Here is a 115,343-nt window from a genome sequence, read left to right as displayed (position 1 = left end):
ATGGCACGATAGTCAGGCTTAGATCTATTGTGCCGCTCAACCCCTGGGCGAGCGACGGACTGGCAAGAAATACCAGCCAAAAATAAAGCAATGAGTATTTCATAATTATCAACAGCATCTATAACTTACGGTGTCCCACTCAGTCAGCTAAGTGGGGATGTCTACGAGGTATCGGCTAATTATTTAAAAACTTGAAGATTTAAAGGGCATTACCAAGTCGAAAATAAGACATTATGTAAGCGGATAGCTCAAAACTGAGGCGTATTGTACAAATTATATTCTTTGTTTGGCAATCAATCTTTGGGATTAGGCCACTAATGCTCGATTTCAAATGTTGGGAGTTTTAAGCGCCAGCGAATGGCAGCAAGCCGAATACCTAGGGTTATTACCATCCCTAGCATCATTGCTTGCTGTAATGGCATCCCGAACGTATAAAATGCCGTTGCATGAACGATACCGCCAATGATACAAGCAGTGGCGTAAATTTCAGTACGCAGGATCATTGGGATCTCGCGGGCTAAAACGTCGCGGATAATCCCGCCACCAACACCAGTGATGACCCCCATACAGATAGCGACCAGTGGGCTGGCGTCTGCGGCAAAGGCTTTATTTACCCCAATACCGACGAATACTGCCAGACCAATGGCATCCAATACCGGAAGGATCCATTTCGGCGTTCGCCGTGGTTGCCGCACCAGCAAAATAGTGGCCAAGCAAGTCACCATAGCAACGACCAGATCAGTGGGATCCTTCACCCAGAATACCGGACCATTGGCTAAGGCCATGTCACGTATTGTGCCGCCGCCAACGGCCGTCACTACCCCAAGAACCAGTACGCCGAAAGGATCCATACGCAGCTTTCCCGCCAGCAACACACCGGAGATAGCAAATACCGCAGTACCTAAAATATCCAGCCAATAGACCAACATTAATGTGACTCCACCACAGGAGATGAGATGCTGGCCATTTGCTGGCACAGCTGTTTCGCGGCGAGCAGGATACGTGGGCCAGCACGATTAAACCAGTCCTCATTAAGTGCTATTACTGGTACGGCAAGCTGGGGCCGCCAAAATGCATTGATATTGTCTGTTTGCGACTCGTCACCACTGACGACGATCACTTGTGGTTGACGGATTATCACTTGCTCACGGCTGACTTGCGGCCAGGGAACCCGGCTATCAGCAAAAATATTCTCGCCACCACACAGGGAGATTATTTCACTCTGTAATGTATGCCCGGAGCTGGTAAACAGTGGGTGAGTACCAAATTGCAGGAAAGCGCGTATTGGTTGGCTGCGCGCATGGTGGTTACGTAACTCCGCGACTTCTTTGCGCAATTGCTGCGCAGCCTGATGTGCTTGTTCAGGATGCGGACTGTGTAGGGCCAGTTTATCCAAGTCATCGGCAATTTGATCAATATTAACCGGATCAGAATAAAAAATTGGGATGCCAAAGGATGCTAATTGATCTAATGGGCGCTGTGGATTGCCACCCCGCCAAGCGAGGATCAAATCCGGTTTTAATGCCAGAATCCGTTCTACGTTGACTCCTTGCCAAGAGGCAACATGCTCAAGCTTTTTAGCGGCTTCCGGGTAGTCTGAGTAAGCGCTTACTGCGACCAGGTTATCACCTAACCCTGCGGCGTAGGCCAGTTCGGTAGTGCTGGGTGATAAACTGATAATCCGCTCTGCCGCGATTGCCTGCGACATAAACGAATTCAGTATAAACATACCGAGCAACAATAATATTGTTGCTCGTAGTAGGGGGTTAAGACTGAACCGCATCATTACCCGCGTTGCGCTAGAGTGGTTAACATGGCTTCGATCATCAGCGTTGACTGTTTCGCCGCGACGACGAGGAATTCTTCAAAGCTCAGGTGAGACTCTTGATCAGCGACATCTGAAATCGCACGTACCACCACAAACGGCGTTCCGAATAAGTGACAAACATGGCCAATAGCCGCTGCTTCCATTTCAACCGCCGCTACGGCAGGGAAGGTCGCACGAATGCGTGCCAGAGGGGCCGCGCCATTAATAAAAGCATCACCGCTACAAATCAGGCCGCGTACGGCATTTAAATTCAACGTTTTGATGCAACCCTCGGCCAGTTCAATGAGGTCAGCGTCGGCAACGAAGGCTGCCGGGCAACCCGCCATTTGTCCTGGTTCATAGCCAAAAGCAGTCACATCCGCATCGTGGTAACGAACTTCAGTCGATACCACGATATCACCCACTTTCAGGGTTGAGGCCAGTCCGCCTGCAGAACCGGTATTGATAATAATGTCTGGTTGGCAATGCTCTAACAATAGAGTCGTGCCCATGGCTGCTGACACTTTGCCAATACCGGATTTCAGTAATGCAACATCCACACCATTGAGCTTGCCAGTGTAAATCTCGCAACCTGCACGTTGGAAGGTTTGGCGATTTTCAATTTTGTCACGCAGCAATGTAACTTCTTCTTCCATTGCACCAATGATGCCTACTTTCATATGGGGACCCGCCGATTTTAGAGTGTATTAATCTGTAATGAGAACTGCATAGTTTATCAGGTAACTAAGATAGTCGGGTAGTTCACCAAAGATAATGCGCAATCCGCCGCAGTTCATGCGTTATCCATTGCATCTTTCGCCGAGAGTGGGTATCACTACTTATCCCCTCCATGCTTGCCACAACACCAATGATTTCGGGGATATACTTAAATGCTCAGGGGGAAAAATGTCTGGGATCGACTTTAAGCAGAAAATCAGTTTTCAGCGGCCATTTGGTAAACCTAGTTCGGCTGAAGATGAGTATGAGATTACCCGGGTATTTGAAAGTGATCGTGGCCGGATTGTAAACTCTGCCGCTATTCGGCGTTTACAGCAGAAGACGCAAGTATTTCCGCTGGAGCGTAATGCTGCGGTTCGCAGCCGGCTAACCCATTCACTGGAAGTACAACAGGTTGGTCGTTATATTGCGAAAGAGATCTTAAATAGATTTAAGCAGGATAAAAAAGTCACAGCCTATGGGTTGGATAAACTGCTTGATCCTTTTGAAAGCATTGTAGAAATGGCTTGTCTGATGCATGACATCGGTAACCCACCTTTTGGTCATTTTGGTGAGTCAGCCATTAATAATTGGTTTACCAAACAGATGGATCCCAACGGTGGGGGGACTGAACCGCGCGGCAAGGATCTCTGTCTGGTCAATGCATTAAGGCTGCGGGAAGGAGAAACGGAACTCAATATCCTGCGCAGCAAAATTCGCCATGATTTAAGCCATTTTGAAGGTAATGCACAAGCGATTCGTCTGGTTTATAGCTTATTAAAATTGAATCTGACCTACGCCCAAGTGGGCTGTATTCTTAAATATACCAAACCGGCTTATTGGTCAGGTGATATTCCAGCGAGCCATAACTATCTGATGAAAAAGCCAGGTTTTTACCTTGCTGAAGAAGATTATGTTAAAGATTTACGCCGTGAACTCAATATGGGGGAGTTTAACCGTTTCCCTCTGACCTATATTATGGAAGCTGCGGATGATATTTCTTATTGCATTGCCGATTTGGAAGATGCGGTTGAAAAAAATATTTTCAGTGTCGAACAACTTTATGAGCACATGGTGCAAGAGTGGGGCGATATTACACATGGCGATTTGTTCGATAAAGTCGTCGGCAGTGCATTTCGTCAATTAGGTCGAGGGCAAGGACGGCGCAGTTCAGAAGACCAATTCTTCATGTATTTACGGGTCAATACGGTAGGGAAATTGGTTCCCCATGCGGCACAGCGTTTTATTGAAAACCTCCCTACTGTATTTTCTGGCTCGTTTAATCAGGCGTTATTAGAAGATTCCAGTCCGGCATGTAAATTACTGCAAATTTTTAAAAAGGTCGCAGTAAAACATGTATTTAATTACCCGGAAGTAGAACAGCTTGAATTACAAGGATATAGAGTTATCAGTGGCTTGCTTGATATCTATAGCCCGCTTTTGGCTATGCCGCAAACTGCATTTACACAATTGGTAACGGAAGACAGTCATCGTAAGTACCCGATTGAGACTCGTTTGTTCCATAAATTGTCGACTAAACATCGGTTAGCGTATGTCGAATCAACTGAGCGCCTACGTAATTTATCGCCAGAACAACATGAGATATATGAATATTATTATCGCGCTCGCTTAATTCAGGATTATATTAGCGGCATGACGGATCTTTATGCCTATGATGAATATCGACGTTTAATGGCAGCGGAATAGTATGCAATAAAATTAAGTTGTCCGTTTAATTAACTATAGATTTGTAAAGACGGACAATATTTTTTACTTTTCTAATTATTGGTTCTCTGAACTTCATCCCCCATATTTAATCTTACTATGCAAGACGACTATATCCCTTTTGCTTAACGTTGCGGTGGTGTTTGCTGTTAGCGCTCACCCTAATCACTGATATAAGTTTGACCATCGGGGTTTGTACGCTTTAACCCGCGACAACGCCAATGACCTTGGGATAAGTCTGTTACATACATTTTATTGATTCATTATTAATTGTATAGCGAGAGCCAGAATACATGAAAAAAACAGCTTTAGTGTTAAGTGCATTGGCATTGAGCATCGGTTTAGCCATGGGGCCAGTTTCTTCTGCCGTTTCGGCAGAGACCGCTTCTTCCAGCAGCCAGCAGCTCCCTAGCTTGGCGCCAATGCTAGAGAAGGTAATGCCTTCGGTTGTCAGTATCAATGTGGAGGGTAGCACCCAAGTAAGCAATGCCGGAGCGGGTGGTATACCGCCACAATTCCAGCAGTTCTTTGGTGATGATTCACCATTCTGTCAGGACGGTTCTCCGTTCCAGGGTTCACCAATGTGTCAAGGGGGGCCGGGTAGCAAAGGTGGGGCACCAAGCAAACAGGATTTCCGCGCACTTGGTTCAGGTGTGATTATTGATGCCGCTAAAGGTTATGTCGTGACCAATAACCACGTGGTAGATAATGCGACCAAAATCAATGTGAAACTGAGCGATGGCCGTAGCTATGAAGCGAAAGTGATCGGTAAAGATCCGCGCACAGATATTGCGCTGTTGCAGTTGAAAGACTTTAAAAATCTGACTGCGATTAAAATTGCAGATTCCGATCAACTGCGTGTCGGGGATTATACCGTAGCTATCGGTAACCCATATGGTCTGGGCGAAACTGTAACGTCCGGTATCGTTTCTGCTTTGGGCCGTAGTGGCTTGAATGTGGAAAACTATGAAAACTTTATTCAGACTGACGCCGCGATTAACCGTGGTAACTCCGGTGGTGCATTGATCAATCTCAATGGTGAACTGATCGGGATTAACACAGCAATCTTGGCACCCGATGGCGGTAACATCGGTATCGGTTTTGCTATCCCAAGTAACATGGTGAAAAACCTGACATCTCAGATGGTTGAGTTTGGTCAAGTCAAACGTGGTGAATTGGGTATCATGGGCACCGAGCTGAACTCTGAGCTGGCGAAAGCCATGAAGGTAGATGCACAGAAAGGTGCCTTTATCAGTCAGGTACTGCCAAAATCTGCCGCAGCTAAAGCTGGGGTCAAAGCGGGTGATGTGATCGTCAGCATGAATGGCAAAGCTATCAACAGCTTCGCAGGTTTCCGTGCTGAGATTGGTACTCTGCCTGTCGGGACTAAAATGACCTTGGGCCTGCTGCGTGACGGTAAACCTATCAATGTCGAAGTGACCTTGGAGCAGAGCAGCCAGACTCAGGTTGATTCCGGTAATCTCTATACTGGCATCGAAGGTGCTGAACTGAGCAATTCTGATGTTAATGGTAAGAAAGGCGTGAAGGTCGATAGCGTGAAAGCTGGCACCGCTGCTGCACGTATTGGTCTGAAAAAGGGCGATATCATCATGGGGATTAACCAGCAGCCAGTCCAGAATCTGGGTGAACTGCGTAAAATCCTCGATACCAAACCATCGGTATTGGCGCTGAATATTCAGCGTGGTGATACTTCACTGTACTTACTGATGCAGTAACCGCTTTAACGCAGTATCAGGCATTCATGCATTAACAGTGTGAATACCATAAAAAAGGGCACAGTCGATTATCGCTGTGCCCTTTTCGTATCTGTTGCTGATATCAGGCTGTACCTAAATAGGTTTTGGCGGCATAGCGAACATTATCCATTTCATCTAGCAACTCAAGCCACTCTGGTTGTAGCTCATGCAAGTCAGTTTTCTGACGCAATTGTTGTTCGATAATCATACACAGTTGCTTCAATCGCGGCACACCGCTGCATGCACAACTGCCATGGAATTTATGTATTAGATTCAGAATATCTCCATCATGAGCACCGGCCAGAATAGCCTGCACTCGGCCTGTTACTTGCGGCATAAACTCCAGCAACATGGTCAAGAGGTCTTTGGCAAGCGTCTCTTTATTTGCCGCTTGTCTCACGGCCAATACCCAGTCAATTGACCCTTCATATTCAGATTGTGCGATGGGTTGGATGTCTGCCTCCTCTTTGAGTTGTGAGGGATTATCAGGCTGATAACGTGAAAGTGCCTGTATCAGCCGAGCTTCATCAATGGGTTTTGCCAAATAGTCGGCCATTCCTAGTTTTAATAATTGTTCTTGCTGCCCCTGAACGGCGTGAGCAGTAACGGCGATAATAGGAATATCTTGATGATGCGACATCTGATGAATCACTTCGCTGGCGCGAATACCATCGATTTCTGGCATTTGGATATCCATCAAAATGATATCCAAGGTGTTTTCTCTGGCATAAGCAATGGCTTTCGCCCCGCTGTCGCACAACACGGTTTCTTCAACCAACTCTTCCAACAGCGTACCAATGAGTTTGAGGTTAGCGGGGTTATCATCAACAGCCATGACTTTAAAAGGTAATCTCGGGAGCTTGTGGGGTTGCTCTATCATCGGCAATACGCAATCGGCTGATTCATATGATAACAAAGGAATGAGGCGGTTAGAGGAGATTGGCTTAATCATGCAAGCTTTGGCGCCAATTTGTTTCAGTTGCTCTGCTTCTATTTGCGATTGACTCGGTAGCGCCAGAATAACTTGCTCCGAAATTTGCATTGCAGTGATCAACTTATCCTGATGAACCGCCATATTGTTGCGGAACGGGATAGGCACTCCGACCAGCAGAAAATCATAATGCTGCTTGGGCAACTGAGCCAATGTTGGGCTATGAGTGACCTCTAGCGGTGTGATGCTCAGAATATCCAGTGTCGCTCTGGCAGCGGTGGCATTGCGTTCTACATAAGCTAACGTCTTGCCCTCAAGGTGCGACATATCAGGATAGCGGTATAGAATCGCTTCGTTGAGATCCAGTGTGAGATGAAATCTGAAAGTAGAACCGCGATCGACCTGACTGTGGAAACTGATATCGCCACCCATTTCTTTAACCAATCTTTCGGTTATCACTAATCCAAGCCCCGTTCCGCCGTGACGGCGTGAAATACTGGCATCGGCTTGACGAAATGCTTGGAATAATTGGGCTTGCTGAGATTCAGAGATACCAATGCCAGTATCATGAATTTCTACCACAATCGTGACTTGCTGCGCCGTTTTGGACTGAACGGCCACCAGAATGTCAATATTGCCCTGTTCGGTGAATTTAATCGCATTACCCAGCAAGTTTGTGATGATTTGCTGCAAACGCATCGCATCCCCAACCACCTGCTCAGGTACATCATTATTGACGTGCAGTGTCAGCTCCAGACCTTTCTCATGAGCGGTGTGTGCCAGTAAAATAATGACCTCATCCAGCGCACCTCGAAGTGGAAAAGGGATATGCTCAAGAACCAGTTTTTCAGCTTCCAGTTTGGAAAAGTCCAGAACGTCATTAATGATGCATAACAGATTATTGGCCGACCGTTGAATGGTTTGTAAATAGTCAGTTTGTGTTGGTGTCAGCGAGGTTTTCAATGTTTGGCGGGTAAAGCCAATCACTCCATTCAACGGGGTTCGTAATTCATGTGACATATTGGCCAAAAACTCAGACTTAATACGTGCCGCTTCCTGCGCTCGTTTTTTTGCTAAACCTAATTCGACGTTTTGAATCTCCATCTGCTCTAGCGTTTCACGCAAATCCGATGTGGCTTGGTCGATATTTTGCTGCATTTCTTCATGGTAAGCGGCCAATGACATTGCCATCGAGTTGATGCCATTTTTCAGAATGTTCAATTCGCCAAGCATATGACCTTCAACACGACTGTCTAATTGCCCCCGGCGAATGCGGTCAACGGTATTCACCATGTTACGGATGGGGCCGGTGACATCCCGCATCAGGCGATAAGCAAACAAAATCGCCACACACATGCAGAACAACAGCAACAGTGTTGAAATAAAGATCTCTTTATATTGCTGCAAGCGTACTGACTGTAAATCCAAATCCATCGCAATATAGCCCAATGGTCGATTCGTGATATCCGAATCTGATGTTCTATCACTGGAGAGATTCGATTCAGAGACAATCGGCATTCGCATAATTAGGGAGTCACCACGATAGGAAAGCATCAGTGAGCTGGGGATGACGTCACCCTTGGGTAACCTTAATTGTGAGGAATTGTAATTATAGTTAGAAGTGACAAAAAGATTATTATCTGCGTCAAAAACGGATATTTACCGGACAATATTCGAATGTCTGCGATGGAGAAGATTAATTAACTGACGGACGGTATCGCGATTGCGAAAGGTCATTCCGTACTCACTGGCTACCGCCAGCGGTTCGATAATATTGGTACCTGCATTAACCAGTTGTTTTTGCAGTTCATTATAGCGGTTAACCATAAAGGAAGTACTGAGTAACAGCCCAAGAAGCAGCGTGGGGGCCAAGATTAAAATCATCATGCGCGCGCGAAGACTGTATTTGGTCATGGTATTCCAATGTGGGAGAATTAGCAGCTTACGAAACCGATACTTGATCAATCAATATGGCGCAATTCTACTCTCCAAACCGGCGTGTGACGACCAAACAAACAATAACTGTGACAGTTGACTCTCTTGACCCATTTGGGCAGGGGGTCGCGCGCCACCAAGGTAAAACTATCTTTATTCCGGGAGTTCTGCCGGGAGAGCAAGCTGAAATTGAGCTGATTGAACAAAAACGCCAGTATGGCCGCGGTAAACTTAAACGTTTATTGAACAAATGTAACGAAAGAGTCATTCCCCCTTGCCCCCACTTTGGAATTTGTGGAGGCTGCCAACAACAACACGCCAGTTGCCAATTACAACAGCAGAGTAAAGCCGATTCGCTCCAGCGCTTAATGGTTCGCGAGACCGGTGTTTGTCCAGAATTGGCCCCTGTGATTTGTGGGCCTGAGTATGGCTATCGACGGCGGGCAAGGTTAGGGCTGCTCTATCAGCCAAAGCGGCAGCGATTGCAGATGGGATTTCACCAAACCGAGTCTCACGACTTAGTCAGTGTGACGCGTTGTCCGGTGCTGCGGCCTGAGCTGGAGCGCCTGCTACAGCCGCTTTATCAATGTTTATCAACCTTACACGCCGTGCGTCGTTTAGGGCATGCGGAGTTAGTGTTGGCTGACAATGGGCCGTTGCTGGTTTTACGTCACCTTGATACCCTTAAAGAGGTAGATCGTGTGGCGCTGACTGATTTTGCAAAACGAGAACAAGTTGCCGTTTATTTGGCCAGTGACAGTGAGAATCTGGAAAAACTCTTCGGTGAGGAACCCTATTACCAGATAGAGGGTCTACGCTTAGGATTTCATCCGCGAGATTTTATTCAAGTCAATGACGCCATTAACCAGCAAATGGTGGCGCAGGCTATTGCCTGGTTGGATGTTCAGCCAGATGAGCGGGTGTTGGATCTGTTCTGTGGTATGGGCAATTTTACCTTGCCACTGGCAAAGGTGGCGCGAGAAGTGGTCGGTGTGGAAGGAGTTGCGGCGCTGGTAGCGAATGGGCAGTATAATGCACTCAATAACGCGCTACCCAATGCGTCATTTTTCCATGAAAATTTGGAATCCGATATCAGTTGTCAGCCTTGGGCTGCTCAAGGGTTCGATAAAGTATTATTAGATCCCGCCCGCGCAGGTGCGCCCGGGGTCATGTCACATATAGTTAAGCTGGCGCCAAAGCGGGTGGTGTATGTTTCGTGTAATCCCACTACGCTGGCACGAGATAGTCAGGTGTTATTAGCCGCCGGTTACCGTCTTGCTCAGGTGCGAATGTTGGATATGTTTCCCCACACCGGGCATCTTGAATCTATGGCGCTGTTTATTCAGGGGCCAGGGGTCGCAAAGTAGGGAGAAGTTATGGTTGCGGTACGAAGTGCACATTTGAATCCGGCGGGCGAGTTTGCTCTCGACGATTGGATCGCCAGCTTGGGGCTTCCCAATCCGCAGTCATGTGAGCGATTAGCCGAAACCTGGCGTTACTGTGAGCAACAAACGCAAAACCATCCCGATGCCTCGCTGTTGTTGTGGCGTGGTCTTGAAATGGTTGAAATTCTTTCCACCCTGAGTATGGATAATGACAGTATGCGCGCGGCGCTACTGTTCCCGCTGGTGGATGCCAACGTGATTGATGAAGCCACGTTGACCGAACAATTTGGTAAAAGCATTACCTATTTGGTGCACGGTGTGCGCGATATGGATGCTATCCGTCAATTGAAAGCCACCACCAACGACTCCATGAGCTCTGAGCAAGTGGATAATGTGCGCCGGATGTTATTGGCGATGGTGGAAGATTTCCGCTGCGTGGTCATCAAATTGGCAGAACGCATTGCCCATCTGCGCGAAGTGAAAGACGCGCCGGAAGATGAACGCGTGCTGGCCGCCAAAGAGTGTTCCAATATTTATGCTCCGTTGGCTAACCGCTTGGGGATTGGCCAGATTAAGTGGGAACTGGAAGACTTCTGCTTCCGCTATCTGCACCCAGATGAATACAAACAAATTGCCAAGTTGCTTCATGAACGTCGTATCGATCGTGAGCAATTCATTGATGATTTCGTCGCAACATTGCATAAAGCGATGGCGGCCGAAGGCATCAAAGCCGATATTTATGGTCGCCCTAAGCATATCTACAGCATCTGGCGCAAAATGCAGAAGAAGTCGCTGGCCTTTGATGAACTGTTTGATGTGCGCGCTGTGCGGGTGGTCGTTGAGCGCCTTCAGGATTGTTATGCCGCGTTGGGGATTGTTCATACCCATTTCCGTCATTTACCTGATGAATTTGATGACTACGTTGCCAACCCTAAGCCCAATGGTTATCAGTCGATCCATACGGTAGTTCTGGGGCCGCGTGGTAAAACGCTGGAAATTCAAATCCGTACCCGCCAGATGCATGAAGATGCTGAATTGGGGGTGGCGGCGCATTGGAAATACAAAGAAGGTGCAGTGGCTGCGGGCCGCTCTGGTTATGAAGGCCGGATTGCCTGGTTACGTAAATTGATTGCCTGGCAGGAAGAGATGGCCGATTCTGGCGAAATGCTGGATGAGGTGCGCAGTCAAGTATTTGACGACCGGGTGTATGTGTTTACCCCGAAAGGCGATGTCATTGATTTACCTGCTGGCTCTACCCCACTGGACTTTGCCTACCATATCCACAGTGATGTTGGTCATCGCTGCATCGGGGCTAAAATCAGTGGCCGGATCGTGCCCTTTACCTATCAGCTTCAAATGGGTGATCAAATTGAGATTATCACTCAGAAGCAGCCGAATCCAAGTCGTGACTGGCTGAATCCTAACCTCGGTTATGTCACCACCAGCCGCGGGCGTTCTAAGATTCACAACTGGTTTAGGAAACAAGACCGAGACAAGAATATTCTTGCAGGTCGGCAGATGCTGGATGATGAACTAGAGCACATGGATATCAGCCTAAAAGAGGCCGAGAAACTGCTGGTGCCACGCTATAACATGAACTCTATGGATGAAGTGTTGGCGGCAATTGGTGGTGGTGATATCCGGCTGAACCAGATGGTGAATTTCCTGCAAGGGAAACTGAACAAGCCAACGGCGGAAGAGGCGGATTTAGAAGCATTACGTCATCTGAACAATAAAACTCAGCAGCCACCACGCAATGCTAATAAAGACAGCGGGCGTATTGTTGTCGAAGGTGTGGGCAATCTGATGCACCATATTGCCCGATGCTGCCAGCCGATTCCGGGTGATGAAATTATTGGCTTTATCACTCAGGGGCGAGGGATCTCCATTCACCGCGCAGATTGTGAACAATTAGCTGAATTGCAGTCTCATGCACCTGAGCGAATTGTCGATGCTGTCTGGGGCGAAAGCTACTCAAGCGGCTATTCACTGGTGGTGCGAGTGACGGCCAACGACCGCAGTGGTTTATTGCGCGATATCACCACCATTTTGGCAAACGAAAAAGTCAATGTGCTGGGGGTTGCTAGCCGCAGCGATACCAAGAAGATGGTGGCAACCATTGATATGGATATTGAGATTTACAATTTGCAGGTATTGGGGCGGGTGTTGGCGAAACTGAATCAGTTACCGGATGTGATAGATGCCCGTAGGCTCCACGGCAATTAAGAGTGCTATTTGGGGGGCTGGGCAGTTTGGCCATGGCTCTTTGCCTTGACTTATATAGTGAAAATAATGAATCAAAATCAAACCACATCTGACTCTACGGCGTTAGCTTTGCAGCGGCTGCTGGATATCATGCGCCAGTTGCGAGACCCGGAGCGTGGGTGTCCGTGGGATCGTAAGCAGACTTTTGACACCATAGCACCCTATACTTTAGAAGAGACCTACGAAGTGCTTGACGCGATTCAGCGGAAAGATTTCGATGATCTTCGTGATGAATTGGGTGATTTACTGTTCCAAGTGGTGTTTTATGCCCAAATGGGGCAGGAGCAAGGGCTGTTTGCGTTTGATGATGTGTGCCATGCGATTAGCGACAAATTGGTTCGCCGCCATCCACATGTGTTCCCAGATGCGCCGCAAAACACCTCAGAAGGAATGATTGATAGTGAGGTAGCACTGGCTGGTTGGGAGTCACGTAAAGCGGAAGAAAGGGCGGAGAAAGCGCTCTATTCAGCTTTGGATGATATCCCTGATGCACTGCCTGCGTTGATGAAAGCCCATAAAATACAAAAGCGCTGTGCATCCGTCGGTTTTGACTGGGACACATTAGGGCCAGTATTGGACAAAGTTTACGAAGAGATTGATGAAGTTATGTTCGAGGCACGGCAAGCTGTCGTGGATGAAGAGAAGTTGGGCGAGGAAATCGGCGATTTATTGTTTGCTACGGTGAACTTATCCCGTCATTTAGGTCACAAAGCCGAAAATGCCTTACAGGCCGCTAATCGTAAGTTTGAGCGTCGTTTTCGTCAAGTAGAACAAATAGTTAGAGCATCAGGTAAGACTATGGAGAGTGCGACACTTGATGAGATGGAAATGGCTTGGCAGCAAGTTAAAAAGCAAGAAACTGAAATGTAAGGTGTTTTAATTCATTCGACGGATGGTTGTTGAATTTTAATTACGTTAATATATTGAATTATAACGGATAGCAAGACGATGTTCTGTACGATAAACGCGGTGAAAACGGTCGCTGGTGCGGAGATCATTTGTAGCGAAACCAAGGTTCGGGTATACTACTTTCCCGTCTTGGTTCTTCCATCGTCTTTAAACCTAAACTCTCAGGTTCAGCATGACAACTAATTATATTTTTGTGACCGGCGGGGTCGTATCCTCTCTGGGTAAAGGCATTGCCGCAGCCTCCCTGGCGGCTATACTTGAAGCCCGTGGCCTCAACGTTACCATCATGAAACTGGACCCGTACATCAACGTGGATCCGGGCACCATGAGCCCGACACAGCACGGGGAAGTTTTTGTCACCGAAGATGGTGCTGAAACCGATCTGGATTTAGGGCATTACGAGCGCTTCATTCGCACTAAAATGACCCGTCGTAACAACTTCACCACTGGCCGTATCTATTCTGAAGTTCTGCGCAAAGAACGCCGTGGCGACTATCTGGGTGCGACTATTCAGGTTATTCCTCATATCACCAATGCAATCAAAGAACGCATCATCGAAGGTGGTGAAGGCCACGATGTTGTTTTGGTTGAAATTGGCGGCACCGTAGGTGACATCGAATCCTTGCCATTCTTGGAAGCTATTCGCCAGATGGCAGTAGATGTTGGCCGCGAGCACACACTTTACATGCATCTGACGTTGGTTCCCTATCTGGCTGCTGCCGGTGAAGTGAAAACTAAGCCAACGCAACACTCGGTAAAAGAGCTGCTTTCAATCGGTATTCAGCCGGATGTGCTGATTTGCCGTTCTGATCGCGCAGTTCCTGCTAATGAACGTGCCAAAATCGCTTTGTTCTGTAATGTGCCAGAAAAAGCGGTTATCTCCCTAAAAGACGTTGATTCCATTTATAAAATCCCGGGCCTCTTGAAATCACAGGGCCTTGACGATTATATTTGTAAACGATTCAGCTTAACTTGTCCTGAAGCAAATCTTGCCGAGTGGGAACAGGTAATATACGAAGAGTCGAATCCGGGTGGTGAAGTCACCATCGGGATGATTGGCAAATACGTAGAATTGCCGGATGCCTATAAATCTGTGATTGAGGCGCTGAAACACGGTGGGCTAAAAAATCGCCTGACGGTGAACATCAAGCTTATCGATTCGCAGGATGTTGAGACACGCGGCGAAGAGATGCTCAAAGGATTGGATGCTATCCTCATTCCAGGTGGTTTCGGCTACCGCGGTGTGGAAGGCAAAGTTCTGGCGGCGCGTTTCGCTCGTGAACACAATATTCCTTATCTGGGCATTTGCCTGGGTATGCAAGTTGCACTGATGGAGTTTGCCCGCAATGTTGCGGGGATGGAAAACGCGAACTCCACAGAATTTGTGCCAGACTGTAAGTATCCGGTGGTTGCATTAATCACCGAATGGCGTGATGAAAACGGCAACGTTGAAGTCCGTACGGAAGAAAGCGATTTGGGCGGTACCATGCGTGTGGGTGGGCAGCAATGTCACCTGGTCGAGGGTAGCCTGGTTCGTCAGATGTACGGCGAACCGACCATCGTTGAGCGCCATCGTCATCGCTATGAAGTAAACAATATGTTGTTGAAGCAGATTGAAGCCGCCGGGTTACGTGTAGCAGGGCTTTCTGCGGATAACAAACTGGTGGAAATTATCGAGCTGCCAAACCACCCATGGTTTGTGGCTTGCCAGTTCCATCCGGAATTTACTTCGACGCCACGTGATGGTCACCCGTTGTTTGCCGGCTTTGTGAAAGCGGCTGGTGAATATCAGAAGCGCCAGGTGAAATAAAATATTTGGTAGAAGGGGCGGCAGAGATGTCGCCCCCTCTGTCTGGAGTTTTAGTTTAACTTGTACTGAGGAAAATCTAATGTCCAAAATCGTTAAAGTCATCGGTCGCGAAATCATCGACTCCCGTGGTAATCCAACTGTAGAAGCCGAAGTTCATCTGGAAGGCGGTTTTGTTGGTTTGGCTGCGGCACCATCAGGTGCTTCTACTGGTTCCCGTGAAGCACTGGAACTGCGTGACGGTGACAAATCCCGTTTCCTGGGCAAAGGCGTTCTGAAAGCCGTTGCAGCAGTTAATGGCCCAATTGCTCAGGCAGTTTTGGGTAAAGATGCAAAAGACCAGGCTAACATCGATAAAATCATGATCGATCTGGACGGCACTGAGAACAAATCCCAGTTTGGCGCTAACGCCATTCTGGCTGTTTCTCTGGCAGCAGCGAAAGCAGCAGCAGCATCTAAAGGCATGCCTTTGTACGAACACATTGCTGAACTGAATGGCACCCCAGGCAAGTTCTCTATGCCATTGCCTATGATGAACATCATCAACGGCGGTGAGCACGCAGATAACAACGTTGATATTCAAGAGTTTATGATTCAGCCAGTGGGCGCTAAAACTCTGAAAGAAGCGGTTCGCATCGGTTCTGAAGTGTTCCATCACCTGGCTAAAGTTCTGAAAGCTAAAGGTCTGAACACTGCTGTTGGTGACGAAGGTGGCTACGCGCCAAACCTGGGTTCTAACGCCGAAGCACTGGCTGTTATCGCTGAAGCGGTAAAAGCAGCAGGTTACGAGCTGGGTAAAGACGTTACTCTGGCTATGGACTGTGCAGCATCTGAGTTCTACAAAGACGGTAAATATGTTCTGGCTGGCGAAGGCAACAAAGCTTTCACTTCTGAAGAGTTCACTCACTTCTTGGAAGAGCTGACCAAACAGTACCCAATCGTGTCTATCGAAGACGGTCTGGACGAATCTGACTGGGATGGTTTTGCTTACCAGACCAAAGTTCTGGGTGACAAAATCCAGTTGGTTGGTGATGACCTGTTCGTAACCAATACCAAGATCCTGAAAGAAGGCATCGAGAAAGGTATCGCTAACTCTATCTTGATTAAATTCAACCAGATCGGTTCTTTGACCGAAACTCTGGCTGCTATCAAGATGGCGAAAGATGCAGGTTACACCGCGGTTATCTCTCACCGTTCAGGCGAAACCGAAGATGCTACCATTGCCGACTTGGCAGTAGGTACCGCAGCAGGCCAAATCAAAACAGGTTCTATGAGCCGTTCTGACCGTGTTGCTAAATACAACCAACTGATCCGTATCGAAGAAGCGCTGGGTGACCGCGCACCATTCAACGGTCTGAAAGAAGTTAAAGGCCAGTAATTACTGCGCTTTATCTTTTGTAAAAGTTGATTGATAAAACCCGCTTCGGCGGGTTTTTTTATGGCATAAATTTTTCAACGCAACCGCCTATCACTTTGTGCTTTTTTAATGTTGTTCCCCGGTATTAGTCTAAAACTCGTCGGTATCACTCATCTGAATTATTTCAATTTCACTGCTGTCGTGCAGATAACTCACTAGCCGTTATCATTAATGAGTACCCGTATGATTCAATAATAATCGATAAAGGAAAATAACCGATGAAACTGAAATACTTACTGTTACCGGCGATACTTTTCTCTGGCAGTTTATTGGCGGCAGATGTCATCGTCACCATGAACGAAGCACTGCCAGCGGGCAATGGCAAGGCGCTTGGCACGGTGACTGTGACAGAAACCCCTTATGGCTTGCTATTTACCCCTAATTTGACTGGATTGGCTGCGGGTATCCATGGCTTCCATCTGCATGAGAACCCAAGTTGTGCTCCGGGGCAGAAAGAGGGCAAAGCGGTAGCAGCACTGGCGGCAGGCGGGCATTTTGATCCGCAAAAAACCAGTGAACACCTTGGGCCTTATAGCGATAAAGGGCATTTGGGTGACTTGCCAGGGCTAGTGGTCAATGCCGATGGTACCGCGACTTATCAGGTGTTAGCCCCGCGCCTGAAATCGTTATCAGAAGTGAAGCAGCATGCGTTGATGATTCATGCCGGCGGCGATAACTATTCTGACCATCCGATGGCTCTGGGGGGCGGTGGGGCACGAATGGCCTGTGGTGTCATTGAGTAACGGACTGATACAAACAAACTGGCAGCCACTGGGTTGCCAGTTTGGTGACAGAACCGGAATCTGCGATAATCGCCCATTGGTTTGAATGACGATAGAGATACTGATGCAGTACCCGATTAATGAAATGTTCCAGACCTTGCAAGGCGAGGGCTACTTCACCGGTGTTCCGGCGATATTTGTGCGCTTGCAAGGCTGTCCAGTGGGTTGCAGTTGGTGCGATACCAAACATACTTGGGAAAAAGACGCTGATCGGGAAGTTGATATGCAGCGCATTATGGTGAAAACAGCGGAAAGTGATGCTTGGGGAACGGCCACTGAACAGCAGCTATTGGATATCTTTATCCAGCAAGGGTATACCGCGCGCCATGTGGTGATAACCGGTGGTGAGCCTGCTATTTACGATCTCTTTCCCTTAACTTCGCAACTGGAACAAGCAGGATACAGCTGCCAGATTGAAACCAGTGGCACCCATGAAGTGCAGTGTTCGGCGACAACGTGGGTGACCGTTTCACCCAAAGTGAATATGCGGGGTGGTCTGAAGGTCTTGCCGCAAGCATTGCAGCGAGCGGATGAAATTAAGCATCCGGTGGGGCGTTTGCGGGATATCGAGGCACTTGAGGAACTGCTGGCAACGCTTGATGATGATAAAAAGCGGGTTATTGCTTTACAGCCAATTAGCCAGAAAGAAGACGCGACCAAGCTCTGTATTGAAACCTGCATTGCCAAGAATTGGCGGTTGTCGATGCAGACGCATAAATATTTAAATATAGCCTGATGGCCACGCGCCCTTGACGCCGAAGCGGTGTTGGCTGCACTCCCTTACCCGAATCACTTACTGATGTAAGCTCATCGGGATAAGTCCACTTGCCGCCTTGCTGTGACGTCAATGGCGCTGGGGTCATCTGAGTTCTTACCCGCGATAGACACAGCCTGCTGAACAGGTTTCTTTCACCATTACCGCACTTAGCTCAGGTAATTGCGGCTTAAGCTGTTGCCAAATCCAACTGGCTAGCACTTCACTGGTAGGGTTCTCTAAACCGGGGATATCGTTTAGGTAGTGGTGATCTAGACGTTCCCAAATTGGTTTAAATGCAGCTTTGAGATCAGCAAAATCCATCACCCAACCGGAGTGAGCATCAACTTCACCTGTAACCTCGATGCGGATCATAAATGAATGGCCATGCAAGCGACCGCATTTGTGACCTTCTGGAACATGGGGCAGCCGGTGAGCGGCTTCAAACTGAAAATCTTTAAATAGGGTGGTGCTCATCATTCTGACCTTATTGACTCGAAAAACCGCCGCATAGTACCGGAAAGCACCGATGCTGGCTATGAATGCGCGTAATGGAGAGCACTATTCGGTCTACCGCGCCCCTGCTTATCCCTCGTAGCTTACTGATTTATATACAGACAGGCCAAATCAAGTGTGTGTAATCCGCGAGAGTCAATTTCTTTAATAAGTTGAACACTTTAACTCATATCTATTATCTGAAAAACCGCTTAGTCGTTTTGGTTATTAATTATTTCCATCGCTTCTTTAATTGTTATTATCAGGATGGTTAACCTTACATTCAGAGTATCTTTGGCATAAATCATTCGAGCCTTCAATTAATCGCACTAAAAGCTATCCCAAAGTCATTAACGTTACAGGTACGTAGCCTACGAACCCATTCTAATGAACTTACACAAGTAAGTGATTTGGGCGAGTGAGGGCAGCTCCCCCTGAGATGCTAAGTACGAAGGGTAGTGAAAGCATAAGGGAATTCGTACCGCAATGACGACTCAGGCCCCTCCTACTTCTATACTCCCGCTATCGCCGGAGCAGTTAGCCCGCTTGCAGACAGCGGTTGGTGAGTTTTCCCCAACCCAAATGGCATGGTTATCTGGCTACTTCTGGGGCATGGTTAACCAACAACCCGGTGCAGTCGTTGCTCCTGCGGTGGCGGCCCCTACGCCGGTAACGATTACCTTGATTTCTGCTTCACAAACCGGCAATGCGCGGCGTTTGGCTGAACAGTTACGTGATGATCTTCTGGCGGCCAAACTTAACGTCAACTTGGTTAATGCCGGTGATTATAAGTTTAAACAAATAGCACAAGAACGCTTACTCATCATCGTCGCGTCCACTCAAGGGGAAGGGGAACCTGCGGAAGAAGCCGTGGCGCTGCATAAATTCCTATTCTCTAAAAAAGCGCCGAAATTACCAGAGACGACTTTTGCCGTATTTGGTCTAGGGGATACCTCATACGAACATTTCTGTCAGGCGGGTAAAGACTTCGATAACAAACTGGCCGAACTGGGAGCGGAGCGGTTATTGGAGCGCGTTGATGCTGATGTGGAATATCAAGTATCAGCACAGCAATGGCGACAACAGGTGGTTGCTGCATTGCAGGCCAGAGTGCCAACTCAATCTACGCCAGCAGTGGCAATCACACCAAGTGGTGCTGTTGATGAGATTACCTCTAGCCCTTATAGCAAAACTTCCCCCTTGACTGCACAGCTCTCCGTTCAGCAAAAAGTGACGGGGCGTCACTCAGAAAAAGATGTGCGTCATATTGAAATTGATCTCGGTGACTCTGGGTTGCGCTATCAGCCGGGCGATGCGCTGGGGGTCTGGTTTGATAACTCGCCAGAACTGGTAGAAGAGCTGCTGGCGCTATTGTGGCTTAAAGGTGATGAGTCAGTCAGCATCGATGGGCAGAATATGCCATTGTCGCAGGCACTACGTCGTCATCTTGAACTGACACAAAATACCACGGTGATTGTGGATAAATACGCGGCACTTTCCCGTGATGAAACACTGATTGGGTTACTGGCCGATAAACCAGCGTTGCAGCAATATGCAAAAAATACTCCAATTGTCGATATGGTGCGCCAAGCTCCCTCTGATCTGAATGCTGATCAATTGGTTGCGCTGTTACGGCCACTCACACCGCGTCTATATTCCATTGCGTCATCACAAGCCGAGACGGAAAATGAAGTGCATATTACCGTCGGTGTCGTGCGCTATGACATTGAGGGCCGTCCAAGAACGGGGGGAGCTTCGGGTTATCTGGCTGACCGGCTGGAAGTCGATGGTGATATCCGCATTTTCATCGAACATAACGATAACTTCCGTTTACCGACGAATCCTGAGACGCCCGTCATCATGATTGGCCCCGGCACGGGCATCGCGCCATTCCGTGCTTTTATGCAGCAACGTGAAGCAGACGGAGCTACTGGCAAAAACTGGTTACTCTTTGGCAACCCACACTTTACTGAAGATTTTCTCTATCAGGTTGAATGGCAGCGCTACGTTAAAGACGGCTTGCTGACCCGCATTGATCTGGCTTGGTCGCGCGATCAGGCCCATAAAATATACGTACAAGATAAACTGCGCGAACAAGGTGCAGAACTGTGGAGCTGGATCCAACAAGGCGCCCACATTTACGTCTGTGGCGATGCTAACCGCATGGCTAAAGACGTTGAGCAGGTTTTACTGGACGTGGTGGCTCTGCACGGTGCAATGGATACCGAGCAGGCTGATGAATATTTAAGTGAGCTGCGCCTGGCGCGCCGTTATCAGCGGGATGTGTACTGATGAATGAAAAACACCCAGGGCCACTGGTCGTGACGGGAAAACTGTCCGATGGCGAGCGCATGAAGTCACAAAGCAACTTCCTGCGTGGGACGATTGCACAAGACTTGAATGATGGGCTGACTGGTGGCTTCAACGGCGATAATTTCCTGTTGATCCGTTTCCACGGCATGTATCAGCAAGATGATCGTGATATTCGCGCAGAGCGTGCAGAGCAGAAGTTGGAACCACGCCATGCCATGATGCTGCGCTGTCGTTTACCCGGCGGGATCATCACGCCGCAGCAGTGGTTGGGTATCGATAAGTTTGCTGCGGATAACACCCTGTACGGCAGCATTCGTATCACTAACCGCCAGACATTCCAGTTCCATGGCATTCTGAAAGGGAATGTGAAACCAGCTCACCAATTGCTCAATCAATTAGGTTTGGATGCGCTGGCTACAGCAAACGATGTTAACCGTAATGTGCTTTGCACCTCGAACCCTGTGGAGTCGGTGCTGCATCAAGAAGCCTATGAGTGGGCGAAGAAGATTTCTGAGCATTTGCTGCCGCGTACCCGTGCTTATGCTGAAATCTGGTTGGATGCGGAGAAAGTGGCAACCACCGACGAAGAACCCATTCTAGGTGCGACATATTTGCCGCGTAAATTTAAAACCACAGTCGTTATTCCACCGCAAAATGATGTGGATCTCCACGCCAATGATCTTAACTTTGTCGCTGTCGCCGAGAAAGGTAAGTTGGTGGGCTTCAACGTGCTGGTGGGGGGCGGGTTATCCATTGCCCACGGTGATAAAAATACGTACCCACGTAAAGCTAGCGAGTTCGGTTATATCCCACTGCAACATACGTTGGCGATTGCTGAAGCTGTAGTGACAACTCAGCGTGATTGGGGTAACCGCACTGATCGTAAAAATGCTAAAACCAAATATACGTTGGAACGCGTTGGTGTTGATGTCTTTAAAGCTGAAGTTGAAAAGCGCGCTGGGGTGAGTTTTGGTGCGATTAAACCCTATCAATTTACCGGTCGTGGTGATCGTATCGGCTGGGTGAAAGGCATCGATAAAAAGTGGCATTTGACGCTATTTATTGAAAATGGTCGTCTGCTGGATTATCCCGGACGTAGCCTAAAAAGTGGTGTAGCGGCCATTGCTAAAATTCATCAGGGTGATTTCCGTTTAACGGCGAACCAGAATCTGATTGTGGCGGGAGTCCCGGAAAAAGACAAAGCGCGTATTGAGGCTCTGGCTCGTGAGCATGGGCTGATGGATGACAATGTCAGCCCGCAGCGCGAGAATTCGATGGCGTGTGTTTCATTCCCAACTTGCCCACTGGCAATGGCGGAGGCAGAACGTTTTCTACCGGAGTTTGTGACGCGGGTGGAAGGGATTTTACAGCAACACGGTATTGCGGATGAGCATATCGTTCTACGAGTGACCGGTTGCCCGAATGGTTGTGGTCGTGCTTTGCTGGCTGAGGTTGGATTGGTGGGTAAAGCGGTTGGGCGCTATAACCTGCATCTGGGAGGCAATCGCGAAGGAACACGTATCCCCCGGATGTATCGCGAAAATATTACCGAAGATGAAATTCTGGCTATCACTGATCAATTGGTCGGGCGTTGGGCGAAAGAGCGCCAACTTAATGAAGGTTTCGGTGATTTTGTCATTCGTATTGGTGTTATTGCTCCGGTGATTGATTCTGCCCGTGATTTTTATGACGTTCAGGAGGCGGTGTGAGCCAATTTAATTTGAGCGAACTGAATGCGTTGCCAAAGGCGGAGCAAGCTGCGGCATTGGCGCTGGTTAATGGGCAGCTTGAACATTTCACCGCTCAAGAGCGCGTCAGTTGGGCGTTAGAAAACTTGCCCGGAGAGTTCGTGCTCTCTTCCAGCTTTGGTATTCAGGCAGCCGTTTGTTTGCATCTGGTTACCCGCCAACATCCCGATATTCCGGTGATTTTGACGGACACGGGGTATCTGTTCCCTGAAACTTATCAGTTTATTGATGACTTGACGGAGAAACTTAAGCTTAATTTGCAAGTATTTCGTGCCCAGCAAAGCCCAGCCTGGCAAGAGGCCCGCTACGGCAAATTGTGGGAACAGGGTGTTGAGGGCATTGAGCGCTATAATGACCTGAATAAGGTTGAGCCAATGAACCGGGCGCTGGAAACGTTAGGTGCCCAGACGTGGTTTGCGGGCTTGCGTCGTGAGCAATCGGGCAGCCGTTCACAACTGCCTGTTCTGGCTATTGCGCGCGGTGTCTTTAAGGTTCTTCCCATCATTGATTGGGATAACCGGCAGGTTTACCAGTATTTGAAACAAAATGACCTGAGTTATCACCCGTTGTGGGAGCAGGGCTATCTCTCTGTCGGGGATACTCATACCACCCGTAAATGGGAACCGGGTATGAGTGAAGAAGAGACGCGTTTCTTTGGCCTGAAACGTGAATGCGGTTTGCATGAAGGCTGAGTGACAGCAAAATAAACCGTCAGGGCGCAGAGAGCGCCCTTTTTTGTGGCCATTAGCGAGCCATTCGCTCTTGGGCGAGTTCTGCCAGAAACTGGCTGCGATTCTTATAGCCACTGTGGGTGGCGATAAACTTATCAATCGCAGTGAGTAGATTTTGCGCCATGCCTCGCAAGGTGAACATTATTTTTTAGCCACCGCCAATTCTTGTATCAAGGGTAGCAATATTTTTACGCTGTCGCGGCTACGTTTAGTGATACGGTTGGGTAAAAATTTATCCAGATAATTTAAGTTATCTAATTGGCTTTGGTGACGAGTGACGCCCTGTGGAAAATGCTTGCTGATAGCTCGCTGCTGGCAGCCATCTTTCTTCCCTAAGGTATCGTTGCCAGCGTTGACAGATAACAACGGTATCCCCGCAGTATCAAAGACATTCTTCTCTGTCCGACACGGAGAGGTTACCTGATTTTTTATCGTGCTGGCGGTAATACCATAGCGGCGAGCCAGTGTGAGCGCTTGATCTCTTGCTGCAATAGCGGAGGGTTGCTTGCTGGCATTAAAATAGAGGCGATCACCGGTAATCAGACTATCTAAATTAATCACCAACAACGTGTTGTCCTTCTCAGCTTGACTCATACGTTGCAGATAGTTTTCAGTACCTTGTGCGCCTATCTCTTCAGCGCTAAGGGCCACAAAACGCAGTTCATAGCGTAGAGGTGCTGTTTTCAGGCGCTCTGCCAGTTCCAACATCACACCGACACCAGAGGCATTATCATCAACGCCCTGCAGTGTTAACCCGCCAAGATTTTTATCTAAATCATTATCACTTTGCGGCGTGTAAGTATCAAAATGCGCCATGATGATTATCTGCTTCTGGGCGTCAGGTTTCTCCGCTGATGCGTTACGCGCTGCAATCACTGACGTGGCACTGACATTGCGCCAGCTTTGTTTACCATTCTTACTGGTATAGAGATAACGGGTATTAAAACCACGCAAATTACTCTGGTAGCCCATTTGCTGAAAACGATGATTAATATACTCGGCAGCCAGTAGCTCGGCTGGGCTACCAGCCATACGGCCTGGAAAGTAGGTGCTAATATGGCGAATTTGCTGTTCAGCAATTTGACCGGTAGCGGGTGTTGTCGCTGCCTGAAGTGGCAGGACGGTACTGAAACTCAGAGTGAAAAGTGCCCACTTTAGGCAACGGCGGGAAAACATACCGAAATATCCTTGTTAAAGTCGCTGGTATGGATAACGCAGTTAGTATGGAAGCGTCAGGCTCAATAGACAATCTGTATGGCTCCTAAAGTGCAGATATTTATTCCCGTCATCTTTCAAGACGTAGGAGGTGCTGGCTACCATCATGACTCGACCCATCCATGGACCTCGCCTTTGCGAGGCAGCCGCAAGCCACGTTCAAATTTTATCCTGACAGATTTACCACTCAACTCATTGAGTTATCTCAATGCCTCGGGGCACTTATCTGTCAGTCGACAGCTATTGGGTATAGGTGAGCAAATAAGAAAATAGCTCACGGTGAGCATTGGCTAACATCGCTGCGAGCCGGACTATTGCGCCTATATATCATTATGGAACTTGTAATTACTTTTCGTCATTTCATAAGGCCATAACCCCCCCCTATAGTCACCCTACGCTTTATCATGTAATCGAAGGATGTTGTGGACTATCTACCTCTATTTGCCGACTTGAAACGACGCCCAGTATTGGTCGTTGGCGGCGGTGAAGTTGCTGCGCGAAAAATTGACTTACTCCACCGCGCTGGCGCACAGGTGCGGGTAGTGGCACAGACTCTTTCATCTGAACTTGAGCAGCAGCACCAAGATGGCCATATTCACTGGCTGGCATTGGATTTCTTGCCTGAACAGCTGGATGAGGTCTTTCTGGTCATTGCGGCAACTAACGACACCGAATTGAATGCAGCCGTTTTTAGCGCCGCTGATGAGCGACACATTTTGGCGAACGTGGTTGATGACCAACCGCGCTGTTCGTTTATCTTCCCATCGATTGTTGATCGCTCACCATTGGTGGTGGCTATTTCCTCCGCAGGTCAGGCCCCTGTATTAGCACGTTTACTCCGTGAGAAGTTAGAGGCTCTGCTACCCCATAGTTTGAGCGATATGGCGGCAGTCGCTGGGCGTTGGCGTGGGCGAGTTAAGCAGCACATCGCGTCGATGGGGGCGCGTCGACGTTTTTGGGAAAATGCTTTCAGTGGCCGCTTTGCTCATTTGATCAGCCGCGGTCAGTTAACGCAGGCAGAAGATGAACTGCAATTAGCGCTAGAGGGGCAGGGCAGCACTTTAGGTGAGGTTGCTTTAGTGGGCGCAGGTCCCGGTGACCCCGGCTTACTGACGTTGCGCGGTCTACAAGTTATTCAGCAGGCTGATGTGGTGTTGTATGACCATTTAGTCAGCCCAGAAGTTTTGGATTTGGTACGACGTGATGCCGAGCGTATTTGTGTCGGTAAACGGGCAGGGGCACATTCGGTTGCTCAGGAAGAAACTAACCAATTACTGGTCACATTAGCGCAGCGTGGCAAACGAGTGGTGAGACTAAAAGGAGGTGATCCTTTTATCTTTGGCCGAGGTGGCGAAGAGCTACAAGTTGTGGCGCGCGCGGGGATCCCTTTTCAGGTGGTGCCTGGCGTGACAGCGGCTGCCGGAGCGACGGCCTATGCTGGTATTCCTCTGACTCACCGTGATCACGCGCAAAGTGTGACTTTTATTACCGGACATTGCCGCTCTGACGGCGATGATCTGGATTGGCAGGCTCTCGCGCGTGGCCGCCAAACATTAGCTATCTACATGGGCACCGTGAAAGCGGCTGAAATCAGCCGGCAATTGATGACCCATGGCCGGGCTAGCACCACGCCCGTCGCGGTAATTGGCCGCGGAACCCGTGCTGACCAGCAAGTGCTGACGGGCACTCTGGCGCAACTAGAGTCACTCGCACATCAGGCACCGACACCCGCATTGCTGGTTATCGGTGAAGTGGTGGATTTACATCACCAAATTGCCTGGTTTGGGCAACAACCGCAGACTGAACAGGCAATTAGCCCCTCAGTCGTGAATTTGGCATAAAGGATCTGTTATGGACGAAAAACGACTCACTCATTTGCGGCAATTGGAGGCGGAGAGTATCCATATCATCCGTGAAGTGGCCGCCGAATTCGGTAACCCAGTGATGCTCTATTCCATTGGTAAAGACTCGTCAGTGATGCTGCATTTGGCACGCAAGGCATTCTTCCCCGGGCATTTACCTTTCCCGCTGTTGCATGTGGATACCGGCTGGAAATTTCGTGAAATGTACGAATTCCGTGACCGTACGGCGAAAGCCTTTGGCTGCGAATTATTGGTTCACCGTAATCCTGAAGGTGTGGCGATGGGGATTAATCCCTTTGTTCACGGCAGTGCCAAACATACCGATATCATGAAAACTGAAGGCCTCAAGCAAGCACTGAATAAGTACGGTTTTGATGCAGCCTTTGGTGGTGCGCGGCGCGATGAAGAAAAATCGCGAGCCAAAGAGCGTATCTATTCGTTCCGTGACCGTTTCCATCGCTGGGATCCCAAAAATCAGCGCCCAGAGCTGTGGCATAACTACAACGGCCAGATTAATAAAGGCGAAAGTATCCGCGTATTCCCGCTTTCCAACTGGACCGAGCTGGATATCTGGCAATATATTTTCTTGGAAAACATCGACATTGTGCCGCTGTATCTGGCGAAGTCGCGCCCTGTGGTCGAGCGCGACGGTATGTTGCTGATGGTGGATGACGATCGTATCGATCTTCAGCCGGGCGAAGTCATTACTCAGAAAATGGTGCGTTTTCGCACGTTGGGCTGCTGGCCGCTCACCGGTGCCGTTGAATCGGAGGCTGAAACCTTGCCTGCTATTATCGAAGAGATGCTTATCTCGACTACTAGTGAACGTCAGGGTCGCATGATCGACCGTGATCAATCCGGCTCGATGGAGCTTAAAAAGCGTCAGGGATATTTCTGAGGAGCGCCCGATGAGCACAACATTTCAAAATAAACCTGTTTTTGATAACCCGGCAGTGTCAGAAGGCAAGTCAATGATTTTACAGAACACCTCGATTGCCCAGCAGATTGCGAATGAGGGTGGGGTGGAAGCTTACTTGCATGCACAGCAACACAAAACCATGCTGCGCTTTCTGACTTGTGGCAGCGTGGATGACGGTAAAAGTACTCTGATTGGCCGTTTATTGCACGATACCCGCCAAATCTACGAAGATCAGCTTACAACACTGCACACTGACAGCAAGCGCATGGGGACACAGGGCGAAAAGCTGGATCTGGCATTGCTGGTGGATGGCTTACAGGCCGAACGTGAGCAGGGCATTACTATTGATGTGGCTTATCGCTACTTCTCGACTGAAAAACGCAAATTTATCATTGCTGATACCCCAGGGCATGAGCAATACACGCGCAATATGGCCACCGGTGCGTCGACCTGTGATCTAGCCATTTTGTTGATCGATGCGCGTAAAGGGGTGTTGGACCAAACTCGTCGCCACAGTTTTATCGCCACCTTATTGGGTATCCGCCATTTAGTGGTGGCAGTGAACAAGATGGATTTAGTGGACTATCAGGAAAGTGTTTTCGAGCAGTTCAAAGAAAACTATCTGAGTTTTGCCGAACAATTGCCCACGGACTTGAATATCAAATTTGTGCCATTGTCCGCATTGGATGGTGACAACGTGGCCTCGCCGAGCGAGAAAATGGACTGGTACTCCGGTCCGACGCTACTTGAAGTGCTGGAAAGTGTCGATGTGGTGAATGCCAGCCGTCAGCAACCACTGCGTTTCCCGGTGCAGTATGTTAACCGGCCCAATTTGGATTTCCGGGGTTATGCTGGCACCTTGTCTGCCGGTATCGTTCGAGTCGGACAAAAAATAAAAGTGCTGCCTTCAGGTGTGGAATCTACCGTGACACGCATTGTGACTTTTGATGGTGATTTGACTCAAGCCACACCTGGTGAAGCAATTACATTGGTGTTGGCGGACGAAGTGGACATCAGCCGTGGTGATCTGTTGGTTGACGCCGGAGAGACGCTAAAAGCGGCTCAGAATGCGCTGGTAGATGTGGTATGGATGGCCGAACAGCCACTGGTGGTTGGGCAGAGCTATGACATCAAAGTGGCCGGGAAAAAGACCCGTGCACGAGTTGAAAATATTCAATATCAGGTTGAGATTAACTCGCTGACTCAGCGAGTGGTTGAAAGTCTGCCGCTTAACGGTATCGGCTTGGTTGAACTGGCGTTTGATGAGCCGTTGGTGCTGGACAGTTATCAGCATAATCGGGATACCGGTGGGATGATCTTTATTGACCGCTTGAGTAATGTCACCGTCGGTGCCGGTTTGATTCGAGAAACTATCGAGTCGGTTTATCAAGAAACGACCGAATTCAGTCCTTTTGAATTGGAACTGAATGCGCTGGTTCGTCGCCACTTCCCGCATTGGGGCGCACGTGACCTGCTGGGAGGGAAATAGCATGCCTGCTGATGAGAATATTGTCTGGCACCCGCATGCTGTGACCCAGGCCGATCGTGAACAACAACATGGGCATCAGGGTGTGGTGCTGTGGTTTACCGGTTTGTCGGGTTCGGGAAAATCGACTTTGGCCGGTGCGCTGGAGCAGGCGCTGTTTGCCCGTGGTGTCAGCACTTACTTACTTGATGGCGACAATGTTCGCCATGGTTTATGCCGTGATTTGGGCTTCGCTGATGCTGACCGGCGGGAAAATATCCGCCGGGTTGGGGAAGTCGCCAAATTAATGGTTGATGCTGGTCTTGTGGTGTTGACGGCCTTTATCTCCCCCCATCGAGCCGAGCGACAAATGGTGCGAGATATGCTGGCTCCGGGTCAGTTTATTGAGGTATTTGTGGATACGCCGTTGGCAATTTGCGAGACTCGTGATCCTAAGGGATTGTATAAAAAGGCCCGCGCCGGAGAGCTGAAAAACTTCACCGGTATCGACGCTGTTTATGAATCCCCTGAGCAGGCCGATGTGCATTTGCAGGGTGAACAATTAGTAACAAATTTGATTGAACAATTGTTAGACGTGCTGCGTGGTAGAGCTATTATCAGATCCTAAACGTATCCCCTTCGTACTTAAAACTACAAGGTTGTTCGCTGCAAGAACTCTCCCGAATCACTGACTTTGATGTTAGCTCATCGGGATGAGTTCGCTTGTTGCCCGCCTATAGTTCCAATGATGTTGGGTATATATGTCTTATGATTGCCTGGCGAAACGTCCTGAGAACGTGCCGGCAAACTGTACCTACGGGATCTTTATGCAGAATGTCACCCAGATTACTATCGACGAACAGCGGGAACGGGAGGAGCCGTCATACTCCTTTCTCGGTGGCGTCACTGGCTTTGTTTTCTATTGGTTGGCATTCGCGATCCCATTTTTTGTCTACGGCCCGAATACGGTCTTCTTCCTGCTCTATACTTGGCCCTTCTTTCTAGCATTGATGCCGGTTTCTGTACTGATTGGTATTACGCTGAGTATGCTGTCGCGCGGTAATCTGTTAGCCACGGTTGGTGGGACGGGGATTGCGGTGGTGTGCTTGTTCTGGATGCTGTTTTCATTTCTCACCGGCTGGTGAGTGTAAAATCAGCAGGCTGTTTGGGATTCACCCGCTAACAGCCGCATCAGTTTTTCCTCAAATCAATCTGTCGTCAGTTAGGCTTGCGCTGACAGCACTTTGCTGAGGAAGGCTTGTGTCCGTGGGTTACTGGGGGCTGTAAAGATATCTTCCGGTTGCCCCTCTTCTTGAATCACCCCTTGATCGATAAACAGTACCCGATCAGCGACATCGCGGGCAAAGCCCATTTCATGGGTGACAACCACCATGGTCATTCCTTCCAGAGCCAATGCTTTCATCACTGCCAGCACTTCGCCTACCAATTCGGGATCAAGCGCTGAGGTTGGCTCGTCGAATAGCATGATTTTTGGCTCCATCGCCAAGGCTCTGGCAATGGCGACGCGCTGTTGTTGCCCCCCGGATAAACTGCTCGGATAGGCATCAATCTTGTCCAGCAATCCCACTTTACGCAGTAACAATTCGGCCCGCTCTATGGCTTGCGCACGCGGCAGTTTTTTGACATCCATTGGTGCCATAATCAGGTTTTCCAGCACCGTCATATGGGGGAACAGATTAAAGCGCTGGAATACCATGCCGACACTTTCGCGCATACGGTTAAGATCCGTTTTGGGATTATGGATCTCAAAGCCGTTGACGGTTATCTCACCGCCAGACAACGTTTCTAGCGCATTAATGCAGCGTAAAAAGGTGCTTTTTCCTGAACCGGATGGGCCGATGATGCAAACCACCTCTTTGGGTTGGATATCACAGGAAATACCGCGTAATACATGGGTTTCGCCAAATTGTTTTTGCAGGTTATGTACGTGAATCACTTTTACCAAACCTCTTTTCCATATGCCGCACTAACAGCGAAAGTAAGAACGTAATAACCCAATAAACCAGAGAGATGGTCAGGTAGGGTTCCCAATAGGTGGCATAGGCGCCAGACACAGTGCGAGCGGCATAAGCTAAATCAGCCAACCCAATGGCGGATGCCAGCGATGAGTCTTTCACAATAGCAATGGCATTATTACCTAACGGCGGCAGCATACGGCGGAAAGCCTGTGGCAGGATAACCTTACGCATGGTTTTGCCGTAGCTCATCCCCAGCGAGCGGGAGGCTTCCATTTGACCACGATCAATGGATTGAATACCCGCGCGAAAAATCTCAGAGACATAGGCCCCGGCGTTCAGTGTGATGGCAACCACACAGGATAAAAATGCACCGTAATCAGAACGCAGCATTCTGGCAAAGTCAGAGGACATAATGCCATTGGTGACTAGAATGCCATCCCGTGGATTGATAAATAGCGGCACCAATGCGAAATGCACCACCATGATTTGCACAAAGAGCGGCGTACCTCGAATGGCGCTGATATAGATACGCACTGGCCATTGAACAAAGTAATGTAATACCGGCTTCCAGATACCATGAGGTGCCTGCGCTAACCGTCCCAATCCCAGTGTTAAGCCCCAAGTGGTGCCTAAAATCACACAGATAATGGTGCACTTTATCGTCATCCAGGCACCGTCCATAAACAGTGGCGCGTATTCCTGAATGATTTCCCAACGAAATCCTGACATAAGCCAATCCAAAAAACCTTGGTAATCGACGTTACTGCGGTATTCACCGCCCGGCTGTAACGTCAATTATTTGAGGTCTAAAAAAGGTGTATTAAAAAATTATTTTGCAGGCTGAGTGGCTGCAGGCAGTGTAGGTACCTGTGCATCAAACCATTTTTCGTAGATTTTGGCATAGGTGCCGTCAGCGACGATCTTCTGTAAACCGCTATTGATTTTATTGCGTAATTCTTCGTTGCCTTTCGCGACCGCGATACCGAAATATTGGCGTTCAAACTTGTCATCAGACACCAGCTCAAATGCTTTCTCTGGATGCGTTTTCAGGTAGAACTTGGCAACACCCACATCACCGACAGCAGCAGCGATGCCATCTTCATACAACTCCTGCAACATCAACGGGGTATTATCAAAGCGCTTGATGGCGGTACTGTTTTTACCCAGTACATCAGATACCACGATATCGCCAGTGCTGGAGTTCACCACGCCAACATTCAGATCTTTCAATGCGGCAATGGAGTCCACTTTAGAGTCTTTAGGCACCACGATGGTTTGTTCAGCTGGGAAGTAAGGGTCTGAGAAATCAACCATTTGCTTACGCTTATCGGTAATGGTGATGCCAGAAATAATGATGTCGCGATCACCTGAACCTAAGGTGGCAAAAATGCCTTCCCACGGTGTATTGACCAGTTTGACCTGAAAACCTTCGGCCTTACCGATAGCCTTAATGATATCGATATCAAAACCTTCCAGTTGTTTTTGGCTATTCTCATACTCAAAGGGGCGATAAGTACCACCGGAACCCACCACATAAGTCGGTTCGGCAGCAATCACGCTGCCCGCAGATAGCATGGCTGCCAGGCAAGTTCCGACCAGCATTAAACGTTTAAACATGTAAATCTCCCGGTTCATAGGCAAAAGTAAATGAAAGTGTGATTTTCTATTTATGCAGTTTGAGTGCATAAAAATAAACTTTTATACCTCTAAACTCAACTGTGATAGGGGTTATTTATTTATGGCGACATTAAATATGCATATTTGCTTTATTGATTGGTATAAGCTAACGGCAAAAACAACTTTCCCAGTGTTTACCTCTGCATGATGCATTCATCAACTATTGTTTGGATGAATGTGGGCTGAAAACGCGCATTTAATGACATTTTGTAGATTGGCATGGTATTTTTGCCGGAAATCGTCCTTAATCTACGCCTTGTGGCCTATTTCCGTTACAGAGTGGAGTCCGACGAAAAGTTGTGGGATGATTAGGCAGTTTTTCGGGGGGCGGGAATGGGAAAACTTACGCTACTATTGCTGGTTTTACTTGGCTGGTTACAGTATTCATTGTGGCTGGGCAAGAATGGTGTTCATGATTTTGTTCGGGTTAAGGATGACGTTGCTCTTCAAGAGGTTAATAACGGTAAACTTAAGGCCCGAAACGATCAGCTATTTGCTGAAATTGATGATTTAAACGGTGGTCAAGAGGCTATCGAAGAACGCGCACGTAACGAACTGGGTATGATTAAACCCGGCGAAAGTTTCTATCGTCTGGTTCCTGACCAATCCGGACGCAATGCGGGTATCCCTTCGACGCAAAATAACGCACAACAATAAATAATGAGTAATTTCGCAGTTTCCCTTCCTGACATCGTCGCTGTATTACCCGCGGCGGGTATTGGCAGCCGTATGCAGGCTGATTGCCCTAAACAGTATTTAATGGCTGGTGGCAAAACAATCATTGAACACGCTATTTTTTCTTTGCTGAGTCATCCTCGGATTCAGCGGATTATCGTCGTGATACATCCGCAGGATCAGCAATTTTCTTCGTTACCTATTGCTAAGGATCCACGCATCAGTGTTGTCCACGGTGGTGAACAGCGCGCTGATTCGGTGATGGCTGGCTTACAATATGCCGGTCAGGCCGAGTGGGTTCTGGTGCATGATGCGGCTCGTCCCTGTTTGCATGCTGATGATCTTGAAAAATTATTATCGATAATTGAGCACAGCAAAGTCGGGGGAATTCTGGCAGCACCGGTTCGTGACACAATGAAGCGGAGTGAGGCGGGCGTTCAAGCGATTGCCCATACGGTGGATCGTCAAGCGCTATGGCATGCTCTTACACCTCAACTCTTCCCACTTGAGTTATTAAAAATGTGCTTATCCCGCGCCCTGCAAGATGGGGCGGTAGTCACCGATGAGGCTTCAGCATTAGAACATTGCGGCTATCATCCGATACTGGTTTCGGGTCGTTCGGATAATATCAAGGTGACGCGTCCAGAAGATCTGGCGCTGGCAGAGTTTTATTTAACTCAACGACGCAACACAAATTAATTGGAGTGTCATTAATGCGAATTGGCCATGGTTTTGATGTTCATAGATTTGGCGGCGAAGGCCCATTGATTATAGGTGGCGTGCGAATCCCTTATGAAAAGGGCCTATTGGCACACTCTGATGGTGATGTCGCATTACATGCGGCAACTGATGCATTGCTGGGAGCAGCGGCCTTAGGCGACATCGGAAAATTATTCCCCGACACCGATCCGGCGTTTAAAGGTGCGGATAGCCGTGGCCTATTGCGTGAGGCTTATCGTCGCATTTTGGCGAAAGGATACCGGCTTGGAAATCTAGACATCACGATTATTGCTCAGGCGCCGAAAATGGCCCCTCATATTCCACAAATGCGCGTTCATTTGGCGGAAGACCTACAATGTCATATGGATGATATCAACGTAAAAGCCACCACGACCGAACAGCTCGGTTTTACTGGCCGTGGCGAAGGTATTGCCTGCGAGGCGGTGGCTCTGTTGGTTAAGCAGTAATTATTGGTTAAGGCATAAATGATGGACATGGAAAATCTGACCTGGTTGCACGGCAAACCCAAAGCGAGCGGCATTCTAAAAGCCAATCCGGAAGATTTTGTGGTGGTCGAAGACTTGGGTTTTGAACCTGACGGTGAAGGCGAACATTTATTGGTACGCATCCGTAAAAATGGCTGCAATACCCAGTTTGTTGCCGATTATCTGGCGCGTTTTGCCAAGATTCACCCACGTTTGGTGAGTTATGCGGGCTTGAAGGATCGCCACGCAGTAACTGAACAATGGTTCTGCTTGCACCTGCCGGGCAAAGAAGCGCCAGATTTATCCACTTTTGAGCTGGAAGGCTGTGAAGTGCTGGAGTCTGTACGTCAGAAAAGAAAACTGCGTATCGGCTCACTGAAAGGCAACGCTTTTACTTTAGTGCTACGCCATATCACTGATAATCAGGATGTAGAACAACGATTGCAGCAGATAGCGGCCCAAGGTGTGCCTAACTATTTTGGCAGCCAACGATTTGGCCGCGGTGGTAATAATCTGGTGCAGGCTCGGTTGTGGGCTAATAATGAGATTCGCGTAAAAGAACGCAATAAGCGCAGCTTTTACTTGTCCGCCAGTCGTAGCGCCATGTTCAACTTGATCAGCAGTTGCCGTTTGGCGCAACAGCAAGCAACAACAGTGCTGTCTGGCGATGCATTGCAACTCTCTGGTCGCGGTAGTTGGTTTGTGGCTGAAGCCGATGAGTTGGCGGCCTTACAACAACGTGTTGATGCGGGTGAACTGAATGTGACCGCGCCATTACCGGGTGATGGCGAATTGGGGACACAGGCTGAAGCATTGGCTTTCGAGCAGGCGTGTTTGGCGGATCAAACCGAATTATTGGCGTTGATTAAACGTGAACGTGTTGAAGGTGCGCGTCGGGCAATCTTGTTAAAACCACAGAATATGGCGTGGAATTGGTGGGATGACGTCACCTTGGAACTCAGCTTCTGGTTACCCGCAGGCAGCTTTGCCACCAGCGTGGTGCGAGAAATCATGAATCAGGATAATGCTGATGCTGCGGATATTGCTGAGTAACGACGACGGTATTACTGCGCCCGGGATCCAGACGCTTGCTACCGCACTGCGGGAATTTGCGGAAGTCAAAATGGTTGCGCCGGATCGTAATCGTAGCGGCTCCTCTAATGCATTGACGCTTGATAGTGCTCTGCGCATCACGACATTATCCAATGGCGATATCGCGGTACAACAAGGTACTCCGACTGATTGTGTTTATCTGGGGGTTAATGCGCTTATGCGTCCCCGGCCCGATATTGTGGTTTCTGGCATCAATGCTGGCCCCAATCTGGGCGATGATGTTATCTATTCAGGTACTGTGGCAGCAGCGATGGAAGGACGGCATTTAGGGCTTCCTGCACTGGCTGTTTCGCTCAATGGGCATCAGCACTATGCGACGGCGGCAGCGGTCACTTGCCAAATATTGCGTGCGCTGCAACATAAACCATTGCGTACAGGCAAGATACTGAATATTAATGTACCTGACTTACCCTTATCTGAAATTAAAGGGATTCGGGTGACTCGTTGTGGTAGCCGCCATCCGGCAGAGCAGGTATTTTGTCAACAAGACCCACGGGGCAACGATCTCTATTGGATAGGGCCACCGGGGGAGAAGTTTGATGTGGCAGAAGACACTGATTTTGCTGCAGTTGAGCAAGGTTATGTTTCTATCACACCACTGCAGGTTGATTTAACGGCCTATGCGGCGCAAGACGTGGTTGAAAACTGGTTAACCAACATGACGTTAGTAAATACCGAGGTTGACGGGGAATGGTAAATAAACGCATGCAAACATTGTTGATGCAGTTACGTCAGCAGGGCATTACAGACGAGCGCTTGTTGCAGGCGATCGAAGCAGTGCCGCGCGAGCGTTTTGTTGATGAAGCGTTATCTCATAAGGCGTATGAGAATACAGCCCTACCGATAGGTTCAGGGCAAACTATTTCTCAGCCTTATATGGTGGCGCGAATGACAGAATTATTGCAATTGACGCCCACTTCACGGGTTTTAGAGATAGGAACCGGTTCTGGTTATCAGACCGCCATTTTGGCGCATTTAGTCGAACATGTATGCTCAGTTGAACGAATCAAAGGGTTACAGTGGCAGGCAAAGCGTCGCCTGAAACAGCTAGATCTGCATAATGTCTCAACCCGCCACGGTGATGGCTGGCTAGGTTGGGCATCACGCGGGCCATTTGATGCGATCATTGTGACAGCCGCGCCACCAGAAATACCGAACGCATTACTTGAGCAATTGGATGAGGGCGGGATATTAGTCTTGCCTGTGGGCGAGCAAGCTCAAACGCTAAAATGTGTGCAGCGTCGCAATAATGAATTCCAAATTGAGACAGTAGAGGCCGTGCGTTTTGTTCCTTTGGTAAAAGGGGAACTGGCTTAAATAAATCTTTTTATATCGGTCATTATTTTTCCTGTATCCGCAGCACACTATTTTGCGCTAAAGATTGGACAAAAATCAGTAACATAAATTTTATGGTGTGGTAGACGTGGTATTGATAGCATGCGCGCTTCTGCATCTTGTTTCTTCAGTTCGGGACGGCATGGGTTTGGCTCGTTCTGTGGAACCTTTAATACTCGACAATAAGTGGTGTAGTCGTCCTCAGACCAGCGTTTTGCTGTCATCAACGAGTGACCACTTATCCGACGGTGTAAAAGGTATTTTGGATATATCGCTTATTATTGCTGTCATGGGGGAAGCATGAGCACGGGAAGCCCAATGATTACATTACGCCGGGTCGCGGCATGTACGGTTATGAGTTTATGGTTAGTGGGTTGTAGCAATGAGAATACAACCTCTGCACCCATCAGCAGTGTCGGTGGTGATCGTTCAGGTACTATGCTAAGTGGCTCGAATACCAATGCATCGGGTGAACGTATCGTTTATAACCGTAGCTACGACAATATCCCCAAAGGAAGCTATAGCGGTAATACCTATACCGTTAAGCGTGGTGACACGCTGTTTTATATCGCCTGGATTACTGGGAATGATTTCCGTGATCTGGCGGCAAAAAATAATATTGCCGAGCCATATAGCCTAAATGTGGGGCAATCCATTCAACTAGGTAATGGTTCTGGTGGCGGAATGCTAGCCGCAACGGATGCCACATCAGGCGGAATAGCAAAACCGCCGTCAAATATTCAGAACACAACTACAATGGTTGATTCTCAATCAACTAGCGCGTATTCTGAAAACTCGGGTAAACAGAATGTTGGTAAAATGTTACCGGCATCAGGAGCTGTTGTCGCTACAACTGCACCTGTTACTGCACCTAGCAGTACCATCAGTGACCCTACCAGTAATGGTGGTCCAGTCAGCAGCTGGAAATGGCCAACTGAAGGTAAAACGATTGATAGTTTCTCTGCTTCCGAAGGAGGCAATAAAGGGATTGATATCGCGGGTTCTCGTGGGCAACCAATCTTCGCTACAGCAAATGGGCGAGTTGTGTATGCTGGGAACGCACTGCGTGGTTACGGTAATCTTATCATCATCAAACACAACGATGATTACCTGAGCGCCTACGCTCATAACGATACAATGCTGGTCCGGGAACAAGAAGAAGTGAAGGCGGGTCAAAAAATAGCCACCATGGGTAGCACCGGAACCAGTTCAGTAAGATTGCACTTTGAAATTCGTTACAAGGGGAAATCCGTAAACCCGCTGCGTTACCTTCCGCAGCGATAGATTGGGCAGAATACGCTGTATTCTGCTCGCCGGATTCACGGGTAGGAGCAGCATATGAGCCAAAATACGCTGAAAGTTAACGAGTTGCAGGAAGATGCTGAGTTTGACGAAAACAGTACGGAAACTGAAATTTTCGACGAAAAAGCATTAGTAGAAGATGAACCTACTGAAAGCGAGTTAGCAGAAGATGAGCTGTTGGCGCAAGGCGTTACCCAGCGAGTACTGGATGCGACACAGCTCTATCTTGGTGAGATTGGTTATTCACCGCTGTTGACCGCAGAAGAAGAGGTTTATTTTGCCCGGCGTGCATTGCGCGGAGATGTGCCTTCACGTCGGCGTATGATCGAAAGTAACTTGCGGCTGGTGGTGAAGATCGCCCGTCGTTACAGTAATCGCGGCTTGGCGCTGCTGGATCTGATTGAAGAGGGAAACCTCGGTCTGATCAGAGCGGTAGAAAAGTTTGATCCTGAGCGCGGTTTCCGTTTCTCCACTTATGCCACTTGGTGGATACGTCAGACAATTGAACGGGCAATCATGAACCAAACCCGGACGATTCGTTTGCCTATTCATATCGTCAAAGAACTAAACGTTTATTTGCGTACTGCACGAGAACTTTCTCATAAATTGGATCATGAGCCGAGCGCTGAAGAGATTGCCGAGCAGCTCGACAAACCGGTTGATGACGTGAGCCGTATGCTACGCCTTAACGAACGTATCACTTCTGTTGATACTCCTTTAGGCGGCGACTCAGAGAAAGCTTTGTTAGATATTCTGTCTGACGAAAACGAAAATGGCCCAGAAGACACCACGCAAGATGACGATATGAAACAAAGTATCGTTAAATGGCTGTTTGAATTGAATGCCAAACAGCGCGAAGTTCTGGCCCGTCGTTTTGGTTTGTTAGGGTATGAAGCAGCAACGCTAGAAGATGTTGGCCGTGAGATTGGTTTGACACGTGAACGTGTTCGCCAGATTCAGGTTGAAGGTTTGCGTCGTTTGCGGGAAATCCTGCAAGGGCAGGGCCTGAGCATCGAGGCATTGTTCCGCGAATAAAGATTGTCTGGAAAACAAAAAAACGGTGAACTGATGTTCACCGTTTTTTTATGCCTGCCATTGTCAGCAACTGGCGGTTTTGGAACGTTTAAAGATACTGCTACACCATATTTTTCAGGCGATAAATCCACTCTAACGCCTGACGTGGTGATAGCGAGTCTGGATCCAGTGCTTCCAATGCTTCAACCGCCGGTGAGACTTCCTCATTGAGTAATGTCAGTTGCGAACCATCAATTTTGCTTGCCGCGGCATTATTTGACAATGACTCCAACTCTTTTAGTTTTTGGCGCGCCCGCTTAATCACATCCCGTGGTACACCCGCCAATGCGGCAACTGCCAACCCATAACTTTTACTGGCAGCCCCATCTTGCACACTGTGCATAAAGGCGATGGTGTCACCATGTTCCAGTGCATCAAGATGAACATTGACCACACCCTCCATTTTTTCCGGCAAAGTGGTCAGTTCAAAGTAATGGGTGGCAAAAAGAGTCATGGCTTTAATGCGACTGGCCAGATTTTCAGCGCAGGCCCAAGCCAGTGATAAACCATCATAAGTAGATGTTCCGCGGCCAATTTCATCCATTAATACTAAGCTTTGCTCAGTAGCATTGTGCAGAATATTCGCGGTTTCCGTCATTTCCACCATGAAGGTTGAGCGACCAGAGGCCAGATCATCTGCCGCCCCGACGCGGGTAAATATGCGATCAACCGGACCAATCGTTGCCTGATCTGCAGGGACATAGCTCCCCATGTGCGCCAGTAACACGATTAATGCCGTTTGACGCATATAGGTACTTTTACCGCCCATGTTTGGGCCAGTAATGATCAACATCCGCCGCTGAGGTGATAACGCCAGTGGGTTAGCAATAAAAGGTTCACTGAGCACTTGCTCAACCACGGGGTGGCGACCACCGGTAATTTTGATTCCCGGCTTATCACTCAGCGTTGGGCAGTTGTAGTTGAGTGTTTCTGCTCTTTCCGCCAAATTCGCCAATACATCCAATTCAGCTAGCGCATTGGCGCTGGTTTGCAATTCAGATAAATGCGGCAACAGCAGATCGAAAATCTCTTCGTATAGTCCTTTTTCAATCGCCAGCGCCTTTCCTTTGGAGGTCAGAACTTTATCTTCATACTCTTTCAGTTCAGGAATAATGTAGCGCTCGGCATTTTTTAGGGTCTGTCTGCGAACATAATGGATAGGCACCAGATGACTCTGGCCACGACTAACCTGAATGTAATAACCATGAACACCATTAAAACCGACTTTGAGTGTATCTAAGCCCAGTTTTTCACGCTCACGGATTTCCAACCTGTCCAGATAATCGGTCGCGCCATCGGCTAGCGCCCGCCATTCATCTAACTCCGCATTATATCCCGGCGCGATTACACCACCGTCGCGCACTAATACTGGCGGTGCTTCGACGATTGCTCGCTCCAGTAAATCTTGTAATTCATCAAATTGGCCCACTTGTGACAGCAAATTTTGTACGTGAGGGACATTCACAGATTGCAGCAAACGATGGATCTCAGGCAACTGTTGGAAAGCATGACGCATGCGAGCCAAGTCTCTTGGACGCGCGGTGCGTAGTGCCAAGCGAGCCAGAATACGCTCCAAATCACCCACTTGTCTTAATGGTGTTTGCAGCTCAGTTGTGATGTCTTGCAGACCACCAATGGCTTGTTGGCGATCGGTTAATACTTTGATGTCGCGGATTGGCATATGCAACCAGCGTTTAAGCATGCGGCTACCCATGGCGGTCACACTACAATCAAGAATGGCGGCCAGTGTATTTTCAGTTCCCCCCGATAAATTCTGAGTCAGTTCGAGGTTTCGACGTGTGGCAGCATCCATCACAATGCCATCTTGCTGGCGTTCCATGGTTAAACCACGGATATGGGGCAGAGAAGTGCGTTGGGTATCCTTAACATATTGCAGCAGGCAACCCGCAGCCCGTAATGCCTGATGGGCTTGTTCAACACCAAAGCCGATTAAATCGCGAGTACCGAATTGTAGATTAAGCTGTTGTTTGGCAGTTTCTAGCTCAAACTCCCATAATGGACGGCGGCGCAGGCCATGCCGTTGTTCAATCAACGACATTTGCTCGAAATTTTCTGGATAGAGTAATTCTGCGGGGTTAGTTCGCTGTAACTCCGCGGCCATGGTTTCAAGATCCGCAGGTTCTGCCACCCTAAAACGACCAGAACTGATATCCAAAGTGGCATAACCAAACCCACGGGCATCCTGCCAGATAGCCGCCAGTAGATTATCTTGGCGCTCTTGCAGTAATGCTTCATCACTGACGGTTCCGGGAGTCACGATGCGCACCACTTTGCGCTCAACAGGCCCTTTACTGGTGGCAGGATCACCGATTTGCTCGCAGATAGCCGCTGACTCACCTAATTGCACCAGTTTCGCCAGATAGTTTTCTATCGAGTGATAGGGAACACCGGCCATAGGAATGGGTTCGCCGGCAGATGCTCCCCGCTTGGTCAGTGAGATATCCAGCAGTTGTGAAGCCCGCTTGGCATCACTGTAGAACAGCTCATAAAAATCCCCCATCCGATAAAATAAGAGTATTTCGGGATGCTGGGCCTTGAGCCGTAGATACTGCTGCATCATCGGCGTGTGAGAGTCGAGTTTATCGGTGTTATTCATGCGGTTATTTTTTTAATCCATTGAATTTAAAGTTGATTGTGATTTTTATTGTTATCGTTAGACATCACATGATTCTACGGTTAACACGGACGTCTTGCCACCGTACATCAGTCCTTTTTCCAGCCGATATACTAGCCCAGCAGCCCGAAAACTGACATAGGTAATGGTTGAGACTATTTGCAAAAAACGAAAAGGCCCCTTGTTGAAGGGGCCTAAAATTTTCACAAACGATGTGGATGGCGTGACTTGGATGACAGCCTGAACCACTTCGATTGACTTCTTAGTGCAGCATTGACACAGATTCAGTACTCATGACCACCAAAATAATAAGGTTAACTTATTGCGAAAATAGAATGTGGTTTATAGTGTTTAATAAAAAATCAATATTTATCAAGTTGTTACATTAAACCCTAACAAGGCATTCGTTATTGGCTAGCTAACTAACTATTAGGTGATTAGTTATTAATATCGAATAGCATTCGGTTGCGTTTATTTTTCTATCGGGTGAGCAATAAACCAGCGTAATGAATTCATGACTTTGGTTTCAGACATTCTCGCTCTATTCTCATCAACCAGCTTCATTAATACCAGCCTTGCAGTATAAATATCCAACTGCGCTTTATCAGCAAGTTCTCTGGTTTTTGGCCAATTGATAACGGGTGGTGGAGTTTCAGTAAACTGCTCCTTTAGAACATTACAATGTTCTTCCAATATACTCATCACTTCTTCTTTCCGTTTATCCTTAGGCTTCATTATTTAATTCCTCATGCAATGTATATTTTAAAGATATTTTATTTCTTATATTCCTAATGCAGGGTTTATATTTCTTATTCATTTGTAGGAATCTTCCTACCATAATAAAGACAATTCACACAAAACAATGACCGCCCTCTTATTTATTTATTATTATTTTTGTAATCCTTATTTTAATCATCAACTTCCATCACAATAAAATTAACAGTTTGGTATGGTTTCTATCCTGTTTTAATACAGTTTATCCCTCTCAAATAAAATAAAATTACTTTATTTTTCATCAAGATGGCGGCTTCTTTTTGTTTCAATAAAATCCATAAATTTCAGATAGTTATGTTATTTTTTTATGTGGAAAATCCTCGCTTATCCTGAAGTGACTCAAGGAGTTAGCAAGGTTTTATTGTATTAATGTTAAGCTTTTTCTGCTTCTGGCGTTAAAATCATGAGGATTTAATATCGATTATAATTTCACTTATGGAATAAGCAATCATTAATTTTGATAAAATGACTTTTAGCGATCTAATGTGTCGATTTGCTTCTTTTTGCAGTGCTATATGTCGAAGGTGTAATGTTTATCGATCAAAGTTATCGAGATTATTGTGTTAATTTAGTTAATTAAGTTAAAGACTCTGAATTTTGATTGTTTGAATTAAATAGCTTTGAAGTATCCCACTATATTTGTATTATCTGCGTCGAACAAAAAGAGCTTTGACGTTATTTAAATGTTTACTGAAAGGTGAGGGTGTTTTTTAATGCCTTCATGTCTGATTTATAGCTCTATGTCGTTCGTAGTTAAACTTCTCGTATTTTGGCGACAAGAAACTGCACGGTTTTTTATTTTTTAAACTACTTCGAAGCGGTATTTACCTTGATTTTATTAAGGTAAATCAGCGGGCAAAATTTTAATTGTGTATAAAGGAATCACGTAATGAAACTGAATAAAACTATCTTGGCTGCTGGTCTGGTATTAGGTTTTGCTTCTATGGCTAACGCTGCTGATCAAGGTCAGGGTACTGTAACTTTCAATGGTTCTATCATTGATGCGCCATGTTCAATCGCTGCTGGTTCTGATTCACAGACTGTTGAAATGGGCCAGATCTCTAACGTTGCGCTGCAGAACGGCGGCAAATCACAGTCCCGTGTTTTCGACATCAAACTGGAAAACTGTGACATCACAACTCTGAAAACAGTTACCACCACCTTTGGCGGTGCAGAATCAGCTGCAGTACCTGGCCTGCTGGGTATCACTGGTGTAGCTGAAGGCGCTGGTATCGCCATCGTTGATGGTACTGGTTCTGTTATTACTCTGGGTACAGCAACGGCTGAACAGACTCTGGTTACTGGTAACAACACCCTGGCATTCTCTGCATACCTGCAAGGCAGCACTGTAGCTGACGCAATCAAACCAGGTACCTTCTCTAGCGTTGCAGACTTCACGCTGGCTTACCAATAAGTATTTCTCTTTGCTAATTCGACATGCGGATTTTTCCGCATGTCTTTTCCTCTTGAGAAAGATACGTGTTGGATGAGTTAGGTGATTTATGTCCAAGTCATTTTTTTTGATAGTACCTCCTTCCTTACTGATAGCGTCACTGCTGAGTTTGCCGGCAATGGCCTCCCCCATGAAAACCGATTGGGGCCGCGTGAGTATGGAAGGAAGTATTACTGATACTGCTTGTGCGATAGATCCGGGAAGTTTGGAACAGACCATTGATATGGCGATTATGCCAATAGGTTTGTTGGTACAAAACGGGGTAGGGAATAAGCATCCATTCGAGATTCGACTACTCGATTGCACGATAGCCCATCCCGATCCAAGTAAATCTAACCGACAGCATTTTACCGTGTCATTTGATGGCGCGGCGGACGGTAATAATTATGCGGTGTACGGTGAGGCCGAGGGGGTTGCAATGCAAATCATTGATGATAAAGGCAATGCTTCTATTCCAGGGGTGGCATCACCGGAAATTAATATTATCCCTGCTGGTATGACACTCAATTATGCCCTGCGTTTAGTGGGCAATGGCAAGATGCTGCGTGCTGGAACTTATCATTCTAGCGTTCGTTTCACATTGGATTACTACTGATTTCAATGAGTAAGGTGACATATCCCATGCTATCCGCTCGTTCCATCACCACCGGTATTGCCCGTCGTGATTTATTGCGCATTTTGATTGCAGTTGCGTTAAGTGGCAATGCTTATGGCGTGTTTGCCAGTGATGATATTCAGTTTAATACCGATGTTTTGGATACTAAGGATCGTGCCAATTTTGACCTGAGCCAATTTTCCCAACGCGGCTTTATCATGCCGGGGAATTATAACTTATTGGTTAATATGAATAAGCAGGAGATAGGCGAGCTACCGATAGTGTTTTACGCCGCCGAAAACGATCCTAAAAAAAGTGAAGCGTGCTTATCACCTGAGTTGGTTAAGTTGATGGCGCTGAAAGAAGACAGTGTCAAGAAACTAACGTGGTGGCGTGACGGGGAATGTTTGGATACGAGCAGCTTGCCCGGTTTGACCGTGCAGGGTGATTTGGCGACGTCATCACTTTATCTGAGTGTGCCGCAAGCGTGGTTGGAGTATAGCGAGCCAGACTGGGATCCACCTTCACGCTGGGAAGAGGGGATCCCTGGGCTGCTTTTCGATTACAACCTGTTAGGGCAATTGAACCGTCAAGAGACGAACAATACCAGTAACAACAGTTTAAGTGGTAACGGGACGACCGGAGCCAACTTAGGTGCTTGGCGATTGCGTGCGGATTGGCAGACTCGAGTTGATCAGGTTTCAGGTTCGCCGACCGAACGTCAATGGGATTGGAGTCGCTATTACGCCTACCGCGCGATACCGAATTTAGGCGCGAAGCTGACTTTAGGGGAAGACTTTTTAAATTCCGCTATTTTTGACAGCTTCCGTTTTAGCGGTGCAAGTCTGGTGACGGATGACAATATGTTACCGCCGAATCTGCGTGGTTATGCACCAGAGATTTCCGGGGTTGCTCGGACTAACGCGCGAGTGATTGTTAGCCAGCAAGGGCGAGTGTTGAGTGAAACATTGGTGGCGGCCGGGCCTTTTCGAATTCAAAACTTGAACAGTTTTGTTTCCGGGACACTGGATGTCCGAGTGGAAGAACTTGATGGGCAAGTACAACAATTTCAAGTGAATACTGCCAGTATTCCTTACCTGACCCGTCCTGGCATGGTGCGTTACAGAATTGCTCTTGGTAAGCCTTCTGATATCGGCCATAGCACGGAAGGACCCGTATTTGGAACTGGGGAATTCTCTTGGGGCATCAATAACGGTTGGTCGTTGTTCGGTGGCGGGATCAGTGGTGAAAACGAATATCAAGCGGCATCCATGGGGATAGGCCGTGACTTGATGGAGCTTGGTGCTGTGTCGGTGGATATGACCCAATCTTGGGCCAATTTGCCAGAGCAAGGCACGGTAAGTGGTGGTTCTTATCGGATTAACTACTCGAAAAACTTCCAAGAGACGGGCAGTCAGGTGACTTTTGCTGGCTATCGCTTCTCTGAACGTAACTTTATGAGCATGAGTGAATATCTCGATGCCCGTTATCGTGGTGATAACGTCGGTGGTAATAAAGAGATGTATACCATCAGCTTCAACCAGCAATTTCGTGATTTGGGGTTGAGTGCATATCTGAACTATAGCCATCAGACGTATTGGGATCGTTCAGCTAATGACCGGTATAACCTGTCACTATCCCGCTATTTCGATATGGGGGAACTGAAAAACGTTAGCGTCACACTGTCTGCCTATCGCAACCGTTATAACGAAAATAATGACGATGGGATGTATTTGTCCTTGTCTATGCCGTTTGGCAATAGCGCCACCATCAGCTATAGCGCGGCGATTAATGGCCGAGAAAACAGCCAACGAGTTGGGTATACCAACAGAATTGATGCCCATAACAGCTACCAAATCAATACCGGTGTCGCACGTAGCGGCGCGTTGGTGAGTGGTAATTACAACCATATGGGGAATAGCGCGGATGTTACCGCTAACGCCAGTTATCAGGAAGGGCAATATTCCTCCGTTGGTGTCGGTATCCAAGGCGGTGCAACGGTGACGGCTGAAGGTGGGGCGCTGCACCGAATGAATACACTCGGCGGTACTCGATTACTGCTGGATACACAAGGTGTGGCTGGCGTACCGGTTCAGGGGTATGGGTCAACAATACGGACCAACCATTTTGGTAAAGCCGTGGTCGGTGATGTGAACAGTTATTACCGCAACCGAGCCAGTATTGATATTGACAACTTGGCTGATGATGTTGAGGCCAGAGGAACGGTTGCACAGGTTACCCTGACTGAAGGGGCCATCGGTTATCGCCGCTTTAATGTGATTTCAGGTGAAAAAGCGATGGCTATGATTCGTATGGTTGATGGCTCATCCCCTCCATTTGGGGCCACCGTATTGAATGAAAATCAGCAAGAGACCGGCATTGTTAACGACGATGGTTCGACTTATCTCAGTGGGATCAAAGCCGGTGAAACGATGTCTGTGAACTGGAATGGACAGGCGCAATGCAGCATCACTCTACCGAAGATGCTTTCTCCTTCGGTGCTGGCGAATTTACTGTTGCCTTGCCAGCCGATAGCGGCGGGGAGTAAGCCTCCAGTATCACAGTAGAACATTTTGGTAAGAGAGCCTGCGGATAACTGCCCGTTTGAGCATTAATGGTGAGCGCTATCGGCAGGTTCTAACACAATTAATTCGAAGGGAAAGGTAATGAAATTGACTAGCAAACTGCGTATCACCACCGTTTTGGTGACGGCACTTATGGCACAGCAAGCCACGGCAGCGATCGCTTTGGACAGAACCCGAGCGATCATTAATGGTGGTGATAAGTCGATCAGCTTGAATATCAGCAACCAGAATAAGCAACTGCCTTATCTGGCGCAGGGCTGGATTGAAGATGAGCAGGGTAACAAAATTAATACGCCATTGACGGTGGTCCCACCGGTTCAGCGTGTTGAGCCAGGTGCACTTAGCCAGTTAAAAATACAAACACTGCCGGTGGTAAGTCAGTTGGCGCAAGACCGGGAAACACTGTTCTATTTTAACCTGCGTGAAATTCCACCACGGTCGGACAAACCCAATACTTTACAAATTGCGCTGCAAACACGCATCAAACTTTTTTATCGTCCCGCCAGCATCGTGCCACAAAAGGCTGATATGTCGACACCTTGGCAGGAAAAATTAAAGCTGACACGTCAGGGTGATCGTTATCAGGTTAATAACCCGACGCCATATTACGTCACGCTGGTGGATGCCAGTGAGAGCAAAACCGGGAAAACCGCTGCGGGCTTCAAACCACTGATGATTGCTCCAAAGTCACAAGGCATGTTGGAAGTGAGTGCAGCAGCATTGGGCAGCAAACCCGTGTTGACGTATGTCAATGATTTCGGTGGCCGTCCAAAACTGATCTTTGGTTGTACGGGTAGCACTTGTTCTGTGGTTGAAAGCGTCAAATAGCAACAGCTTTCGTGGGGTCATAATAGCAATAAGGAATATGGGATGGCTGTTGTTTGTAAGGGAATAGTTACCCGGCTGACCCCGATGGTCATGAAAGCCATGATTGGGATGACGGCCATCGTAGGAACGACGACATTATTTAGCAGCCCAGTTTGGGCATTAAATAAGACGGCGACGGTGACGGTCTCGGTCAATATTTTTGCAGCGCCACCTTGCGTCATTAACAGCAATAACAACATTAACGTCGACTTTGGTGATGACCTCCTGACGTCAAATATTGATGGTATTCAGTATATGAAGCCAGTGACCTACACCTTGGACTGTACTGCGGCGGCAACCAATGCGCTGAAAATGAGCATCAAGGGCAATGGGGCGAGTTTTGATACCGCCGTTCTGAGAACCAGTAATGCGAATCTGGGGATCAAATTGATGCGAAGTGGTCAGGAATTGCCGCTGAATAGCGAATTTAATTTTACCTACCCGGCTGTCCCTGTATTACAGGCAGTACCGGTTAAGCAGATAAATTCGACGTTAAGCACAGGATATTTTTCCGGCACAGCGACCTTGGTTGTGGAGTACCAGTAATGAATATGAATTCACTCACTTCGTGCTGTACCGTCGCTATGTTTTTGGCCTTCAGCTGCTCGTTAGCACATGCGGACAATATGCAGTTTTCCGGCACATTAATTAACCCGCCGCCTTGTGTCATCAGCGGTGGAAATACCATTGATGTGCCCTTTGGTGAAAATCTGGGGGTGAAGAAAATTGATGGAATTAATTATACCCAGACCGTGCCTTACAGTGTGACGTGCGAAGCGGTAAGCAGCAGCTTGGAATTAGGTCTGACGATAGTGAGTGCATCTGTTACCACATTTGATCTCTCTGCAATACAAACCAATATCCCCGATCTGGGCATTCGTATACTGAGAAATGGTGCCCCTTTCACACTGAATACACGGATTGCTTATGACAAAAATAATCCGCCGACGCTTCAGGCAGTTCCTGTCCAAGCGACGGGCGCGACATTAAGTGAAGGGAGTTTTGAGGCTACCGCTACGTTATTAGTGGATTACCAATAGGATAACATAATGGCTAATTTAAATCTGCTGACACGCCATGGACGTTATATTTTAAGCGCATTGGTTCTGCATATTATTGGGACCCTGCCAGTATCCGCGGTAGACAATATGCGTTTTCATGGTGCATTAGTCGCTGAACCTTGCACGATTCGCCCAGGTGATGAAGCCATTAGTTTGAACTTTGGTACAGTGGTCGATAAATATCTTTATTCGAATCAACGAACTTTAGGCAAACAGTTTCAAATACATTTGGTTGATTGTGACGTCAGTTTAGGGACGACAGCTAATATCATATTCACGGGTAATGATAACGCTAATTTGCCGGGGTTATTAGCCGTCGATGGTAATGATGTTGGTATCGGTATTGGTCTTGAAACATTGGCCGGTAAGCCTTTGCTATTAAATCAATCCAGTGACGATATTGGGCTGACTGTGGGTAATAATATTATCACCTTAAAAGCCTATGTGCGGGGTGAACCTCAAGCAATAACTCAACGCACAATTAAACGCGGTGAGTTCAGTGCAGTCGCCACTTTTAACCTGCAATATTATTAATATGCGGCAGATTGATACTATTAATATATGGACATAAACCATGGAACTTAAACAAATAGAGCAGCCGGCTATACGGTTAAGTCATCTTTTTGGTGGGTTAATCGCTTGCGGGTTATTCTTATTGCCGCTTTATAGCCAGGCCAGTGCTTGGGTTTCGACACAGACGCGAGTAGGGACTCAATATCAAGGAACTTTTTCGTGGCCGAGCGAAGAATTAACCGGGGTACTGTGTAATTCCACATCTTGTTCTGTCGCAATATGTCACTATTCAAGTGATATTGATGAATTGTGCGCGAACCCCTCTTATGCCTCAACGCGTGTCATTGTTTCTCGTGGCGCAACCGCCCAAGATATGCGAACGGCATTTATTGCTCAAAATGGCACCTCCGGTAGTTGGGCAACGACAACCACAAACCAATTGCGCGCGGCGGGCACTTGCTTTGGTGTCATGTATTGGCAAGGCAGTAATGATATTAACTTTACCGGTCAATCCATCCCAGGCTCTTATTGTGGTGCAGTTCCACCCACACCAGAAACTTGTGATATTACGGGTGATGTCTATATCAATTATGGTTCGCTTAACCAGCAAACTGTTGATGGTGCAATAAAAAGTGAACCATTAATCATCAACTGCACTGCCACAACATCGCTGAAGTTGACTTTGGTAGGGGGCAAAAGCATCCCTATGGGACAAAATGGCAATCTCACATCGACATTAAAAGTTTCTGGGCAAGATTTATCCAATGGTGTGACAGTCACGGGTAATGTCGGGAATACCTCTTTCTTGATTGAATCAACACTTCACGCGGCAGCATTACCTGATGCTGGTACGTTTAGTGGCAGTGGAGTTGTGATTATGTCGTATCTTTAAACTCAGATATATATGCACTCACCGGTTGAGTGCATAATTATTATGAATATAAAATAGCGTTTTAGTTTTATTATTTTTATATTCATAAAGCGAGGTTTGTTTACTGTTATTTAAATATGGCAGCGAACCCTCGTGGCATTTATTTATGTATTAATTTTAGAATAAATAAATGTTATTTTTGCTGTAATTATCTTTGTTAATGTAGTATAAATTCTCTGCGTTGGATTAATTGAGTATCAGGGTTTACCTAATATTCAAAACGCATACTTCAATGGGCTATTAAATAATAGGCTATAAATTTTTATTCTCTTTTAAAGGGTTTCTCATGAAAAAAATGAACATGGCTGATGCCAATACAATCGTTGGCGGTACTGGTCAAACTTGTAAAGATACTTATGAGTGGCTGACTGGTAGCACCACATTGACTTGCCAAGCTATTACTACTTGTACTGACAAGCACGGTAAAGTTGTTAGCCGCACTGCTGCACCAACTAGCGTAGCAAATTGCCGTTAAGATATACCCGCCTTATTTCAAGCTGCATGTACGTTGGCTACGCTTAATAATCCGAATCACTTACCACAGTAAGTTCATCGGAATTATCTAGCTTGTCGCTTTCCTGCAACTCGATTTATTTTGGGCATGGCAAATTAAGCCTTCGTTAATTTTATTAATGTTTAACGATACCCTACAGGCAAGTACGGGGTGAGTTGCTGTGCTTGCCTGATTTATTTTTTTATTATGTCACCGATGCTTAAATTCAAGAATTTTCGCATTAGATGAATGTTAAAGATGTTATTTCTCGGACATAACGGTGATTTGACCCTGTTTATGTCTTACCTGAACCCTGATTGTGAATACAACTTACTATGTCTATAAATAATGGGGCTGCCCAAAAAGGTCTGTTTAGAAGTAAGGGATTCTTCATAGGCTACACACTGTTAGTTATTATTATTTCTTCATTGATAACAACGGCCTGTTTCCATTATTTCGTGCTCAATCAGGATCCGCAGGAAAGCCTGTTTTCTATTAGTAGTAGTGAAATCGAAAATAGCCCGATTAAAGATGATAAAAGCATCATCGAAATCTTCTCTTATGGCTGCCATTACTGTGCCATTAACGAAGATAATGTCGCCCAATTAGAACGTCGCATGCCAGAAGGTACTCGTTTTGTTCGCCTGCATATCAGCAGTGATAAGACGACCGGTTTGGGGCGTTTTGCACCGATGTTTGCCACCTTATCTGTGATGGGTATTGAATCTCAGCATCGGGCGAGCGCCTACAAAGCGGTACTCGAAGACAACATCGATTTTAGCGATAACAGCAAGCTTGAAGCTTGGCTGATAGCCAATGGCATTGATGTCGCTAAATACCAGCAAGTTAGTCAGTCAGCGCAGGTTAAAGAACTGATTGCTTATATGACTGCGGTGACCGCCCATTACAACGTTGATGCGACGCCAACCTTTATTGTCGGCAAAAAATGGATAGCGTTACAGGATCGTGAATTCCCTGCGTTCTCGGATCACCTCTTGTCATTACTCGAGCACGACAAGGCGCTGGAGAAATAATGAGACTGTTAGCCGTATGGGGTTATTTCGCCTGGAGAAACCAGTTGGATAAGTTGGCTTTCAGTGGGCAGGTATTTGCCCGCTTGCAGGCCAAACTGGCTATCGGGATATTACGGCACGGTGATTATCGCTTTTTACTGATGCTCGGTGCTTTGCGCCGGGCTTTCGGTTTGTCGTCACGCCAGCAGAAGAATCTGGCTCTGGTGGCCGAGGCCAATAGCCAGTGCTTGTTGAACGGTCAGAAAAGCCCATCGGCACGGAACTTTATCCGTACCGCCCAGCGCCGTCAGATATTGGAATTAGCCGCGACTTTTGGACAAAATCGGCGTGTTTTAGCGCAATTGGCTGCATGCACCGAGCAATTAGACAGTCACGTTAAAGCACTGCACGAGGCCGGTTCGCCAGTTATTTTGGCACCGTTACATATGGTCTCTGATGTGCTTGCAGGGATGGTGGGCGCAGGCGCGTATCCCGGCCAGGCGACGGTGGTGGTCTCTGCTAGCGCAGAAGCTTATGAAGAGCAGGCTCGGCAAATGGGTGGGGTGAATATCTCTTATTGCTCTATTCATGCAGATAGCCGTGCCATTGCTGGCAACCTGATGGATGCCATTATGGAAGCCGCAGAGCATAAGCGAAATATTATGATTTTTCCGGATATTACGCCGGATTACACCATCAATAACCAGACGACAGAAACGGCAAAAATGCCCTGTCATCTGTTCAGTCGTCCGGCCAATTTACACAGTGGCATTATCCGTCTTGCCAGAGCACTTTCAGCGCAAGTGGTTTTTTATTATCTGTATTACGACAAAGGAATAAAAATCCATATTTATCCATCGCTTAATGCTCGGGAAGTGAAAAAAAGACTCCCTGAATTGATTGAAATATCAATGACGCAGCACCCACAAGACTGGCTGTTATGGCACTCACATTCATTGTTTTTTATTAATGAATAATGTCACTTACGAAGAATAGTAGAAAATGGAAAAGATAATCCCAACGCTCGTTTTTCAAAGCGAAACCAATGAATGTGGATTGGCCTGTATTTCGATGCTGGCACAGACCCAAGGCATCAATGCCCCGCTGGAAAGCTTGCGTGAGCGTTATCCTGCCTCAGGGCATGGCACATCTCTGGCCACGCTTTGTACTATTTTATCTGAGCTGGCCATACCGGCTTACCCAGTGGTGTTTGAACATCAAGAGCTGTCGGCTTTACCGCTGCCGGCTATCTTGCATTATGGTGCCAACCATTATGTGCTGCTTGCTTATCGCCAAGGCAACTATGTCTGCGTCATGAACCCCGCGATTGGGCAGCAACTGCTACCCATGGATGCTTTAAAAGCAGAAATCAGCGGTTATGCGTTAGTACTGGATCCTGACACGCCAGCAGACTCAGACGCGGTGAAAAAAATCGAACACAGTAAACGACTCAGTGCGCTCGACTGCATGAGCTTGAAGGAGACGGCGAATATCCGAGGGATCTACTGGCTGATGACGCTGGCATTTTTGATCTCCCTGACGCTGTTTATTATGCCGACGATGGTCAGTAGCGCCATTAATGACGTATTTTCCTCCGCTGGCGATAAAGATTTTCCCTATTTCTATTTTCTCTTAGCCTTTGTGGTTTCGACGTCACTGGCTTTTGCCGTGCGATATATCACCGAGCGCTATATTAAACATTTTGTGGTGCTGAACAGTGTGGCGGGTTTCTCCCGATTACTTAGTCACTCGCTTAACTTCTTTGATAAGCGGGCGCCTGGTGACATCTTCAGTCGGTTCTCAAACTGGCAAATGGCCGCGACACAAAAAATTGAGTTGGATAATGGCCTGCGGACTGACTGGATAATCGGCGCGATTGCATTGGCCGTGATGTGTTATATGAGTCCATTGTTGGCGATGGTATCGGCTATTGGTGTGATGCTGATGGGGCTTATCAGTATTTGGGCCATCTACCGTGACCGCTATTACACCCAGCAGTTACAGGTGAAAGGTGCCGAGCAAAGTGATTTTATTCTGGAAACCATTCAGGGGTTTTCCACCATTAAATCTGCCGGTTTATCCAGCCAACGCCAAGGGGTATTCGCCGGTTTGGCGCTGTCATTATTTACCGCATTACAGAAGAAGAAAATCTACGACCAGGTCAAAAATAGCCTCTATCAGCTCATCGGCAGTTTGGAAATGGTGTTCTTCATGCTGCTGGCGTTGCCATTGTTAAAGCAAGGCACATTGAGTTTGGGCGAGTTTTTTGCCTACAGTTTTGTGCGTGAAATTTTCACCTCTTACATCACCAAAATCTTCTATGCCATTTTGCAGAAGAACCAATTGCACGTAATTGATATTCGCGCGCGCGATTTGTTCCCCGCAGGGCAGTCATCGGCCCCGGAAAAAAGCTCTGCGGTACCCAAAGCACCACCGGAGTTTAACCATCAGTTGGTTTATCAGAATCTTCGCTTTGCCTATGATGCCCGTCAGCCGGTATTACGTGACTTGTCACTGTCTCTGACGCGTGGACAAAGCGTGGCGATTGTCGGTGAGTCCGGTGCTGGAAAAAGTACCTTGCTGAAAGTGATGGCCGGATTGATGCCACCACAGCAAGGGCAAGTGATCGTGGATGGTGAACCGGTGGATTTCCAGCAGGCTCATTCGTTGTTTTTCCTGCAAAGTCAGGAAGATATTCTGTTCAACGCCTCGGTATTACAAAACATCACTTTGTTTGATGGGCATCTAGACGCGAGCAAACGCCAGCGTATTGAACGTTCGCTGCAAGGGCTGCAATTGGCCCATGTCATCGATAAATTGCCCGGTGGTCTCAGTGCGTTGGTACGTGAAAGCCATGCCGCACTCTCTTTAGGGCAGCGCCAGCGGCTACTACTGGCTCGCGCCATGTACAGTGATTGCCCGGTTTTGGTATTGGATGAACCCACCGCCAATCTGGATGAAAATACCGCCCAGCAGGTAATGCAGGCGTTATTGGCCCATTGCCGCGAATACCAAAAAACATTGATCACCGTCACTCACAGTGAAAGCGTGCTGCCGATGTTTGACCGAGTTTTCCGCTTAAATGATGGCCAACTGGTTAGCTGCATTCAACCTGTGGCCTCCGCTCACCTCACTCCTGCGGCGGTTAACTGATGCGTATTAACATGTTGAACAAGAAGCAGCGGCTATCACTCGCCCTATTGGTTATCGTTTTGCTGGCGATTGGCGCACTGGCGGCACTGTTGTTATCGGGCGGTTCGCAAGATACGCCACCGTTAACCGAAACAATTAGTCGTGGTGATATTGAACGCAATGTCATGGCAACCGGCAGTTTAAAGCCCTCATTGCAGGTCAATGTGGGCGCACAGGTCAATGGGCAGTTAACCAAGCTGTATGTCAAACAGGGCGACCGCGTCACTCGTGGTCAGTTGTTGGCTGAAATTGACCCGACCTTGCAGCAAAACGAATTGCGTAAATCAGAGGCTGAATTACAAAGTGCGCAGGCGCAGAAACAGGCGTCGGCGGCATTGTTGCGCCAATATCTGCTTGAGTTTCGTCGTCAACAGACGCTGGCAAAAGAGGGATCTGGTGTAAAAAGTACGCTGGAAAAAGCGCAGGCGCAATATGACAGTCAGTTAGCACAATTGCATGTTAACGACGCTCAAATTGTACAAAGCCAAATGGCACTGGAAACCGCAAAAGCCAATCTGGGCTTTACTCGTATTTTGGCACCGATTGATGGTGAAGTGCTGGGGATCGTCACCAAAGAGGGGCAAACTATTGTTTCCTCACAGACTGCGCCGACCATTCTGGTATTGGCCAATGTCGATACCATGACGGTACAAACACGCATTTCAGAAACCGACATACTCAAAGTCCATGCTGGGCAACCGCTGTGGTTCTATGTGGTAGCTGATCCTGAACGTCGCTACGAAAGCCAGATGGATGCCATTCAGGAAGCGTCCGCAGACAGCTTACGCGAAGAGAGTTCTGGGCAAGCAAACAACCAACAGCCTTCTGCGGTTTATTACAACGGCATATTCAGCATTGCTAACCATGAGCGGCTATTGCGCACATCAATGACGGCACAGGTCTTCATTATTACCGCACAAGCTAAAAATGTGCTGCGCGTGCCATTGTCGGCTCTCGGTGCACCGCAATCTGGTTTAGCACCAAACGCGAATAAACGCTATCAAGTCCAGATTATCAAAGACAAACAGAAGCGGGTGCGCTGGGTCTCTCTGGGGCTGCGCGATGCGCAGTATGCCGAGGTCAAAGAGGGGCTAGAACCAGGTGATCAGGTGGTATTGATGGGCACGCCATCGGGAGTGAGCAATGGACGTTAATACGGTTCATCCCGGTGACATCCACGGTAACCCGTTGATCCAACTCAAGGGGATTTATCGCCATTTCGCTTCCGGTACTGCCTCTGTTGCGGTGCTCAAGAATATCTCACTGTCGATTCATCGCGGTGAAATGGTTGCGATTATTGGTGCTTCCGGCTCGGGTAAATCAACGCTGATGAATATTATTGGTTGCTTAGATAAACCGACGCAGGGGGAGATGTCGATTCATGACATCCCGACGCGTCAGGCCAGCAGCGAGCAACTTGCGCAGTTACGCAGCCAATATATCGGTTTTATTTTTCAACGCTATCACTTGATGCCGTATTTAACAGCGACTGAAAATGTGGTGATCCCCGCGCTTTATACCGCCATGAGTATGGCCGAGCGTCAGGAACGCGCCACTTATCTGCTGCGCCGTTTAGGTCTTGGTCAACATTTGCTACATAAACCGGCACAGCTTTCTGGCGGGCAACAGCAGCGCGTCAGTATTGCCCGCGCGCTGATGAATGGTGCCGGTATTATCTTGGCTGATGAGCCGACCGGTGCGCTAGATAGTGCCAGTGGGCAGGAGCTAATGGGGATTTTGCACGGCCTGCATCAGTCCGGGCACACCATTATTATCGTGACCCATGACCGCAATATCGCCAATCAGGCACAGCGTATTATCGAGATAAGCGACGGTGAAATTATTGCCGATAACAATAATGAAGCCATCGGCGCGGCGGCGGTCAACGCCGCACTGCCCGCCACGGTCGCCACGGGTCGCCCGCACTGGTGGTTGAGTGTTAGAGAGGCTATCAAAATGGCCTGGCGCTCACTACTGGGGCACCGTATTCGTGCTTTTTTATCGATGCTCGGCATTATTATCGGCATCTCCTCGGTGGTGTCCTCAATGGCCGTAGGGGAAGGTGCGCGACAGGAAATTCTCAACGAAATCAGCCAGCTGGGAACCAGTAATCTGGACATTCGCCCTGGGTTGGGTTGGGATAAACCTCGCCCAGACTTTGAACGTGCACTTTCGCAAAGAGATGTCGAGCTGTTAGGCCGCCAACCCTATGTCGATAGTTTGTCACCGGTGGTAAGTAAAATGGTGACGGCAGTACGTGGTGATAAGCAAGTGATGGTGTCGCTCTCTGGGGTTAGCAATGGCTATTTTCAGGTGAAAGGACTGAATTTCACGGCGGGTGAAGATTTTACCCAGCACCATGTGAATGCGCGTGAGCCGGTGGTCATTTTACAACCGGAGCTCAGTGACACACTATTTGCCGCAGGGGAAAACCCAATAGGCGAAATCGTGCAACTCGGTGGCATTCCATTACGCGTCATGGGGGTCGCCAAGCACGGCGGTTCGTCATTCGGCGGATTATTGGCTGCCTGGATGCCATACACCTCTCTGACCGAGCGTATTTCGGGGGATATTCCACTGGAGTCAATAGCGGTGCGGGTGCGTGAAGGTTACAACCTTAATGACGTGCAAAATGATGTCGAAAAGCTACTGGAGCAGGCTCATGGTCAGCGGGACTTTTTTATTCTGAACAATGACCAGATGAGCAAGGCGATTCAGAAAACGTCTGACTCCATGACACTGCTGATCACCTCCATAGCGGCAATTTCTCTGCTGGTGGGGGGGGTAGGTGTGATGAATATTATGTTGGTGTCCGTGACAGAGCGCACCCATGAAATTGGTATTCGTCTATCCGTAGGCGCACGTCCGAGCGACATCATGCTCCAGTTTTTGATTGAGGCTGTGGTCATCTGCACCCTTGGTGGCCTGATTGGTATTGTGGGTTCCGCGCTGGCAGGGGTGATTTTCTCTTCGGTGACTCAGACCTTTACCATGGTTTTCACTTGGCCGCCGTTGGTCTTGGCCTGTAGTTTCTCTGCGCTTATTGGTTTGGGATTTGGCTTTTTCCCTGCACGCAATGCCGCGCGTTTGCATCCAACCGAGGCGCTGGCACGAGAATGATCAAATTAATTAACGCCGGGATAATTATCCTACTACTCACCGGTTGCGGCTCGTTACTGAAAAGTGACTATCAGCGGCCAATGCTGTCAGTACCTGACGAATGGCGAGTTAAAGACAGTGGTAGCGGTTATCTGCACCACAGTGTGCACTGGTGGGAAAATTTCGATGATCCGCAATTGTCTGAAAGCATCAACCGCATGTTGCTCAGTAATAACGATCTGGCTGCCGCCGGATTGAAATTACAACAGGCACGTTTGACGGCGGGGTTAACTAATACCAATTTGCACCCGAGCGTCACCTTAACGGGCACCGGCAGCAATACTCGCTCATTGAATGAAAACACTCAACCACGAGAAAGTTATAGCACCTCATTTGGCTTGAGTTACGAGCTGGATTTGTGGGGCAAACTGGCTCGTGCGCGTGAGCAATCTGCCTGGCTGGTCAATGCCACTGAGCAAGATCGTCAGGAAACCGCACTTTCATTGATTGGCACTACCGCTGATCTCTACTGGCAGATTACTAAATTCAATCAGCAGTTGGGTTACCAACAGGCTGCGTTGGCTATCTCGCAAGACACACTTAATATCGTGCGTTCGCGCTTGGCGGCAGGGGATGCCAGTGAAATAGAACTGTTGCAGGCACAACAGGCATTACTGGATCGTCAAAACCAGTATCACAATCTTGAACAGCAGCGGGAAGCTGCGCGTAATGCCATGGCGCTACTGTTTAATCGCGCGCCGGATTATCGTCAGGCCGAGCGCAAGGCACTGGATTTACAACAACAGGTGCCGATCGCCGAGAGTTTGCCGCTACAGGTGATTGCGCAGCGGCCCGATGTGCAAGCCGCCGAGTGGCGGTTACGTGCTGCATTAGCGGGTTCGGATGTCGCGAAACTGAATTTCTATCCAACACTGTCGTTGGGGGCCTCGCTGGATGCGGGCAGCGCTGTCTTCTCACAATGGTTCAGCAACCCTAGTCGGACGCTGAGTGTTAATAGCGCACTGCCTTTCTTACAGTGGAACACCGTGCAGCTCACTATTGACCAGTCGAAGTTGGATGTGCAATTGGCTGCGGTAAATTTTCGCAGCAAGGTCTATAGCGCGCTTAAAGATGTCGACGACGCGATGACGGCGCGGCTCAGTTATCAGCAACAAAAACAAAATCAGTGGCAAAACCTGCAACTCAGTCAACGCCGACTGAGCCTGACCAATAGCCAATATCAAGCAGGCGCCGTCTCATTTCAGACCTTACTGGATGCGCAGGATGCCCTGCTGACCAGTGAAACCAATTTGCTTGAGCTTCAATATAACTACCTGAACGCGACCATGAAATTGTGGTTGGCTTTGGGCGGGGGTGTTGATAACAGCCGGGACAGTAAAGGAATTAAATCATGACAAATAGCATCAAACAGCGCCGGGTTGTTGTCACCGGTTATGGCAGTGTGACGCCAATGGGCATGACCGCGCAGCAAAGCTGGGCAGCGATTATGGATTACCAATTGGGTTACCGTTATTACGATAAATCCGAACAGGGCATCAAATCGCGATTTTTTGGCCTGTTGGATGCGGAACCTAATCTGAAAGCGGTGCCTGCTGCAATACGCCGCCGCTTGCCGCGCTATGCACGATTAGCGCTGGCCGCAGCACGAGAAGCCATGGCAATGGCATTTGCTGAAAAGTCCCCAGCGGATTACTACGACTTGCTCGATTGCGGCACCATCATCGGCAGTGGTTGGGCAGGTCAGGATGAAACTCATGATAACTATGAAGGTTATTTAGAAACTGGACTGGGCACACCGTTCGGTTGTTTCTTGTCGATGCCGAATGCCGGTACTGCGGCGTGTAGTTTGTATTGGGGATTACGCGGTTATCAGAATTCACCGATCGCTGCTTGTGCCACCGGGACTATTGCCATTGGTGATGCTTTTGAAATCATCCGCAGTGGACGAGCCACAATGATGCTGGCTGGGGCGGGTGAATCACTGCGCAGTGATGCCGCAGTGTGGAATATCGATATTTTGGGAGCGCTGGCGCGTGAGCAAGAAGAGGCGAGTAAAGCCAGTTGCCCATTTAGCTTAGATCGCAACGGGTTTGTGCTGTCTGAAGGGGCGGCAGTGTTGTGTTTGGAAGAGCGGGAAGGCGCTATTGCCCGTGGCGCTCACATTCTTGGCGAGATAAAAGGTTACGGTAACTATTCCGATGCTTTTGATTTCACTGCACCTGCAGAAGATAAAGTGGCGCGCGTGAAAACTATCCAACACGCTTTACAGCAGGCAGGGTTGAGTGCGGATGAAATTGACTACGTTAACCTGCATGGCACCTCAACTCAGCTTAATGATTTGAACGAAACGCAAGCCATTAAGCAGGCATTTGGTGAGGCGGCCTATACCACGCCACTGTCGAGCACCAAATCCTATTCCGGTCATTTGATTGCCGCCGCCGGTAGCTTTGAATCCATTATCTGCTTACAAGCACTGCAACATCAGTTGATGCCTGCGACTTGCAATTTGAAAAATGCGGATCCGCAATGTGACCTTGATTATATCAGTGAAGGGCATCGGTCGGGCGTGCTACGCAACACATTGAACTTGAGTTTCGGTTTTGGTGGGGCGAATGCGGCATTGGTTATTGGGTTGGATTGAACATGAGTTTTAATACAGTTTTTAACTACAACTACAGCCTCAGTGACGCAGAACGTTGGGCGGCGTTTTCTGGCGATTACAACCCGATCCATTTTGATCTCCGGCACGCACAACATCTGGGGCAGGAGCAACTGACTGTCCACGGTATGCGCGCAATGCTGGATATCAAATATCAGCTCAGTACGGCGTTATTAAGCGCCGTACCCGACGCAGATTTTCTGCGTTTTACCGCGCGCTTACGTCAACCGGTATTGTGCCATACGCCGTATCAGTTACAGCTCAGCCAAGTGCCGGGGCAGGTAAGTGGCAATTTGAAGAGCAGTGGAAATGGCGAAAATTGCTTTAACAGCAAGCTGCGTAGTGCGCCCACGCTAGTACAGACTGACAATGAACCATGGGCCACATTATCTGCCGATGACGTTTATCAACTCAGTCAGCAATTTCCGGGTGACGTATCGCAACCCGCTGAGTGTTGGGGTTTTTTCGATGCGTTATTGTTTAAATTGTTGGTTGCAGCGCCAGAAACACTGGCTATGGCCAAACAGGTATTACCGGGCATTCAGGCAGAGACATTGATTGATATCTTTAAGTCTGTGCCGGTTATTCAGACTCACCATGATGTGCATTTCAGTACTGATTTACTGCGTATCAACCACCCACAACTATTTGTCCGCAGCGCACTGCACTATGCCATCGAGCCGACACTGATTGTCGGTAATTCAGATGATGGCTGGGTACTGCGCTCGGCTATTCAGGCCCGAACTGATATCGGGCCATTAATGACCACCGCTGTAACATTAAAAACGTGGCCGTTAGCCGCGCATTAAAAAGGATAAGACCATGGAAAAGTATCAACACGTTTATGACACCGTATGTGAAATGTTGTGTGACGCCAAAGACTTGGAGATGTCTGAGCTGTCACCTGAAATGCCACTGCATCAGTTAAAACTCGACAGCCTGGATTATGTTGAGTTGATGGTGCTAGCAAAGCGTGAATTCGGCGCAACATTAAACGCTGAGATGTTTATGGACAGCCCGGATATGACATTAGGCGAGCTTTGTCAGAAGCTGGCCGAGCAGAAGAAGTAATATTATGAGCAGGCAATGGGTGTTAATTACGGGGGGAAGCCGTGGCATTGGCCGCGCCTTGGTTGAAGAGCTAGCCAAAGAGTGGGATGTTGTTTTTACTTGGCGTCATGGTGAACAACAGAGCCACGATGTTATCGATAGCTGCGAAGAGTTGTCCGGTCGAGTGACCAGCTATCGCTGCGATGGCAGTAATGAAGCTGATGTTGATGTGTTGGCCCCACAATTGTTAGAAAAATATGGCCCGCCTGGTGCCGTTATCCATAATGCTGGCATTACAGGAGATGGCTTACACATTCAGCAGAATGGTGATAACTGGCGTAACGTCATAGATACCAATCTGAATGCTATTTTTTACTGGAATAAGCACCTCTTGCCACCAATGATGATGCAAGGTGAGGGCGCGGTGTTACTGATGTCTTCAGTCACTGCCATCAAGGGGAATATCGGGCAGAGTGCATATGGTGCCAGTAAAGCCGCGATGATTGGTTTGGGCCGCTCATTGGCGCTGGAGATGGGCCGCTTTGGTATCCGGGTAAACTGTTTGCTGCCGGGGATCATTGATAGCGACATGACACGCAATATGCCGACTGAAGCCTTAAAAGGATTACGCAAGCAAATCCCGTTACGACGTTTAGGTGACGCGCAAGAAGTCGCTCGTGTCAGTGCTTTTATGATAGGCAATGATAGTCGTTATATGACCGGGCAGGCGTTAGTGTTGGATGGCGGATTAACGGCTTAAACCCAAATTACTTGAAGCTACAGGGGTGTTAGCGACTCTCATGCACTCGAATCACTGACTTGGGTCAGCTCATCGGGATGAACTCGTTTGCTGCCTACCTGTAGCTCCAATTACTTTGGGTTGTACTTTTATTACTTGAAGCTACAGGGGGTTAGCGACTCTCATGCACCCGAATCACTGACCTGAGTCAGCTCATCGGGATGAACTCGTTTGCTGCCTACCTGTAGCTCCAATGGTTTTAAGATAAAAATAGTGGGTGATTAATGGAGGCTTATTCGGAAATATTCCACTTATGCGCTAAGGTGGATTTTGTCTCACCACTCAGCCATTGGTTGACTTCACTAAGAAGCGGCTGATTATCTTTCGCCATCATATACACTTTGTAGCTGCCGGTACCGGGGAGTATTTCGGGCGTCGCAACACAAAATACGCCCGGTTCTTTGCTCTGGTAATAATCCCCTTCGATCAAATCAGTGAACATAATATCGGCACTTTGATCTCGCACACCCTGTAAATTGGCAACATTATCTTTGGTGCGGATAATTTGTGCTTTCTTGATGTTGGCATCGACGAAAGATTGGTTGGTCCCCCCCGGATTCACAATCACTTTTACCGCTTCATTATCGATAGCGTCTAGTGTCGGGAATTTTTTAGCGTGCTGGCAGTTGGCTAATGCAATTTTACCGTTTTTAACTACTGGGTTAGATAAGGCAAATTGTGCCGCGCGGCCAGGTGTTTCTGTGACACCGCCCATAGCAATATCAAATTTATCTGCTGCTAGATCCTCAGAAAGTGTTGGCCAGCTGCTTGGCACAAAATTCACTTTTAGTTGCAAACTCTCGCCGAGGGATTTTGCCATATCAATATCGTAACCGACCAACTGTCCCTGCTTATCGTGAAATGCCAGAGGCGCGTAATCACCAGGAACACCAATACGCAGTTCCCCGCTTTGTTGTATCTCCTGCCAGCTTTTTGCCAAGGTTTGTTGGCTGCTGAGTAATGCCACGATCATGATGCCCAGAGAGATAATCTTCATTTTTATTCCTATTATTTTTATAAAAGCGTTTGTAGGGGCTTAGGGAGGGAATGGCCTCCCTTTTATAAATTGATGACACGAGATAATGACGGTTACACCCAACCGTTAGCACGGAACATTTTCAATACAGTGACAAACGCCACCATCTCTTCAGGTGTCCCTAATGTCAGGCGGTTCCAACCAACAGCGGGTGGGAATTCACGACCAACAAATACATGATATTGCTTCATACGTTGTTGATAAGTTTTGACATCGCCAGGTATTTGGTGAAAGACGAAGTTTGCCTGTGAGGGCAGATAAGCCAATTTTAATTGGTCCAGTGCCTTAGTGACTATGCGGCGTGCCTGATCAGTAGACTGACGGCTTTGTTGTACAAACTGTTTATCCTGCAAGGAGGCTAATGCTGCAACGGCTCCTGCGGTATTGGTATTATCCAGTGAGACAAAGTTTTCTACTGCCGCAATCAGTTGCGAGTGCGCAATACCATACCCAATTCTTAGACCCGCCAGCGCAAATATTTTAGAGAATGTCCGGGTTACCAATAGATTCTTGTGGCCCGCCTGGACTAACTCAATGGCACTGTGAAACGCCGGATCATTCACAAACTCTGCATAGGCTTCATCAATAATAAACAGTGTTTCTGGTGTGGCATTTTTAACCCAATCATCAATAAGGTTTGATGGTGTGATGGTAGCGGTCGGATTATTAGGATTACACAGATAGACAATCGAGCGGCCATTGAAGTCGGCGACTTTCTTCTGCATTGCTGGCAGGTCGAATGCCATTTCTTGAGTTAAAACGACTTTTTCTATCGGGATACCAAAAGGCTTGGCATATAGCTCGGCATAGTTAAACGTTGGGTCCGGTACCACGAGTTGAATCGGCGTATTATCTTGTTCAGCCTGACGAATAACAGCCTGAATTACCGCCTGAATAGTCTCTGAAGAGCCATTTCCTAAAGAAATATTCTCGTCTTTGAGTTGGTATTCAGTGGCAATATTGGTAATCAATTTTTCGCGAGCAGCATCTGGATAACGGAATGCAGTGGGGAGGGCATCAATAATCGCCTGATGTGCTTTAGGCGACATTCCCAGCGAATTTTCATTAAAATTAAGTAATAGTGGGTGCTGTTCGCTGGGTATCAGTATTTGCGGCGGTGTTTTAGTATTTTTTGCCTGAGCGCTAGGAATAAAGCTACCTAACGTTAATCCACCCAGTAATAAACCTGATGATTTTAAAAGTGTACGACGATCCATGCTTATTTTCCTTAGGTAATCTCTGTTACATTTCGTTATAAGTAAGGGGGAGAATAGCCCGAGGTCTTATTTTTAGGCAATGTATTTTATCGTAAACTCATTTTTTACCAGTCACTTACAAGAATAATCCTATCAATTCTAAATTAAGTAAGACAAACGTTGGCTAATCATTCTGAATATGAGCGATGAGGGGATGATATCAGCAGGAAGGATATCCGCAGATAAATGACACTGCGGATATTTTTTAATATTAATGCTCGTTACTGATGTGGAATATATTCTCCGGTCAGGCTTTCCAAGAAGGCGACGATATCTTTAACATCCTGTGGTGGCAGTTGGGTTCCCACTTGATATTTCAACATCATCTCCACTGCTTGAGTCAGATCTTCGGCCTGAGCATCGTGGAAGTAAGGTGCTGTCTGTGCAATATTGCGCAAACCCGGCGTTTTAAAACGGTGCATATCGCGAGGATCTTGGGTGACATTAAAGCGCCCATGATCATCGGCAGTCAGCTCTCTTGGTCGATCAGCGAAGTAATTGCCTTTTAATCCCATTAAATCATAAGACTGCCCACCCAGATTTTTACCCACGTGGCAGGTATCACATTTGTTTTGCTGGAATAATGCCAGACCGTTTTTCTGGCTGGCCGTTAAGGCAGTCGCATCCCCTTTTAAATAGCGGTCAAAAGGACTATTTGGGGTCGTCAGTGTTTTCTCAAATTCGGCAATAGCGTCAGTAATGGTTTGTTCGGAATAACCTTGCGGATAAACTTGAACAAATTCCTGAGTTAACTGCGGATCCTGTTGCAGTTTATGAATGATGTCATCCCATGAGGCCGATGCCATTTCTACTGGGTTAAGCGGAGGTCCACCCGCTTGCTGTTGTAAATCAACGGCACGACCATCCCAGAATTGATTAACATTGAACACAGCATTGAAGACTGTCGGCGCGTTAATGCCACCTTTTTGGCCGTCAACCCCTGTCGATGTTGCCAGATTATCGACCCCACCTTTCGTGAGTAAGTGGCAGCTGGCACAAGAGATAGAGTTATCGCTGGATAGTCTTGGGTCGTGGAATAGACGCGATCCTAATGCCACTTTTTTACTGTCTACCGGCAGGGCATCAGGGAGAGGTTGCAGCGTCAGATGCTGCATATCACTACTGCTGTTGGACGGGAAATGCTCTGCCCGTTGTGATTTTACCCAATCAAGTATTTGATTGCGTTCATCAGCATTGATGCCGGAAGACCAATGCAAAACTTCGAAGCGTTGTGGTGGCATTTGTTCCCGGGCAATTGCCGATTCAATTTTCGCCAAATCAGCTTCCGGTACAGCACGATTTTCTTTAATGGCCGATAAAGTCGGTTCCAATGAGAAATATTGGCTGCCTTGCTGAATATCGTAATCCATTAATTGTTTCACGCCCGGAATAACGGCATAAAACGGGAGAGACGCGCTGCTGGTATGGCAATAATCGCACCCCTTTTGGTAAAACAGATTACTGATTTGTTGACTCGTGAATTTTGTGTTGCTTACTGAGGATGCAGCATTGTTATTTAATGGTTTCTCCTCACTGATTAATGCCTTACTGCGCGCGTTATCGGTCATGTAGATATAACCTGCTACGGCCAGATAACCTGCAACTATGAGTATACCTCCGCCAATTAGCCATTTTCTTATCACAGCAGCACTCCTTTGTTGTGTGGAAAGTGATGAGTCACTTTCACATTTATCCCCATTGGTATTTGACATTACCGGTCAGCAACGCCAATGACGCTGGGTGTAGGGTTTTTATCCTGTCAATAACCTTATTTATTTAGTGGGATTATCTCTGGGCTGCGTTGAGCGATGGTTGACCTTTATCAAGCTAGTGGGGCAGCTTTGCCTATCGTTGAGATAGCCTTTGTCTATTGATTGAAAAATAGGCAAATGAATCGGGTGTTATTTGTTTAGCGCTCAGAATGGATCACTGCATCGCCAAATAGGATTTTGTGAAGTCGAACACTTTCTCGCCATTTCATCGTGATGGCGCTCACAGCAATTTATGCATTTGCCCAAAAAACCCCGCCTTTATTGCCTTTTTTGCAGCCAATTTCCTAATGACTAATGGAGTGTTATCTTCAATACTGAGCAAGTGAAATATCATTCCATTTTAAAAGATCTGTTGTTCTAGTAATTGGCTTGTGCAAATCATTATTAAAAATAAGGGATTAGACATCGTAGCTTGCAGGGATAGCGGCCATGGAGTCAGAAGGAACCAGTGAAATCCCCTTGTTCCTTTTGAACACGAGATGAACTCTAAAGGCAGGTAATCAGGTGAAAATAATATCAGTAGATGTGACCGTATTTTCTTATCCAACCCGGCGTGTTTCCGATACCGCAGGGCATTCGCATCCCGGCGAGGAGTCATTGGCAAAAATGGCCATGCTGACCTTGACCACTGATGAAGGTGATTGTGGTTATGCATTTGCACCACCAGAAGTGATTCGTCCGCATATCATTAACAGCTTCTTTAAAAAGGTATTGATCGGGCAGAACCCTTTTGATCGTGAGCGGCTATGGAATGATTTGGTCCATTGGCAGCGGGGCAGTGCTAATCAGTTAACTGATCGGGCGCTGGCTATTGCCGAGCAGGCTATTTGGGACTTGTTGGGGCGCAAGCTGGGTCAGCCGGTCTATAAATTGCTTGGAGGGTATCGCGACAAAGTGTTGGCCTACGGCAGCACCATGTGCGGTGATGAATTAGCCGATGGGCTTTCCACACCGGATGAATACGCCCGCTTTGCCGAGCAACTGGTTGCCAGAGGGTATAAGGGTATTAAGTTGCATACTTGGATGCCCCCCGTCTCTTTTGCACCAAGCCCACAAATGGATGTTCGTGCCTGTGCCGCGGTACGCGAAGCCGTCGGGCCAGATATTGCGTTGATGCTGGATGGTTACCATTGGTACAGCCGCAGTGATGCACTTTATATTGGCCGCGAACTACAAAAGCTGAATTTCAGTTGGTTTGAAGAGCCGATGGAAGAGCAGAGCATGGCTTCGTATTGCTGGCTGCGAGAAAACCTACAGATAGACATAATCGGCCCTGAAAGTCTGGCAGGAAAATACTTCAGCCGTGCCGATTGGGTAAAAGCCGGTGCCTGCGATATTTTACGCGCTGGTGTGCAGGGCGTGGGCGGGATTACCCCTTGTTTGAAAGTAGCCCATCTTGCGGAGTCTTTTGGCATGGATTGTGAAATTCACGGTAACGGTGCACCAAATCTGGCCGTTGTCGGTGCTATTCGTAACTGCCGCTGGTATGAGCGTGGGTTGTTGCATCCATTCCTTGATTATGATGAACCAGCCGCTTACCTCAATAGCATCATCGACCCGATGGACAGCGACGGTTATGTCTCGTTACCCACCCGGCCGGGATTAGGCGAGGATATTAATTTCGACTATATCGAAGCTAATACCTTGCGTTCTTGACGTTGCAGGTTGACTGCTCGCTAACTCATTCCTCGAGTCAGTGATTTGGGTGAGTGCGAGCAGATAGCCATCCTGTAGCGTCAATGACTTTAGGTATTCTCTACGCGATTTAAAAAATTAACTCGACCTATAAAAACAAGCATTCAGATCTAGCCTTTTCTTACCGGAGATGGTCCATGAACGCGATAATAATAGTAAGAACACTCCTCCTTACCCTACTGATCACTCTGACGTCGACTGGCGTCAGTATGGCTAAAACACCCGATGACCAACTGATTGTTGGCATGAATATGAACAACCTGCTGTCACTTGATCCAGCGGCGATGACCGGCAATGATGCCGTTTCTATCATTGTGAATATGTATGACTCGCTGGTGGAACTGGATCCGCACACCCCAAGTAAAGTCTTACCCGGTGCGGCCACGGAGTGGAAAATCAGTGATGACGGCAAGTTAATCACCTTTACCTTGCGTGACGGTATGAAATTCCACTCTGGTAATCCGGTGACTGCCGCCGATTTTGCCTGGTCGATGAATCGCCTGATGCATCTGAATTTGGCGCAGGCCACCACGTGGAAGTCTTACGGTTTCACTGCCGATAACGTCGAGCAATTGATCCGTGCCAAAGATCCCCTCACGGTAGAGATTGAACTACCTAAACCAACCGACCCCAAACTGGTGATTTATTCACTGGCAACCTTGGGCAGTGGTTCGATTCTTGATCGCGCTACCGTGATGCAACACGAGAAAAACGGTGACTGGGGTAATGGCTGGTTGACTACCAATGAGGCGGGATCAGGCCCGTTTAAGCTGGATGTGTGGCAGGCAAAAGATGTGCTGCGTATCAGCCGGGTGGATAATTACTGGCAGGGTGACGCCAAAATGAAGCGGGTGATCTTCCGCCATATGACGGAGTCACAAGCACTGCGGTTAATGATTGAAAAAGGGGATATTGATATTGCCAGCGGTATGTCGGTGCCCGACATCAATGCACTGAAAAATAGCCCGGAAATTAAAGTCGACGAAGTCCAGCGTGGCACCCTTTATTATGTTGCCATGAGCCTGAAAGAACCGCATTTTGCTAATCCTAAAGTGCGCGAGGCCGTAAGGTATTTAATTGATTATGACGGAATTAACCAAACTATCATGCCGGGTTACGGTATTTACCACCAACGCCCAATCCAAAAGGGAATGGATGTCACACTGCCTGATCCCGGCTATAAACTCGATGTAGCGAAAGCCAAAGCGCTGCTCACAGAGGCCGGTTATCCGGACGGTTTCACCACCACATTGCGAGTGCTGTCTGATCCACCCTTTATCAACGTTGCCACGTCCGTTCAATCCACATTGGCCCAAGCTGGGATCCAAGCCAAAATCCTAACCGGCACGGGTAATCAGGTCTATGGTGCAATGCGTGATCGCCAGTTCGACATGTTGGTGGGCCGTGGTGGTGGCGGTGTAGACCCACATCCTCACTCCAGTCTGCGCTCGGTTGCCTATAACCCGGATAACAGTGATGCCGCTAAATTGACCAACTTCCAAGGCTGGCGCACCTCTTTCTACGATAAACAACTGAATGACTTAATTGATAACGCGTTAATCGAGAAAGACCCGGCCAAACAAAAGCAAATGTACGTGGAAGTGCAAGAGCGCTATGACGCGCTATTCCCGGCTATCTTGCCTATCTCACAAATGGTGGATTCTGTCGTGGTGCGCAAAGACGTGGTTGATTACGTTCCGCATCCATCAACCACTACCCGCCTGCTACAGGTGTATAAGCAGCGATAACTCACTGCACGCAACCTAACCCCGGGCAAAGTGTCAGTGTGCTTTGCCCGTTTCGGGAGGATAGCATGAAGGTTTCAGACTGGTTTGCACCGCACGGTATTGCACGGCGTTTATCAAAGCGCCTTTTACAGGTTGCTGTGACCTTATTCGGTTTATTGATCCTGACGTTCATTATTGGTCGGGTGATGCCGATTGACCCGGTTTTGGCGATAGTTGGTCAAGATGCGGATCAAAGTACCTACCAACAGGTATACCTGCAACTGGGGCTAGATAAACCGCTCTGGACACAGTTCTTTATCTACTTTAACTCACTTATCCACGGTGATCTCGGCAATGCTTTGCTGACGGGCCGCCCGGTGGTGGATGACATTATCCGTGTGTTCCCTGCCACCATTGAACTGGCCACGATGGCCATTATCGTGGGGGCCGGTCTGGGTATTCCACTGGGTGTGATGGCGGCGGCACGCCGTGGCAAATTTGCCGATTATGCGGTGCGTTTCATCAGTTTAGCGGGCTACTCAACGCCGATTTTCTGGGTCGGGATGATGGGGCTGCTGGTGTTCTATGCTTGGCTAAACTGGGTGGGCGGCGCCGGTCGGGTTGATATGGCCTATGACGGTTTGGTGGACAGACGTACTGGTTTATTGCTGATTGACTCGGCGCTGGCCGGTGAGTGGGAGGTGTTCCGCAGTGCGGTTAATCACTTGCTGCTGCCTGCAACCATTCTCGGCTTTCACTCTTTGGCTTATATCAGCCGTATGACTCGTAGTTTTATGTTGGCGCAGTTGTCGCAGGAATACATCATCACCGCCAAAGTGAAAGGTTTGTCCGAGTTTCAGGTGTTATGGGGCCATGCGTTCCGCAACATTCTGGTGCAATTACTGACGGTGGTCGCGCTCGCATATGGTTCCTTATTAGAAGGCGCGGTATTGATCGAGACGGTCTTCTCCTGGCCCGGTTTTGGTTCCTATCTGACCGGCAGCTTATTACTCGGTGATATGAATGCGGTGATGGGCTGCGTGTTGTTGGTTGGCCTGATCTTCGTCTCACTGAATTTACTGTCTGACATGCTCTATCAGATCTTCGACCCGAGGACGAATCAATGATGCTTTCCTCTGAACCCGATAATGTTGTGGCTCGTCCTGAAATGCAAAATCAGGGCTGGAAGCGCGGGCTACGGCGGGTACTTAACTTCTTCCACGCTTTAATGAGAAATCCGCTGACGGCTATTGGCGTCTCCATTATTGGATTATTGTTAGTGGTGGCTTTTTTTGCGCCTTGGCTGGCGACGCATGACCCGCTGGCACAGGACCTCGGTAATGCATTACAGGCTCCCGGTAGCCAGCATTGGTTTGGTACGGATGAGTTTGGCCGGGATCAATACAGCCGCTTGATTTATGGTGCGCGCACCACGTTGTACATAGTGGCTCTGGTATCCGTAACGGTTGGTCCTATCGGGTTGTTACTTGGCGTGGTCGCCGGTTATTTCGGTGGTAAGGTCGATAGTATCCTGATGCGTATTACCGACATTTTTATTTCATTCCCCAGTTTGGTGTTGGCGCTGGCATTTGTCGCAGCTTTAGGCCCCGGTCTAGAGCATGTGGTTATCGCGATAACACTGACCGCGTGGCCGCCGATTGCTCGCTTGGCGCGGGCCGAAACGCTCTCGCTTCGCAATGCCGATTTTGTCTCGGCAGTGAAATTGCAGGGCGCATCACCCCTACGCATTTTGCTGCGCCACATTGTGCCGCTGTGCCTGCCATCAGTCATTATCCGTATCACGATGAATATGGCCGGTATTATTTTAACCGCTGCTGGGCTGGGCTTCCTTGGTCTGGGTGCTCAACCACCTGACCCAGAGTGGGGAGCAATGATTTCCAGTGGCCGTCGTTACATGATGGAGTGCTGGTGGCTAGTGACTATCCCTGGTCTGGCAATCCTGCTGAACAGTCTGGCGTTTAACTTCTTAGGAGATGGCCTACGTGACATTCTCGATCCCAGAACAGAATAAATCAGTGCCTTTGCTGGAAGTAGATGACCTGCGGGTGAGCTTCGTTAATGGCAAACAGGTGACTGACGCGGTACGCGGCGTTTCATTTTCGCTGGGCAAAGAAAAACTGGCAATTGTTGGTGAGTCCGGCTCCGGCAAATCCACAGTAGGGCGTGCGCTGCTGAAATTACATCCTGCCAGTGCGCAAATCCATGCCAACACTTTGCGCTTTGCTGAAGTGGATTTACTGCGCGCCAGTGAAGCCAAAATGCGTGAGGTGCGTGGTAAGCGGATGTCGATGATTATGCAGGACCCGAAATACTCATTAAACCCGGTAGTTTGTGTCGGCGATCAGGTAGCGGAAGCCTATCTGGCACATCATAAAGTGTCGCGTCAGGAGGCACGGGAGCGGGTGCTATCCATGTTTGAAGTGGTACGTATTCGCCAGCCACAGCGGGTGTATAGCCTGTATCCACATGAAGTATCTGGCGGTCAGGGGCAGCGAATTATGATAGCCATGATGCTTATCACCGGGCCAGAAATGGTGATCGCCGATGAACCCACCTCGGCATTGGATGTGTCTGTGCGGTTACAGGTCTTGGCGATGCTGGATGATTTAGTTCAAGAACGCGGCTTGGGGCTGATTTTTATCAGTCATGATATCAATCTGGTGCGCAGTTTCTGCGATAGAGTGCTGGTGATGTATGCCGGGCGCGTGGTGGAATCCATTGCCGCTTGCGATCTTGAGAGTGCGCAGCATCCCTATACTCGCGGCTTACTCAATGCACTTCCTGATCTGAATAATCGCCGTGACCGTCTGCCAGTAATGGTGCGAGACCCGGCTTGGATGAATGGTTAAGGAGCTTGCTATGTCTGCAAATGCAATGATTGAAATTAATAACCTTAACCTTATTTTTGGCGAGGGTAGCCAGCAGAATCAGGTACTGTTTGATGTGAATCTGGCCGTTAACAACGGTGAGATTTTTGGTTTAGTCGGGGAGTCTGGTTCAGGTAAAACCACGGTGCTGAAATGTCTGGCGGGGCTGTTTAACCACTGGAGTGGGCAACTCACGCTGAATCAAATACCGCTGGCGCACCGGATTGAACGCGATCGCTGCCGTCATGTGCAGATGGTGTTCCAAGACCCTTATGGATCACTGCATCCACGTCATACGATTGAATATATTCTCTCCGAGCCATTGATCATCCATGGCATGGGGGATCGCGACCAGCGTATTGACAGCATTTTGGAAAAAGTGGGCCTCAACCGGCTATTTCGTCAGCGATACCCACACCAGCTTTCAGGGGGACAGCGCCAGCGGGTGGCAATTGCTCGGGCGCTAATTCTGGAGCCGCGTGTCTTGCTGCTCGATGAACCCACTTCGGCACTGGATGTGTCGGTGCAAGCAGAAATTCTAAATTTGTTGGCAGAGTTACAACAGCGGGAGAAACTCACTTATCTGATGGTCACTCACGATTTGGGGGTCATTGCGCACCTATGTCACCGCGTGGCAGTGATGCAACATGGCAGAATACTGGAAACCCTGAATACCGAAGATCTCACCACCGATTGCGAAAAAACCGCCTATACAAACATGTTGGTGGATGCCAGCCGTCAGTATAGCCGTGACTTGGCGCAAAAAGCCGCCGCAATGTCATAATCCTCTCAGGCGGTCGTTTACAACGAGGTCTTGTCGCCTGAGATATTCGGGCATAGCCGCATCGCGGGGGCTATGCCTAATCACGGGGTTTGTCAGCAATTCTAGGCGCTTATACGAGATAAGCGCCTGTTGGTTAGGACTCATCCGCCCTCTTTTTTAGCCACTGGATAAAGGCATTAATCTTCGGCCACTGTCGGTCAGATAGCGTTGAGATGTAATAGCGCTGTTCACACCTCACTTCCAGATCCGGGAACGGCATAATAAGCTCTTGGTTTTCCAGCCGTTTGGTGACCAGTTTCTTTCGGCCCATGGCAACACCGACATGATTCATAGCTGCGATAATCGCCAAATCTGAGCGGTCAAAACCCATGCTGCGTTGTGTCGGATCAATATCAAAGCCCACTTGTTGGCCCCAAGTATTCCATTCACTAATATCCGAATCATAGCTCCAGGCTTGCCGGTCATGCAGCAAGGTGCATTGCCGCAGATTGACGAGGTTGCCATTAAGCTGATGTTTTTCTGCATATTCTGGGCTACAGACCGGAACCATCGATTCATCCATCAAATGCTGATAAGAGAGTTTCTCTGGCGTTTTATCATCAAAATAAATCGCTAAATCAATACCGCCGCCTTGGAAATTGACATTCTCATTGCCGGTCAAAATATTCAAGCTGATGGCGGGGTAATGCTGGGCAAAATCGGCCAATTTGGGGACTAACCAGCACTGGGCAATGGAAGGGCGAGAATAGAGGGTGAGTGTGCCAGACAGCTCCTGATTTTTTATTTCCAAGATTTCCTGATTTAGATACTCCAATGACGATTTCAGTACCCAAAATACTCGTTCTCCCTCAGTGGTGAGTTCTACTTTACGGTGAAAACGCTGGAACAGTTTAAAGCCTAATTCTTCTTCCAAACTGTTAATCCGGTGACTGACCGCACTAGGGCTGATAGATAACTCCTCAGCCGCTAGCGCAAATGAGCTGTGCCGTGCGGCAACTTCAAAAGTATAGAGTTTCGATAGCTGGTAGCCATTTAGCAATTTATTGCGGGTGATATAGCTTTTTTCTGGGTACATATGGCTTCTCAGGCAATCTTTTTTGTTGAAATAGTATACCGCAATGATGGGCGGATACGGCATTTAGGGTTATCTAATGTGATGCAAATCGGAGTTAACAGTAAAACTTTGACCAATATTGCACTTTTGATTCAATCCAGATCATCTGAAAGGTGTTTTTTATCATTTGTCAGTACCGACCAATTCTTATTCAATGAGGGCAGAACTTATTATTAGAAGAGGTTGGCTATGGACTCACAAATATGGGTAGTGGGGACGTTATTAACGAGCATCATTATTATTTTCACCATTGTAAAACTGAAAATACATCCCTTTCTGGCACTGTTATTAGCCAGTTTCTATGTCGGATTATTAATGGGCATGAATCCGCTGGAAATGGTGAATTCCATTGAAGGTGGGATTGGCGGAACATTAGGCTTCTTGGCCGCCGTCATTGGGTTGGGGACAATCTTAGGTAAAATGATGGAAATATCCGGTGCTGCAGAGCGCATCGGTATTACCTTACAGCGCTGTCGCTGGCTATCACCGGATGTCACTATGGTGTTGGTCGGGTTAATTTGCGGTATCACTCTTTTTGTTGAAGTTGGTGTTGTCTTATTGATTCCGTTGGCATTTTCCATTGCAAAAAAAACCAATACTTCTTTGCTGAAATTAGCTATCCCACTGTGTACTGCGTTGATGGCGGTCCATTGCGTGGTTCCACCGCATCCGGCGGCTATGTATGTCACCAATGCATTGGGCGCTGATATTGGCAAAGTGATTGTTTACGGATTACTCGTCGGGTTAGCGGCATCATTAATTGGTGGGCCATTGTTCCTGCGTATTGTGGGTAAACGCCTGCCATTTAAAACCGTACCGGAAGCATTCTCTGAAATCAAAGTACGTAATGAGGATGAATTACCCTCATTGGGAGCAACCTTATTTACTGTGCTGCTGCCGATTATTCTGATGCTGGCAAAAACCACCGCAGAACTGAATATGGAGAAGGGCACCACCCTCTATTTACTATTAGAGTTTATCGGTAACCCTATTACCGCCATGTTTATTGCCGCATTTGTTGCCTATTACACGCTGGGTATCCGGCAAAATATGGGAATGAGTACGCTACTGGCGAAAACAGAAGAGAGCTTTTCTTCTATTGCCAATATCCTGTTAATTATCGGGGCTGGTGGCGCATTTAACGGAATATTAAAAGCCAGCGGGTTAGCCGATGCGTTGGCGGTGATTTTATCGAATCTGGACATGCATCCGATTTTATTAGCGTGGTTGGTGGCCTTGATTCTGCATGCCGCGGTTGGCTCCGCCACCGTAGCCATGATGGGGGCAACGGCCATTGTGTCCCCTATATTGCCGATGTATCCCAATGTCAGCCCAGAAATTATCACGCTGGCGATTGGCTCTGGTGCCATTGGTTTCACCATCGTCACTGACTCGCTATTCTGGTTGGTAAAACAATATTGCGGCGCAACGCTGAGTGAAACATTTAAATATTATACAACCGCGACCTTTATCGCGTCGGTGATTGCATTGGGCACGACTTTCCTACTTTCTTACATCATATGATCGAAAAGAGACTTTTTATGAAAAGCACTGAAATTGATAAATTAATTACCGACTTCCCTTTGGTCAAAAAGCTTATCAATTTGGAGGAGGTGACGTGGTTTAACCCGCAGGCGACTACCCTGGAAAAAGGGCTACCTTATGTTGGGCTAGCGCAACAGGATGTCACTGATGCTGAAGCTCGGCTGCGGCGTTTTGCCCCTTATTTGTGTCAGGCCTTCCCTGAGACACAAAAAACGCAGGGCATTATTGAGTCCGACATTGTGGCTATCCCTGCGATGCAGCAAGTTCTGCAGCAGCGTTATGGGGTTGAAATGACGGGCCGCTTACTCTTAAAGAAAGACAGTCACTTACCGATTTCCGGTTCGATTAAAGCGCGTGGTGGTATTTATGAAGTTTTAACTCATGCGGAAAAACTGGCATTACAAGCGGGTCTACTGGCCGTCACTGATGATTACAGCAAACTCTTCTCTGATGATTTCCGCCAATTCTTCAGTCAGTATCGCATCGCGGTGGGGTCTACCGGTAATTTGGGAATGTCGATTGGTATTATGAGCGCCAAGCTAGGGTTCAGTGTCAGTGTGCATATGTCAGCAGATGCCCGTGAATGGAAAAAACGCAAATTGCGTGAGCACGGTGTCAATGTTGTTGAATACGAGCAGGACTATGGCGTGGCGGTAGCACAAGGGCGCAAACAGGCAGAGTCTGATCCAAATTGCTTCTTTATTGACGATGAAAACTCGCCAACCTTGTTCCTGGGTTACGCGGTAGCCGGTGGCCGACTGAAACAGCAATTTGCCGAACAAGGGATTCTGGTGGATGAAGATCACCCGCTGTTTGTCTATCTCCCTTGTGGTGTAGGTGGTGGCCCCGGTGGTGTGGCCTTCGGCTTAAAGCTCGCGTTTGGCGACCATGTTCATTGTATTTTTGCCGAGCCAACACATTCACCTTGCATGTTACTGGGTGTTTATACCGGTCTACATGATGGTATTTCTGTGCAGGATATCGGTATCGATAACATTACTGCCGCAGATGGCTTGGCGGTAGGCCGAGCTTCCGGGTTTGTTGGCCGAGCCATGGAGCGTTTACTGGACGGTTTCTACACCTTAAGTGATGCCGAAATGTATGATCTGCTGGGCCTTCTTAACCGGCATGAAGGTATCCGTTTGGAACCTTCCGCTCTGGCGGGGATGCCCGGCCCTGCACGGGTGAGCAGCAATGCTGATTATTTGCAAAATCATCAATTGAGTGCTGAGAAAATGCAAAATGCAACTCATCTGGTATGGGCAACCGGCGGTGGCATGGTGCCAGTTGAAGAGATGGAAAAATACCTCGCGACGGCGAGAATTTAACGTCATGACCAGATAACAGTATGAAAAGCGGGGCAAATATTTAGCCCCGTTTTTCATCGCTATTCACCGTCAGTGATTAGGAGACAGTTGCACTTTAATATCCGCCGGCTGGCTGTAATAAGGGGCAGATGTAATCACCAAATCAATTCCTGTCGCGGCATACTCCGCAATATTGGTTTTCGTCACCCCACCGGTTGCAGCTAAATGGCAAAAAGGCGCATAGGCTTTTGCCTGCGGTAATAATGCACTGATTTGTGCGGGACTGAATGTTTGCGGGTTAGGGTCATACGCCCCATTTGCTGACCAATAAGCAGTGAACGGGTAGTGAGATCGCCATACTGGATATCTTCCAAGAGCAATCGATCTAAATCAGCATCGGAAAGATAGATCATCTTCATTCTCCTTAAGTAAAACTAATTGTCCTTGAGAAAATACCCAGCGCTTATCAGCTATTGGTAACGGGTGAGTATTTGGCCGGATCCCCATACTCCACGGTTACTTTATGCCCTGTATTAGCTTCAAATTGCGTAATGATATCTTCTACAGGAAGGCGCAGCCCGGCACCGGCATATAAATGAAGTTGATCGGCATAACTGGCGGGGGCAGCAGCGGCAAGAAGGGTGGCTCAATGCGGTTTGTGCAGAATGTCGATCTGGATAAGATTATTGAATTTGAAAGGATAATTCCTATTTAGAGTACATCGATAAGCCAGAGAAAGTTATCGCGTAGTGCTCACATTTTTGTCTATCTCACTCTGCACAGAAAAAGCGCAAATTTGCACTTTTTCTGTGCGATAAGTCTGCGCTGACTGCGCACTCTCCTGCCTTTCTGCTGTTTTCGCGTTTTTGTTGCTCATCGATAATTTAAAAAATATCTATTTAATTACAATCTGTTACGCCAATTTTTGCCATTTATTTTTTCACTTTATGCCCGCTGGCATAGTTCATGCTTATGTCATTACATTCAAGTTACTTGAATACATTTCACATGACTTTAAATGGGGCGGCAATCATGACACGACGTAAACAAGCGATACCTTTGTGCTGGGCAATGCTGTGTGCTGCCAGCGTATTCTCTGCGACCGCGCATAGCGCAGACTTGCTGGACAATATTAAAACCAATAAGGCGATAACCATCGCGACGGAAGCGCGTTATGCACCATTTGAATCGGTCGAAAATGGCAAAATTGTGGGTTATGACGTTGATTTAATGAACCATATTTTGCAGAAAAACCTGCCGGGTGTAGAGGTCAAACAACTTGATTTACCTTTCCAAGGCATATTGCCCGGCCTTGATGCCAAGAAATTCGATTTTGTCGTCACCGCCGTGACGGTGAATAAACAGCGCATGGACCATTTCGCATTTACTGTACCGATTGCCGAATCCACAGTTGCACTACTCAAACGTGATAACGACAGTTCTATCAGCACGTTAGATGACCTGAGTGGCAAGGTGGTGGGATCACAAGCCGGTTCTGGCCAGCTCCAAGTGTTGCAAGAGTTCAATGAAAAACTGAAAGCCAGTGGCAAGCCGGGTATCAAAGAAATCAAACAGTATGTCTCTTTTGATGAAGCCTATGCCGATTTAGCAAACAAACGGCTAGATGGTGTTGCCCAATCACTGGCGAATCTTGGCCCATTAATTAAAGCCCGTCCGGGTGTCTTTACCACACTCAAACCCATGTTAGGGCCAACTACCTATTTTGGTTGGGTTGGGCGTAAGGGCGATGACAGCGCCACCTTGGTCAAATTGTTCAGTGATGGCATCAGTGAAGCGAACCGCGACGGCACCATGAAAGCATTGCAGCAGAAATGGTTCGGCTTCGTGATGGATGTTCCGGCAGACCAAATGCCAGCGCCAAGTTTGTAAAGAGGATTGATGATGGGGGAATTTGTCCAATTGCTGACGGCTTGGCTGCCGATGTTGTTAGACGGCGCGCTGACGACGGCTTCACTGTGTGTCGTGGCCATTGTTGCCGGTTTTTTTATCGGTGTAGTGATTTACCTGATGGAAAGTGGCCGCTCGCGATTGAGCAGAGGATTCGCCCGTGTCTATATCAGTTTGTTCCGTGGCACCCCAGTTCTGGCACAGATTTTACTGTGTTTTTACCTACCGGGAGAATTGGGGCTGTCACTGCCCGGTTATCTGGCGGCGGTCATGGCGCTGACACTCAATACCGCCGCCTATCAATCGCAAATTTTACGCAGTGGTTTTAATGCTATTGCGCCAGGGCAGTTGGAGGCCGCCGCCATGTGTGGGCTGAGTCCGCGCCAGACATTGTGGCATATCCAAATTCCCCAAGTGTTGCGTATCACGATGCCATCACTGATTTCAGAATTAATCGATGTCATTAAAGCCTCGGCGGTGGTGTCAGTGATTGCCATTACTGATTTGATGCGGGTAGGGCAGCAATTGGCATCGGCAACCTACCGCCCGCTAGAAGTGTATGTGGCGATTGCTTTGTCTTACCTCGTTCTGACCAGCCTGCTGGCCCTGCTAGGCAGCTATGTTGAGCGGCGTTGGCATAAGGAGAGTCGATGAGCGATTTCCTGCTTTATCTACCTGATTTTGCCCGCGCCTTGGGCGTCACGCTGGTTATCAGCATGAGTGCTGCAGTCATCGGCGCTTTCGCCGGGTTTATTTTACAAGCGGTATGTCGCAATAACCGTTGGTTGTTCTGGCCGTGGCGCACTTATGTGTGGCTGATTCGTGGCACGCCTTATTTAGCGCAACTGGCGGTGTTCTATTTTGGTTTACCTGCCATTGGTATCACGCTCAGTGCTATTGAAGCCACGGTGTTATCACTGGCGATTTATAGCTCTGCTTATTTCGGTGAAATCTTCCGTACGGCATGGAAAAGCATCGGGCACGGGCAATTGGAAGCGGCACAAGTACATGATATTTCAGCATGGAAGAGTTTTTGGTACATCCAAACACCGCAGGCTTTGCGCTTTAGTCTGCCACTGTTGGGGAACCAATTTATTTTAACGATCAAAGAGAGTGCGGTGGCATCGATTATTACGGTCCCTGAGCTGACCATGACTACCGGGCAAATTGTCGCCAATACCTACACCTACATTGTGCCTTACACCTTGCTAATCCTCAGTTATTGGCTGCTGGCACAAGGGATTAGTGTCGGTGTGCGCATACTCAGCCGTCAGGCACTAGAGGGATAATATTATGAGTGCTGAACCCATTATTGAATTACGTAATTTGGGCAAATCCTTTGCTGCCAACTGGGTACTTCGCGGGATAAATCTGACGGTGAATGCCGGTGAAATTGTCACCTTAATCGGCCCCTCCGGTTCAGGGAAAACAACGGCATTACGCTGCATGAATTTTCTTGAAGCCTATGACGAAGGGGAAGTTCTGATTAAGGGGCAGTTGCTCGGTTATAGCAGCTCTGGGCGTGAGTTGAAGCATCGCGACAGTGCGGCATTAATTGCCGACGTACGCCGTCCGCTGGCCATGGTCTTCCAGCAATTTAATCTGTGGCCGCACATGACGGTGCTGGAGAATGTCTGCGCGCCATTGATTCTGGGTAAGAAACTCCCTCGCGAAGCTGCACGTAAAAAAGCGGCAGCGGCGCTGGCGCAAGTGGGGATGTTGGATAAAGCAGACGCCCGTCCAGCACGGCTTTCTGGTGGGCAACAGCAGCGGGTGGGGATTGCCAGAGCGTTGGCACTGGAACCCGAGTTGCTGTTACTCGATGAACCGACATCGGCTCTTGATCCTGAACGAGTAGAAGAGGTGCTGGACGTCATTAAAGTGCTGGCAAATGACGGGATGACCATGGTGATGGTGACGCACGAAATGTCATTCGCTGCCAAAATCTCAACCCGCGTGGTGTTTATGGCGGAAGGTTCAATTATTGAAACCGGCGCTCCCGCGACCTTATTTCGCCAACCACAGACTGACCGATTGCAGTCGTTTTTGGCCCCGTGGTTTAAACGCCCGTTACAGCTGGATGAACCGGAGGCTGGACATGCTTGATTCTATGGGGATGCAGTTAGCCGGCTATATCAGCCAACAACGATTGATGGATAAATTAGTGCAACTCGCTCGCTTTGGTGCATTGGAGAATGGCGGCGTTAATCGGCAGGCTTTATCCACCGAGGAGTTAGATGCCAGAGCGTGGCTAATTGATTGGGCCTATACCTTAGGCTGTGAAGTGATGACTGATGATTGCGCCAATCTGTTTATTCGTCGGGCGGGGCGCGAAGATTTACCGCCAGTGGTGACGGGTAGCCATATTGATACTCAGCCGTGTGGTGGCAACCTTGACGGTTGTTATGGCGTGATTGCCGGCATGGAGTGTTTGAGTGCCTTGGTTGAAGCGGGTATCAGCACATTACGCCCCATCGAAGTGGTGGTATGGATGAACGAAGAAGGGAGCCGTTTTTCTCCGGGTGCGATGGGTTCCAGCGCTTTTGTTCAGCCACAGCGCTTAGCCGGTTATCGGGATCATCAGGATGCTCAAGGGGTGACATTAGCGCAGGCATTAGCGGACTGCCATCAACGTTTTCCACAGTTACCGCGTCGTGGCACTGTGCCAATGGCGGCGTTCGTTGAGCTGCATATTGAACAAGGTCCAGTATTAGAACAGGCCAACCAACCGCTAGCGGTGGTGCAGGGTATCCAAGGTGTGCGCTGGTATCAAGTGACTTGTCTAGGGCAATCGGCCCATGCGGGAACCACCCCGATGGCAGATCGTAAAGATGCGATGTCGCTGGCGCGCCACATTGCGCATCAATTGGAACAACTTGCCACTACGTTACCCGAGGACCAACTGCGCTTGACGTTTGGCCGCTGGGAGATTACACCCAACGCCATAAATACCATTGCGGGACGAGCCACTTTTACCCTCGATTTTCGCCATGCCGATCCGCAAATATTGGCTCAGTTTGATGACTGGATGCAGCAACTTTCTGCATCTGACGTGTTGGTCGAGTGCATCTTCAGTCACGCGCCAGTGGCATTTAATCGCGAGCTACTGGCACAACAATATGCTTGCGTTCAGGCACTACAGATAGAGGCTGCCACCCTGACTTCTGGTGCATTTCATGATGCGATGCATCTTGCCTGTCATTGCCCCACCAGTATGTTTTTTGTCCCCAGCCATAACGGCATCAGCCATAACCCGGCTGAATATACAGATCCTCAGTATCTGCACCTTGGCGCGCAGGCATTAGCCTGTTGCCTGACAGAACTGGCAAATCAACCCATAGGAGTTACCATGAGCACCCACACTTATCCTGCTTGCTGTGAAAAAGACAACGGTAGCGCGTTGGGCACCAATGCTACCTTATCCTCACCTATTTCTGCTGACGGCACGCCGGTGCTGGGTGAAATCTACACAGTACCCGCCCGTTGCGGTCGGGCTGTGCGTTTGAGCAAAGGGCAAATTATCCGGATCATCAACACCCCCGGCAGTCAGGTGTGTGATACCTGGTTATTCAATAGCGCGGATCTGAGTGAATTTTCATCAATGGAACATACCCGCGCATTTATTGATAAAATCATTCCTCAGCCGGGAGATCCATTAGTCACTAATCAGCGTCGTACCATCGGAACATTGCTGACCGATACCTCGCCGGGTGTGCACGATACTCTGATTGCAGCTTGTGATCTTTATCGTTATAGCAATATGGGGATCACTGAATACCATGATAGTTGTGCCGATAATATGCGTCTGGCACTGAATGCTATCGGGCTGAGGGCTAGAGAAGTGCCACAACCCTTGAACCTGTGGATGAACACACCCGTTAACCCGGATTACACCATTTCCTGGTTACCGACAGTGAGCAAAGCTGGCGATTATGTTGAGATTCGCGCCGAGTTGGACTCTATTGTCGTCATGTCGGCTTGTCCGCAAGACATTGTTCCAATCAATGGTTGTAACCCACAGGATGTGCATTTTAGTGTCACGGAATAATCAATAATGTCAGTGTGTCAATCATGTTGCCCGGCACGGATACGCCGGGCGTTTGAGCCTCTTTGAGCAGCAGATATCAATTTATGAAAAAAAATGGCGATAACGGCAGTTTTGCTTTATCTGATTTAGGGATGCGTTTACGTCATGCTCGCTTGGCGCAGGACATCACGCTAAAACAATTGGCACTGAAAGTGGGATGCTCAGAGAGTTTATTGTCCAAGTTGGAAAATGAAGTGGCGTCCCCCTCTTTGGCGATGTTGCATCGGCTAGCGAGCGCACTGGAAACGAATATCTCTGATTTGATGGCAGAAAGTTGGGTGGCTGATTCACCGGTGTTAAAACCGGAGCAGCGGGTGCGTAAGCGCTTTGTTCACCGAAGTAAAAAGGGGGGAATTGCGCTAGAAAATCTGACCCATCACCATAAGGGCGGATTATTACAGGGCAATATTCATATTATTGAGCCGGGTGTCGCCAGTGATGGGCAAATAGAACATCATGGCGAGGAAATGGGCTATGTGCTTGAGGGGGAAATTGCGCTGTATTTAGGCGAGGAGACATATACCCTTGGCGTGGGCGATTCATTTTATTTTCCCAGCCATGTTCCACACGGTTACCGTAATATCGGTGAGTCAGCAGCAAAAGTGCTGTGGGTGAATACGCCGGTCACTTTCTAAATGACGTGCATTTTTCGTGCGGCATTATCTATTATGCCCTGCCCAGAATTTCATTGTAGAGCAGGGCATATTGAATAATAGGATATCGCATAGATACCCGCACCAGATTACCCACGGCTGAATTACAGGTAACAATTCATTAATATCGTTGATCTGAACCAAATAAATGAATGCGTTGGGCAATCATCTCTTTCACTGGAATTAGCCCCTCTCGGATGACTTTCCGAGGATCATTAACATCGTGACCATCGTCAGCCAAAAACATCGCTTTAACGGCTTCGCACCAGGCATACATATTTTCAGTATTGACGTTGATTTTTGCTGTCCCGCAAGAAATAGCCCGGCGCATATCTTCAGCGGCAATTCCGGTGCCCCCGTGAAGTACTAATGGAACTTTCACCAATGCAGCAATATGTTCCATTTCAGCAAAACCTAATTTGGCTTTCCCTTTATATAATCCGTGAGTAGAACCAAGAGCCGCCGCTAAACAATCGACATTTGTCTCTTTCACCAGAATGGCGCACTCTTGGGGGTCAGCGTAAATAACGGCTGAATTGACGATACCGTCTTCACTCCCCGCAATGGTGCCTAACTCTGCTTCGACTGAAACACCTCGCTGATGTGCAAATTCAACGACGCGGCGAGTGATATCCAGATTCTCATTGAATGGTAGATGTGAACCATCGAACATGACTGAGCTGAAACCGGCCTTTATTGCCGCCTCGCAAACTTCCTGAGATGTCCCATGATCTAAATGTAATGCAACGGGGGTGTCTATATCCAAATATTCCATCGCATTGACGACAATATCATGAATACATTTAAGACCGAGCATATGTTTAATTGTCCCACCGGAGACACCTAATATCACTGGCGAACGTAATTGTTTACCTGTACTTAATACTGCACCCACCCATTCAAGGTTATTAATATTGAACTGTCCTACGGCATAGCCATCCCGTAGGGCATGGTTAAGCATGTCCTTCATTGATACTAACATAGTCACCTCTTAGGAATTAATTCATGAAATAAGTCAATCTTCAAAATACTGTTGCAAATTTCTTTCGTAACTCGTCAATGATTTATGAACGACAGAAAGATCTGGCATCGACTCTCTGACGCCTTTTTTCTCAATAGCAATAGCTGCTGCAAGGCTGGCAAATAAAATAATATTGTCAATATGCCAGGAATAATGAATTCCATAGGTAAATGCACCATGGAATATATCGCCGGCGCCCGTCGTATCTACCGTATTACATACAAAGGCCGGAACGATTTGTAATAATCCATTTTTTAGGAATGCACACCCTTTTTCACCTAAAGTAATATATGCTTCGCCTCGGCATATTTTATTTAATTCTTGTAGTGCTGTTTTTAGTTGTGATTCACTTTTGAACTCAGTAATTCCCAAATAGTCTCGGGCAAAATGTTCACTGGCAACAAGATGGTCGGTAAATTGTGCTAAATGAAGGTTACTTTTTCTTAATGATCCGCCGTCCATCACAACACGAGCGCGTGGCAATTTTTTAATTAAATACTCACTAATTTCAGGTTCATGTCCATCAATTAAGATGGTCACCTCTTCATTTTTAGCAATAAGTCGTTCGGCAAAATCATCAAGTTTTAATTTTTGGTCAAAGGTTAATGAGGGTGGAACTTGCAGTTTTCGTGTAATAATCGTCCGGGAACCATTCAATCGATTAACTAAAATAGAAGCCAGCGGTGTGATCATTTCATCGGAGAATACAATATTGTCAGTATTCACACCTACTTGAGAGAATTCATCAACAATACGCTGTCCATAGATGTCTTGATTCAAGTGGCCAATATAATGAATGTTCTCGCCCCAAAGCCCTAGTAGCCATGCTGCATTGGCACAAGGGCCACCTCCGCTTTCGATAAAGTCATGGCTAAAGTTCTTGGTATTCTCCTCTGGCCAATGGTTAATAAAAAAGAATTGATCAAAACATGAAAACCCTACAGACAATATAGCCATAACGACTCCTGATGGTATTGTCAGGAGCGGGAAAGGTTCTCCCGCTCAACGATAAAATAACTATTCCGTTTTTTTACGGGCCATAAGTTCTTCATAGCTAAGGGTATCACCCACAACTTTGACTGAGCGGAAACAAAATGGCAGCATTAAAGCGATAGCGAGTAGCAGGCAAATCAGATAAATGGCAATTTGACCAAATTCAGTAAAGGCATTTCCGATAATAATTCCCCATACGGCGAAGTCGAAATCGGCAAATGTACTGTTTTCAAATCCTAGACTTCCCAGCGTCGGTAACAACATTGCCGGCAGGAAAGCCAAGAAGATGCCACCAATAAATGAAGCAATCATACAACCTCGTTTGCCCCCTAATTTATCGGCAAAGACACCTGACGTACCGCCGCAGAAGAAGTGAGGCACCATGCCCGGAATAATCAGCGCCATACCAAATGCGCCGAGGAATAACATTCCGACTAAGCCACCGATAAATGAACAGATAAAGCCAACTACGACGGCGGTGGGACTAAAGGTAAAGAACACGGCACAGTCAACGGCAGGTATTGAGTTAGGTATTAATTTCTGGCTGATCCCTTGGAATGCGGGAACCAGATCGCCCAGAATTAAACGTACGCCGTTGTATACAATCGCCACGCCAACCGCAAATTGCAAACCGGTCAAAATAGAGAAGATAAGCATATTTTGATCAGTGATTGTTCGAAGATATTCACTTCCTGCAACCGCACTACAGATAAAGTAAATAACGAACATCACAATACCGGTTGTCACCGTGGTATCACGTAGGAACCCCCATTTCTCTGAGATTTCAGTATCAGCGAAAGAATTCGCAGGATTACCGGTTTTGCTGGCGATCCAAGCTGATATGTAATAACCCAGTGATCCAAAGTGCCCCATCGCAATACCGCCATCTTCGGTAACTTGCTTGGTATAACGTTGACCAATTGCAGGTGAAATCGCTGACCAAGAGCCGAGCAAGAAGCCGCCAATCAGTATTAACTCCCACCCACGAAACTCTGCGGCTTGCAGTACGGCGGAGAAAAGGCATGCCAAAAAGAAGGAGTGGTGGCCTGTTAAAAAGATATATTTATACTTAGTAAAGCGGGCAATAATAAGATTAAAAATAAAGCCTAATAGCAAAATACTCATTGTTTCCACACCTAAGGCTTTTTGTGCAACAGAAACAATAGCTTCATTATTAGGGATAACGCCACGGATATTAAAACCCGCTTCAATAATTCCCCCAAGAGGATTAAGGTTGGCGACAATGACACCTGCACCTGCGCTTAACATCAGGTAACCTAAAATAGGTTTTAGTGTCCCGGTTAATAATTTATTTCCTGGTGAGCGCAATGCCACTAAACCGACAAACGCTATTATCCCCATCAGAAATGCTGGCTGACTAAATATTTCTGACAAGAAAGAGAGTAAAGCCTGCATAATGTTTACCTCAGTTTATAATTGTGTATTATATTCCGGCTATTCTTTTTATTTCGTCTGTAATATCTTCCGCTATTTTTGCTTTATGCACATAACTACGAATAACAGCCACATTGCAGTGCGCAGGGAACTGGGTTGCTAACTCTTTAATCGTAATATACAGGTCTGCTTTTTCGCCGACGGCATTAGCGAGATCAACAGAGGCAATATCAGCTTTAACACCTAACTCATCACAGATTTTTTTTACATTACTGGCAGCCATTAATGAACTGCCAATGCCATTACCGCATACTGTTCTGATAACTAACATAATGACTCCTCCATTTCTCTCTGAATAAAATCCATCACGGTGTGATGATCATTTTCATTCTCCAGAAAATCGACGATTCCAGATTCAATTAATGTAGCGATAAGTTGGATCATTTTTATATGGCTGTCTGCATCAGCTCCGGAGATAGCAATAACAACCTTTATGGGATCAAACTCCTCATGTCCAAAGTTAAGTGGATTCACGACAGTGACCAGCGAAAACCCTGTTTTCAATGCGCCCTTTTCTGGTCGCGCATGCGGCATAGCAATGCCGTAATCAAGAACAATGGCTGAACCGAAGACCTGAAAGACATGACACATTTCATCTATATATGCTTCTGAGCAAATACCTTGATTGGCCATCAATTGCCCGGCATATCGAATACTTTCCTCTGGAGTTGATATCTCTTTATTTAGAGAAAGTAATGAATGATTAAAAATAATGTCCATCTGGCTTCTCCTGGGGCATTTAACTTGCTTGTAAGAATAATAGGTAAGCAGGCCAGTAAAACTTGAGACTAAGGTCACGTTTGAATATTAAGAACGTGAGGGGTATCACATGGATAGAATTCAGTGACTGAGAGAGGTTAAAATAAACAAAAGAATAAATTACTTATAAATCAGTTAATTAAATAATCAACTGTATTTGGCGTGGAAAACAAATAGAATAAAAATTAGACAGGGGCGACAAATATTTATCATGAAATGATGTTCGCATCACAAATATAGGCGGCCTTTTTTGTAAAAAAGTGATCACGCTGGCATAAAAAAAGCTGCCGGCTAAAAATAACCGGCAGCTTTTGTTTTTTGACTATCGCAGCTTAACTTTTACTGCCCCGAGCGGCGATAATAGCATCGGCCACATTACGTGGTGCTTCAGCGTAGTGCTTGAATTCCATTGTATAGGTCGCGCGGCCCTGTGACATGGAACGCAATACGGTTGAGTAGCCGAACATTTCAGATAACGGTACTTCTGCTCGAATAATCTTCCCACCGCCAACCATCTCCTCCATGCCCTGCACCATACCTCGGCGAGAAGAAAGATCACCCATTACGTTCCCGGCATACTCTTCAGGCGTTTCCACTTCCACACTCATTACCGGCTCCAAAATCACCGGAGATGCGCGTTTGGCGGCTTCTTTGAAACCAAAGATGGCAGCCATTTTAAACGCCAGTTCGGATGAATCCACTTCGTGGTAGGAACCGAACGTCAACGTGACTTTTACATCCACTACGGGATAACCCGCCAGAACCCCGGTATTGCTGGCCTCGAGCACACCTTTTTCTACCGCTCCGATAAATTCACGGGGTACTACGCCGCCTTTAGTGGCATCGACAAAAGCTACGCCGCTGCCCGGCTCCTGTGGTTCAAGGGTAAAGACCACGTGACCATATTGCCCTTTGCCACCAGATTGGCGGACAAATTTACCTTCAACATCGGTCACGGTTTTGCGCACAGTTTCGCGGTACGTTACTTGTGGTTTACCGATATTGGCTTCCACACCAAACTCACGTTTCATACGGTCAACAATGATCTCCAGATGCAATTCGCCCATGCCGGAGATAATCGTCTGGCCGGACTCTTCGTCAGTACGAATACGAAACGACGGATCCTCCGATGCCAAGCGTTGTAGCGCGATCCCCATTTTCTCCTGGTCGGCTTTGGTCTTCGGCTCAATGGCTTGTGAAATCACCGGTTCAGGGAATTCCATGCGCACCAGCGTAATGACCGCATTCGGATCACACAATGTCTCCCCGGTGGTGACATCTTTCAGCCCTACACAGGCGGCGATATCGCCGGCACGAATTTCATCCACTTCAATCCGGTTATTTGCGTGCATTTGGACGATACGGCCAATGCGCTCTTTCTTGCCGCGAATCGGGTTATAAACACTGTCACCTTTGCTCAGTACTCCGGAATAGACGCGCACGAAAGTGAGTTGACCAACATAGGGGTCGGTCATCAATTTGAAGGCCAGCGCCGAGAACTTTTCATTATCATCGGCCTTGCGGCTCACTTCGTTGCCGTCTTCATCTGTGCCCGTAACCGGTGGAATATCCACGGGTGATGGCATCAGTTCAACCACGGCATCCAACATGCGCTGTACACCTTTGTTTTTGAAAGCACTGCCGCACATCATTGGCTGGATTTCACCGGCAATAGTACGGATACGCAAACCTTGGGTGATTTCATCCACTGTCAGGTCGCCAGTTTCCAAATATTCTGTCATCAGTGCTTCTGAAGCTTCAGCCGCCTCGGAGACCATTTTTTCGCGCCACTCATTGGCTGTCGCAATCAGATTCTCTGGGATTGGCTCGTAGCTGAAAGTCATCCCCTGAGAGGCCTCATCCCAGATAATGGCGCGCATCAGCCGCAAATCCACCACACCGGTGAAGTGATCTTCACTGCCAATTGGAATCACAATGGGTACCGGATTGGCTTTCAGGCGATCAATCATCATCTGCCGCACGCGGAAGAAATCAGCACCAGGGCGGTCCATTTTATTGACGAATGCCAGCCGGGGTACACGGTATTTATTGGCTTGGCGCCACACGGTTTCTGATTGCGGCTGTACGCCACCGACAGCGTCATACACCATGACTGCACCGTCAAGTACCCGCATGGAACGTTCCACCTCAATGGTGAAATCCACATGTCCTGGGGTATCGATAATGTTGATTCGGTGCTCTGGTAAAGTTCTGTCCATACCTTTCCAGAAACAGGTCACGGCAGCCGATGTAATGGTAATGCCACGTTCCTGCTCCTGTGCCATCCAGTCAGTTGTCGCGCCGCCATCATGCACTTCACCCAGCTTATGACTGACGCCGGTGTAGAACAGAATACGCTCGGTAGTGGTGGTTTTTCCGGCGTCGATGTGGGCTGAGATACCGATGTTGCGATAGCGCTCGATAGGAGTTTTGCGTGCCATATTAAGTCCTTAATAGATGATGGCAATTTCGGGGCAGGCAATTTGATACCCTGCCGGGAAGTTGTTGGTTTATGTTTTGCCTTGCTGTTGATAGTCAGGTAATCGCGATCAGTATAGTCCTATTGTTCGAATATACACGTACAATTTAATTATTTGTTCTGAAACTGTGCAATAATAGCGAAGAGCAATGGAGAGAGGGTTTACCCTGAGGCTCGAATTATCAGTAGGGCTGACAGAGAGTATAGGCTATATTGCCGCCCGCGAAGGGCCAGTGGATGTGGCCAAATCAGGCCGTCGGGTTGTCGATGGTCATTTATCAATAGGAACACTATGATTGCAAATCACCCTGAGCGTGAGCAGATCCGTTTGGAAAATGTGCTGACGGCTTTAGGTAATCCACTGCGGTTGGCTGTGGTGCGTAGGCTGGCAGCGGGAGGAGAACACGCATGTGGCACGCTGGTGCACGGTTTATCTAAATCTACCCTGACCCATCATTGGCGTGTGCTGCGTGAAAGTGGTGTTATCTGGCAGCGGCCTTGTGGACGAGAGAGTTTGTTATCGCTGCGGCGCGATGATATTGATGCCCGTTTCCCTGGTTTATTGGATGTGCTGCTGAATGCAGTGGAGAATGATACGACCACCGATGCGTCGACGGCCAAACATCTGCCAGCGAGCGAATAGTTGCCTTAATGTATACAGCGGAGAAATATTCTCCGCTGTTAGTCATGGATACCTGATCAGATTATACCGCTTCGGCGAGCTGTTTTAGCCAGAGGATACCGCGTTCTGGTGAAGTCAGTACCGGGATGGATGGCGGTGTTGGCAAAGTGGTCAGCACTCTGGCCATTGATGCTTGTGCCAACATCACCACGTCGCTATTGGCGAGAGCTTTTTGTAACCCTTCGGCAACGATACGATCATGAGTGGCGTTGTCGCCATCCAGCAGGGCGATGAATGCCTCTGGCATCAGCATGGGGACAATATCCAAATTTTTACCGGCCGCCGCCGCTTTACGACGTACGAATTCCAGCGTCGGCTCCAGTGTTGTGGCAACGGTGGCGAGCACCGAAATCCGTCCACCAAGCGCAATCGCTTCATCGACCATCGCAGAATCAATGCGTGTAAGCTTGAGTGGCGTCATAAACTGGCATTGCTCCACCGCGCCGCCAATTGACGAACAGGCGGTCATAAAAATCTCGCAGCCCGCTTTCTCGGCATTATTAATGTAACCGGCAATGCGAGCGCTGATTTCAGGACTCACACCGCCGTGCTTCATGACCTGCTTAATCATCGAATCTTCAATGATGTGCATCACTTCAGCCTGTGGCATATGGTCGGCAATCAGCGTTTGCATCATGCCAAGCGTGGCAGCGCTGGTGTGAAATAGAGCAATTTTTTTCATTTTGTTATCCTTCACAGATTGTTCTGCGGGTAAAAGGTTACGCTAATTCATGCATAAACTGGGCGACTTTGATGGCCGCTTCATGATCTTCTTTGGCGGATAATCCCCCCACAGCGACTGCCCCGACGCACTGTTTATTGGCATTCAGCAATGGGATACCTCCGGGCAGGGCGGTAAAGCGATCATCGCCGAAATAACCGATATCCAACTGCTCGTTTTGCAGTCGTTGCAAAAAAACCTCGGTGGTTGCACCAAGCCGGCTACTGGTATAGGCCTTACGTTGCGTCAGTTCGATAGTCAGTAACTTTGCGCTATCCATCCGGGCAAATGCCAGTAAAAATCCCTGTTGATCACAAACCGCGACACTTAGCGGCCGGTTGTCATAGTCATTTTTTGCCAGCGCCAGTGCATGGTTGACAGCCTGTTGCGCGGTATCCAAGGTGAGTTGCGTTAGCATACGGCCTCCTTATGCAGAGTGAGTTTCAGAAAGTGATGAGTCAGGTTTAGTCGTGCCGGTTCGAGTGCGCTGGTCCGTTAGGTCTTTTCTACGCCAGTAGTTGGCTAGTAGTGATCCGGTGACGTTGCCCAGCGGCGTCATAACAGCCGATGCCAGCCCGACCGTCGCCAGTTTGCCCATTGCCGCAGCTAGCCCTGACGCCATGCCACCATTTTGTAAACCAACCTCAAAAGCGATAGTGCGTGATGATTCGATATCCAGACGGAATACCCAGCGGCTCATGCAGTAACCGATCAGGAATCCACCACAGTTATGAATTAGCATCGCGACACAGAGTAAAATGCCGACTTGCATCAGATTATCGCGCCCAGCAGCGGCGGCTGTAGTGGTAAAGAAGATAATGCCCATCATGGAAATTTTTGGCATCGCCAGCAGAACCTTGTCGGATTTGGTGGTTAGCCAGTTGTAGAACAGACTCCAGATGATGCCGCCGGCGAAGAAATTAGCGACAACTGCCAGCATCTGTGTATCGGCTGATGCGGTTTCGAACAAGCGATCCCAGCCACCAAAGATCATAAACAGCAGCCATATCGCACAGCCCGCGGCAATGGTTTGCACGACGCGCCTACCTTGTTGACCTGCATAGGTTTTCAGGTAATCGTGCAGAATGGCTGCGCCTATTGGGATCATCACAATTTTGATGACATCCATGACCATCGACAGCAATTTCACTTCAATTAACGAACCGGCCAGAATATTGACCCACAATGGCGTCATGACGGTGGCGACCAGTGTTGAGACGGCAGTCACTGAGATTGCCAGCGCCAGATTGGCATTGGCGATATAGACCATCACCGTCGATGACAGGCCGCTGGAACATGAACCTATCAAAATAATGCCAACTGCGACTTCCGGCGGGAAACTGAAGATTTGCGTCAGTGCATAGCCGAGCAGTGGCATGATTAAGAAGTGACAAAAGGTGCCGACGAACACGGCCCATGGCATTTTTGCCACATCAGCAAAGTCTTTGATGGTGAGTTTGGTTCCCATACTAAACATGGTGGCCTGAATCACTAAAAAGACGATCCATTTATGGGTGATGTTGAAACCGCCCCAGATAATCAGATCTTTGGAGTAAATCATTGCCGCGACAAAACCGGCAATGATCCACAAGGTGAATTGATAACTGCGTAACCCCGGCCAGTGCCCGGCGCCAATCGCAAAACCAGTAATAAAAATTACTAATCCAGGATGCCATAAACCCGTGGATTGCATCACCATCCCTGCAAGAGAAATAATAACGCCTAATGCAGAAACCAGTAATCCGGCTTTATAGACAGACGAACTGATAGCCATAATAAACCTCACTTGTCACATCATCAGAATGCGACGAATTAAATATACTCGCCATACTTCAAGTTGCATGTGCGTTGGCTGTGCTCAATAACCCAAATCACTTACTACAGTAAGCTCATCGGAACTATCTCACTTGCTACCTTCCTGAAACTCGAATTATTTTGGGTATCGCTGGGTAAACAGATAATTAAATTAACGATTATTAATATCGATATTGAGCATTTTCCTGGCTTGCTCAGGTGTAGCGACCTGTTTATCCATGCTAGTGATAATGTTGGCCAACTTTTTCACCAGTGGCAGATTAGATTCCACGGTATCAGTGGCATTAATATATCGACTGTCTTCAAAACCAATTCTGACTTCTGATGCCCCCATGCCGACTGCTGCGGCAATTAAGGAAAAGTCGCGACGGCCAAAATGGGTAATTGCCCACAGTGCATTGCGGGGAATAAATTGTCGCATAGCGATTAAAGCATCGATGGTTGCGGGTGTTGATCCTCTATGTCCTAATACAATATTAAAGAGGAGAGGTTGTTTGAATTTTATTTTTTCCTGAAGGAGAATAATGTTATTAATCATCCCTATTTCAAAGACTTCAAATTCAGGGATAATATTCTTTTCAACAATTAAGCGTGAGCAATACTCTACGTCGGGTGTTGGATTGAGATAAACATGGTCACCTAGATTCACCGATCCGACGTTGAGCGAGGCCATGCCAACCCCTTTACACTGTAGTGGGGTGCAACGTTGCTCAATGTTCATTGTAGAGACACCACCGGTAGAGGCTTGAACTATCATCTCGGTCTGGCTGAGAACCGGTGCGATGGTGGCGGCAAAGTCAGTGACATCTGGGGTGAGTTTGCCCAGCTTGTCGCGAACATGAAGATGAACGACCGCAGCACCGGCCTCAGCACAAGCTAAAATATCCTGTGCCACCTCAGCGGGTTCTACTCGGGTCGAGTCTGCTGCTACTGGTGCTAGCGAAATAATAACGTGATTAGACATAATTTAATTCCTAAATATGACCCGCCATACAGAGATACTTTGGGTGTAGGTTATTAATTAATTGTTTTATAATGAGTAAACCAATCTAATCCTTCTGACGTGGTAGTCTTTGGTTGATATTCACAACCAATCCACCCTGAATAACCATGTGACGCCAGATAATTAAACAACCATGGGTAATTTATTTCACCGCCGTCGGGTTCATGTCTATTAGGCACCGAAGCGATTTGTAAATGTGAAATTAATGGCCAATAGTGCTGCAAAGTACGTGTAATATTCCCTTGGATTTTCTGACAGTGATAAATATCAAATTGAAGAAAGATATTTTCTTTGTGACAGTCTTTAATTAACTGTTCTGCCAGTGTAAATGTTGAAATAAAATAATCAGGCATATCTTCACTATTTAATGGTTCGATGAGGACCCTGATGTTGTCCGCTAATAAATAATCTGCTGCATAACACAGTCTTTTTATTAAAATTTCGTATTGTTGTTCTTTGGATATAGCGTTATTTCTATTTCCTGCCATTATGTGTATCTGTTGACACCCTAATGCCAGAGCATATTCTCGCGCCTGCTGTAGGCTTTGTCTGAACTCGTCCTCTCGCTCCGGCAGTGAGGCTAACCCCCGTTCACCTTGCTCCCAATATCCCGGAGGGGCGTTGATCAAGACCACCGGCAGCCCACTATTTTGTTGCGCGCTGATTAAGCTATCAATCGGCTCATGGTAGGGGAATAGGCACTCTATACCCTGAAACCCAGCGGCAGCGGCTTGACCGAACCGTTCAATCAGTGGGACTTCGTTAAATAGCCAGCTCAGGTTGGCTGCGAATTTGAGCATGATTTTCTCACCTCTTCGTTAACCAGATGTAACTTCACCCCGAGTTCGCCAATCTGTTGCTGTGCCTCAGACGGTAGATGCACATCAGAAATGATGTCACTCAACTGTTGTAGGTTGCAGATATGGAACATGCCGTACTTACCATATTTACTGCTATCGGATACCAATATGGTGCGCCGGGATGCGCGCATAACCGCTGCCTTGACCATCGCTTTACCTTCGCTTGGTGTCGACATTCCTCGCTCCAATTCCCATGAACTGCTGCTGAGAAACGCAACATCAATGTTGATAGCATTAAAGAAATTAGCCGCGCTGTTGCCCAGACATGAGCGGTTACGGCGATCGACCAGTCCTCCCGTGTGATATAACGTGATGTGCGGCATATCCATTAAATAGCTACTGATGGTGAAGTCATTGGTCACGACCGTCAGATTAAAACAGTTGCTGGCAGCGATGGCTTTTGCCACCTCAAACAGTGTTGTGCCGGCATCCAAATACAGCGTCTGCCCCGGCTCGATAAGCATTGCGGCCAGCGCACCGATATTCTGTTTTAGCCCATGATTGAGCGACGCTTTTTCGCTGTAGGCCAACTCAAGTTTCAGCATGTTGTTCAGCTTGACGCCGCCATTAATTGCCACCACCTTGCCTTCGGCTTCCAGCATCTGAATATCTCTGCGCACGGTCATATGCGATACATTCATGATGTCGGCGAGATCTTTAAAAGACACGACATTCTGTTCATGTACATAGCGATAGATAAAATCACGACGCTGTTCAGGGATCATGGCGTTTATCCAATTTTGTTGCGATACACCTGACGTAGTTCATCAATATCTGATGCGCTCAATTGAGTGTAGGCATAGGGTTTCAATAGAAAATACAGCCGGGCCGTATCTTCAAGTTCTTCGGCATTAAAGACCGCTTCGCGCAGGGTGGAGCCGCTGACTACCGGGCCGTGATTGGCCAATAGCGCGGCGTTATGGTTCAGCGCAGATTCTGCCAATGCGGTCGCGATAGCCGGATCGCCCGGTTTCATATAAGGCAGCAACGGAAGCTGACCGATGCGCATAACATAGTATGGAGTAATTGATGGCAAACAATTCGTCTGGTCAATATCCGTCAAGCAGGACAGTGCCGTCAGATAAGGTGAATGAAGGTGCACCACCGCGCCACAATGTGGCCGCACACGATACATCGCCAAGTGCATAGGCACCTCTTTCGACGGTTTATCACCGCTGAGATAGTGGCCTTCGGCATCCAATTTGCTTAATGTCTGGCTGTTAAGTTCGCCAAGGCAAGAGTTAGTCGGGGTTACCAAAAAGCCGCCGTCAGGTAACTTCGCACTGATATTGCCCGATCCGCCGCTGCTCAATCCGCGCTGAAACAGTGAGCGGCCATAGTTCACCAAATCATCACGCAGTTGTTGTTCAGATAGTGGCATCGTGTTCATGCGAAATACTCCTGCGCCAGACGGAAAAAGTCTTCATTACCAAAGTTGCCGGATTTAAGCGCCATCATCAGCCCATGTTGTGCATCTCGCACCCATGGCACTCCGGGTGCAATTGATTTACCAATCTCTAATGTTTTCACATCGAGCTGTTTTACGACGGTGCCAGACGTTTCGCCGCCTGCCACGATGAAAATATTGACACCACGCACCAGCAACTGACGAGTAAGCTGCGCAAAGGTCTCCTCAACGGCCAGACTGGCACGCTGCTCGCCATAGTGTTGTTGAATCGCCGAGATTTCAGCGGGAGGTTGAGTGGCAGAAACCAAGGGTGCGAAACGATCAGCAAGATGTTGTTCAACCCAATCGGCAATCTGCTGGATGTATGCCGAGTCCGCCGAAATGCAACGTTCAACGTCCAGCGACAAATGTGCGGCATGTTGGCGGTAATGTGCGACCTGACGGTTGGTCATGACAGAGCAACTGCCGGAAAGTACCACCGCTTTTTTCTGCGTAGGGAAGGTCAGGGTGCGTGCAGCGGCGGTAGTTTGTGAAGGGAAATATTTTGCCAATGCACCTGCCAGCCCCGAACCACCAGCAAGTAGAGGCTGGCCTGCTAATGCGTGAGCCAAAGAATCTAAATCGCAGGCAGTCAGTGTGTCAGCGATAACATGATTCACTCCCTGTTGAGCCAGCGCGGTGAGTTGCTGAGTGATCGCCGGCCCCCCTTGTTGGATGACCGCCAGATTAAGTGAACCGACATGGCCTGTGACCTGTGGTGCCAGTACGCGGCATAAATCAGCCTCGTGCATTGGGTTAATCGGATGGTTTTCCATTCCAGATTGATTCAGTAGCCGACCATTCACAAACAGATGAGCATGAATAACCGTGCGCAAATTCTGTGGCAGAGCAGGGCAATGCACGATTTGTTGTACACCACAGGCTGACATGAGTGCATCACTGACTTGGCCGATATTCCCCTCTGGCGTGGAGTCAAATGTGGAGCAATATTTAAAATAAATCTGCCGTGCTTGCGCTGTTTCTTTTAACCACTGTAAGCAGGCTAGCGACTGTTTTACCGCCATTTCAGCCGGAATAGAACGACTTTTCAATGAGATAACTACCGCATCAACATCTGTCGGGCATGCCATGTCGTTTGATGGCTCGCCGATAATTTGTATCACTTTCCAGCCATTATCAGACATGAAACTGGCGATATCGGTAGCACCGGTAAAATCATCGGCAATCACGCCAAGTTGGATAGACATCTCAACCACTCCTGCAAAAGCGTATTTAATTGACACTATTGTTAGGTTTTGTGCTTAACATTGAGATGACTGATATCACAAACTTTATAACGGGGAAAAAAGAGGAGTTTTATTTAACACATTGAAAATAATAATAAATGCTTAAGTCTGATGAAAATAACCTTTCACACAGACTTGTGAATTTTTGTGCGATGCCAACAGCGATGAATACCTTATGGGGACTTAGTCATAAAATCGCCAGCGAGATGGGCATCTTCGCTGGCGAGGGCCATCGAGTTATTTGTGTTGTGAATCGTTAAATCTCTTGAGCGTGGGCTAAAACAAAATCTTCAGCTTCTTTCGACCATAGCCCGTCAGTTTTATGCAAAATGGTTTGCAGTTCCTGTAATAACGGCAAATCTTGTGGCTGGCTCATTAGTTCACTTAATGATGTCAGCGGTATATTTTTTCCGGTATAAACCAACTTTTTACCTCCAATGATTTTCGGTAAGTTCAATGTGGTTTCCGCCGCATCATTGAGTCCCAAAATATGGGAAACCACTTTCCCGGCATTGACTTTCTTTTCTTCAATTAACTTCACCGCTTCTCGCATGTCATCAGTATTCCCTCCAGAAGTACCGACATAATGGGTAAAGGAATAATGGATATCGTAGAAATTAACCGATGCCATAAAATTCTTATCCTGCGGTCCAGCAAAGAAATTAAAGCAGCCATCCGGCGCTAGTAAGCTGGAAGCTAGGGTCACTAATTCTGCTGAAGGTACGAAAACAAAGATATCGTCATAACCTTTACCCTCGGTCAGTGCCAATAAACGTTCGAATTGATCGTCAGTTTGTTGGGTATTGAGATAATGTACTTGAGTTTGTGGCTCGCTCGGATAAAGGCGTGCAGCATAATCCAGTTTTTGCTGGTGACGGTCGGTTATGACTAATAAGGCCGGATTAATGGGGCCGTGCAGAGCGTAATCAATGGCCAATAATCCCATCGGGCCAGTGCCACCAAGAATTAACACCTTACCACTGGGTTTAATCCCCATTTTATGCTGATAAGTGCCGGGAACCAGATGGTAGTTGGCATTAAACGCGCCGATAACACAAGACAGCGGTTCGACCAGCGACCCTTCGAAATAGCTTTCGCCTTGATAAGGCAGCAGACAATCTTGCTCCATCACTTCATTAGGGATAACGACGTGGGTCGCTTCTCCCCCGACATAAGGGAAGGAATATCCAGGGCAGTCAGGGCGGTCAGGTAATTGCAAATTAGCCTGAATGACATAACGGCTACCGGGTTTGAATTTGTGCTGCCATTTCTTACCGACTTGCAGAATATCACCGCAAAATTCATGACCAATAATAATCGGATTTTCCGCTACGTTATCGGGTACCTTTTTATGGTCGGCACCTAGATTGGCTTCTTTCCACGAAGAGAGGCAAATACTGTCAGTGACGACGGTGGCCAGTATTTCATCGTCGCCGATTTCCGGTAAGGTAAAACTTTCTAGGCGAAGATCATTTTTGCCATATAAACGTAGTGCTTTTGTTTTCATGTGGAACCACCTCAATTTTTGATAAATATAAAAACAGCAGGTCGAATAAAAATCCCCGGGCATTAATCAAGCCAGAATGCCAAGCCAGGCGCCTACAATTCCGAGGCCAAACAGGGAGAAGATGAGCCAAATAGGATTAATTTTTCGTTTGAGTAAACGCATCATTAACAGAGTCAGTGCGAGAGCCAGCAGACCGGGGCAAAGTTGATCAAGTATGTTTTGCACCGTCATGGTCACTGTTGCGCCGTCGTGGCCCGGTGTTTTCGATATCACTAGCGGCACGTTGATGCTGGTCCACTTGGTGACCAAAACCCCCATGATAAACAAGCCCAGAATTGAGGCACCCTCAGTCAGTTTTTGCAGTAAGTTGCCGCCGAGATCTTTGACGATATTGATCCCCTTGACGAAGCCGTATTGCAGGCCAAACCATTTCAGTGCCAGACGGACGGAGTTAAATGACAGGAAGAACAGAATTGGCCCCAGCACATTGCCATTCAGTGCGAGTGATGCACCCAAGGCGGCGGTGATTGGGCGCAGAGTTCCCCAAATCAGTGGGTCACCGACCCCAGCCAATGGCCCCATCAACCCAACTTTCAGGCTATTGATCGCGCCTTCATCGATATCCGCGCCATTAGCACGAGCCTCTTCCATTGCGGCTGTAACACCGATGACAGGGCCGCAGACCGCCGGGGTAGTATTGAAGAACACGAGGTGACGTTTTAAGGCGGCAATTTGATCTTCTTTCAGCGGATATAAGCGCTTGATTGCGGGCACCATGTCATAACAGAAGCCCAGACCGTGGATGCGTTCATAGTTAAAAGAAGCCTGCTGTAAGTTACTGCGTAAAAACATTTTAAACAGATCAGACCGGGTTAATTGTTTGTTTAATGTGGTCATATCGGCGTCTCCTAATCTTCTAATTCATCGAGTTTGGCTTGGCTGGCCTGCACAACTGGGGCCGCTGGTTTCTGATAAAGTGGGTTTAACTGGATATACAGCAGAGCAATAATCAGGCCGATGCCGCCGAAGGCGAGCAGGCTGAAACCGAGGTAGCCCCCGACAATAAAACCGAGGAAGAAGAAAGGCATCAGGTACTTCACGCCCATCATGTTGAGCACCATGGCGTAACCCACCACCACGATAAATCCACCGGCAATTTGCAACCCATGGGTGACAACGGTAGGAATGGCACTGAGCATATGGCTGACGGTATCGGCGCTGACAAAAATGGAGACAATCAATACCGGTATGGCGACACGCAAGGCCTGGACCAGTAATGCCGAGACATGCATTAAATCGATCATGGCAAAATTGGCTTTTTCTGCGTACTTATCTGCTGCATGTTGGAAAACGACGGTGATAGTGCGGGCAAAGACGGTCAGTACTTGACCCGCAGCCGCGACGGGGAGGGCAATGGCAATCCCTGTCGCAATATTTTGATGGCCGACAATGACCAGAATAGTCGAAATAATACTGGCGAGTGCGGAGTCGGGGGATTGTGCCGCTCCCACGTTCATCCAGCCCAAAGCGATTAACTCCAGCGTACCGCCAAGAATAACGCCAGTGGTCATATCACCAAGAATGAGGCCGGTGATGGTACAGGCAATTAACGGCCGATGAGTTTGGAACTCATCTAGCACACTGCCAATACCGGCAATACAGGCGAAAATAAATATCAAGATTATCTGTACTAAACTTATTTCCATGGTGGACCCCTTTGGACAATAGAGAGCCTCTCGAGTTATTCGAGATAAAAACGGCTTTTTGTCCAGATTAAGTAATCGGATTTAAATGTTTAATAAAGCTTGGGTTATTATTTATTTATCAAGTTAGGTATCGTTATTTAGATTCCAGCTCGCGTAATTTTTTAATCACATCCACTTGTGGATCGGAAGTGACCACCCGTAAATCTAAATGAACGCCACGTTCACCTAATGCATAAAAAGCATTAATATCATTCTGATCAACCGAAACTGCTTTGGTTAATTGTGTTTTTCCTTGTTTAAATGCCATGCCGCCAATATTAATAACATTGATTTTTACGCCTTGCTCTACCAGTCGTAAAACATCAGTAGGGTTGGTAAATAAATAAAACACGGTGTCATTGGCATAATTAGGGTTGTGATAAACAGCCACCGCCTTCTCGATATTAACAACATTCACTTTAATTCCCGGCGGTGCGGCTTGTTTTAATAATGTTTTGCGAATTTCATCGTTATAGACTTCGTCGCTACAGATAATAATACGCCCGGCTTTCGCCTCTTTTGCCCATACTGTGGTGACCTGACCATGAATCAGCCGGTCGTCAATTCTTGCCAGATTGATTTTCATATAAAGTCGGCCTCTTCTTCACTGCACGGTTGATGACGGAATGACTGTACGCACTGTGTGCCAATGTCGAGTAAATGGTCCGCGAGTTCATCCACCGTCATGGTTTGTTGGTTATCGGCAATTTCCAGTGCCAGTGGTAGTGATAACCCGCTGATGACCTGAATATGATTGTCACCGAACGCCAAGCGTGCTGCGGCGTTATAAGGACTACCACCTTGTAAATCTACGGCAATTAGCCAAGTGTCATTTTTACTTTTTGCCATGACATTTTGCATTTTCTCCACCAGATTCTCGGCATTCTCACCCCGGTTAAATAATAACGGGGTAATATTTTGTGTTTCGCCATACACCATATTAACGGAGTTCAGCATTGAAACGGCCAAATCACCGTGAGCACAAAAAATAACATTAACCATTTTGCCTCCAGTTACCATATTCCCTGTCTATTTAAATTTGGATAATACTCAGCCACACATTGAAAAATGTGAATATGTAAACTTTCATTTAATATCAGGGGGGAATTGTTTTTTTATTAAAATAATTTCTCCCATATTTTATCTATTCATCGATCTTGACGTAGGATTTATGCCGTTATTTTAAGTATCTCCTCGGCGGTTTCTTTTGTTGTTACCAAACTATTAATATATTTTCCTTTGATGGCCCCAATGATCCCGCTGATTTTTTCGTGGGAGTGAGCAATACCAATGGAATAGCGAGCCTTTTTTATTTTGTCTAGTTGAATCGTAATAGTTTTATCCGAGATATAGGTTTCAACCGGATTGCCCTGCAAATCATAAAAGCGTGAGCAGATGTCGCCAGCCACTTGTCGGTCATTAAAGTGGTCAATCACATCACTGCCGTAAAAAGCTCGCCAGGTAGAATTGCCCGAAATATTCGGTGAACCAATACCGAAAATGGCAATGTCCAGCCGCTGCCAATAGTCTGCAATGGCCTGATAATGCTGAGATTGTACGATACCATCACGGATGACGCTCTCTTCCAGAATGGCCGGAAAATCGATCAGCAGCGACTCACCTTTTAATTTCATGGCTGCACTGTAGACCAGTGTATTGACATGAAAGCGGCTTTCTAATTTTCCAGATGGGCCACCCACCATGGGGATGCAGGTCAGTTGACGCGATACCGCAGACGTGTCCATTTGCTCAACCAGTGCGGCAATAGCACTGCCCCAAGAGAAGCCCAGAATATCGCCATTCTCAATAATTCGATTAAGCAGCGCGCCGCATTGTTTAGCCATTAATATCAATTGATGTTCAGGCGATGAGTCTTGTTCTGACGAGACCACAATTGCTTCGCGTAATTTAAAGCGCGACTTCAACTGTTGTTCCAGCAACAAATTCTCGTTGTAGTTGTAGTTGATTGAAATAGTGACAATACCTTGCTCACGTACTTTTTTTAGCATTCGGCTGATACTGGTACGGTAAATTCCCAGCGCCCGCGCTATTTCTGCTTGTGTGAAATTTTGCTCGTAATACATTTGTGCAATTTTCACCATCAGGCGTAGATCATCGTTCTTTTCCATTTCAACCTCTTGCACATTTGTGCAAATATCACTAAGTTATCTATGACTTGATATAATCACTTTCTATTTTTTAAGTCAAAAGTACGAAATAATGAATCCTATCGTTATATTGCAATAATCATCTAATCTCCTCGTTGTAATTAACTTCAGATATCGCACAAATGTGCACAAATCTTTAATGATTTGATTTTTATTAAATAAATAGAAAAAGGATTTTTGTGTCAGCCCACTTTATTCTGGACAGATTTTGGATTTCGATCACATTTTTATTTTGCGCGATATGGTTGGTTTTGCACATATGTGCAGAAGTGCCGTGCTATAGATAACCCCAGCCCTATTTGGCCGGGAGTTATCAGATGATGGAGGTTAATTCAGGAGTGGTTTGTAGTGATGAGGTTGGCGCATGGTGACCAGATCTTTACGGCGAACCACATTCGTGGGATAAGGGCTGCCTATCAGAGAGCGGGTATCAATGGTTTGCGTCACTGTTTGTGTGTCTTGCCATAGCAACTGCTCTTGTCGTGGGAAGGTGAAGGTTTCTGGCCCGAATATGCCGCTGTATCCACCCAGCTCATGAGTGCTATCGACAGCATTGGCAAAGGCCAGATACAGATTATTTTCCCCCGCACGGGTTCTGAATAGGTGCCAATGAAGCGGGTCGGCTCCTGTAGGAATGGGGTAATTTTGCATAACAGCACTGCCCTGATGTGCCGCAGTAAACCCCATAGGAAGCGCAGCAGAACAGGCAATAATATCGCATCCCATCAGTGCCAGAATGCGTGCTGATTCTGGCAGCAAAGCATCATGACCGGACAGTAGACCCACTCGGCCCAGTGCCGTATCAAACACTCCCCATTGCTCCCCTGCGCTGGCCCACCGCTGTTGTGCTTGGGAGAGATGTATTTGCCGATAGCGGCCAATGATACCCTCCGGACCAAACAGAACTTGAGTGTGATAGTTTTTATCCTGCTGTTTCTCAGCCATGCCTACCACCAGATACACCCGTAATTTTATGGCCAGACGGGTTAATGCCTGTATGGCAGGGCTTTCCAGTGTTTGGGCATGAGTCGCACCCGCGAGATAACCGGTCAGGGCTAATTCAGGGAACACGATAAATTCACTACCCTGCTGAAGAACGGCTTCTTCTGTCATGGTCGTTATGATTGCCAGATTCTCTTCCACTCGCTCAGTGGAGGAGAATTGCGCGACAGTCACACGGCTCTGCTTGCCCGGCGGTAATGGTTGTTGCCCGTAAAGCCCAAAGAAATCTTGGGGATTCCATAAAAAACTGTCGCTCAAGAGTGAATGATAATAATCAGGTCGGCGTTGCCCAAATACTGGCTCCCCCAGCACCTGACGTTGTCGGCTACGACTGATATCAATCTCGGCATAGGCCACGCCATTCCCGTCATCGACGACGGCAGCAATGTTGCCATCAGGTTCAATAATGCAACTGCCGCCACTAAATTGGACACCTCGCTCTAGCCCCCAGCGGTTACTTTCCAAGAGGTAACAGCCATTTTCCATTGCCCGGCTGATCCAGTAAGGGGCGGGCGTACGCTCGGCCAGCCAGTTGCTGATGTGACAAATGACATCTACGCCATTCAGCGCCAGTAAGCGAGCAGTTTCGGGGAAGTGAATATCCATACAAACCAGCATGCCAATACGCCCCAGTGGGGTATCAAAAACCTGATGTCCGACATCACCAGCAGCAGCCCATTTGGGTTCCGAGATATAAGGATGACTTTTACGATGGCAGCCAATCACACCCTGTGGCCCGATTAATACGGCACTGTTGTAATAGAGAGCCGTTTGCGGGTCGACTTCTGGCATCCCCAACACGATATAACATTGATACCGTTGCGCCAGTTCAGCAAAACGTGCAGTACTGTCACCGGGGACCGTTTCTACCATAGGCGCGATTTCTTGCCGGTCAAACCAGCAGTAACCCGTTGTGGCCATTTCTGGTGTTGTAATCAGGCGCGCTCCTTTTTGTGCTGCCTGCTCAACTAAGGTCAATAACTGACGCACATTGGCTTCTTTGGCAAACATCAAGGGTTCAAACTGGACTGCGGCGGCAAGATAGGGGGCTATTGACATGATTATCCTCACAAATAATGAATGTTATGCTCGACGCGTTCTGGGCAATCAAAATTCAGCTTTTCCGGCTATTGGCCACTGTTGGCGTTGTCCAAGAAAAAATGTCATTGGCCTGAATCAATGCACATGAAATTTCTTCGACGGTAATGCGTTTATCCATCGCCTGGTGGCGCAAGATCTCATAGGCCTGCTCTTCGCCAATATTGTGCATCCGCATTAGAATGGCTTTGGCTTCACTGACCTGGCGGATACCCAGGACTTTTTTTTCCAGCCGCTCAATTTGGGCGCTCATCTGCCGCTGCTGTTGGGCATGATGCAAAGCAAGCACCATGGCTGATAGCAAACCGGAGGCTCTAATGGGTGTGGTGATAGTGCTACCGGCCCCCATGTTGAGGGCCTGATCAATAAATGTCGGGTTCTCATAAGCAATCACGGCTATCAGGGCATGCTTATGGTGGTCGAGCCAAGACACATCTGGCTCGGGGTTATCTGACTGTAATGCATAGAAAATCAGGTCAGTATCTGCGGGCAGTTGTTCGGGGATCGGCCAGAAAGCCTGAACTTTAAAGCCCATGCGGCGTAAATGATTCGTGAGGGTTTCACCGTCTTCATCATCGGGGTGTAGCACTACGCAGCGGATCCCCCGGCTGAGTAACAGTGCCGTCGCACTGATTCGGCTATCGCTAGGTCGCATGTGGATACCCCACTGTCGTGAGTTTGGTAACCCAATCACCCTGTATCTGATTCGTCATGTAAGGGTCGGGTTCGACGATACGGCGTGACTCCTGCACGATGGTAAATTGCCCCCGTTCATTGGCCATACCTATGCGTGGATATAACCCGGTATGCTGATTCAGTGGGTCGATACGAATACGGCCTTGTGGCGCATCAAACTGGCTGCCACGCAGGGCAGCGGACAGTGGATAAATGTGGTCACTGCCGCATTCAGCCATAGCTTTAGCAAACAAATGCACTTGGCTGTAAGTGGCCTCCCAATTCATATCCGTGGTGAATTCCGACCCAAATTGTTGGTGGAATTGCTTGAGTGCCGACTGATTCGTTTTGCTGGCAATGCTTTGGAAATAGGGCGCTGAACTGAAATGGCCCTGCGCCACTTCTGCTCCCATAATGGCAATTTCAGTTTCTGATGTATTCAGGCTGCCAATCGGCATACGGGCGGGATCTAAGCCTGCAGCTTGATAAGCTTGATATAAAAAGGGCACGGTTTGCCCGACCACGGTACTGAAAATAAAGTCTGGCTGCTTTTTCGCGATCTCCTCAATGATGGGGAGGAAAGCTTCATAAGGTGCATTCAGGTCAAGATAGCGCTCGCCAATCACTGCGCCATCGTGGCGTTGCAGAATCAGCTCCTGCATATTGCGATTACATTCGTATGGATAAATGTAGCGAGAACCAATGAGATATACCCGCGCACCAAACTGACCAGTGAGATAGTCGGCCAACTGCACGCAGTTTTGGTTGGGGGCAGCCCCCCCATAGAAAATGTTCTCCGAAAACTCAAAACCTTCATACAGTTGTGAATAGAACAGCAATCGTCGATATTTTTCTACTATCGGTGACATGGCTTTGCGGCTACTTGAGGTGTAGCCACCAAAAATCACATTGACTTCATGTTCTACAATCAATTGCTCTGCCAGTGCACGAAACAGAGTGTCGTCAGATTGTGGATCAAAATGGATAGCATTCAGTAACCTACCGTTGACGCCACCATGTTGGTTAATTTCAGCAATGGCTTGTGTCGCCCCGCGCCATTGCGACAGTTCTTGTGCCGCAGTCACGCCACTGAAGGAGTACAGTAAGCCAACATTGATGGGTGTATCTGAACTCATATGCACCTGCTTATGCCCGTTAGAAATGGCGATTGAGCGAACGCGAAAAATACCCCGGTCTGCACCGGGGGCAAGGATTATTGCGCTAACAGTTCTTTATTCAGCATGGCGCCGACGGTGTATTTCGGGTCAACCATATTACCCAATCGCACTTTGCCGCATTGGCTCAGTAGCATGTAAGCATCCCATTGCTCGAAGCCAAAATCGGCCACCAGCCAGTAAATCAGGTCACGGTAAGCAATGCGGGTGGCATCCTCTAATGGGCGTGCGCTGCCGATGCTCATGATGGTTTCTGCGTTTTCCATTCGTGGCCAAGAGAGCTGCCAGTTCTTAATCAAATCCACCTTGATAGTGGTTATCGAAGCAAACTCCACCGCGGTACCACAGATTTCCCCATCCCCTTGGCAGGCGTGGGCATCACCAATAAACAGGCGTCCACCAGGGGCGCGTACCGGCAGATAGGTAATACTTCCCGGCCCGATATCCGGCACATCCATATTCCCGCCATGATTATCCGGTGTCAGTGAATTGATTGAGTCAATTTCTGGCGAGACACTCAGCGTGCCAATATGGGGTTTGTAAGGCAGAGTATGGCGCTCGCTCCAATAGACTTTTTCGCTATCGAGCTTAATCATGCGTACTTTTTCTGGCAGTGGATCATTTAGCATGGCGGTCAAGTCTGTTCCGGTCAGCCCACCAAAATGGGGGATCATGGCGCAGATACCGTGCGGATTAACACCTCGCGGCAGCATGGATTCGATATAAACCGCAATCACATCTCCTTTCTCTGCACCATTAATCATGATGGGGCCATTCTGTGGATTGAGAAACGGCATTTTTAGCAGTTGGCTCGGAATATCTTGTTCTGAATTGATAGCTCCTTCGAACGCATCGCGAGTGTCTACAATAACGCGGTCTCCGGGTTCAATGGTCAGCACCGGGGTTGAGTAAGGGCCGATGGTGTAGTGGAACTCTTTTTGCATCTCTTCCGTCAGATGGTGGGTTACTGGTTTACGTCCGGCACCCACACCACGTTTGACCATGATTGATTCTTCCAGCCATTTCATTAGCAATTCTCCATATCGTAAGGGTATCTGCGTCGTCGCGATGTCTGGCTACAGAGCCAGATGGCGGCGCATTAAAAGATCATCAGAAAGCTGTTGTTGAGTCAGGGTCTCTACCACTTGGCCCTTGTCCATTACGCTGCAACGCTGTGCTGCACGTTGAATCATGGCGATATCCTGCTCTACCAGAATCACCGCGACATGCAGTTCGCGAGCAATTCGCACCAAGGTATCGGCGATAATGTTGACGATTGAGGGCTGGACACCTTCAGAAGGTTCATCCAGCAGTAGCACTTTGGGCGATCCCACTAAGGCTCTGGCGATAGCCAGCTGTTGTTGCTCGCCACCACTCATGGTGCCGGCTTTTTGTTTGAGTCTTTGGCGCAAAATCGGGAAGTAATCCAACACCCGCTCAAGCAAGTCTTTGGCGAACTCGCGGTGTTCGCGTACAAACTGCATTCCAACTTGTAGATTCTCGGCTACGGTCAAACCCGCGAACACTTCACGTCCTTGCGGCACATAGCCAATCCCGAGGCGAGCACGGCGCTGCGGTGATGCATGTGTGATGTCGATTTCACCGATCAAAATACGGCCTTGTTTGGCTGGCACGGCACCGATTAAGGTGCGCATCAGGGTGGTTTTGCCTACACCATTTCGGCCAATCAGCCCCAAAACCTCCGCCGCATGCAGTTGTAATGTGACGCCATTGAGCACTTGCCCGCCGCCGTAGCCGCCTGTCAGGCCCTCTATTTGTAAAACCACGCTATTCATACTGCTTTCCCCAAATAGATATCCGCCACATCCTCGCGCGCCAGCACTTCGGTGGCGTTGCCATCAGCAAAAACATGCCCGCCATGGAGTACCGTGACTTGTGAGGCAATCTGCCGCACGAATGTCATGTCGTGTTCCACTACCATCAGTGTCAGGCCATCGCTTTGCATCTGTTTGATTAGCTCGCCGGTGAGATAGGTTTCGTCGATAGATAAACCGGCTACTGGCTCATCAAGCATCAGTAGGGTGGGGCGAAGTGACACTGCCATGGCAATTTCCAGCCACTGTTTCTTACCGTGAGACAAATTACCTGCAAGTTGGTGGTATTCCGTGGTGAGCTTAAAGCGCTCTAATAGCTCATCGACACTGGCCGCCTGCGAACGAACTTCAGGGCGTAAATGGCTGAGTGACAGTTGTAAATGCTGCTCAACAGTCAGTTCTGGAAAGATACCGGGGATCTGAAATTTAATACTCATGCCCATCCGAATACGCTGGAAAGGGGCTAAGGTATTCAGCCGTTGATTGAAGAAACGGATCTCTCCATCGCTGGGAGTATGTTCACCCGTGAGTAACTTGAAAAAAGTACTTTTACCGGCGCCATTGGGGCCAATGACACAGCGCACTTCGCCTCGACGAATTTGCAAATCCACTTGATTGATAACCTGAATGCCACCAAAGCGCTTGCTTAGCCCACGGGTTTCAAGGATCAAATCCTCTGAATGCTGATTCATAGCGATTCTCCTCGCTTCTGGCGTGCCGCTGCCAGACGGGTGATTTTCTCCGCCAGCCATGGCAATAAACCATTAGGTGCAGCCAGCACGACAAACAGCAGAACGGCTCCGAGTAAAATCATGGCGTATTCGCTACCATAGATAGCCAACCATTGGGATAACCACACCAGCAAAGCGGTGATAACCACGGTGCCAAAAATATTTTTACGCCCGGCGGTTGCCACCCAGATAACCGGCATTGCTGCTGCGGTTAGCCCCATGGAGGAGGGGGTGATGTAAGAGCCCCATAGGGTATAAAGTGCGCCGGATAACCCGGAGAGCACACCGCCGAGCACGAACACCAGTAATTGGTAGCGGCGTATATCTATACCGAGCATTTCCGCCCGACGCGGGTTCTCACGAATAGAGGCCAGCGTCAGACCAAAATTAGAGCGCAAGAGCCGCCGCACACCCCAATAGACCCCGGCCAGTAGCACGATAATTAGGTAATAAAATGCATTGCCTTCCAGCGTCAGCAGCTCACCATCAAACCAAGGGAGAGAGAGTGGTGGCATTCCTGACATGCCATTAAAACCATTTAGCCGCGCGCTGCCGATAGCCCACTGTGGGCCTGCGGTTTGCGACATAAAGGTTTCCAGCACCAGAGTGAAAGATAAGGTCACAATGCCGATGAAAATGCCGGTGACCCCGCCGTAAAACATCAAATAGCCCAGTGCGGCGGCGACGGCAGCAGCGACCAGCAGCGCCATTATCAAGCCAGACCAAGTGGAGAGCACCCCATCACCAAAGTTCAGAGTCATCACCCCATAGGTATAACCAGCAAGGCCGAAGAACGCGGTCTGGCCGAAAGATAAAATGCCCCCATGCCCCCACATTGCTGCTAACCCGATAGCGCAGAATGTCCATAACAAGAAATAGGAGAAATCGCCGATCATAGCGCTATCGACCACCAACGGCAGAGCCAGTGCGCCCACGAGCACCAAAAGCGCTACCCGCCGAGTGGTGGACTGCGGGTGTTTTTTGGCACTCGCTGTCGATACATTAAGAGAAGTTATTGTCACATGCGGCTCCTAGCGATTACGGGTAAACAGGCTGCCAACCCCGTTGGGGAGTAAGCGGATAACCAGTACGGCGGTGACCAGCAAGCCGATTTGCCCAGCCAGTTGTCCATACCAAGAGTTCAACCCGGTTTGTATTGCACCCAAGGCAATGGCTGCAGGAATGGTGCCAACCAGAACATTTGCGCCACCAACAACTACAGAAACAAAGGCTTGCACAATAAAGCTGCTGCCCATGGTGGGGACGGCGGTCAATGTTGGGGCATAAATGGCTCCCGCCAGCCCTGCCAACCCAGCGCCCAGTGCAAATGTCAGTGTATAAATGCGATCCGTTTCCAAGCCCAGACAGGATGCCATGCGGGCATTTTGAATTGTGGCTCTGGCGCAGACACCATAATTGGTGTGGAAAAACAGCCAGTAGAGCACCATTAAAATGGCAATCGCGAAGAAGGGCAGGAGTGCTCGGTAGGTGGCAAAAGAGTATTCGCCGAGGGTAAAAGAGCCGAAAGGTGTCGACAGCCCCTCCAGTGATGGGCCGGCTATCAACAGCATACTTTGCTGCACAATCAGGCTGATAGCCCAAGTCGCCACGACCGAATCATACAGACGGCCATAAAGATGACGCACCACCAAGCGCTCCACGACACCACCGAAGAATGCGGCGGCCAATGTCCCGGCCAGCATGGCAAAAGGCAGTGGTAAACCTGCTTTATTCATCAGAATGGTGACGTAAGCCCCACACATAATGAATTCACCGTGTGCAAGATTTATCACGCCCATCATGCCAAAAATAACCGCCAGCCCCAGTGCAGCCAGCACCAGATAGGCGAAGTTATCGCCAAACTGATAAATCACCGAATAGAGAAAGGATAGCGTTAACATCGTTTGGCAATCCCGGGTGTCTTGATTGACACCATTAAAAATGGATAACACAGGGAAGGCCGCCACTGGCGGTCACTTCCCTACAAAGAAGCCAGATTTAGGCTTTTTTCGGTGGAGATGAGGGGGTGTATTGGCTGTTATCGGGTTTAACTGGCAAATTGCAGCCAGCTTCACCTAACCAATAAGGTTTGATATCACTCCACACTTTGGGGATCTCGATTGAGTGGTCATCTTTTACATGTGCCAGATAGATGGTGTGGCTCAGATGGTGGCTTTTAGGGTCGATACAGACTTTCCCTGAAGGGCCATCGGTACAGATATCGCCGCTTTCCAGTGATTTACGCACGGCATCCCTATCTGTGCTACCGGCTTTCTCGACCGCGGCTTTGTACAGATAGACGGCATCGTAAGCATTGGCAGCTTCCTGATTAATGTATGGCTCGTCTGGGAATTTAGCGTGGAAACGCTGTTTAAAATCATTACTGGCTGGGCTGTCTACCTCTTCAATGTAGTTAGCCGTGATATACATATCTTTCAGTGCGGGCGCTTTGAAACGTTTGTGCTCATAAGCCTGACCGACATTGACCGAACTCCCCATTGGCAAGTTCAGTTTGGCTGCCGCTTGCTGCTCGTAATAGGAGGATTGGTTCGCACCGACGAGCAAGGTCATCACAAAGTCAGGTTTGGCTTTCTGGATGTTTTGAATGGTTTGACCGAATTGCGAAACACTCAGTGGGATAAACTCTTCGCCCACCATGGTACCGCCATTCTCTTCAACAATTTTGCGTACCCATTCAGCAGAGATTTGACCGAAGTTGTAGTCGGCGGCAATGGTGTAAACTTTTTTGCCGTACTTCTCCATCATCCACGGGATCAAGGTTGAGAACTGTTGTTCAGGGACAGCGCCAGTGACGAAGACATTAGAATCACACACGCCACCTTCATACTGATTGTTATACCAATAGAGCTGTTTTTCACGATCCATGATTGGGCGGATTGCTTCACGCGAGGCACTGGAAAAAGCCCCGAATATTACATCCACTTTGTCATTTTTAATTAAGCGCCGAGCCATTTGTTGAAAGCGGGTGTTATCGGATTGCGTATCGTATTTAACCAGCTCGATTGGGCGTCCGAGTATGCCGCCTTTGGCATTAATTTCTTCTACTGCCAGCTCTGTTGCATGAATCTTGGGAATAACCGGTAAAGCAAAATTCCCTGAGGCATCTTCCAATAAACCAATTTTTACCGGTTTTTCCGCTGCCGTCGCCATGCCTGAAGACGTCACGGCAAATGCCGCGGTCAACGCGATGGAGAGTGCGGTGGAATGACATTTTATTCTGGACCATTTTATTCTAGACATAAGTAACTACCCCTGGCATTGGTTAAAAAAGTGGGTCTGAAAAAAAGCCAAAAAAAAAGCCCAGCAAAGTCAGATGACATTTGCGAGGGCTCTATTGCCATAACCACAAGCCGACAACGTTGGCGTTCTTGCGGAGAAGTTAGGGTCACTATAAAAAGCATTTCGAGTGATTGTCAATGAAGAATTTTCAATAAAAATCAAATAGTAAAATTGAAAATCATTGCACTAAATTAGGGCTTTTCATTGCACGAAAATAGCTCATTTCTCTGACGCTAGACAGCAATGGCTAACACTTGATGATAAATAAAAAAGCGACAATTTATTGACGAGATAATTAAAAAGTAGCAGCCACAATCTTGTGGTGAGGTTAATAAATTGCACCAGCGGAGTGCTTAAAAATTATTCAGTGTCAAAGGATGAAAAATGCAGAAATGAGAAAAGGTTTGTCCGATAACAGACCCCGGCGATGTCACCGGGGCCTAATCGTGAGGTTAACCGCAGCGGTTACATTTTGATGCTTGAATCTGTTGGAAGAAATCATTCCCTTTATCATCAACCAAGATAAAGGCTGGGAAGTCTTCTACTTCAATCTTCCAGATAGCTTCCATCCCCAATTCAGGATATTCGACACATTCCAGACTCTTAATACTGTTTTGCGCCAATACAGCGGCTGGGCCACCGATGCTGCCCAGATAGAAACCGCCATGTTTGTGACAAGCGTCAGTCACTTGTTGGCTACGGTTACCTTTTGCCAGCATGATCATGCTACCGCCATGGGATTGCAGCAGATCCACGTAGGAATCCATGCGGCCCGCAGTGGTTGGCCCGAGTGAGCCTGATGCATAACCTTCAG

107 protein-coding genes and 3 pseudogenes (2 of these 110 cut by a window edge) are annotated in these 115,343 nt (G+C 48.0%); 60 read left to right on the top strand and 50 right to left on the bottom strand.

What is annotated here, in order from left to right; genetic code table 11:
• The 4 genes from HUZ92_RS05655 to mtnN all read right to left on the bottom strand — a co-directional run.
• Window positions 1–103: the start of a hypothetical protein gene (locus HUZ92_RS05655; RefSeq protein ID WP_050100534.1), read on the bottom strand. 200 nt of this gene lie to the left of the window's left edge; the window shows 103 of its 303 coding nt (coding positions 1–103); the start codon lies at window positions 101–103; the stop codon falls past the left edge of the window.
• Window positions 104–314: 211 nt separating this feature from the next.
• Window positions 315–929, bottom strand: coding sequence for a TRIC cation channel family protein (locus HUZ92_RS05650; RefSeq protein ID WP_025379458.1), 615 nt, complete (start codon window positions 927–929; stop codon window positions 315–317).
• Window positions 929–1,786: a vitamin B12 ABC transporter substrate-binding protein BtuF gene (gene btuF / locus HUZ92_RS05645; protein WP_145580055.1), complete on the bottom strand. Its 858-nt coding sequence runs from the start codon at window positions 1,784–1,786 to the stop codon at window positions 929–931. Before btuF ends, HUZ92_RS05650 begins: the two co-directional genes overlap by 1 nt.
• A complete protein-coding gene (mtnN, locus tag HUZ92_RS05640) occupies window positions 1,786–2,487 on the bottom strand; it encodes a 5'-methylthioadenosine/S-adenosylhomocysteine nucleosidase (protein WP_050140485.1) in 702 nt (233 codons plus the stop codon). The genes btuF and mtnN overlap by 1 nt, the downstream gene beginning before the upstream one ends.
• Window positions 2,488–2,713: 226 nt before the next feature.
• Between mtnN and dgt the strand changes: the two genes are divergently transcribed.
• Window positions 2,714–4,231 carry a dGTPase gene (gene dgt / locus HUZ92_RS05635; RefSeq protein ID WP_050100390.1) on the top strand — a complete coding sequence of 506 codons (1,518 nt, stop codon included), beginning with the start codon at window positions 2,714–2,716 and terminating at the stop codon, window positions 4,229–4,231.
• 311 nt (window positions 4,232–4,542) lie between these two features.
• Window positions 4,543–5,985, top strand: a complete 1,443-nt coding sequence (gene degP, locus HUZ92_RS05630) for a serine endoprotease DegP (protein WP_050100387.1) — start codon at window positions 4,543–4,545, stop codon at window positions 5,983–5,985.
• A gap of 103 nt (window positions 5,986–6,088) precedes the next feature.
• On the opposite strand, the pseudogene barA reads toward degP, so the two are convergent.
• Window positions 6,089–8,851: pseudogene (gene barA, locus HUZ92_RS05625) on the bottom strand (two-component sensor histidine kinase BarA).
• 56 nt (window positions 8,852–8,907) lie between these two features.
• Between barA and rlmD the strand changes: the two are divergent.
• From rlmD to queE, 7 genes are all read left to right on the top strand, one after another.
• Window positions 8,908–10,239: a 23S rRNA (uracil(1939)-C(5))-methyltransferase RlmD gene (gene rlmD, locus HUZ92_RS05620; RefSeq protein ID WP_050100384.1), complete on the top strand. Its 1,332-nt coding sequence runs from the start codon at window positions 8,908–8,910 to the stop codon at window positions 10,237–10,239.
• Between the two features lie 9 nt (window positions 10,240–10,248).
• Window positions 10,249–12,483: a GTP diphosphokinase gene (gene relA, locus HUZ92_RS05615; protein ID WP_050100375.1), complete on the top strand. Its 2,235-nt coding sequence runs from the start codon at window positions 10,249–10,251 to the stop codon at window positions 12,481–12,483.
• A gap of 66 nt (window positions 12,484–12,549) precedes the next feature.
• Window positions 12,550–13,392, top strand: coding sequence for a nucleoside triphosphate pyrophosphohydrolase (mazG, locus tag HUZ92_RS05610; protein WP_128451268.1), 843 nt, complete (start codon window positions 12,550–12,552; stop codon window positions 13,390–13,392).
• Between the two features lie 211 nt (window positions 13,393–13,603).
• A complete protein-coding gene (pyrG, locus tag HUZ92_RS05605; protein ID WP_050100373.1) occupies window positions 13,604–15,241 on the top strand; it encodes a glutamine hydrolyzing CTP synthase in 1,638 nt (545 codons plus the stop codon).
• Between the two features lie 79 nt (window positions 15,242–15,320).
• Window positions 15,321–16,616: a phosphopyruvate hydratase gene (eno, locus tag HUZ92_RS05600; protein ID WP_050100371.1), complete on the top strand. Its 1,296-nt coding sequence runs from the start codon at window positions 15,321–15,323 to the stop codon at window positions 16,614–16,616.
• A 257-nt stretch (window positions 16,617–16,873) separates the two neighbouring features.
• Entirely contained in the window at window positions 16,874–17,398 is a 525-nt protein-coding gene (gene sodC, locus HUZ92_RS05595; RefSeq protein ID WP_050100369.1) for a superoxide dismutase family protein, read from the top strand.
• Between the two features lie 103 nt (window positions 17,399–17,501).
• Window positions 17,502–18,173 carry a 7-carboxy-7-deazaguanine synthase QueE gene (gene queE / locus HUZ92_RS05590; RefSeq protein ID WP_050100367.1) on the top strand — a complete coding sequence of 224 codons (672 nt, stop codon included), beginning with the start codon at window positions 17,502–17,504 and terminating at the stop codon, window positions 18,171–18,173.
• A 135-nt stretch (window positions 18,174–18,308) separates the two neighbouring features.
• Here the strand turns inward: queE and queD are convergent, their stop codons facing one another.
• Entirely contained in the window at window positions 18,309–18,668 is a 360-nt protein-coding gene (gene queD / locus HUZ92_RS05585) for a 6-carboxytetrahydropterin synthase QueD (protein ID WP_004706268.1), read from the bottom strand.
• Between the two features lie 504 nt (window positions 18,669–19,172).
• On the opposite strand from queD, the gene cysJ reads away from it, so the two are divergent.
• From cysJ to HUZ92_RS05570, 3 genes are read left to right on the top strand one after another with little or no spacing between them, the layout of a single operon-like run.
• Window positions 19,173–20,978: an NADPH-dependent assimilatory sulfite reductase flavoprotein subunit gene (gene cysJ / locus HUZ92_RS05580; protein ID WP_050100366.1), complete on the top strand. Its 1,806-nt coding sequence runs from the start codon at window positions 19,173–19,175 to the stop codon at window positions 20,976–20,978.
• On the top strand, window positions 20,978–22,708 hold the full coding sequence (gene cysI / locus HUZ92_RS05575) for an assimilatory sulfite reductase (NADPH) hemoprotein subunit (RefSeq protein WP_050140493.1): 1,731 nt from the start codon (window positions 20,978–20,980) through the stop codon (window positions 22,706–22,708). Before cysJ ends, cysI begins: the two co-directional genes overlap by 1 nt.
• Window positions 22,705–23,439, top strand: coding sequence for a phosphoadenylyl-sulfate reductase (locus HUZ92_RS05570; protein ID WP_050100362.1), 735 nt, complete (start codon window positions 22,705–22,707; stop codon window positions 23,437–23,439). Before cysI ends, HUZ92_RS05570 begins: the two co-directional genes overlap by 4 nt.
• A 52-nt stretch (window positions 23,440–23,491) precedes the next feature.
• Here the strand turns inward: HUZ92_RS05570 and HUZ92_RS05565 are convergent.
• A pseudogene (locus HUZ92_RS05565) lies at window positions 23,492–23,602 on the bottom strand (HicB family protein); the annotation flags it as partial.
• Between the two features lie 17 nt (window positions 23,603–23,619).
• Complete coding sequence (locus HUZ92_RS05560; protein ID WP_050140495.1) at window positions 23,620–24,654, bottom strand: aminopeptidase; 1,035 nt, start codon at window positions 24,652–24,654, stop codon at window positions 23,620–23,622.
• A gap of 461 nt (window positions 24,655–25,115) precedes the next feature.
• Here HUZ92_RS05560 and cysG point away from each other — a divergent pair, with 461 nt between their 5' ends.
• The 5 genes from cysG (at window position 25,116) to HUZ92_RS05535 (ending at window position 30,084) form a co-directional block, all read left to right on the top strand.
• Window positions 25,116–26,534, top strand: coding sequence for a siroheme synthase CysG (gene cysG, locus HUZ92_RS05555; protein ID WP_145580056.1), 1,419 nt, complete (start codon window positions 25,116–25,118; stop codon window positions 26,532–26,534).
• Between the two features lie 10 nt (window positions 26,535–26,544).
• Complete coding sequence (gene cysD, locus HUZ92_RS05550) at window positions 26,545–27,453, top strand: sulfate adenylyltransferase subunit CysD (protein ID WP_050100357.1); 909 nt, start codon at window positions 26,545–26,547, stop codon at window positions 27,451–27,453.
• A gap of 10 nt (window positions 27,454–27,463) precedes the next feature.
• On the top strand, window positions 27,464–28,963 hold the full coding sequence (cysN, locus tag HUZ92_RS05545; protein WP_174846797.1) for a sulfate adenylyltransferase subunit CysN: 1,500 nt from the start codon (window positions 27,464–27,466) through the stop codon (window positions 28,961–28,963).
• Complete coding sequence (cysC, locus tag HUZ92_RS05540; RefSeq protein WP_174846796.1) at window positions 28,902–29,567, top strand: adenylyl-sulfate kinase; 666 nt, start codon at window positions 28,902–28,904, stop codon at window positions 29,565–29,567. The genes cysN and cysC overlap by 62 nt, the downstream gene beginning before the upstream one ends.
• A gap of 199 nt (window positions 29,568–29,766) precedes the next feature.
• Window positions 29,767–30,084, top strand: a complete 318-nt coding sequence (locus HUZ92_RS05535; protein ID WP_050100526.1) for a DUF3561 family protein — start codon at window positions 29,767–29,769, stop codon at window positions 30,082–30,084.
• A gap of 77 nt (window positions 30,085–30,161) precedes the next feature.
• Here the strand turns inward: HUZ92_RS05535 and HUZ92_RS05530 are convergent, their stop codons facing one another.
• From HUZ92_RS05530 to HUZ92_RS05520, 3 genes are all read right to left on the bottom strand, one after another.
• Window positions 30,162–30,896: an amino acid ABC transporter ATP-binding protein gene (locus tag HUZ92_RS05530; protein WP_050100356.1), complete on the bottom strand. Its 735-nt coding sequence runs from the start codon at window positions 30,894–30,896 to the stop codon at window positions 30,162–30,164.
• Complete coding sequence (locus tag HUZ92_RS05525; protein WP_050100355.1) at window positions 30,880–31,647, bottom strand: amino acid ABC transporter permease; 768 nt, start codon at window positions 31,645–31,647, stop codon at window positions 30,880–30,882. The genes HUZ92_RS05530 and HUZ92_RS05525 overlap by 17 nt, the downstream gene beginning before the upstream one ends.
• A gap of 99 nt (window positions 31,648–31,746) precedes the next feature.
• Window positions 31,747–32,535, bottom strand: a complete 789-nt coding sequence (locus tag HUZ92_RS05520; protein ID WP_050140497.1) for a basic amino acid ABC transporter substrate-binding protein — start codon at window positions 32,533–32,535, stop codon at window positions 31,747–31,749.
• 393 nt (window positions 32,536–32,928) lie between these two features.
• On the opposite strand from HUZ92_RS05520, the gene ftsB reads away from it, so the two are divergent.
• From ftsB to rpoS, 8 genes are all read left to right on the top strand, one after another.
• Entirely contained in the window at window positions 32,929–33,252 is a 324-nt protein-coding gene (gene ftsB, locus HUZ92_RS05515) for a cell division protein FtsB (RefSeq protein ID WP_050100352.1), read from the top strand.
• A gap of 3 nt (window positions 33,253–33,255) precedes the next feature.
• Window positions 33,256–33,969, top strand: coding sequence for a 2-C-methyl-D-erythritol 4-phosphate cytidylyltransferase (gene ispD, locus HUZ92_RS05510; protein WP_050100351.1), 714 nt, complete (start codon window positions 33,256–33,258; stop codon window positions 33,967–33,969).
• Between the two features lie 14 nt (window positions 33,970–33,983).
• Complete coding sequence (gene ispF / locus HUZ92_RS05505) at window positions 33,984–34,457, top strand: 2-C-methyl-D-erythritol 2,4-cyclodiphosphate synthase (protein ID WP_145580057.1); 474 nt, start codon at window positions 33,984–33,986, stop codon at window positions 34,455–34,457.
• A gap of 21 nt (window positions 34,458–34,478) precedes the next feature.
• Complete coding sequence (truD, locus tag HUZ92_RS05500; RefSeq protein ID WP_050100348.1) at window positions 34,479–35,528, top strand: tRNA pseudouridine(13) synthase TruD; 1,050 nt, start codon at window positions 34,479–34,481, stop codon at window positions 35,526–35,528.
• Window positions 35,506–36,285: a 5'/3'-nucleotidase SurE gene (gene surE, locus HUZ92_RS05495; protein WP_050100346.1), complete on the top strand. Its 780-nt coding sequence runs from the start codon at window positions 35,506–35,508 to the stop codon at window positions 36,283–36,285. The genes truD and surE overlap by 23 nt, the downstream gene beginning before the upstream one ends.
• A complete protein-coding gene (locus HUZ92_RS05490) occupies window positions 36,279–36,905 on the top strand; it encodes a protein-L-isoaspartate(D-aspartate) O-methyltransferase (protein ID WP_050100344.1) in 627 nt (208 codons plus the stop codon). The genes surE and HUZ92_RS05490 overlap by 7 nt, the downstream gene beginning before the upstream one ends.
• Before the next feature lie 336 nt (window positions 36,906–37,241).
• Window positions 37,242–38,207, top strand: coding sequence for a murein hydrolase activator NlpD (nlpD, locus tag HUZ92_RS05485; RefSeq protein WP_050100342.1), 966 nt, complete (start codon window positions 37,242–37,244; stop codon window positions 38,205–38,207).
• A gap of 54 nt (window positions 38,208–38,261) precedes the next feature.
• Window positions 38,262–39,260 (top strand): RNA polymerase sigma factor RpoS, encoded by a 999-nt coding sequence (gene rpoS / locus HUZ92_RS05480; protein ID WP_004714173.1) that lies wholly within the window; start codon window positions 38,262–38,264, stop codon window positions 39,258–39,260.
• A 100-nt stretch (window positions 39,261–39,360) separates the two neighbouring features.
• Here rpoS and mutS read toward each other — a convergent pair whose 3' ends face one another.
• Both mutS and HUZ92_RS05470 read right to left on the bottom strand, forming a co-directional pair.
• Window positions 39,361–41,916, bottom strand: a complete 2,556-nt coding sequence (gene mutS, locus HUZ92_RS05475) for a DNA mismatch repair protein MutS (RefSeq protein ID WP_050140503.1) — start codon at window positions 41,914–41,916, stop codon at window positions 39,361–39,363.
• A gap of 489 nt (window positions 41,917–42,405) precedes the next feature.
• Entirely contained in the window at window positions 42,406–42,669 is a 264-nt protein-coding gene (locus tag HUZ92_RS05470) for a faeA-like family protein (RefSeq protein ID WP_050100337.1), read from the bottom strand.
• A gap of 928 nt (window positions 42,670–43,597) precedes the next feature.
• Here HUZ92_RS05470 and HUZ92_RS05465 point away from each other — a divergent pair.
• From HUZ92_RS05465 to HUZ92_RS05375, 19 genes are all read left to right on the top strand, one after another.
• Entirely contained in the window at window positions 43,598–44,122 is a 525-nt protein-coding gene (locus tag HUZ92_RS05465) for a fimbrial protein (RefSeq protein ID WP_050100332.1), read from the top strand.
• Window positions 44,123–44,252: 130 nt separating this feature from the next.
• Entirely contained in the window at window positions 44,253–44,756 is a 504-nt protein-coding gene (locus HUZ92_RS05460; RefSeq protein WP_174846802.1) for a fimbrial protein, read from the top strand.
• 26 nt (window positions 44,757–44,782) lie between these two features.
• On the top strand, window positions 44,783–47,323 hold the full coding sequence (locus HUZ92_RS05455) for an outer membrane usher protein (protein WP_050100330.1): 2,541 nt from the start codon (window positions 44,783–44,785) through the stop codon (window positions 47,321–47,323).
• A 99-nt stretch (window positions 47,324–47,422) separates the two neighbouring features.
• Window positions 47,423–48,169, top strand: coding sequence for a fimbria/pilus periplasmic chaperone (locus tag HUZ92_RS05450; RefSeq protein ID WP_174846795.1), 747 nt, complete (start codon window positions 47,423–47,425; stop codon window positions 48,167–48,169).
• Between the two features lie 42 nt (window positions 48,170–48,211).
• Window positions 48,212–48,754 carry a fimbrial protein gene (locus HUZ92_RS05445; RefSeq protein WP_145580058.1) on the top strand — a complete coding sequence of 181 codons (543 nt, stop codon included), beginning with the start codon at window positions 48,212–48,214 and terminating at the stop codon, window positions 48,752–48,754.
• Window positions 48,754–49,248, top strand: coding sequence for a fimbrial protein (locus HUZ92_RS05440; RefSeq protein ID WP_050100325.1), 495 nt, complete (start codon window positions 48,754–48,756; stop codon window positions 49,246–49,248). Before HUZ92_RS05445 ends, HUZ92_RS05440 begins: the two co-directional genes overlap by 1 nt.
• Window positions 49,249–49,257: 9 nt before the next feature.
• Window positions 49,258–49,803: a fimbrial protein gene (locus HUZ92_RS05435; protein ID WP_050100323.1), complete on the top strand. Its 546-nt coding sequence runs from the start codon at window positions 49,258–49,260 to the stop codon at window positions 49,801–49,803.
• Between the two features lie 40 nt (window positions 49,804–49,843).
• Window positions 49,844–50,674 (top strand): MrpH family fimbial adhesin, encoded by an 831-nt coding sequence (locus HUZ92_RS05430; protein ID WP_145580059.1) that lies wholly within the window; start codon window positions 49,844–49,846, stop codon window positions 50,672–50,674.
• A 325-nt stretch (window positions 50,675–50,999) separates the two neighbouring features.
• On the top strand, window positions 51,000–51,188 hold the full coding sequence (locus HUZ92_RS05425; protein WP_050100319.1) for a DUF4762 family protein: 189 nt from the start codon (window positions 51,000–51,002) through the stop codon (window positions 51,186–51,188).
• A gap of 353 nt (window positions 51,189–51,541) precedes the next feature.
• Complete coding sequence (locus HUZ92_RS05420) at window positions 51,542–52,240, top strand: DsbA family protein (protein ID WP_080985795.1); 699 nt, start codon at window positions 51,542–51,544, stop codon at window positions 52,238–52,240.
• Entirely contained in the window at window positions 52,240–53,196 is a 957-nt protein-coding gene (locus tag HUZ92_RS05415; protein WP_050100317.1) for a lysophospholipid acyltransferase family protein, read from the top strand. The genes HUZ92_RS05420 and HUZ92_RS05415 overlap by 1 nt, the downstream gene beginning before the upstream one ends.
• Before the next feature lie 25 nt (window positions 53,197–53,221).
• Window positions 53,222–55,372 (top strand): peptidase domain-containing ABC transporter, encoded by a 2,151-nt coding sequence (locus HUZ92_RS05410; RefSeq protein ID WP_145580060.1) that lies wholly within the window; start codon window positions 53,222–53,224, stop codon window positions 55,370–55,372.
• Window positions 55,372–56,565, top strand: a complete 1,194-nt coding sequence (locus tag HUZ92_RS05405) for an efflux RND transporter periplasmic adaptor subunit (protein WP_050140510.1) — start codon at window positions 55,372–55,374, stop codon at window positions 56,563–56,565. Before HUZ92_RS05410 ends, HUZ92_RS05405 begins: the two co-directional genes overlap by 1 nt.
• Complete coding sequence (locus HUZ92_RS05400) at window positions 56,555–58,531, top strand: ABC transporter permease (RefSeq protein ID WP_145580061.1); 1,977 nt, start codon at window positions 56,555–56,557, stop codon at window positions 58,529–58,531. Before HUZ92_RS05405 ends, HUZ92_RS05400 begins: the two co-directional genes overlap by 11 nt.
• Window positions 58,528–59,925 carry an efflux transporter outer membrane subunit gene (locus HUZ92_RS05395; RefSeq protein WP_145580062.1) on the top strand — a complete coding sequence of 466 codons (1,398 nt, stop codon included), beginning with the start codon at window positions 58,528–58,530 and terminating at the stop codon, window positions 59,923–59,925. The genes HUZ92_RS05400 and HUZ92_RS05395 overlap by 4 nt, the downstream gene beginning before the upstream one ends.
• A complete protein-coding gene (locus tag HUZ92_RS05390; protein ID WP_050100313.1) occupies window positions 59,922–61,172 on the top strand; it encodes a beta-ketoacyl-[acyl-carrier-protein] synthase family protein in 1,251 nt (416 codons plus the stop codon). Before HUZ92_RS05395 ends, HUZ92_RS05390 begins: the two co-directional genes overlap by 4 nt.
• 2 nt (window positions 61,173–61,174) lie before the next feature.
• Window positions 61,175–61,999 (top strand): hotdog family protein, encoded by an 825-nt coding sequence (locus HUZ92_RS05385; RefSeq protein WP_050100312.1) that lies wholly within the window; start codon window positions 61,175–61,177, stop codon window positions 61,997–61,999.
• Between the two features lie 13 nt (window positions 62,000–62,012).
• Window positions 62,013–62,261 carry an acyl carrier protein gene (locus HUZ92_RS05380; protein WP_050100310.1) on the top strand — a complete coding sequence of 83 codons (249 nt, stop codon included), beginning with the start codon at window positions 62,013–62,015 and terminating at the stop codon, window positions 62,259–62,261.
• A gap of 4 nt (window positions 62,262–62,265) precedes the next feature.
• Window positions 62,266–63,000, top strand: coding sequence for an SDR family NAD(P)-dependent oxidoreductase (locus HUZ92_RS05375; RefSeq protein WP_050140517.1), 735 nt, complete (start codon window positions 62,266–62,268; stop codon window positions 62,998–63,000).
• A gap of 271 nt (window positions 63,001–63,271) precedes the next feature.
• On the opposite strand, the gene HUZ92_RS05370 is transcribed toward HUZ92_RS05375, so the two are convergent.
• The 3 genes from HUZ92_RS05370 to HUZ92_RS05360 all read right to left on the bottom strand — a co-directional run bounded on the left by HUZ92_RS05370 (window position 63,272) and on the right by HUZ92_RS05360 (window position 66,974).
• Window positions 63,272–64,036 carry a transporter substrate-binding domain-containing protein gene (locus tag HUZ92_RS05370; protein ID WP_050100306.1) on the bottom strand — a complete coding sequence of 255 codons (765 nt, stop codon included), beginning with the start codon at window positions 64,034–64,036 and terminating at the stop codon, window positions 63,272–63,274.
• A 92-nt stretch (window positions 64,037–64,128) separates the two neighbouring features.
• Window positions 64,129–65,292, bottom strand: a complete 1,164-nt coding sequence (locus tag HUZ92_RS05365; protein ID WP_050140521.1) for a pyridoxal phosphate-dependent aminotransferase — start codon at window positions 65,290–65,292, stop codon at window positions 64,129–64,131.
• A 260-nt stretch (window positions 65,293–65,552) separates the two neighbouring features.
• Window positions 65,553–66,974 carry a cytochrome c peroxidase gene (locus HUZ92_RS05360; RefSeq protein WP_050100303.1) on the bottom strand — a complete coding sequence of 474 codons (1,422 nt, stop codon included), beginning with the start codon at window positions 66,972–66,974 and terminating at the stop codon, window positions 65,553–65,555.
• A 633-nt stretch (window positions 66,975–67,607) separates the two neighbouring features.
• Between HUZ92_RS05360 and HUZ92_RS05355 the strand changes: the two genes are divergently transcribed.
• The 6 genes from HUZ92_RS05355 (at window position 67,608) to HUZ92_RS05330 (ending at window position 74,197) form a co-directional block, all read left to right on the top strand.
• Window positions 67,608–68,759: a mandelate racemase family protein gene (locus HUZ92_RS05355; RefSeq protein WP_050100301.1), complete on the top strand. Its 1,152-nt coding sequence runs from the start codon at window positions 67,608–67,610 to the stop codon at window positions 68,757–68,759.
• 248 nt (window positions 68,760–69,007) lie between these two features.
• Entirely contained in the window at window positions 69,008–70,546 is a 1,539-nt protein-coding gene (locus tag HUZ92_RS05350; RefSeq protein WP_409350111.1) for an ABC transporter substrate-binding protein, read from the top strand.
• Window positions 70,547–70,611: 65 nt separating this feature from the next.
• Window positions 70,612–71,652 (top strand): ABC transporter permease, encoded by a 1,041-nt coding sequence (locus HUZ92_RS05345; RefSeq protein ID WP_050100298.1) that lies wholly within the window; start codon window positions 70,612–70,614, stop codon window positions 71,650–71,652.
• A gap of 41 nt (window positions 71,653–71,693) precedes the next feature.
• Window positions 71,694–72,557, top strand: coding sequence for an ABC transporter permease (locus HUZ92_RS05340; protein ID WP_050140579.1), 864 nt, complete (start codon window positions 71,694–71,696; stop codon window positions 72,555–72,557).
• Window positions 72,520–73,395, top strand: coding sequence for an ABC transporter ATP-binding protein (locus HUZ92_RS05335; protein ID WP_072086660.1), 876 nt, complete (start codon window positions 72,520–72,522; stop codon window positions 73,393–73,395). The genes HUZ92_RS05340 and HUZ92_RS05335 overlap by 38 nt, the downstream gene beginning before the upstream one ends.
• 25 nt (window positions 73,396–73,420) lie before the next feature.
• The gene (locus tag HUZ92_RS05330; RefSeq protein ID WP_050100520.1) at window positions 73,421–74,197 is read left to right on the top strand and encodes an ABC transporter ATP-binding protein; all 777 of its coding nucleotides are present in this window, start codon (window positions 73,421–73,423) and stop codon (window positions 74,195–74,197) included.
• A gap of 133 nt (window positions 74,198–74,330) precedes the next feature.
• On the opposite strand, the gene dsdC is transcribed toward HUZ92_RS05330, so the two are convergent.
• Window positions 74,331–75,272: a DNA-binding transcriptional regulator DsdC gene (dsdC, locus tag HUZ92_RS05325; protein ID WP_050295860.1), complete on the bottom strand. Its 942-nt coding sequence runs from the start codon at window positions 75,270–75,272 to the stop codon at window positions 74,331–74,333.
• A gap of 228 nt (window positions 75,273–75,500) precedes the next feature.
• Between dsdC and dsdX the strand changes: the two genes are divergently transcribed.
• Window positions 75,501–76,835 (top strand): D-serine transporter DsdX, encoded by a 1,335-nt coding sequence (dsdX, locus tag HUZ92_RS05320; RefSeq protein ID WP_145580063.1) that lies wholly within the window; start codon window positions 75,501–75,503, stop codon window positions 76,833–76,835.
• A gap of 17 nt (window positions 76,836–76,852) precedes the next feature.
• A complete protein-coding gene (locus tag HUZ92_RS05315) occupies window positions 76,853–78,184 on the top strand; it encodes a D-serine ammonia-lyase (protein ID WP_050100288.1) in 1,332 nt (443 codons plus the stop codon).
• A 69-nt stretch (window positions 78,185–78,253) separates the two neighbouring features.
• On the opposite strand, the gene HUZ92_RS21015 is transcribed toward HUZ92_RS05315, so the two are convergent.
• From HUZ92_RS21015 to HUZ92_RS20980, 3 genes are read right to left on the bottom strand one after another with little or no spacing between them, the layout of a single operon-like run.
• Complete coding sequence (locus HUZ92_RS21015; protein WP_404705057.1) at window positions 78,254–78,436, bottom strand: hypothetical protein; 183 nt, start codon at window positions 78,434–78,436, stop codon at window positions 78,254–78,256.
• Complete coding sequence (locus HUZ92_RS20855; RefSeq protein ID WP_050100287.1) at window positions 78,385–78,576, bottom strand: hypothetical protein; 192 nt, start codon at window positions 78,574–78,576, stop codon at window positions 78,385–78,387. Before HUZ92_RS20855 ends, HUZ92_RS21015 begins: the two co-directional genes overlap by 52 nt.
• Before the next feature lie 53 nt (window positions 78,577–78,629).
• Window positions 78,630–78,716: a hypothetical protein gene (locus HUZ92_RS20980; protein WP_328592328.1), complete on the bottom strand. Its 87-nt coding sequence runs from the start codon at window positions 78,714–78,716 to the stop codon at window positions 78,630–78,632.
• 479 nt (window positions 78,717–79,195) lie between these two features.
• Between HUZ92_RS20980 and HUZ92_RS05305 the strand changes: the two genes are divergently transcribed.
• The 7 genes and pseudogenes from HUZ92_RS05305 to HUZ92_RS05275 all read left to right on the top strand — a co-directional run bounded on the left by HUZ92_RS05305 (window position 79,196) and on the right by HUZ92_RS05275 (window position 84,793).
• Window positions 79,196–80,053, top strand: coding sequence for a transporter substrate-binding domain-containing protein (locus HUZ92_RS05305; RefSeq protein ID WP_128451258.1), 858 nt, complete (start codon window positions 79,196–79,198; stop codon window positions 80,051–80,053).
• A gap of 9 nt (window positions 80,054–80,062) precedes the next feature.
• Complete coding sequence (locus HUZ92_RS05300) at window positions 80,063–80,725, top strand: amino acid ABC transporter permease (RefSeq protein ID WP_050100282.1); 663 nt, start codon at window positions 80,063–80,065, stop codon at window positions 80,723–80,725.
• Window positions 80,722–81,360: an amino acid ABC transporter permease gene (locus HUZ92_RS05295; protein WP_050100280.1), complete on the top strand. Its 639-nt coding sequence runs from the start codon at window positions 80,722–80,724 to the stop codon at window positions 81,358–81,360. Before HUZ92_RS05300 ends, HUZ92_RS05295 begins: the two co-directional genes overlap by 4 nt.
• A 1-nt stretch (window position 81,361) precedes the next feature.
• The gene (locus HUZ92_RS05290; protein ID WP_128451257.1) at window positions 81,362–82,177 is read left to right on the top strand and encodes an amino acid ABC transporter ATP-binding protein; all 816 of its coding nucleotides are present in this window, start codon (window positions 81,362–81,364) and stop codon (window positions 82,175–82,177) included.
• Window positions 82,152–83,330, top strand: a pseudogene (locus HUZ92_RS20845) (M20 family metallo-hydrolase); the annotation flags it as partial. The gene HUZ92_RS05290 and the pseudogene HUZ92_RS20845, both read left to right, overlap by 26 nt.
• A 90-nt stretch (window positions 83,331–83,420) precedes the next feature.
• The gene (locus HUZ92_RS20975) at window positions 83,421–84,119 is read left to right on the top strand and encodes a DUF1989 domain-containing protein (RefSeq protein WP_050100277.1); all 699 of its coding nucleotides are present in this window, start codon (window positions 83,421–83,423) and stop codon (window positions 84,117–84,119) included.
• Between the two features lie 83 nt (window positions 84,120–84,202).
• Window positions 84,203–84,793, top strand: coding sequence for a cupin domain-containing protein (locus HUZ92_RS05275; protein ID WP_050100275.1), 591 nt, complete (start codon window positions 84,203–84,205; stop codon window positions 84,791–84,793).
• A 139-nt stretch (window positions 84,794–84,932) separates the two neighbouring features.
• On the opposite strand, the gene fba is transcribed toward HUZ92_RS05275, so the two are convergent.
• The 6 genes from fba to fusA form a co-directional block, all read right to left on the bottom strand.
• Window positions 84,933–85,793: a class II fructose-1,6-bisphosphate aldolase gene (fba, locus tag HUZ92_RS05270; RefSeq protein WP_050100273.1), complete on the bottom strand. Its 861-nt coding sequence runs from the start codon at window positions 85,791–85,793 to the stop codon at window positions 84,933–84,935.
• A 33-nt stretch (window positions 85,794–85,826) separates the two neighbouring features.
• A complete protein-coding gene (locus HUZ92_RS05265; protein WP_050100271.1) occupies window positions 85,827–86,789 on the bottom strand; it encodes a carbohydrate kinase family protein in 963 nt (320 codons plus the stop codon).
• A 60-nt stretch (window positions 86,790–86,849) separates the two neighbouring features.
• Complete coding sequence (locus HUZ92_RS05260; protein WP_050100270.1) at window positions 86,850–88,241, bottom strand: PTS ascorbate transporter subunit IIC; 1,392 nt, start codon at window positions 88,239–88,241, stop codon at window positions 86,850–86,852.
• A 28-nt stretch (window positions 88,242–88,269) separates the two neighbouring features.
• Window positions 88,270–88,551 (bottom strand): PTS sugar transporter subunit IIB, encoded by a 282-nt coding sequence (locus HUZ92_RS05255; protein ID WP_050100268.1) that lies wholly within the window; start codon window positions 88,549–88,551, stop codon window positions 88,270–88,272.
• Window positions 88,545–89,000, bottom strand: a complete 456-nt coding sequence (locus tag HUZ92_RS05250) for a PTS sugar transporter subunit IIA (RefSeq protein ID WP_050140532.1) — start codon at window positions 88,998–89,000, stop codon at window positions 88,545–88,547. Before HUZ92_RS05250 ends, HUZ92_RS05255 begins: the two co-directional genes overlap by 7 nt.
• Before the next feature lie 371 nt (window positions 89,001–89,371).
• A complete protein-coding gene (gene fusA, locus HUZ92_RS05245; RefSeq protein ID WP_050100264.1) occupies window positions 89,372–91,480 on the bottom strand; it encodes an elongation factor G in 2,109 nt (702 codons plus the stop codon).
• 330 nt (window positions 91,481–91,810) lie between these two features.
• On the opposite strand from fusA, the gene HUZ92_RS05240 reads away from it, so the two are divergent.
• Window positions 91,811–92,161, top strand: coding sequence for an ArsR/SmtB family transcription factor (locus HUZ92_RS05240; RefSeq protein WP_050140534.1), 351 nt, complete (start codon window positions 91,811–91,813; stop codon window positions 92,159–92,161).
• A gap of 61 nt (window positions 92,162–92,222) precedes the next feature.
• Here the strand turns inward: HUZ92_RS05240 and HUZ92_RS05235 are convergent, their stop codons facing one another.
• The 24 genes from HUZ92_RS05235 to fumA form a co-directional block, all read right to left on the bottom strand.
• Window positions 92,223–92,882, bottom strand: a complete 660-nt coding sequence (locus tag HUZ92_RS05235) for an aspartate/glutamate racemase family protein (protein ID WP_050100260.1) — start codon at window positions 92,880–92,882, stop codon at window positions 92,223–92,225.
• A gap of 37 nt (window positions 92,883–92,919) precedes the next feature.
• Window positions 92,920–93,339, bottom strand: a complete 420-nt coding sequence (locus HUZ92_RS05230; protein ID WP_050100259.1) for a GlcG/HbpS family heme-binding protein — start codon at window positions 93,337–93,339, stop codon at window positions 92,920–92,922.
• Window positions 93,340–93,348: 9 nt separating this feature from the next.
• Window positions 93,349–94,695 carry a bile acid:sodium symporter family protein gene (locus HUZ92_RS05225; RefSeq protein WP_050140538.1) on the bottom strand — a complete coding sequence of 449 codons (1,347 nt, stop codon included), beginning with the start codon at window positions 94,693–94,695 and terminating at the stop codon, window positions 93,349–93,351.
• Between the two features lie 192 nt (window positions 94,696–94,887).
• Window positions 94,888–95,700, bottom strand: a complete 813-nt coding sequence (locus HUZ92_RS05220) for a beta-keto acid cleavage family enzyme (RefSeq protein WP_145580064.1) — start codon at window positions 95,698–95,700, stop codon at window positions 94,888–94,890.
• A gap of 53 nt (window positions 95,701–95,753) precedes the next feature.
• Window positions 95,754–96,539, bottom strand: a complete 786-nt coding sequence (otnI, locus tag HUZ92_RS05215; protein ID WP_050295855.1) for a 2-oxo-tetronate isomerase — start codon at window positions 96,537–96,539, stop codon at window positions 95,754–95,756.
• Window positions 96,515–97,324, bottom strand: coding sequence for a DeoR/GlpR family DNA-binding transcription regulator (locus tag HUZ92_RS05210; protein WP_050100253.1), 810 nt, complete (start codon window positions 97,322–97,324; stop codon window positions 96,515–96,517). Before HUZ92_RS05210 ends, otnI begins: the two co-directional genes overlap by 25 nt.
• 5 nt (window positions 97,325–97,329) lie before the next feature.
• The gene (gene otnC / locus HUZ92_RS05205) at window positions 97,330–97,980 is read right to left on the bottom strand and encodes a 3-oxo-tetronate 4-phosphate decarboxylase (protein WP_404705056.1); all 651 of its coding nucleotides are present in this window, start codon (window positions 97,978–97,980) and stop codon (window positions 97,330–97,332) included.
• A 5-nt stretch (window positions 97,981–97,985) separates the two neighbouring features.
• On the bottom strand, window positions 97,986–99,254 hold the full coding sequence (gene otnK / locus HUZ92_RS05200) for a 3-oxo-tetronate kinase (protein WP_050100249.1): 1,269 nt from the start codon (window positions 99,252–99,254) through the stop codon (window positions 97,986–97,988).
• Window positions 99,255–99,549: 295 nt separating this feature from the next.
• The gene (locus HUZ92_RS05195; RefSeq protein ID WP_050100248.1) at window positions 99,550–100,800 is read right to left on the bottom strand and encodes a zinc-binding dehydrogenase; all 1,251 of its coding nucleotides are present in this window, start codon (window positions 100,798–100,800) and stop codon (window positions 99,550–99,552) included.
• 66 nt (window positions 100,801–100,866) lie between these two features.
• Entirely contained in the window at window positions 100,867–101,697 is an 831-nt protein-coding gene (locus tag HUZ92_RS05190) for a PTS system mannose/fructose/sorbose family transporter subunit IID (protein ID WP_050100246.1), read from the bottom strand.
• A gap of 11 nt (window positions 101,698–101,708) precedes the next feature.
• Window positions 101,709–102,506 carry a PTS mannose/fructose/sorbose transporter subunit IIC gene (locus tag HUZ92_RS05185; protein ID WP_050100245.1) on the bottom strand — a complete coding sequence of 266 codons (798 nt, stop codon included), beginning with the start codon at window positions 102,504–102,506 and terminating at the stop codon, window positions 101,709–101,711.
• A 133-nt stretch (window positions 102,507–102,639) separates the two neighbouring features.
• Window positions 102,640–103,131, bottom strand: a complete 492-nt coding sequence (locus HUZ92_RS05180) for a mannose/fructose/sorbose PTS transporter subunit IIB (RefSeq protein WP_050140550.1) — start codon at window positions 103,129–103,131, stop codon at window positions 102,640–102,642.
• The gene (locus HUZ92_RS05175; protein ID WP_145580065.1) at window positions 103,128–103,547 is read right to left on the bottom strand and encodes a mannose/fructose/sorbose PTS transporter subunit IIA; all 420 of its coding nucleotides are present in this window, start codon (window positions 103,545–103,547) and stop codon (window positions 103,128–103,130) included. The genes HUZ92_RS05180 and HUZ92_RS05175 overlap by 4 nt, the downstream gene beginning before the upstream one ends.
• A 167-nt stretch (window positions 103,548–103,714) precedes the next feature.
• Window positions 103,715–104,674, bottom strand: coding sequence for a sugar-binding transcriptional regulator (locus HUZ92_RS05170; protein WP_050100239.1), 960 nt, complete (start codon window positions 104,672–104,674; stop codon window positions 103,715–103,717).
• Between the two features lie 366 nt (window positions 104,675–105,040).
• Entirely contained in the window at window positions 105,041–106,774 is a 1,734-nt protein-coding gene (locus HUZ92_RS05165) for a nitrilase-related carbon-nitrogen hydrolase (RefSeq protein ID WP_050295853.1), read from the bottom strand.
• Window positions 106,775–106,829: 55 nt separating this feature from the next.
• Window positions 106,830–107,468, bottom strand: coding sequence for an ANTAR domain-containing response regulator (locus HUZ92_RS05160; protein WP_050100236.1), 639 nt, complete (start codon window positions 107,466–107,468; stop codon window positions 106,830–106,832).
• Complete coding sequence (locus tag HUZ92_RS05155) at window positions 107,458–108,624, bottom strand: transporter substrate-binding domain-containing protein (protein WP_145580066.1); 1,167 nt, start codon at window positions 108,622–108,624, stop codon at window positions 107,458–107,460. Before HUZ92_RS05155 ends, HUZ92_RS05160 begins: the two co-directional genes overlap by 11 nt.
• A 77-nt stretch (window positions 108,625–108,701) precedes the next feature.
• On the bottom strand, window positions 108,702–109,691 hold the full coding sequence (locus HUZ92_RS05150; RefSeq protein WP_050100233.1) for an acetamidase/formamidase family protein: 990 nt from the start codon (window positions 109,689–109,691) through the stop codon (window positions 108,702–108,704).
• A 48-nt stretch (window positions 109,692–109,739) separates the two neighbouring features.
• Window positions 109,740–110,459 carry an ABC transporter ATP-binding protein gene (locus HUZ92_RS05145; RefSeq protein WP_145580067.1) on the bottom strand — a complete coding sequence of 240 codons (720 nt, stop codon included), beginning with the start codon at window positions 110,457–110,459 and terminating at the stop codon, window positions 109,740–109,742.
• A complete protein-coding gene (locus tag HUZ92_RS05140; protein ID WP_050100229.1) occupies window positions 110,456–111,190 on the bottom strand; it encodes an ABC transporter ATP-binding protein in 735 nt (244 codons plus the stop codon). The genes HUZ92_RS05145 and HUZ92_RS05140 overlap by 4 nt, the downstream gene beginning before the upstream one ends.
• Window positions 111,187–112,251 (bottom strand): ABC transporter permease subunit, encoded by a 1,065-nt coding sequence (locus HUZ92_RS05135; protein WP_050140559.1) that lies wholly within the window; start codon window positions 112,249–112,251, stop codon window positions 111,187–111,189. Before HUZ92_RS05135 ends, HUZ92_RS05140 begins: the two co-directional genes overlap by 4 nt.
• A gap of 9 nt (window positions 112,252–112,260) precedes the next feature.
• Window positions 112,261–113,130 (bottom strand): ABC transporter permease subunit, encoded by an 870-nt coding sequence (locus tag HUZ92_RS05130; RefSeq protein WP_050100518.1) that lies wholly within the window; start codon window positions 113,128–113,130, stop codon window positions 112,261–112,263.
• Between the two features lie 97 nt (window positions 113,131–113,227).
• The gene (locus HUZ92_RS05125; protein ID WP_050100226.1) at window positions 113,228–114,490 is read right to left on the bottom strand and encodes an urea ABC transporter substrate-binding protein; all 1,263 of its coding nucleotides are present in this window, start codon (window positions 114,488–114,490) and stop codon (window positions 113,228–113,230) included.
• A 491-nt stretch (window positions 114,491–114,981) separates the two neighbouring features.
• Window positions 114,982–115,343, bottom strand: partial view of a class I fumarate hydratase FumA gene (gene fumA, locus HUZ92_RS05120; protein WP_050100224.1) — the 3' end only. 1,282 nt of this gene lie beyond the right edge of the window; 362 of the gene's 1,644 nt are visible here — the last part of the coding sequence; its start codon lies beyond the right edge, outside the window; the stop codon is at window positions 114,982–114,984.

It is taken from the genome of Yersinia vastinensis (assembly GCF_902726565.1).
GTDB classification, from domain to species: Bacteria; Pseudomonadota; Gammaproteobacteria; order Enterobacterales; family Enterobacteriaceae; genus Yersinia; species Yersinia vastinensis.
The sequence above is the reverse complement of the archived record's forward strand: the minus strand, read 5'-3'. Positions and strand labels throughout refer to the sequence as shown.

Coding starts and splice junctions, on each gene's coding strand:
- HUZ92_RS05415 (WP_050100317.1), top strand. CDS start 52,240: ATGAGACTGTTAGCCGTATGGGGTTATTTCGCCTGGAGAAACCAGTTG.
- fusA (WP_050100264.1), bottom strand. CDS start 91,480: ATGGCACGCAAAACTCCTATCGAGCGCTATCGCAACATCGGTATCTCA.
- degP (WP_050100387.1), top strand. CDS start 4,543: ATGAAAAAAACAGCTTTAGTGTTAAGTGCATTGGCATTGAGCATCGGT.
- fba (WP_050100273.1), bottom strand. CDS start 85,793: ATGTTAGTATCAATGAAGGACATGCTTAACCATGCCCTACGGGATGGC.
- HUZ92_RS05345 (WP_050100298.1), top strand. CDS start 70,612: ATGAAGGTTTCAGACTGGTTTGCACCGCACGGTATTGCACGGCGTTTA.
- HUZ92_RS05210 (WP_050100253.1), bottom strand. CDS start 97,324: ATGATCCCTGAACAGCGTCGTGATTTTATCTATCGCTATGTACATGAA.
- HUZ92_RS05385 (WP_050100312.1), top strand. CDS start 61,175: ATGAGTTTTAATACAGTTTTTAACTACAACTACAGCCTCAGTGACGCA.
- HUZ92_RS05400 (WP_145580061.1), top strand. CDS start 56,555: ATGGACGTTAATACGGTTCATCCCGGTGACATCCACGGTAACCCGTTG.
- HUZ92_RS05315 (WP_050100288.1), top strand. CDS start 76,853: ATGAAAAGCACTGAAATTGATAAATTAATTACCGACTTCCCTTTGGTC.
- HUZ92_RS05170 (WP_050100239.1), bottom strand. CDS start 104,674: ATGGAAAAGAACGATGATCTACGCCTGATGGTGAAAATTGCACAAATG.
- HUZ92_RS05125 (WP_050100226.1), bottom strand. CDS start 114,490: ATGTCTAGAATAAAATGGTCCAGAATAAAATGTCATTCCACCGCACTC.
- HUZ92_RS05180 (WP_050140550.1), bottom strand. CDS start 103,131: ATGAAAATCAATCTGGCAAGAATTGACGACCGGCTGATTCATGGTCAG.
- HUZ92_RS05195 (WP_050100248.1), bottom strand. CDS start 100,800: ATGAAAACAAAAGCACTACGTTTATATGGCAAAAATGATCTTCGCCTA.
- HUZ92_RS20855 (WP_050100287.1), bottom strand. CDS start 78,576: ATGATCTATCTTTCCGATGCTGATTTAGATCGATTGCTCTTGGAAGAT.
- queD (WP_004706268.1), bottom strand. CDS start 18,668: ATGAGCACCACCCTATTTAAAGATTTTCAGTTTGAAGCCGCTCACCGG.
- HUZ92_RS05175 (WP_145580065.1), bottom strand. CDS start 103,547: ATGGTTAATGTTATTTTTTGTGCTCACGGTGATTTGGCCGTTTCAATG.
- queE (WP_050100367.1), top strand. CDS start 17,502: ATGCAGTACCCGATTAATGAAATGTTCCAGACCTTGCAAGGCGAGGGC.
- HUZ92_RS05140 (WP_050100229.1), bottom strand. CDS start 111,190: ATGAATCAGCATTCAGAGGATTTGATCCTTGAAACCCGTGGGCTAAGC.
- otnK (WP_050100249.1), bottom strand. CDS start 99,254: ATGTCTATCCAACTTGGCGTGATTGCCGATGATTTTACCGGTGCTACC.
- HUZ92_RS05265 (WP_050100271.1), bottom strand. CDS start 86,789: ATGGCTATATTGTCTGTAGGGTTTTCATGTTTTGATCAATTCTTTTTT.
- HUZ92_RS05390 (WP_050100313.1), top strand. CDS start 59,922: ATGACAAATAGCATCAAACAGCGCCGGGTTGTTGTCACCGGTTATGGC.
- HUZ92_RS05240 (WP_050140534.1), top strand. CDS start 91,811: ATGATTGCAAATCACCCTGAGCGTGAGCAGATCCGTTTGGAAAATGTG.
- HUZ92_RS05305 (WP_128451258.1), top strand. CDS start 79,196: ATGACACGACGTAAACAAGCGATACCTTTGTGCTGGGCAATGCTGTGT.
- cysC (WP_174846796.1), top strand. CDS start 28,902: ATGCGCTGGTTCGTCGCCACTTCCCGCATTGGGGCGCACGTGACCTGC.
- HUZ92_RS05440 (WP_050100325.1), top strand. CDS start 48,754: ATGAATATGAATTCACTCACTTCGTGCTGTACCGTCGCTATGTTTTTG.
- HUZ92_RS05525 (WP_050100355.1), bottom strand. CDS start 31,647: ATGTCAGGATTTCGTTGGGAAATCATTCAGGAATACGCGCCACTGTTT.
- mtnN (WP_050140485.1), bottom strand. CDS start 2,487: ATGAAAGTAGGCATCATTGGTGCAATGGAAGAAGAAGTTACATTGCTG.
- mutS (WP_050140503.1), bottom strand. CDS start 41,916: ATGAATAACACCGATAAACTCGACTCTCACACGCCGATGATGCAGCAG.
- HUZ92_RS05445 (WP_145580058.1), top strand. CDS start 48,212: ATGGCTGTTGTTTGTAAGGGAATAGTTACCCGGCTGACCCCGATGGTC.
- HUZ92_RS05650 (WP_025379458.1), bottom strand. CDS start 929: ATGTTGGTCTATTGGCTGGATATTTTAGGTACTGCGGTATTTGCTATC.
- ftsB (WP_050100352.1), top strand. CDS start 32,929: ATGGGAAAACTTACGCTACTATTGCTGGTTTTACTTGGCTGGTTACAG.
- HUZ92_RS05150 (WP_050100233.1), bottom strand. CDS start 109,691: ATGAAATGGCTGGAAGAATCAATCATGGTCAAACGTGGTGTGGGTGCC.
- HUZ92_RS05340 (WP_050140579.1), top strand. CDS start 71,694: ATGCAAAATCAGGGCTGGAAGCGCGGGCTACGGCGGGTACTTAACTTC.
- HUZ92_RS05420 (WP_080985795.1), top strand. CDS start 51,542: ATGTCTATAAATAATGGGGCTGCCCAAAAAGGTCTGTTTAGAAGTAAG.
- nlpD (WP_050100342.1), top strand. CDS start 37,242: ATGATTACATTACGCCGGGTCGCGGCATGTACGGTTATGAGTTTATGG.
- HUZ92_RS05130 (WP_050100518.1), bottom strand. CDS start 113,130: ATGTTAACGCTATCCTTTCTCTATTCGGTGATTTATCAGTTTGGCGAT.
- HUZ92_RS05145 (WP_145580067.1), bottom strand. CDS start 110,459: ATGAATAGCGTGGTTTTACAAATAGAGGGCCTGACAGGCGGCTACGGC.
- HUZ92_RS05370 (WP_050100306.1), bottom strand. CDS start 64,036: ATGAAGATTATCTCTCTGGGCATCATGATCGTGGCATTACTCAGCAGC.
- HUZ92_RS05300 (WP_050100282.1), top strand. CDS start 80,063: ATGATGGGGGAATTTGTCCAATTGCTGACGGCTTGGCTGCCGATGTTG.
- HUZ92_RS05155 (WP_145580066.1), bottom strand. CDS start 108,624: ATGAGTTCAGATACACCCATCAATGTTGGCTTACTGTACTCCTTCAGT.
- HUZ92_RS05490 (WP_050100344.1), top strand. CDS start 36,279: ATGGTAAATAAACGCATGCAAACATTGTTGATGCAGTTACGTCAGCAG.
- btuF (WP_145580055.1), bottom strand. CDS start 1,786: ATGATGCGGTTCAGTCTTAACCCCCTACTACGAGCAACAATATTATTG.
- dsdC (WP_050295860.1), bottom strand. CDS start 75,272: ATGTACCCAGAAAAAAGCTATATCACCCGCAATAAATTGCTAAATGGC.
- HUZ92_RS05260 (WP_050100270.1), bottom strand. CDS start 88,241: ATGCAGGCTTTACTCTCTTTCTTGTCAGAAATATTTAGTCAGCCAGCA.
- HUZ92_RS05535 (WP_050100526.1), top strand. CDS start 29,767: ATGCAGAATGTCACCCAGATTACTATCGACGAACAGCGGGAACGGGAG.
- HUZ92_RS05560 (WP_050140495.1), bottom strand. CDS start 24,654: ATGTTTTCCCGCCGTTGCCTAAAGTGGGCACTTTTCACTCTGAGTTTC.
- cysN (WP_174846797.1), top strand. CDS start 27,464: ATGAGCACAACATTTCAAAATAAACCTGTTTTTGATAACCCGGCAGTG.
- HUZ92_RS05455 (WP_050100330.1), top strand. CDS start 44,783: ATGCTATCCGCTCGTTCCATCACCACCGGTATTGCCCGTCGTGATTTA.
- HUZ92_RS05225 (WP_050140538.1), bottom strand. CDS start 94,695: ATGGCTATCAGTTCGTCTGTCTATAAAGCCGGATTACTGGTTTCTGCA.
- HUZ92_RS05295 (WP_050100280.1), top strand. CDS start 80,722: ATGAGCGATTTCCTGCTTTATCTACCTGATTTTGCCCGCGCCTTGGGC.
- eno (WP_050100371.1), top strand. CDS start 15,321: ATGTCCAAAATCGTTAAAGTCATCGGTCGCGAAATCATCGACTCCCGT.
- ispF (WP_145580057.1), top strand. CDS start 33,984: ATGCGAATTGGCCATGGTTTTGATGTTCATAGATTTGGCGGCGAAGGC.
- HUZ92_RS05335 (WP_072086660.1), top strand. CDS start 72,520: ATGGCCTACGTGACATTCTCGATCCCAGAACAGAATAAATCAGTGCCT.
- HUZ92_RS05230 (WP_050100259.1), bottom strand. CDS start 93,339: ATGCTAACGCAACTCACCTTGGATACCGCGCAACAGGCTGTCAACCAT.
- HUZ92_RS05275 (WP_050100275.1), top strand. CDS start 84,203: ATGAAAAAAAATGGCGATAACGGCAGTTTTGCTTTATCTGATTTAGGG.
- HUZ92_RS05470 (WP_050100337.1), bottom strand. CDS start 42,669: ATGAAGCCTAAGGATAAACGGAAAGAAGAAGTGATGAGTATATTGGAA.
- ispD (WP_050100351.1), top strand. CDS start 33,256: ATGAGTAATTTCGCAGTTTCCCTTCCTGACATCGTCGCTGTATTACCC.
- HUZ92_RS05165 (WP_050295853.1), bottom strand. CDS start 106,774: ATGTCAATAGCCCCCTATCTTGCCGCCGCAGTCCAGTTTGAACCCTTG.
- HUZ92_RS05235 (WP_050100260.1), bottom strand. CDS start 92,882: ATGAAAAAAATTGCTCTATTTCACACCAGCGCTGCCACGCTTGGCATG.
- HUZ92_RS05425 (WP_050100319.1), top strand. CDS start 51,000: ATGAAAAAAATGAACATGGCTGATGCCAATACAATCGTTGGCGGTACT.
- HUZ92_RS05185 (WP_050100245.1), bottom strand. CDS start 102,506: ATGGAAATAAGTTTAGTACAGATAATCTTGATATTTATTTTCGCCTGT.
- HUZ92_RS05350 (WP_409350111.1), top strand. CDS start 69,008: ATGGCTAAAACACCCGATGACCAACTGATTGTTGGCATGAATATGAAC.
- HUZ92_RS05380 (WP_050100310.1), top strand. CDS start 62,013: ATGGAAAAGTATCAACACGTTTATGACACCGTATGTGAAATGTTGTGT.
- pyrG (WP_050100373.1), top strand. CDS start 13,604: ATGACAACTAATTATATTTTTGTGACCGGCGGGGTCGTATCCTCTCTG.
- HUZ92_RS05430 (WP_145580059.1), top strand. CDS start 49,844: ATGGAACTTAAACAAATAGAGCAGCCGGCTATACGGTTAAGTCATCTT.
- rlmD (WP_050100384.1), top strand. CDS start 8,908: ATGGCGCAATTCTACTCTCCAAACCGGCGTGTGACGACCAAACAAACA.
- otnC (WP_404705056.1), bottom strand. CDS start 97,980: ATGCCACTATCTGAACAACAACTGCGTGATGATTTGGTGAACTATGGC.
- HUZ92_RS05465 (WP_050100332.1), top strand. CDS start 43,598: ATGAAACTGAATAAAACTATCTTGGCTGCTGGTCTGGTATTAGGTTTT.
- truD (WP_050100348.1), top strand. CDS start 34,479: ATGGACATGGAAAATCTGACCTGGTTGCACGGCAAACCCAAAGCGAGC.
- cysD (WP_050100357.1), top strand. CDS start 26,545: ATGGACGAAAAACGACTCACTCATTTGCGGCAATTGGAGGCGGAGAGT.
- HUZ92_RS05255 (WP_050100268.1), bottom strand. CDS start 88,551: ATGTTAGTTATCAGAACAGTATGCGGTAATGGCATTGGCAGTTCATTA.
- HUZ92_RS05220 (WP_145580064.1), bottom strand. CDS start 95,700: ATGTCTAATCACGTTATTATTTCGCTAGCACCAGTAGCAGCAGACTCG.
- HUZ92_RS05435 (WP_050100323.1), top strand. CDS start 49,258: ATGGCTAATTTAAATCTGCTGACACGCCATGGACGTTATATTTTAAGC.
- HUZ92_RS05190 (WP_050100246.1), bottom strand. CDS start 101,697: ATGACCACATTAAACAAACAATTAACCCGGTCTGATCTGTTTAAAATG.
- HUZ92_RS05395 (WP_145580062.1), top strand. CDS start 58,528: ATGATCAAATTAATTAACGCCGGGATAATTATCCTACTACTCACCGGT.
- dsdX (WP_145580063.1), top strand. CDS start 75,501: ATGGACTCACAAATATGGGTAGTGGGGACGTTATTAACGAGCATCATT.
- cysI (WP_050140493.1), top strand. CDS start 20,978: ATGAATGAAAAACACCCAGGGCCACTGGTCGTGACGGGAAAACTGTCC.
- HUZ92_RS05330 (WP_050100520.1), top strand. CDS start 73,421: ATGATTGAAATTAATAACCTTAACCTTATTTTTGGCGAGGGTAGCCAG.
- otnI (WP_050295855.1), bottom strand. CDS start 96,539: ATGCTCAAATTCGCAGCCAACCTGAGCTGGCTATTTAACGAAGTCCCA.
- mazG (WP_128451268.1), top strand. CDS start 12,550: ATGAATCAAAATCAAACCACATCTGACTCTACGGCGTTAGCTTTGCAG.
- HUZ92_RS05160 (WP_050100236.1), bottom strand. CDS start 107,468: ATGCGACCTAGCGATAGCCGAATCAGTGCGACGGCACTGTTACTCAGC.
- sodC (WP_050100369.1), top strand. CDS start 16,874: ATGAAACTGAAATACTTACTGTTACCGGCGATACTTTTCTCTGGCAGT.
- HUZ92_RS05375 (WP_050140517.1), top strand. CDS start 62,266: ATGAGCAGGCAATGGGTGTTAATTACGGGGGGAAGCCGTGGCATTGGC.
- dgt (WP_050100390.1), top strand. CDS start 2,714: ATGTCTGGGATCGACTTTAAGCAGAAAATCAGTTTTCAGCGGCCATTT.
- HUZ92_RS05365 (WP_050140521.1), bottom strand. CDS start 65,292: ATGGATCGTCGTACACTTTTAAAATCATCAGGTTTATTACTGGGTGGA.
- surE (WP_050100346.1), top strand. CDS start 35,506: ATGCTGCGGATATTGCTGAGTAACGACGACGGTATTACTGCGCCCGGG.
- HUZ92_RS05410 (WP_145580060.1), top strand. CDS start 53,222: ATGGAAAAGATAATCCCAACGCTCGTTTTTCAAAGCGAAACCAATGAA.
- HUZ92_RS05250 (WP_050140532.1), bottom strand. CDS start 89,000: ATGGACATTATTTTTAATCATTCATTACTTTCTCTAAATAAAGAGATA.
- cysJ (WP_050100366.1), top strand. CDS start 19,173: ATGACGACTCAGGCCCCTCCTACTTCTATACTCCCGCTATCGCCGGAG.
- HUZ92_RS05450 (WP_174846795.1), top strand. CDS start 47,423: ATGAAATTGACTAGCAAACTGCGTATCACCACCGTTTTGGTGACGGCA.
- rpoS (WP_004714173.1), top strand. CDS start 38,262: ATGAGCCAAAATACGCTGAAAGTTAACGAGTTGCAGGAAGATGCTGAG.
- HUZ92_RS05520 (WP_050140497.1), bottom strand. CDS start 32,535: ATGTTTAAACGTTTAATGCTGGTCGGAACTTGCCTGGCAGCCATGCTA.
- HUZ92_RS05405 (WP_050140510.1), top strand. CDS start 55,372: ATGCGTATTAACATGTTGAACAAGAAGCAGCGGCTATCACTCGCCCTA.
- relA (WP_050100375.1), top strand. CDS start 10,249: ATGGTTGCGGTACGAAGTGCACATTTGAATCCGGCGGGCGAGTTTGCT.
- HUZ92_RS20975 (WP_050100277.1), top strand. CDS start 83,421: ATGAGCACCCACACTTATCCTGCTTGCTGTGAAAAAGACAACGGTAGC.